Raw genomic sequence first — 114,497 nt, 5'->3', positions numbered from 1 at the left:
TATTTATCGGAGCGATAGCCGGTGGCTTAATAGCAGGTATGAATTTAAATGAAGTAATTACTGTGTTTACAGGCGGTATTGTTCAAGGGTCAGAAATTGCCCTAAGTTACGCTTTGCTCGGTGGATTTGCTGCCCTGATAGCATACAGTGGGATTACAGATGTCTTGGTGGATAAAATCCTATCTATACTACAACGTAGTCAAACGAAAAAAGCGAGAGTTATTGCGAAAATTTCAATCGTATTGGCCTTGTTAATTATCGCAATGATGAGTCAGAATCTAGTTCCTGTACATATTGCCTTTATACCTATACTAATTCCACCTTTAATTAGCTTGTTTAATGAATTGGAAATAGACAGAAGATTGCTTGCAATCGTACTTACATTCGGTTTGACATTTACCTATGCGATAGTACCTTTTGGTTACGGACAAATTTTTCAAAATACAATCGTAAAAAGTTTTAGCAATGCAGGTGTAGAAATCAGCTTTCAAGATGTTGCACCAAATATGTTGATACCAGCATCTGGTTTTATATTCGGTTTAATTATCGCGACTTGGTATTTTAGAAAATCACGTAAGTATATTGATAAAGAAAGTGAGCTAGCTACAAAGAAAATAAGAGTCAGTGCTAGCACTATTGTGACAGCGATTATTGCTATTATCGTTACCTTTACTGTACAGTTCTATACTGATTCTATGATCTTTGGTGCGCTCGGTGGAATTATGATTTTCTTCTTGTCATTCAGATTTAAATGGTCGGAACTTGATACCGAGCTTGTCAACGGCATTAAGATTATGGCGTATATTGGAATGGTAATGTTAGCAGCTAACGGTTTTGCTGGCGTCATTAATGAGACTGGAGATGTGACACCACTGGTTAACAGTATTTCTGATATACTTGGAGATAATAAGGCATTTATTGTACTTGGTATGATGATTGTTGGCCTAGTCGTGACGATGGGGATCGGTTCATCATTTGCGACCTTACCAATTATTGCAGCGATTTTTGTCCCGATGGGTGCTGAACTTGGTCTGTCGATGTCAGCGATAATTGCAATTGTCGGTACTGCTGGTGTTCTAGGTGATGCAGGTAGTCCAGCGTCTGATTCTACCCTTGGTCCAACGGCAGGCTTAAACGTCGATGGTCAACATGATCATATATGGGATACGTGCGTTCCTACATTTATCTTTTTAAATATTCCAGTTGTCATTACAGGTTTTATTGCAGGTATGATACTATGAAAATGTAAACTGTTTGTAATAATTCATAAAGTCAACTTGAAAAGCAATGAATTATGTAGTTTAATGAATCTACTAGTAAAAAAATTCACTAATACGCAGCGTTTTTGTCTTGAGCTTCATAAATACACAAATAGACGTGGGTACGATTTTTGTATGCTAGTTTAGCTCTTGATAATTTAGAATCTTTAAGACAGGTGATATTATGGAGACAGATTTTAACATTTTAAAAGGCAATTTAACTGCATATCAGATTAGTGAAGCGATTGGTATTTCTCTTGAAGAAGCAACCGATCTTCTTGAGCATCGTATAACTATCGAATCTCTTGATGCAGAAAGTCAGGAGAAGTTAAAGCAACTTGAAAAAGTGTTGTTTGATTAAGGACCGGATAATACAATATACTGATAACATGAGAATGAGACTGACATTGTCAGTCTCATTTATTTTTGGAGGACGTTCATGGATAGGGTAAAAGAGAATATACCATTTATATTACTGATTATCGTCATGGCACTATTTGTATTCGCATTTATAGTGTCTGAAACGTCACTGTTTGATGAGGAGGAGATTCATACGTATACCTTTGAAGAAGCGGTAAGTATGCAGATTTCTAATGATACAACTGACTTAAAACTTGTAGATGAAACGACAGAACAGGCGAATGATAATGATATTAAAAATGCTATGAACATGAATAATAGTAATGATTATCAGTTTCTCCGATTAGATGAATTATCTGGTGCAACTGTAGAGCAATTAAATGAGGAACTAGAAGGTAAAGGCATCCTAGAGGGAGAAGGTCAGGCATTTTATGATGCAGAGCAAAATCATCAAGTTAATGCAATATACTTAATCGCTCATGCGACCTTAGAAACTGGTCATGGCCAGTCTGAACTCGCTTCAGGAATCCAAGTTAATGATACGGTTTACTATAACTTTTTTGGCATTGGGGCTTTTGACCATGATGCTGTTTTAGAAGGGTCGTCTTATGCTGAGCAAGCGAATTGGTCTGCACCAGCGCGTGCCATTGATGGTGGAGCAGAATTTATTAGGAAGAATTATATCAACAACAATCAAAACACATTATATAGGATGAGATGGAATCCAGAGAATCCAGGTACACATCTTTACGCGACAGATATCGCCTGGGCGGAAAAAATTGCACAACTTATGAATGGGCACTACAATGCCCTAGGTCTAGAGCACGGTGAACTTGATAAGGATAACTATATAGAATAAAGGGTGAGACCTAAGTCTCACCCTTTTACTCTACATCATCAGCACCAACAATGCGCCAAGGATGACTATACACGTTAAATGAACTACCACGTATAAAGCCTGCAGCGGTAATATTTAAATCATTAGCAAGATTGATTGCTAAATCAGTTGGTGCAGACTTGCTTAGAACAATACCCACACCGATTTTAGATGCCTTGGTGAGTACTTCTGATGAAATTCTTCCACTAAAGACAATGATTTTATCTTTGACTGAGATGTTGTTTTGTAAACAGTGACCGTATAACTTATCTAGAGCATTGTGTCGGCCGATATCCCCTTTATGAATGATCGTCCCATCTGGTGAGGCGATACTTGCGTTATGGATACCACCTGTATCCTTAAAAATTGTACTTGCATTCTGCATTTCTTTCATCAAACTAATGCATTGGTCTGGTGTGATCTTTGTATCTGACAGTGAGAATTTAGAAGTTTCCACGTCGGCTTGGAAATAGAACTGACGACTTTTCCCACAGCATGATCCGATTACACGTTTTGAGAAGTCGCCGAAATTTTTAGGGAGTTCTCTTGAAATCTTAACATGACAAAAGCCACCTCGCTCATCCATGTTCATCGATTCGATTTCTTTAAACGACCGGAGTGCACCCTCTGATGCTAAGAAACCAATGACAAGTTCTTCTAAATCATCGGGTGAACATACTAAAGTTGCAAACTCTACATCATTTAAATATATTGTTAAAGGAAACTCTTCTGCTATCGTATCTTCTACTTCAGTAAACTTCCCATCGTCATACCGTCTTATCGTATTTTTTGTTACGATTTCCATTTTAATTTCTCCTAATCGAAACATATTGTAAATATCCGTTTTTCTTAATATAATCACAACTAAGATGAAATTTCAATTTTCGGAACTTCGTCAAACAAACAGGGGGAATAAAAATGGAGACAAAGAAAAACCGTTGGTTGATAGCGCTTGCAGGTGTGGGAATACATATCTCAATCGGCTCTGTCTACGCATGGAGTGTATTTACAACGCCTTTACAAGAATCTATCGGATGGTCACTGAGCCAAGTATCGTTTACTTTTAGTATTGCTATTTTGTTTTTGGGGTGATCAGCAGCTTTCATGGGACATTTTGTAGAAGCCAAGGGGCCGAGGAAATCGGGGTTAGTATCTACAGTGTTCTTTGCTTTAGGGATGATTACAGCAGGTTTTGGAATTCAGTTAGAAATGCTATGGTTGTTATATGTTGGATACGGTGTGCTTGGGGGCATCGGTCTAGGTATTGGTTACATTACACCGGTATCCACACTTGTTAAATGGTTCCCAGATCGACGTGGTATGGCAACAGGATTGGCAATTATGGGCTTTGGTTTTGCTGCGATGATCGCGAGTCCAGTCATGCGTTTTCTTATTGAGTCCGTCGGTTTACCAAATACCTTCTTTATTTTAGGTGCCATTTATTTTGTTATTATGTTAGTTGCGAGTCTTTATTTAGAGAAACCGCCAGAAGGTTATGTACCAGCTGGTGTAGTTATAGAAGAAACAAAAACAGCGAGTAAAGACTTAGCACAACTTACTGCAAATGAAGCTATAAAAACTAAGCGGTTTTACTTCTTATGGTTGATGTTATTCATCAACGTCACATGTGGGATTGCTATACTGGCTGTTGCGAGCCCAATGGGGGTTGAAATTGCTGGCCTTTCTGCAGGTGCAGCAACAGTCATGGTGGGGATTATGGGTGTATTCAACGGGGCTGGACGCTTAATTTGGGCATCTATTTCCGATTATATTGGTCGTCCGAATCTATACACAATCTTCTTTGTGTTACAGATTGGGGTCTTCGCAATTTTACCGTTTACAACAAACGGGATACTATTCCAAATCTTACTATTCATCATGATTACTTGTTATGGTGGTGGATTCTCAGCAATTCCTGCTTACATTGGCGATATTTTTGGAACGAAACAGCTTGGTGCCATCCATGGTTATATTTTAACAGCATGGGCAGCGGCTGGTTTAGCAGGGCCGTTTATTGTTGCAGAAATCTATGAAGCAACACAAAGTTATGCCTTGTCACTTTATATCTTTGTGGCTATGTTCCTTGTCGCACTAATCATTTCGATTATCATAAGATTTGATATAAGAAAGCTTAAAGTAAAAAATGAGCACAGGGTCTGAGCAAAGATTAATAATAGTGTACAATGGAATTATTATAATATAGAGGGAGTGTAATCATGGGGAAAACTCTTCACCCGGGTCCTATAAACAAGACTAAACGTTGGGATCCGAAACTATGGGTCAGTCCTGTTCCATTCGGTTTAACAAAAGTTAAACCACATCACATGAGAGATACAGCTAAGATTGTTTGGAAAAACAGGGACAACTTGAACTATGCTAAGAACATTATATTAAAAGGTGTGTGTGATGGCTGTGCACTAGGTGTATCTGGTTTACAAGACCAAACATTAAACGGGCCACATATGTGTACAACACGCTTTAACGTTCTACGTTTAAATACAGCACCGCCAATCAAACCTGAAATTTTACACCAGGACATAGATGAGTTACGCAAGATGGACAGTACGGAATTACGTGAACTTGGTCGTATTCCTTATCCAATGATTCGTCGTAAAGGTGATCGTAAATTCATTAGAGTTTCTTGGGATGAAGCTATGAATACGATTGCTGACAAAATGAAAGAATTAGATCCACTTCAATATGCGTTCTATTTAACAAGTCGTGGTATTACAAACGAGTCATATTACGTCGCTGCAAAAATTGCGCGTTACTTAGAAACAAACCACATTGATAACGCATCACGTATCTGTCACTCACCAAGTAAATCAGCAATGAAGCGTTCAGTTGGTGTTGGGGCATCAACTTGTAACTACCAAGACTGGTTAGGTACAGATGTATTAGTATTCTGGGGTAGTGTGGCTTCAAATGCTTCACCAGTATCAACTAAATATATGATGGAAGCTAAAAAACGCGGTGCAAAAATCATTGTAATTAACCCTTATAGAGAACCAGCAATGGAAAACTATTGGGTACCTTCAGTGGTTGAATCTGCCTTATTCGGTACAGAAATTGCGGATGAATTCTACGAAGTAAACATTGGCGGAGACATCGCTTTAATGCACGGTGTAATGAAACACTGGTTTGATCTTGAAGAACAGAATCCAGGTTCAGCAATCAACCATGAATTCGTTAAAGAACACGTTAACAACTATGAGGATATGAAAGAGAATGCGATGAGCCAGAGCTGGGATGAGATTGTTGCATCATCTGGTGTGTCTAAAGAGAAAATCATCGAGTTTTCAAACATTCTTGCTAAAGCTAAAAATGGTGTTATGGTTTGGGCACTTGGTCTAACAATGCACAAACACGCAACAGACAACATTTCACAAGTTGCTAACCTTGCCTTACTACGTGGTTGGTTAGGCGGTAAGAACAAAGGCCTTATGCCACTTCGTGGACACTCTTCAGTGCAAGGATCAGGTGAAATGGGTGCAGATCCATTCTCCTTACCTGGTGGAGATTATAATGATGAAAACCGTAAACGTATTGAAGACCTTTGGGGCTTCAAACTTCCAGAGTGGCCAGGGGACAGTGTTGGTGTAACAATTGAAAACTCAATGCTACCTGATGATAATGAGAAAAAACTTAAACTTTACTACATGTCTGGTGGTAACTTCTTAGAAACGATGCCAGATCCAAACTTCGTCGCTAAGGCTTTAGAAAACCTAGATATTCGTGTGCACCAAGATATTATCCTAAACACATCTACGCTACTTGATGCGAAAGAAGCAGTTGTTGTATTACCTGCTAAAACACGTTATGAGCAAGACGGCGGTGGTTTATCTACATCAACTGAGAGAATGATTTACTTCTCACCTGAAATCGAAGGTAACCGCAACAGAATTGCTGAAGCTAGAAGTGAATGGCAAATCTATGTAGACCTTGCTAAACGTGTTAAACCGGAAGAATCTCACCTAATTGATTTCCAATCAGGTCAAGATATCCGTAATGAAATCGCTAAGGGTAACCCACAATATGATGGTGTTCAATATCTTAAGAAAGCTGGAGATGTTTACCAGTACGGTGGTGCATGGTTATGTGAAGGCGGCGTTTGCCCGACACCAGATGGTAGAGCGAACTTAATTACTATGGATATTCCAGACAACAATAAGAAAGCTGGAGAGTTTAAATTGTTGATGAGACGTGGTAAACAATTTAACGCAATGATCTACGGTGAAAATGACGCATTCAATGCTATGGGACGTTATGACGTCTTAGTTAATGAGAAAGATGCGAGTAAAGAAGGTTTAGAAAACGGTGAAGCGGTCGTACTTTACAACAAGAATGGTGTCTTCCAAGGATTCGTTCGTTATGCGGACATTAAAGAAGGTAATATTGGAGCGCACTTCCCAGAAGGTAACTTCTTAGTAGAAAAAGGAATCTACGAAAGCTTCGTAGAAATGCCGGACTATGTTACAGATGTTAAAATGGAGAAAGCCGATCATTTTAATGCAAATAAAGACCGTCAATATCTAGAGAAATCTATCCCAGAATTAGAAGACAATCCGAACTAAAGTAAAAATGAGTATACTAGCTGGAAGAGTTGTTAACTCTTTCAGCTTTTTTTGTTATATTATTTGTTTCACATATATGGTAGAATACCAACATTAGTATTGAAAAGAGGTATAAATTTGTCAGAGAATAACTGGAACTCGAAACTTGGTTTCGTCCTTGCTGCAGCAGGTTCTGCTATTGGTCTCGGAGCGGTATGGAGATTCCCTTATATGACTGCTGAACATGGTGGAGGCGCGTTTTTATTTGTCTTTCTATTATTTACCATCCTCATCGGTTTGCCGTTATTAATAAGTGAATTTGTCATCGGTCGGGCATCAAGACGGAATGCAATAGATGGATTTGAATACTTAAGTGGTAAGAAAAGCTTACGAATATTCGGGTGGTTAGGCCATCTAGGTACAATGGTACTCTTATCCTTTTACAGTGTGATTGGTGGATGGATTTTAATCTATCTTGTCATTGCATTAATGGATTTACTCGGTTTATATGTTGTTGAAGACTACGGCACACTTTTAGGAGAGGTTATTAGTAATCCATTGTTTGCAGTCTTAGGGCAAGGCGTATTTATCTTTATTACTGCCTTCGTCGTTGCACAAGGGATTCAAAGAGGCTTAGAACGTGCTTCTAAAATCATGATGCCTTTGCTATTTATTTTATTTTTATTTATCATTATTCGGTCTCTTACCCTACCGGGTGCATTTGAGGGTGTAAAGTATTTCTTAACACCAAATTTTGGTGAATTAAATGCTAATGCAGTAATGTTTGCGCTTGGTCAATCATTCTTCGCATTGAGTGTCGGAATCACACAAATGATAACATATTCATCTTATTTAAAAGGTGATGAAAGCCTGCCGAAATCTGCAGGATACATTGTAATAATGAATATCGCTGTCTCTGTGATGGTTGGTTTAGCGATTTTTCCTGCAATTGCGTCATTTAATATGGAAAGTGTCGAAGGACCTGGTTTAGTCTTTATAGTCCTACCAGAAATCTTTAATGCCATTCCGTTCGGTATTATTTTCTATTTGATGTTCTTAATAGCATTCTTATTCGCAACGTTAACCTCATCGTTCTCAATGATTGAAATCAACGTAGCTAATACATTAAAAGGTGATCAAAAACATCGTAAGAAAGTAACTTATTTATATGCATTGATTGTCTTCATGATTGGTATACCTTCTGCTCTATCTGAAGGTGTGCTAAATGATGTACAATTCTTTGCCGGAACTATTTTTGATAACGCGGACTTTTTAGTCTCTAATATTTTACTCCCAGTTGGTGCCTTGTTCTCTTCTATTTTTGTCGGGCATATCATGGATAAAAACCTGACAATGGAACAGTTCAATTTAACTAAGGGTGGTAAGTATTACGGTGTATTTTTAGCGTGGATGTTTATGTTAAAATACATTCTGCCTGCGATTATTCTTTTTATATTTATCGTAAATATTTTAGGTGTTTTCTAAAACATTTTAGAGAAGGAGTGTGGGACTCCTTCTCTTTTATTTTATATATACTAATTGCGGTTGATATTTACTTGTGGTAACATTTTCACATGAGTTTTTAAGGACCTAGGTCCAAATCTTATAAAGGGTGTGAGTTATGGAAAGTATAACAAGAGAACAAATTATCAATGCCGCTAAAGAAGAAAACGTGAGGTTTATCCGACTACAATTCTCAGATATTTTGGGAACAATTAAAAACGTTGAGGTTCCATTTAGTCAACTGGATAAAGCCCTTGATGGCCAAATGATGTTCGATGGCTCTTCAATTGAAGGGTTCACACGTATCCACGAATCAGATATGTATCTTGTGCCAGATCTAACAACTTGGACAGTTTTCCCCTGGACGACGTCAAAAGGTGACAAAGTGGCACGCATAATTTGTGATGTATATAAGATTGACGGAACGCCATTTGAAGGTGATCCTCGTACAAACTTAAAATCTGTACTTAAAGAAATGACTGACATGGGCTATACATCTTTCAATCTCGGGCCAGAACCTGAGTTCTTTTTATTTAAATTGGATGAAAATGGGAAGCCGACAACTGAACTTAACGACCACGGTGGGTACTTTGATTTAGCACCGACTGATTCAGGTGAAAACTGCCGTAGAGATATTGTCATTGAGTTAGAGGATATGGGCTTTGATATTGAAGCATCACACCATGAAGTTGCTGAAGGTCAGCATGAAATAGACTTTAAGTATGCTGATGCAATTTCTGCCTGTGATAACATCCAAACATTTAAACTTGTCGTAAAAACAGTAGCTAGAAAACATAACTTACATGCGACATTCATGCCAAAACCGTTATTTGGAATTAACGGTAATGGGATGCACTTTAACGTTTCATTGTTTAAAGGAAAAGAGAATGCATTCTTTGATGAATCTGCTGAAGATGGTTTGAGTCAAGACATGAAATACTTTATGGCTGGAGTTTTAAAACACGTCAGAAGCTTCACTGCAGTGACAAACCCACTTGTTAACTCTTACAAGAGACTTGTGCCTGGCTACGAAGCACCAAGTTATATTGCTTGGTCTAAACGTAATCGCTCACCATTAATGAGAATTCCTTCTTCACGTGGCTTATCAACTCGTGTAGAAGTGCGTTCTGTAGATCCATCAGCGAATCCATATCTTGCCTTAGCAGTTATTTTAAAGGCCGGTTTAGATGGCATTAAAAACAAATTGGAATTACAAGAGCCGATCGACCTTAATTTATATGAGTTAACTCGTGAAGAACGTGTTCAGAACGGTGTAGAAGATTTACCATCTACGCTATATAATGCACTTAAAGAAATGCGTGATAGTGAACTTGTTAAAGAAGCACTTGGTGAACACCTCTTTAAAGCTTTCTATGAGCACAAACTTGTAGAATGGGATGGTTATCGTTCTAACGTATCCGATTGGGAATTAGAGCACTATCTAGACCAGTATTAAGGATATACTCAATACAGATAAACCCACACTTAGAAATAATCTAAGAGTGGGTTTATTTTATGACTTTTTAGTCTCTGTATTAAGTTTAATCGTAAACTGTGAAGTCTTCAGTGAATTCGTCTACACCTGTACTTAAGTTAGTTTCAGAAATATTTCTAGCATTATAACCAATACGTTCTAGATTAGAAATTAATTCAACGTAAAGCATACCACCATCAGTTGAGCATTCACCTCTTGATAGGCGTTTGATGTGCTCTTTACGAAGTTTGTTTTCTATACGATTGGATTTCTGACTTAATCTAACGATATGTTCAAGTGTTTGTGGATTATATATATCTATTGAATCGAGCGCTAACGTAAATGATTCGTATACGTGATTGTAAAGATGTTCAAGTCCTTCTTTAGCTTCATCTGATAACTCAATTTTTTCTTCGTATTTAATATGGTATTGGTTAGCCAGATTATGTGCTTGAGTAGAAACTTTTGTTAAAATACGAGAAATTTCAAGTAAGGTACTGATACGTTCAGTATCTTCTTGCGATACTTCATATTTAGTAATGTCTAATAAATAATTACGGATGCTATCTTGTAAAGTTGATGTGACGTTTATCTTGTCTTCGATTTGCTTATAAAGTTTCGCATCTTCTTTGTCACTATAACGACGTGCATCTTGTAAAGTACTGAGGACAAGTTCACCTAGGTTTTTAATTTCACTTTGTGCTGATTGAATTGCAATATTCGGTGATTGTTTTAAAAGTAGTGGATCGAGATGTTTAGGTTTGAAGTCTTCCGAGAAATCTCTACCTGGAACAATCTTAATCACAATCCAAGCAAGGACACCAACAAACGGTATGTGTATTAATGTGTTTATAAAGTTATATGACCCATGAGCAAAGGCAATGGTCATTGGTTTATTTAAAGCAAGTAAACCTTGTAGTTGCTCCACGTATATAACAAAGAATGGCATTAGTATCATGAATATTGTAGCACCGATTACATTAAACATGACGTGTACCATAGCTGCACGTTTGGCGGCAATTGAACCGACTAAGGCGGCTAATATAGCTGTAATTGTTGTTCCGATATTATCCCCAAGAAGTATGGGAAGTGCTGCTTGTAAATCTATTAGATCATTCGCATAGAAATTTTGCAGAATCGCGATTGTCGCACTAGAACTTTGTACTACAACAGTTAGAATGACACCAACTGCTAATCCAAGGAATGAGTTATCGCTCATTGCCAGCATTAAGTCCTTAAAGTATTGTAAATCTGCTAGTGGTTTTACGCCATCTCCCATGAGTTCTAAGCCATAGAATAAGGCACCAAAACCAAATAAAACACGACCAATATTGATTACTTGGTTACTCTTAAAGAAGAATAATAAAAATGAACCCAAAGCCAAAATTGGAAGTGAGTACGCTCCAACGTCTAAACCAATAATAAATGCTGTGATTGTTGTACCGATGTTTGCCCCTAAAATAATGCCGATGGCTTGTCTGAGTGTTAGAAACCCAGCACTGACAAGACCAATTGTTATTGCTGTTGTACCTGAACTACTTTGTATTAAGACAGTTACAATGATACCAGCAAGTACACCTTTGATAGGGTTAGAAGTCATACGATTTAAGATTTCTCTTAATCTGTCACCTGCGGCGGCTTGAAGACCGTCCCCCATCTGTTTAATACCATACAAGAAGATACCGAGTCCGCCGAGGAACATAAAGATAACTTCCATTGGACTAAGAGACATAAAAAGTCCTCCAAATTATAATAATTTTACATTCTTATTCACAAATTAATAAACTCAATATAAAGTTTACAATCTACGTTAATCATATTACAAATGACCGCTTTTTTAAACATATATTTAAGAATTGATAAAAGGTCTGAGTTTCCTGAAAATTTGGTAAATCAGTCGACATTTAGAAAGGGCTGTGGCAAACTTAAAAATATAATATAAATAATTAACTGGAGTGGTATTATGACCACAATTTTATTTGATGTTGACGGTGTATTCTTAAGCGAAGAACGATGCTTTGATGTATCTGCGCTTACAGTTGAAGAATTATTATACAGTCCACGTTATTTAAATTTGGACGGTAGGAAATTTAAAGCAGTATATACGGATGAAGACATTGCCGACATCCGTAATACTATTTTTGTTAACGATAGAATCCTACAATCTTTTAAAGAAGCGGGCCTAAATTCCAATTGGGATATGCTGTTTATAACGTTTTCTGTCATATATTTAGACATCTTAGAACAGGAAAAATTAAATCTACATGGTGTGAACTTGAGCGATTTAAATCAAGTTGGAGATATGTTGGGAGACGTGACAGCACGTCCTGAAAAAGTACTCGAATTTTTAAAAGAGACTTTGAGCTCAAAGGAAGATATTTACCAGGCGCTAATTGACAAAGCGAGTCAGCTAGAAGGCTTTTCTGATCAAGGAAGTTTTCACTTGTATGGACCACTATGGTCTTTAGGTCACTATAAGTACCAAGAATGGTATTTGGGAAGTGATTTAGTCGAAGCGGATACAGGGAAGGCTGCAGAAGAAGTAGAGAAGTCTGGTTACATTCATGATGAAGAGTGGATTGTTGAGCCCCGGTCAATTGTTGATATGTTAGAAAAGCTTAAGGAAGCGGGATATACCATTGGTGTGGCGACTGGACGTCCGAGACAAGAAACGTTGCTGCCTTTCGAACAAGGTGGGCTTGATGAGTGCTTTGATCAGCGTAGAATTTCTACGGCAAGTGAAGTTATGGCCGCACAGGAGAAAAGCGAGGTAGAACATGCACTGACTAAGCCACATCCATTTTCTTATCTATGGAGCTTTTATATGCACAACGATACAATGTTCGAAGAAGCAGTTAACGGTAATAATGTTAGTGATGAACAAATATATATCGTAGGGGATTCTGTTGCCGACTTTTACTGTGCAAAGGCGATTGGTGCGACATTCTTAGGCCCCTTAACTGGTCTAACTGGAGAAGATATAAAAGACACATTTTATGAGCTCGGTGTAAAAGAGAGCCACCTTATGGAAAATGTATTAGATGTCCCTTTAGCAATTAAAGAGCTGGAGCATTAGAAGTGATAATGTTGATAAGTGAATAAAACAGAAGTGGCTTATCACTGAAAAAGAAGGTAATGGTGATAAGTGAGTTAAAAAGTAGTGACTTATCACCAAAAAAGAAGGTAATGGTGATAAGTGAGTTAAAAAGTAATGACTTATCACCAAAAAAGAGGGTAATGGTGATAAGTGAGTTAAAAAGCAGTGACTTATCACCAAAAAAGAAGGTAATGGTGATAAGTGAGTTAAAAAGTAATGACTTATCACTAAAAAAGAAGATGATGGTCATAAGTGAATAAAACAGAAGTGACTTATCACCGAAAAGAGGTCCATCCGTTAACTGAAACGGATGGACCTTATTACTAATCCAAAATAATAGTGTGCACCTGATGAATGTTTTTAATGTCTTTGATTTTCTCTAGAGTCTTAACCGGTACTTGATTATCTAGGGTGAAGAGTACCATCGCATCACCTTCACGCACTTGTCTTGCAAGCTGCATGGAAGCGATATTGACTAGATCTTCACCTAACAAAGCACCGAGTTCACCGATAATACCTGGTCGGTCAGTGTGTTCAATAATTAGGATGTGAGATTCTGGCTTGAAGTCAATCGGGTATTGATTTAGTTTTACTAAGCGTTCACCGTATCCAGGTATACTGGATGAACCGATAGTGACGTGTTCTTTATCGTTGATGAGTTCGACTTCTAAATAGTTAGTGTAACCGTCGGCCTTAGGGTTCTTTTCAACATTATAGGTCACGCCGAGCTCTTTTAAATAATAGAGGGCATTGATAATATTTACCTCATCTGCAAAGTGCGGTTCTAGGACATGTTTGACAAAAGTACGTGTTAGAATACTCGTATCATCAACTGCAAGATCACCATAGTACTTGATTTTAACTTCGTGTGGTGGTGCATCTAAGAGTTGGATTCCAAACTGACCGAGATGCCTAACGACAGACAGATATGGTCTCAGTTCTTCGGTTACAGAACTAGAAATACGAGGTGCGTTGACCGCATGTGTAATTTTGTTGTCTAAGAAGTACTCAATAATCTCTTTAGATACACTTACAGCAACTTTTTCTTGTGCTTCGACGGTAGAGGCACCGAGGTGTGGGGTTACCACTGTCCGGCGGTGTTCTATTAAAGCTGTATTATCTGGAGGTTCTGTTACAAACACATCCAAGGCAGCCCCGTTAACGATTCCCGCTTCAAGTGCTTCTAGTAAGTCATCTTCATCTACAATACCACCTCGAGCAACGTTGATTACATAGATTCCTGTATCTTTAACCTTACTGAAGAAGTCTTTGTTAATCAGACTTTTCGTTTGTGGAGTGAGCGGCGTATGAACAGTGACGAAATCTGCGACTGCTGCGAGTTCATCCACTTCCATTTTTTCAATTTCATTATCATTGGCTTTTTCATCTGATAAGTACGGATCAAACGCCACTATTTTCATACCAAAACTCTTTGCACGACGGGCGACGCCGAAACCAATCTTACCTGCGCCAATAATACCGAGGGTTTTACCTTGGAGTTCAACGCCCTTATGCGCACCGCGGTTCCATATACCACTTGTAAGTTCTTTATATGCTTCAGGTATGTCTCTTGCCATGGTGAGGAGCATTGCCATCGTATGCTCTGTTGCAGATATCGTGTTACCTTCAGGTGCATTGATAACGATAATGCCATGTCGAGTCGCTGCATCAATGTCAATGTTATCAACGCCAACACCTGCGCGCGCAATCACCTTTAATTTTTGAGCATGCTGGATGATTCTCTTGGTCATGGTCGTTTGGCTACGGACAATGACCGCTTCAAAGTCACTGATGATATCGATGATCTGTGCTTCTGATAAACCTTCTTGTCTGCTAACGATAAAATCATCATGAGCGATTAATTCTTCAATTCCATCTTGGCTCACAGGGTCTAGAACTAATACCTTATGTTTGACCATTTCATCTCTCCTCGTAGGCAGTAAGGGCTTTTCCATAATAGTTTTTTTGTCTGTGTTTACTTAATATATCTTCTAAGGCGCTGAGTATGGTTAGCATATCTTTCGGGAACATAAAGCCCATATGTCCGATGCGTATGATTTTTCCTGACAGGTCTTTTTGACCGCCAGCAACGGATATACCATAGTCATTAAACAAACTGTCTTTAATTAAGGTGATTTCTTCAGGTGATGATTTTACAGCTGTGACAGTAGGTGAAGCATCAGCTTCTTCTACTAATAGCTCTAAATCTAAAGCTTCTATGCCTCTTCTTATCATCTGTTGCATTTTTTTGTGGCGTGAAAAGATAGCTTCTAACCCTTCTTCTTCAATCATTGCTAACACATCATCCAGACCTTGATATAAGGTCACTGCTGGTGTTTGAGGTGTGTAATCATCTTCGAGGGACTTTAAGTACATTCTTAAATCTAGGTAATATCGCTTATCTGGTGTTTGATTTAGTTTTTCATAAGATAGGTCGTTAATGCCAACGAAGGCGAGACCCGGTGGTAGCATTAAGGCTTTTTGACTGCCAGTGACTAAGACATCAATATCGTCACGTTTCATATTAATATCCGCACCACCTAGGGCACTTACAGCATCGACAACAAAAAGTGTTCGTGCATTATAATCTTTTACCACTTTACCGAGTGCATTCAATGGGTGGAGTACAGAAGTGGAAGTTTCACATGCTTGAGTAAAGACCGCAGATACATTATCTATGGTTGCTAAGAAATCTTTAAATGCCACTGGATCAACGGCACGTCCCCATTCAACATTGTAAACATGGACATTGTAGTTATAACGTTCGGCAATATCTTTGAATTTACCACCAAAGACACCACTAACGATAATGACGATATTTTCGCCTTCTTCTACGAAGTTGACCATCGCTGCTTCTAAAGCACTCGTACCTGAAGCGGTTAAAATCACTACAGGATGAGTAGTTCCGAATAATGGTTGAAGGCGATTCTGAATTTTAACACTTAAATCTTTAAAGGCTTGGGTGCGATGTGGGATAATACCTTGCGACATTGCTTGGTATGTTCGTCTAGCAACAGGCGTAGGGCCTGGAGTTAATAACAATTCTTCCTGCACAAATACCACTCCTAATTCTTGGATAGATTAACATTTATTATAACAAAATAAATTTAAAATTCAGTTATCTTTGCCATCTTCTAGTAATTCATCACATAATTGATGTGCACGGAGGTAATTTTCTTGGTAACTTTCATTTAAAATGACCGCCTGGTCCATGAGATTATATGCTTTTAACTCCTCTAGTAGTTTGTTGTAAAACTTAATCTCATCATCATTTGCATCTGACTTTGGGGGTAAGATAAATATCAGTGCCCAGTTTTGAAGTTGGATATAATGTTCAAATATTTGATTGACATATGCTTTATCTTCTTGGTTGCTTAACATATTGTAGACTTTCGAATACATCACATCTGTATCGGCAAAGAAAATCTTACGTGTCGCACTTGAGTGAATATGCTCACGGTTTAAGTCGAACTGGCCGATGCCAATTGCATGGTAATCTTTCGCATCCAGTTCATGTGGCATGAGTTGATGTGTTTTAAAGTATTCTTTAGCGTACTCAAGTGAATAACTCGATGAATACCGCCTTGCCAAATCCTCAGTCAACATTGATTTACCACTGTTAGATGCGCCAGTTATTAATACATTTTGAACGAAGTAACGTCTAAACGGACGCGTGACGTAATCCCAGTTTAAAATGGGGGTCTCTCTAATCTCTGTACCACTAATTCCTAAAATTTTTCGGTCAACCATAGTCATTTTGATGTCGAGTTCTGGCCAGTAGTCAGTAAAAAAGCTTTCAAGTGGTTCCACATATTCGCTTTCTCCAACGTAAAAAGTTAGCTTTTGTACGTCAAAGTCAAGTTCATCTTTGGTCTTCTTAATCAGGCTAGAAAGCATCTTTAACCAAGACTGCCAACCATCTGGATAACGCGGAATATCAGTCTCATTAAGTTGTAAGACTGTGACATTGGTATCATTTTTAACAAGTTGACGCATGGCACGTGTTCTGTGTTCAACATTCATACCAATCTTATCGCCTCTGTCTCCGTCATAACCTGAAACGATGATGATGGCGTGACGATTTTCTCTCTTTGCACGAACAATTTGTTCGAAGTGACCGACGTGACATGGGGCAAAAGTTCCGAAATAAACACCTAAATCTCTCATATAAACGACTCCTAAAAGGTACTTTGAAAAGAACAGTTGAGCTAAATATGCTACAATACTTAAGAAATTAAATGTAAATTAAAGCGATAATTGCGAAATGAGCAAGACCACTTAAAATAGAAATAATAGATAGTATTTTAACGCTTTTTGATGAACCGACTATAAAGAAAAGTACAGGTAAGATAATTGAGACAGCTAGTAAAATAATCCTTGAACTGAGTAAGGCAATGAGGTCATCATGTTGATATGTTAAATTAATATTGATCAAGCTATAAATATTAAATGCAGTAAGTAAAATTAGAATGATTTGTTTCATTTTTATACGCTCCCTTTGGGGACTTATTATAGCAGAAATAATGAAGAAATGATTGGTGGAGACTATGGTAGAGAAGTTAAATATTACCGATAAAACACACGATGAATTTGTAATGTCACATCCGAACGGTGACCTATTACAATTGAGCTCATGGGCAGGAACAAAGACATTAACTGGTTGGTACAGTAGAAGGATTGCCGTCGGGCGTGATGGTCAAGTAGAAGGTGTAGGCCTACTTCTGTTTAAGAAAGTGCCAAAGACACCATTTACAATGTGCTATGTTTCAAGGGGATTTGTCTGTGACTACAGAGACAGAGAAGTACTTGAAGTACTCTTAGCCGAAGCGAAGCGAATTGCTAAGGACGAAAAATCCTATACTATTAAGATTGACCCAGATATCCAGGTAGAGGGTAATGAAGATATTATTGAAAGTTTAGAGGCATTAGGATTTAAACATCACGGCTTAACAGATGGTATGAGTAAAAAAGTAATTCAACCAAGAACGACGATGGTCACCAACATAGAAGTAGATGATAAGACACTCCTACAAAGCTTCGAACGTAATAACCGCACCAAGGTTAGAAATGCCTTAAAAGCGGGAACAACTGTTGTTAAAGCAAAACGGGAAGACCTGCCTGATTTTGTGAAGCTTATGAAAGAAACTGGAGATAGAGATGGTTTCTTAACAAGAGATATCACATATTTTGAATCCTTATACGATCACTTAAACCCAGCGGGTCACATGGAATTATTTTTAGTGAAGTTATTACCACAAGAAGCGATTCTATCAACAGAAGCGGCGATTGAAAAAGTGCATAAGGAAACGTCGAAAGCTAACAAAATAAAAGATGACCAGAAAAGAAACAACCAACTCGAAAACTTAAACAACCGACTAGAAAAGTTGAATAGCCAGCTATCGGATATGAAAGAGATTAGAAGTACGCACCCTGATGGTGTCTTATTATCTGGCGCTTTACTTGCTTTAGCCGGACGAAAAGCCTATTACCTATACGGTGCATCATCTAATGAATATCGTGAATACCTACCGAATCACCACATGCAGTGGCACATGATGCAATATGCGAGAGAACATGGTGCTAAAAGCTATGACTTCGGTGGTGTATCAGTATCACCAGATAAGGATGATGAACACTTCGGCTTATGGCAGTTTAAAAAGGTTTGGGGAACAGAAGTATCTGACAAAATCGGAGAATTTGATTATGTCATTAATAAACCCCTTTACACCCTATCTGAATCTATGGTTCCATTATTTCAAAAAGCGAAGATGCAAATTGGTAAAATACTTCGTTGATAACAAAAAGCTGAGCGTGCACCATGATAAGGTGCGCACTCAGCTTTTAGTTTTTATAAATAGTAAGGTTGCATAATTGCAATATACACAATGAACAAGATAGAAGATATAGAAATAATAATTAATGATAGGGAGAAGTATGAATGTATTTGTCGACTTTCATTCAAATTAGGTTCAGAGCGAAAGGCTCTAATACCTGTAATGACTGAAAGGGCTGATAAGGTAAACCAAATATATATATTATAAAAAATAATACCATCGTTAATTGAATAATTAATAAAGAATAAAATTTGAATGATTATCAGCAGTATTAAAATAACGCGTCTCATAATTTATCTCCCTAGAGTGTAATTAACATTATAATCAACACAAGTGTCATAGTTAGCGTAAAAGCGTGAATTAAAAATAAGTTCTTTTGATCACCTTGTTTTTCCTTAAAAGCAGTGATTTCTACACTTAAAACAATGCATATCGCTAAGGCAATTGTCAGGTAAATATCACTACCGCTTAAGGACATCGCTGTTGTAATGATCATGATTAAAAATGCTAACCCTGAAAATAGGCGTGCAATGTCTAAAGCCTTAGAACGAAAAGTTAGAATTGTTGCCGCACTGACTACGATGTAGATTAAAACGATGAGTATGGATAACAGAATCATGCCAGTCTCCTTCTCTTCTTATAATATTGAAAAATGAAGTGTGTTGAGAATATTGTCATTAAAGCACCGAAGTAGAATGGTATACCTGGTGTGAATAGGAATAGTGCATTAAACACAAGAGGGCCACAAATTCTTCCCAAACTATCTAAAGAGTAGGTCGTTGCAGTCACTCTACCCATATCATCTTGAGATGCTTCTTTTGTGATTAATGACGTCATCAACGTTTTAACAAGGGCATTACCTGTCATTAATAAGACAATGCAAATACCTGCGTAAACTAGGCCGGTCATGAATGGCAACATTATAAATGCGACTACTGCCATGACTTGACCGATTATCATCGGCATTTTCTCGTCGCCATCTTTAATTCTTCTAATAAATACACCTTGAGTTAAGGCATTAAATATCCCCCCGATAAAAAACAGGACACCCATCTCTGTCGGTGTAATATTTATTTTTTCTTGGCCTAGAAGTTGGAAGGTACTCTCCATTCCGCTCATGAAGAACATAACGAAAAATGTGCCAACCAAAAGTATACCAATTGGTTGAGTAAAGTAATCAATCGTGAGACCGATTTTCTTAGGCGCCACATTCGTTTGTCTTTTATATGTCTCAGGTACTTTAATCAAGCTAAATACTAGGGCACCAAGGATAACCACTGTCGTCATATAGTAAGCGAAACTCAAACTGATGCCTGCTAATAATCCACCAACACCAGGACCAAAGATAAAGCCAAAACCGATACACATACCGACTAAGCCCATGTATTTCGTACGTTCTTCTCTTGTTGTAATGTCTGCTACCATACTGGTCGTCGCAGTGTATAACGCCCCTGAAGCGGCACCACCGATAATTCTACTTATATATAAAATAGGTAAGTTGTCGATGAACAAACCAAATATGAGAAAACTGAATGCAAATGTAGATAAGCCGCCGATTAATAATGGGCGTCGACCTATTTTGTCCGATAAGCGGCCGAAAAATGGTGCAGATAAGAAGCTCGCCAAGGAGTATATGGCAAGCAAGAGCCCCATATGTATAGTACTGACACCAAGTTGGTTAACGAGTTCCGGGATAACAGGAATGATCATACTAAAGCCGAAGTAAATCAAAAATTGTATAATCATAATGACGGAAATCAATTGTTTCATCTATATACACGCATCCTGACTTATTGATTTTTAATAGCTTGTCTTACTTCTTTTATTTCTTTTTCAAGTGCAGCAAGTCGGTCGGTCATTTTTTTAGTCGGATGACCTGTAGATTCAATTTTTTCTAGGTCACCTTGTAAATGTACGTACTCATACTTGAGCTCTTGTAACTTACTTTCTAAGTCCATTTTACCACCACCTAAACTTAACTCATATCATATCATAATAATAATTCCTTGAATGTGAAGAGAAATCAAAAATAGTATTTTGACAAACAATGAAGCGTTTTTATAGGTAAATGTACGGATTTGCATGGATTTTTCTGTGATGAGGTGTATAATATATATGTATTTAACGGGAAGCTTAATGAATAACTTGGAATATTAGGAGTGGTACCTTGTCCGAAAGCTTTATAAAACGTTGCTTGTTTTATTTCGTGGGACTGTTGATTATGTCCCTGGGTGTTGCCTTACAAGTTAAGGGCTTTGTAATGGGTTTGTCACCTTGGGATGTTTTACATTTTGGGCTCTGGCAGTCACTCGGCCTCACCTTTGGATCATGGTCAGTTATTGTCGGGATTGCCATCGTGATTACCACATCAATTTTGATAAGGAAATTACCAAAAGGTGGTGTCTATGTCAACTTAGTGGTCATGGGGGCGTTTATTGATTTCTTTGTTTGGCTCTTACCTGATGTGGCTTCATGGCCTGTTCAGGCAGTTTACTTTACACTTGGGGTCTTTGTCGCTTCATTCGGCACTGCTTTTTACATTACGCCGAATCTTGGAGCTGGTCCTAGGGACTCATTAATGATGATACTCGTGTGGAAATTTAATTTGAGAATGGACCGAGCGAGGTTTTTAATGGAACTCGTCGTTGCGATTATCGGCTTACTATTGGGTGGTCCGGTATTTATAGGTACGATTTTAATCGTCTTGTTTTACGGTAAGTTAATCAATATGTTTTTCCCATATACAAGAGAGATGCTCATACGATTCATCGGATATAATGATCCGAAAATCTTACAATTAAAATAATCTATAATGGATTGGAGTCAGTTATGAAAAAGTTTTTTATGTTTGATGAGCTCGGCACAAACTTTAAGAAAGAAATCATTGGAGGACTAACGACCTTCCTTTCGATGGCTTATGTCTTAGCAGTCAATCCTTCTATCCTTTCTCTTCAGGGTGTTGAAGGTGTACCGGATGATATGAAGATGGATATCAATGCTGTCTTTGTTGCCACCTGTTTAGCAGCCTTTGTCGGTTGTTTATTCATGGGGATTATTGCGAAATATCCAATCGCACTTGCGCCGGGGATGGGATTGAATGCATTCTTCGCCTTTACAGTAGTCTTAACAATGGGCATTCCTTGGCAAACTGCCTTGACGGGTGTTTTATTCTCAGGATTAATCTTTGTAATTTTAACTTTAACCGGGCTGAGAGAATACATAATTAACTCTATTCCAATGGAGATGAAGATGGCTGTTTCAGCGGGGATTGGATTTTTCATTACATTCGTTGGATTGCAGTCATCCGGAATTATTGCAAATGATGATGCGACTTTAATTAGTTTAGGTAATGTACAAGATGGTGGGGTCATTCTCACTTTTGTTGGTCTAGTGATTACAGTTATACTGATGACAAAAAAAGTGCCTGCGGCAATATTTATCGGAATGATTGTTACAGCGATTATCGGTATTATAGTAGGAATTGTCCCAATGCCTAATTCAATTGTCGGTTCAGTACCAAGTGTGGCACCGACATTTGGTGCAGCTTTTGAAGGCTTTATGAATCTAGACTCAATATTAAACGTTCAATTTCTAATTGTCGTTTTAACGTTTCTATTTGTTGATTTCTTCGATACAGCAGGCACACTTGTTGGAGTCGCTTCACAAGCTAACCTAATTAAAGACAATAAGTTGCCACGTGCTTCAAAAGCTCTATTAGCGGATGCCTTTGCGACGATTACTGGTGCAGTATTTGGGACATCGACGACAACATCTTATGTTGAGTCAACAGCAGGTGTTGCAGCCGGAGCGAGAAGTGGATTTGCAGCAGTCGTGACAGGTGTCCTATTCTTAGCAGCGATATTCTTCTCACCGCTCATTGTTACTTTTACATCCGAGGTTACTGCGCCTGCACTTATAATAGTAGGAATATTAATGGCTTCTAACTTATCTAAAATTAGCTGGGGACGTTTTGAAGTTGCGGTACCTGCCTTTCTAACTGTCTTCATGATGCCTTTAACCTATAGTATAGCGACAGGTATTGCGGTTGGTTTTATCTTCTACCCAATTACGATGATTATGGCAGGTAGACGTAAAGAGATTGACCCGATTATGTATGGACTTTTCGTGGTATTCATACTGTACTTTGTCTTTATAAACTAGAACTAATAGTACTTAATATAGAAGAAAAGATATAATTAATTAAAATAGCGAAGAAATCTCTAGAATACTATTGATTTCTTCGCTGTTTTGCTGTATCATATCTAACGTTGGACTTGAGTGGACACCAATGTGTCCTTTATAGGTGAAGTGCTGATTTCATGCGCCTCACACATCGATGACGCGAGAGGTTACTGACACACCCGGCCGCATTGCCATGGCTGATGCGTGAGAAAATTTTCGCTGAGAGAGTCTACCATAATAGGATGACGACCATAAGGAGGTATAAATAATGGCAAAACAAAAAATTCGTATTCGTTTGAAAGCGTACGATCACAGAGTGCTGGATCAATCAGCAGAAAAAATCGTTGAAACGGCTAAACGTTCAGGTGCAGATGTATCCGGACCAATTCCGTTACCAACTGAAAGAACTGTTTACACGATTATCCGTGCGGTACACAAGTACAAAGATTCTCGTGAACAATTCGAGCAACGTACACACAAACGTCTTATCGACATTTTAAACCCTACACCAAAAACAGTTGATGCTCTAATGGGCTTAAACTTACCATCAGGTGTAGACATCGAAATCAAGTTATAAATTATAGGAGGTGCGACTTTCGATGACCAAAGGAATCTTAGGTAGAAAAATTGGGATGACTCAAGTTTTCGGTGAAAACGGAGAATTAATCCCTGTAACAGTAGTAGAAGCTGCTGGTAACGTAGTAGTTCAGAAGAAAACAGAAGAAACAGACGGTTATAACGCGATTCAAATCGGTTTTGACGACAAACGCGAATATAACGCGAAAGCAAGAAGTAACAAGTATGCAAACAAAGCAGAAGCAGGCCATGCTAAAGCATCAGGTGCTGCTCCTAAGCGCTTCGTACGTGAATTCAAGAACCTAAACGTAGACGAATTCAACGTAGGTCAAGAAGTCACTGTTGATACATTTGAGACAGGTGATTTTGTAGACGTGACGGGAACTTCAAAAGGTAAAGGTTTCCAAGGTTCTATTAAACGCCACGGCTTTGCACGCGGACCAATGAGCCACGGTTCACGCTACCACAGAAAATCAGGTGCTATGGCGATGGCTGCGAGCCCGTCAAGAGTATTTAAAGGTAAAAAATTACCTGGACAAACTGGTGGTAAAACAATCACAATGCAAAACCTTGAGATTGTACGCGTTGACGCTGACAAAAACGTTATTCTTATCAAAGGTAACGTACCTGGCCCTAGAAAGAGCTTTGTAAAAATCTCATCATCAATTAAAAAAGGTAATAAGTAATAAGGAAGGGAGGATAAACACATGGCAATCGATGTTTTATCAAAAGAAGGAACTAAAGTAAGTTCTATTGAATTAAACCAAGATATTTTTGGTATTGAGCCAAACCAACACGTACTTTTTGAAGCAGTTAACTTACAAAGAGCTTCATTAAGACAAGGTAATCATGCTGTAAAAAACCGCTCTGCAGTTCGCGGTGGTGGTAAAAAACCATTCAGACAAAAAGGTACTGGTAATGCACGTCAAGGTACAATCCGTGCGCCACAATTCCGTGGTGGTGGTGTAGTATTCGGACCAACTAAAAGATCTTATGGTTACAGCATGCCTAAGAAAATGAGAAAACTTGCACTTCGTTCAGCACTTTCAGCTAAAGTGAACGAAGAAGTATTCCAAGTGGTAGATAGCCTAGCAATGGAAGCGCCAAAAACTAAAGAATTCGTAAAAGTTCTTGAAAATCTTGGTGCTGCTAAGAAAGTACTTCTAGTACTTGATACTAAAGACGAAGTTGTTGAAAAATCAACACGTAACATCCCTGGTGTTAAAGTGTTAACTCCAGCCGGTCTTAACGTACTAGATATCCTATCTGCTAACCATGTGATTTTCACTGAAGGAGCAATCAAAAAAGCAGAGGAGGTACTTGTATAATGGATGCACGCGACATTATCAAGCGCCCAGTAATTACTGAGCGTTCTGCTGACTTAATGTCAGAAGACAAATACACATTTGATGTAGACGTCAGAGCGAACAAAACACAAGTTAAACACGCTATCGAAGAAATCTTCGATGTAACAGTAGATAAAGTTAACATTATGAATGTTAAACCTAAGAAAAAACGTATGGGCCGTTACGAAGGCTATACAAACAGAAGAAGAAAAGCGATTGTAAAACTTAAAGAAGGTTCAATCGAAATCTTCTAATTAAATATAAACACATACCATTAAGGAGGTATAACGAGGATGGCAATTAAAAAATATAAGCCTACCACGAATGGTCGTCGTAATATGACTGGTTTAGATTTCGCTGAAATCACTTCAACGACTCCTGAACGTTCATTATTACAGCCGCTTCCGAAAAAAGCGGGACGCAACAACCAAGGTAAAATTACAGTGCGTCACCAAGCAGGCGGACACAAACGTCATTATAGAATTATTGACTTCAAACGTAACAAAGATGGAATTCCTGCAACAGTTAAAACTATAGAGTATGATCCAAACCGTTCAGCTAACATTGCGTTAGTTGCTTATGCAGATGGTGAAAAGAGATACATTCTTGCACCAAAAGGACTTAAAGTTGGTACTGAACTTATGAGTGGTGCTGATGCGGATATTAAAGTAGGTAACACATTAGTGCTTTCTGATATCCCAATGGGTACTACAATTCATAACATTGAACTTAAACCAGGTGCCGGCGGTCAAATCGCTCGCTCTGCAGGTGCAAGTGCACAATTACTAGGTAAAGAAGGTAAATATGCACTAGTTAAACTAACTTCAGGTGAAGTACGTATGATCTTACTTACTTGCCGTGCAACAATCGGTCAAGTTGGTAACGAGCAACACGAACTTGTTAACGTTGGTAAAGCCGGACGTTCTAGATGGAAAGGCAAACGCCCTACAGTACGTGGTTCTGTAATGAACCCTAACGATCACCCACACGGTGGTGGTGAAGGTAGAGCACCGATCGGTCGTCCATCTCCAGTTTCACCTTGGGGTAAACCTACGCTTGGTAAGAAAACTCGTAAAGGTAAGAACCGTTCTAACAAGTTAATCGTTAGAGGACGTAAAAAATAAATGAGTTAAGTGTGCGGATTTACTCCGCACGCATTATTGGAAGGAGGCGCCTACATGGCACGCAGTCTTAAAAAAGGACCTTTCGTCGACCAACACCTTATGAACAAGGTTGAGGCTCAAAACGAAGGTAACAAAAAAAGTGTAATTAAAACATGGTCACGCCGTTCAACAGTATTCCCGAACTTTATCGGACATACAATTGCAGTATACGACGGACGTAAACATGTACCTGTGTACATCACAGAAGATATGGTTGGCCACAAACTTGGTGAATTTGCACCAACAAGAACGTTTAAAGGTCACGCAGCTGACGACAAGAAAACAAGAAGATAAACACTAACCATATGCGGTAAAGGAGGAAAGACTCATGCAATCAAAAGCTGTTGCTAGAACTGTGAGAATCGCGCCACGTAAAGTACGTCTTATTGCTGACTTAGTAAGAGGTAAAGAAGTTGGAGAAGCGATCTCAATCTTAAAACTTACAAACAAGAGATCTTCACCGGTAGTGGAGAAATTAGTTAAATCTGCAGTTGCTAACGCAGAACATAACTACGATATGGATATCGATAACTTGTATATTTCTGAAATCTATGCAGATGAAGGACCAACGCTTAAAAGATTCCGTCCACGTGCTCAAGGCCGTGCTTCTAAAATCAACAAGCGTACAAGTCACATCACAGTAGTTGTAAAAGAATATGCAGACGAAGTAGATACTGAAGAAAATCAAGAAGTAGAGAACGCTTAATAATATAAGGAGGTAATTAACTTGGGCCAAAAGATAAATCCAATTGGGTTTCGTGTAGGTGTCATCCGTGACTGGGAAGCAAACTGGTACGCTGACAAAAATTTCTCAACTCTATTACACGAAGACTTAAAGATTCGTAAATATATCGAGACTAATCTCAAAGATGCATCAATTTCTAAAGTAGAAATCGAACGTGCTGCAAACCGAGTTAACATTGCATTGCACACAGGTAAACCAGGTATGGTAATCGGTAAAGGTGGTAGCGAGATTAACAAAACTCGTACAGCTCTTACTAACCTAACTGGCAAGAAAGTTCATATCAATGTTATTGAAATCAAGAAAGTTGATATGGATGCTAAACTTGTTGCTGAAAACATTGCACGTCAATTAGAAAACCGTGTTTCATTTAGAAGAGCACAAAAACAAGCGCTTCAAAGAGCAATCAAATCTGGCGCTAAAGGAATCAAAACTCAAGTATCAGGACGTTTAGGCGGTGCAGATATCGCACGTGCTGAAGGCTACAGTGAAGGAACAGTTCCACTTCATACACTTCGTGCAGACATTGACTACGCACACGAAGAAGCAGACACTACTTACGGTAAACTAGGTGTCAAAGTATGGATCTACCGTGGAGAAGTTCTTCCTACAAAGAATAATAAATAAGTAAGGAGGAAAATTGGAATGTTATTACCAAAAAGAGTAAAATACCGTCGTCAGCACCGTCCGGATACTAAAGGACGTTCAAAAGGCGGAAATCAAGTAAGCTTTGGTGAATACGGGCTACAAGCTACAACAACATCTTGGATTACTGCAAGACAAATTGAGTCAGCGCGTATTGCAATGACACGTTACATGAAACGTGGCGGTAAAGTATGGATCAACATCTTCCCGCACACGCCATATACAAAAAAACCTTTAGAAGTACGTATGGGATCTGGTAAAGGGGCAATCGAAGGTTGGATTGCAGTTGTAAAACCAGGCCGTATTATGTTTGAAGTTGCAGGTGTTCAAGAAGAGGTTGCTAAAGAAGCACTTCGTCTTGCGAGCCACAAACTTCCAGTTAAGACTAAGATCGTTAAACGTGAAGAATTAGGTGGTGATACGAATGAAAGCTAAAGAAATCCGTGATTTAACGAATTCTGAAATTGAATCAAATGTCAAAGAATTGAAAGAAGAACTTTTCAATCTGCGCTTTCAGCTAGCTACAGGTCAGCTAGAGAACACTGCTCGTATCAAAGAAGTTAGAAAAACTATCGCTAGAATGAAAACGACGGTTCGTGAAAGAGAGATTGCTGAAGCACAAGCGAATCAATAATTAGAGGAGGTCCAAATCGTGGAAGAGAAAAACGAACGTAAAGTTCTCCAGGGCCGCGTAGTATCCGACAAAATGGATAAAACAGTAACGGTACTCGTTGAAACTTACAAAAAACACCCGATCATCGGTAAACGTGTTAGATATTCTAAGAAATATAAAGCACACGATCAAAACAATACAGCGAAAATGGGCGACATCGTAAGAATTGAGGCTACACGTCCATTATCAGCGACTAAACGATTCCGTCTTGTTGAAATCGTTAAAGAGTCTGTAATTATATAATACTTGAAACAGAAGGAGGGAATCACGCATGATTCAGTCAGAAAGCCGCTTAAAAGTTGCTGACAACTCTGGTGCTCGTGAAGTACTTACAATCAAAGTACTTGGTGGTACTGGTCGTAAAACAGCTAACATCGGTGACGTAATAGTTGCAACTGTTAAAAATGCAACACCAGGTGGTGTTGTCAAAAAAGGTGAAGTTGTTAAAGCTGTCATCGTTAGAACAAAAACAGGTATCCGTCGTGAAGATGGTTCATATATTAAATTCGATGAGAACGCATGCGTAATCATCCGTGATGATAAAGGTCCAAGAGGTACTCGTATTTTCGGACCAGTTGCTCGTGAACTTCGCGAAGGTAACTTCATGAAGATTATCTCATTAGCACCAGAAGTACTATAATCTTAATCCGAAGGAGGTGCGACAACTATGCACGTAAAAACAGGTGACCAAGTCATTGTAATCAGCGGGAAAGACAAAGGTAAAAAAGGGAATGTATTAAAAGCAATTCCTGGAGAAGACCGTGTCGTTGTTGAAAATGTAAACATCGTTAAGAAACACCAGAAGCCATCTCAAATGAACCCAGAAGGCGGGATTCTAGAGGTAGAAGCGCCAATTCATGTTTCTAACGTTATGCACGTTGACCCTGAATCAGGTGAACGCACTCGTATCCGTCATGAAATCAAAGATGGTAAAAAAGTGAAAATCGCTGTGAAATCAGGTAAAGAAATTAAATAAGGTTCAAACGGAAGGAGGTCACATAAATGGCACGTTTAAAAGATAGATACAATGAAACAATTAAACAAGAGTTAGTAAATAAATTTAATTACACTTCTGTAATGCAAGCACCAAAAATCGAAAAAATCGTTGTTAATATGGGTGTTGGTGACGCTGTACAAAACGCAAAAGTACTCGACACAGCTGTTGAGGAATTAACTGCAATCACAGGTCAAAAACCAGTTATCACTAAAGCGAAAAAATCTATCGCTACTTTCCGTCTTCGTGAAGGTATGCCGATCGGTGCTAAAGTAACACTACGTGGAGAAAGAATGTATGAATTCCTAGACAAATTAATCTCGGTTTCACTTCCACGTGTAAGAGACTTTAGAGGTATTTCTAAAAAGGCATTTGATGGCCGCGGAAACTACACGCTAGGTGTTAAAGAACAGCTTATCTTCCCTGAAATTGACTACGATAAAGTATCAAAAGTACGCGGTATGGATATTGTAATTGTAACAACAGCTAACACGGACGAAGAAGCTCGTGAACTGCTAACACAATTCGGTATGCCGTTCCAAAAGTAAGATCTAAGGAGGCGAAATAGTGGCTAAAAAATCAATGATTGCTAAACAGCAAAAAGAACAAAAATTCAAAGTTAGAGAATATACACGTTGTGAAAGATGTGGACGCCCACACTCAGTAATTCGTAAATTCAAGCTTTGCCGTATCTGTTTCCGAGAACTTGCTTACAAAGGGCAAATTCCTGGCGTTAAAAAAGCAAGCTGGTAAGAAACATTATTCGAAAGGAGGCAACTTAAATGACAGTGTCAGATCCAATTGCAGATATGCTAACACGCATTAGAAATGCGAACATTGTTAGACATGAAACTTTAGAAATCCCTGCATCAAACATTAAGAAAGAAATCGCAGGTATCTTAAAAACTGAAGGTTTTGTAAAAAACGTAGAATTTATCGAGGATGACAAGCAAGGTATTATCCGCGTATTCATGAAATATTCAAACGATAGCGAACGCGTTATCACTGGTTTAAAACGTATTTCTAAACCTGGTCTACGTGTTTATGCTAAGAGAGAAGAATTACCAAGAGTACTTAACGGTCTTGGAATTGCGCTTATCTCTACTTCAGAAGGTGTGCTTACAGACAAAGAAGCACGTAAAAGAAATCTTGGCGGGGAAGTTCTCGCATACGTTTGGTAATTAATATTATAGGAGGTGCAAAGTAATGAGTCGTGTTGGTAAACGTCTTATTGACATTCCAAGTGATGTAACTATCGACATCAAGGGTAATACAATTACTGTTAAAGGCCCTAAAGGTGAATTAGTTAACACATTCAATGAAGAAATGACATACAATCTTGAAGATACTACACTAGAAGTAGTACGCCCAAGTGATTCTAAAGAACACCGTACAGTACACGGTACTACTCGTGCACTTATCAACAACATGGTTGAAGGTGTTTCACAAGGTTTTGTAAAAGAACTTGAACTAATCGGTGTTGGTTACCGTGCACAAATGCAAGGTAATAAACTTTCATTAAACGTTGGTTTATCTCACCCTGTTGAGTTTGAATCAGGTGAAAACCTTCAGATTTCTGTAGAAGGTAACACTAACATCAAAATCGAAGGTATTAATAAAGAGGAAGTTGGAGCTTTAGCTTCAAACATCCGTAGTGTACGTCCACCAGAACCTTATAAAGGTAAAGGTATTCGCTATAAAGGTGAACTTGTTCGCCGTAAAGAAGGTAAAACTGGTAAATAATAAATAAGTGAGGAGTGACCATCAATGATCGCGAAAATTGACAAGAATAAAGTTCGTCAAAAAAGACATGGCCGCGTGCGTAACATGCTTTCAGGCACAACTGAAAGACCACGTTTAAATGTTTATCGTTCAAACAAGCATATCTATGCTCAATTAATTGATGACACTGCGCAAATTACACTTGCAAGCGCATCTACACAAGATCCAGAGTTCAAAGGTGAACTAGGTTCAAACGTAGAAGCAGCTAAAGAAGTCGGCGCTCTTATTGCAACTCGTGCAAAAGACAAAGGTTTCGAAAAAGTAGTATTTGACCGTGGTGGATATTTATATCATGGACGTGTGAAAGCATTAGCTGATGCAGCACGTGAAAACGGACTGGATTTCTAATAAAAAAGGAGGGACAATAAACATGGCTTACAAGAAAGAAGAGAAAGTACAAGAGTTTGAAGAACGCGTTGTAACAATCAACCGTATCGCAAAAGTTGTTAAAGGTGGACGTCGTTTCCGTTTCTCAGCTTTAGTAGTAGTTGGTGACAGAAAAGGTCGCGTAGGTTTCGGTACAGGTAAAGCCCAAGAGGTACCTGAAGCAATTAAAAAAGCAATCGAAGCTGCGAAGAAAGATCTTATTGAAGTACCTATCGTTAACGGTACAATTCCACACGAAATTAAAGGTCGTTTCTCATCAGGTAACGTATTCATGAAACCTGCTGCTCCTGGTACAGGGGTTATCGCTGGTGGTCCAGTACGTGCCGTACTTGAACTTGCAGGTGTTACTGACATCCTAAGCAAGTCATTAGGTGCGAATACACCAATTAACGTTGTTCGTGCAACACTTACAGGCTTAACTGAACTTAAAGATGTTAAAGAAGTGGCTAAGCTTAGAGATAAAACTGTAGAAGAGATTCTAAACTAAGGAGGGAATAGTCAATGGCAAAAGTGAAAGTTACCCTCACTAAAAGTATTATTGGTAAACCTGAAACTCAAAGACAAACAGTGAAGTCATTAGGTATTAAGAAAATGCACCAAACTGTTGAACACGAAGATACACCTCAACTTAGAGGTCAGATTGCCAAAGTTAGTCATTTAGTTACAGTAGAAGAAATTTAATGATAAAATGATATAGGAGGTGCGAAGATGAAATTACACGAACTTAAACCAGTTGAAGGCGCGCGTAACAAACGTAACAGAGTAGGACGCGGTATGTCATCAGGTAACGGTAAGACATCTGGTCGTGGTCATAACGGACAAAAATCACGTTCTGGTGGTAAAGTGAGCCTTACTTTCGAAGGTGGTCAATTACCATTATTCCGTAGTATTCCTAAACGCGGTTTTACAAACATTAACCGTAAAGAATACGCAGTTGTCAATGTTGATTCACTAAACCGTTTCGACAATGGTACAGAAGTAACACCTGAACTCTTAGTTGAGACAGGTCTTGTTAAAAATGAAAAAGCTGGAATTAAAATTCTTGGTAACGGTAGCCTTGATAAGAAATTAACTGTAAAAGCGCACAAATTTTCTAGTTCAGCTAAAGAAGCTATTGAGCAACAAGGCGGAACTCACGAGGTGATCTAATGATCGGCAAGATATCGAATTTCTTTAAAATTAAAGAAATACGTAATAAGATACTTTTCACTTTGGCCATGCTGATTATCTTTAAGATAGGAACTTATATTCCTGTTCCAGGCGTTGACCCAAGCGTATTTGACACGGGTGCTTCTAGTGGAGGTGTCCTGGACTTAATGAATACGTTCGGTGGTGGCGCGCTGAGTAACTTCTCTATTCTCGCAATGGGGATTATGCCGTATATCACAGCATCAATTGTTACTCAGTTGTTACAGATGGATATAGTGCCAAAGTTTGCTGAGTGGGCAAGACAGGGCGAAGTTGGCCGTAAGAAACTTGCTCAGTTTACAAGGTATTTCACGATCGTTTTAGCTTTTATTCAAGCAATTGGTATGTCTTTCGCATTTAACCAAATGTTCGGAGGCGCACTAATTGAAAATAACAACATTGGATCGTACTTGCTGATCGCATTAATCTTAACAACAGGAACTGCCTTCCTTTTATGGATGGGTGAGTTAATCACATCTCATGGTGTAGGTAATGGTATTTCAATCATTATCTTTGCTGGGATACTTGGTGCTTTACCAAGTGCATTAATTCAATTGTTCCAGTCTAGATTTACTGGCACATCGGATACGACAATGGCGGTTCTGCAAATTGCAGGTTTAGTAATATTCCTATTATTACTCACAGCCTTTGCGGTGTTTATCTTACAAGCAATTCGTAAAATCCCAATTCAGTATGCAAAAGGTCAAAGAAATGCAGGTTCACAGCTTGCACCGCAAGCCACTTTCTTACCATTGAAAGTGAATCCAGCAGGTGTTATCCCGGTAATCTTTGCCATGGCATTCTTAATGATGCCACAGACTTTAACACTATTCTTCCCGGATGCTAACTGGGCACAGACTGTCGCAAGATTTGCTGACCCATCTGATTGGGTAGGAATGATCTTTTACGTTGTTCTAATTATTGCATTTGCTTACTTCTATTCATTTGTGCAAGTGAACCCAGAGAAAATGGCTGACAACTTGAAAAAGCAAGGCAGCTATATTCCGGGCATTCGACCGGGTAAAAATACTCAGGATTATATCACTTCAGTACTATATAGATTAGTATTTGTTGGCTCATTATTCCTAGCAGGTATTTCGATCTTGCCACTGTTGATTACTAAGTTTATGGATTTACCACAAGCGATTCAAATCGGCGGTACAAGTCTACTCATCGTTATCGGTGTTGCACTTGAAACGATGAAACAACTGGAAGCACAAGCGAATCAGAGGGAATATCGTGGATTTAGAAAGCGCAGATAAGCAGGAGGAAATATAGATGAATATTATTATTATGGGCTTGCCAGGTGCCGGTAAAGGCACTCAAGCTGCCAAGATAATTAAGAAACATTCAATTCCTCATATCTCTACGGGAGACATGTTCCGACTCGCTATTAAAAACGAGACGGATTTAGGGAAACAAGCTAAAGAATTTATGGATCAAGGTGAACTTGTTCCTGACGAAGTAACAATCGGTATCGTCAAAGAGCGCCTATCTCAAAGTGATGCTAAAGGTGGTTTCTTGTTAGATGGTTTCCCAAGAACTGTTGAACAATCTGAAGCCCTTAATAAGATTATGGAAGAGTTAGGTTCTCAAATCGACCAAACGATTTACGTCGAGGTGCCTGAAGAAGAGTTAATGAATAGACTGACAGGTAGACGCATCTGTGAAACTTGCGGTGCAACTTATCACCTCGTGTTTAACCCACCTAAAACAGAGGGTATCTGTGATTTAGATGGCGGTAAACTTTACCAACGCGAAGATGATAATCCTGAAACTGTTCAGAACCGTCTTGAAGTTAATGTTAAACAAACAGCACCGCTTTTAGATTTCTATAAAGAACTTGGAGTTCTGTCTACTGTAGATGGCTCAAAAGATATAGAAGAAGTATTCGAGGAAATCGATGAAATTCTTAATGACTTATAGAGATATTCACCTTCGCAGCCTTTAGGTGAATGTTTATTGTCTATATGTATACGAGTGAGTCGTTATTAGACGTAGTGAATCGTCACCTAGAGCAAATTTCGAATACGGAATTGAAATGCTGTATAAGGAGGATAAAAAGTGAGTAAACAAGATGTAATTGAACTGGAAGGTACAGTGCTTGATACTTTACCAAATGCAATGTTCAAAGTAGAATTAGAAAATGGTCATGAGATCTTAGCTCATGTATCAGGTAAAATTCGTATGAACTATATACGCATACTTCCTGGTGATAAGGTAACAGTTGAAATGTCACCATATGACTTAACACGTGGCAGAATCACTTATCGTTTTAAATAAGAGACTCCATATTCTAAGGAGGTAAAAAACATGAAAGTAAGACCATCAGTTAAACCTATCTGTGAGAAATGTAAAGTTATCCGCAGAAAAGGAAAAGTAATGGTAATCTGTGAAAACCCTAAACACAAACAAAAACAAGGTTAATATATAATTTGGAGGTGCAAAAATATGGCTCGTATTGCAGGAGTTGACGTACCACGTGACAAACGTGTTGTAATCTCTTTAACTTACGTATACGGTATTGGACCAAGCACAGCTGCTAAAATTTTAGCTGAAGCTTCAGTTGATGAAAGTACTCGTGTTAAAGACCTTACTGAAGATGAATTAAACAAAATCCGTGAAGTCGTTGATGGTTACAAAGTTGAAGGTGACTTACGCCGTGAAACAAACCTTAACGTTAAACGCTTAATGGAAATTGGATCATACAAAGGTATGCGTCACCGTCGTGGCTTGCCTGTTAATGGTCAAAAGACTAAAAACAATGCAAGAACACGTAAAGGACCAATCAAAACAGTAGCGAACAAGAAGAAATAAATAGCTTACTTTAGTAAAGGAGGATAACAAATGGCTCGCAAACAAACTAGTCGTAAACGCAGAGTGAAAAAGAATGTCGAAGCAGGAATTGCACATATCCGTTCAACATTTAATAATACAATCGTAACAATCACTGACGAGTTCGGTAATGCCTTATCATGGTCATCTGCTGGTGCCTTAGGTTTTAAAGGTTCTAAAAAATCTACACCTTTCGCAGCACAAATGGCTTCTGAAACAGCATCTAAAGCAGCGATGGAACACGGTCTTAAAACTGTAGAAGTTACAGTAAAAGGTCCTGGTGCGGGACGTGAAGCAGCAATCAGAGCACTTCAATCTGCTGGTCTTGAGATTACAGCTATTAAAGACGTAACTCCAGTTCCACACAATGGTTGCCGTCCACCTAAACGCCGCCGTGTATAATAATTATTTAATCGCTTAAGTAGTTGGGAACAATATAATTTTCTAATATTTTCGGCGTTTAAAGGGAGGATATGTTACACATGATCGAAATCGAGAAACCTAGAATTGAGACAGTAGAAGTATCGGAAGATTCTAAGTTTGGTAAGTTTGTTGTAGAACCTTTGGAAAGAGGTTATGGAACAACACTTGGGAACTCCTTGCGTCGCATTCTTTTATCATCATTACCAGGTGCGGCAGTTAAGACGATTGAAATAGAAAATGTACTTCATGAGTTTTCGACAATCGACAATGTTGTTGAAGACGTGACTACAATTATTACCAACATCAAGAGCCTGGCACTGAAAATCTACTCTGAAGATGAGAAAACTTTAGAAATTGATTTCAGCGGTGAAGGTGTCGTTACTGCAGCTGATATCACTCATGATAGTGATGTTGAAATTTTAAACAGAGATCTTAAGATTGCAACAGTATCTAAAGGTGGAAGCTTGAAATTACGCATGACTGCTGATAGTGGTAGAGGTTACACACTTGCAGATGGCAACAATAAAGCTGATATGCCAATTGGTGTAATTCCAATCGACTCTATCTACACACCGATAGAACGTGCGAATTATACGGTTGAAAATACACGTGTAGGACAAAGTACAAACTTCGATAAACTTACTTTAGACGTATGGACAGATGGTTCAATTACGCCTCAAGAAGCTGTATCATTAGGTGCTAAAATTCTAACTGAACACTTAAATATCTTTGTTGGTCTTACTGATGAAGCTCAAAATGCTGAAATCATGATCGAAAAAGAAGAAGATCAGAAAGAAAAAGTACTTGAGATGTCAATTGAAGAACTTGACTTGTCAGTACGCTCATACAACTGTCTAAAACGTGCTGGTATCAACTCTGTTCAGGAACTCACTGATAAAACAGAAGCTGATATGATGAAAGTACGTAACTTAGGACGTAAGTCACTTGAAGAAGTTAAATTTAAACTTGAAGACTTAGGCTTAGGTCTACAGAAAGAAGACTAGTCATAAAGGAGGAGAAATAATGGGTTACAGAAAACTTGGACGTACATCTGACCAAAGAAAAGCAATGTTACGCGACTTAGCGACGTCTTTAATCGTTAGTGAAAGAATCACTACAACTGAAGATCGTGCTAAAGAACTTCGTAAATTAGCTGACCGTCTTGTTACACTTGGTAAAAAAGGCGACTTAGCAGCTAAAAGACGTGCTGGTCAAACTGTACGCAACGTAGAAATCATCAATGAAGATGGTTCAACAAGTTATGCACTTCAAAAGTTATTTGAAGATATCGCTCCACGTTTCGCTGATCGTCAAGGTGGTTATACAAGCATTAAGAAACTTGGTAGCCGTCGCGGTGACGGAGCTGAACTTGTAATTATTGAATTCGTAGAAGGCGCTCCAGTTACAACTGAAGAAGCGTAAATTCTTAAAAGCAGAGTGAGTGTTATGATGATGAGCCCATCAGGGCTCTTTCGTCTAGCTCGACGTATCCTGCAGTAAATAATCAGTGCGCGACTCTTATTGCAGGGTACGCGCTTTTTTTACATAAATTTTTAAGGAGTGGAGATATGATTAAACTAGAGAATGTCGCTTTTAAGTATAGAGAAGAAGAAGCATATGCTCTTGATCATATCTCCATTAACTTTGAAAAAGGGAAGTGGACATCGATTATCGGGCATAATGGCTCTGGTAAAAGTTCGCTTGTTAAAGTCCTGATGGGTATTATCGAATCCTATGAAGGAAATATATATGTAGACGGTATACAGTTAAATAATGATAATATGAGAGACTTGCGTAGTCGTTTTGCAATTGTGTTTCAAAATCCTGATAATCAATTTGTTGGCGCAACAGTGGAAGATGATGTCGCCTTTGGCTTAGAGAATATGGGCATAGAAAGAGAAGAAATGATTGAAAGAACAGACTATGCATTAAAGTTAGTCGATATGCTTGATTTTAAAAAACACGAGCCGCATCGTTTATCAGGTGGACAAAAACAAAGAATTGCGATTGCGGGAGCCTTGGCTATGAAACCGGAAGTCCTCATTCTTGATGAAGCGACTTCTATGTTAGATCCAAAAGGTAGACAAGAAGTGTTGAGCATACTTTGTGATTTGCATGAACGTTTGGAAACGACCATCATATATATCACACATGATCTGACTGAAATATATAGAAGTGACAAAATTGTTGTTATGAACCAAGGAAAAGCAGTCGCTGAGGGTACCATTGATGAAATATACAGGGACAAAGACCTGCTAAAAGAAAGTAACTTGAAGGTGCCTTATACAATGGAACTATCAGAAGCACTTTTAGATGGAACTTACCTGACGCATGAAATGTTGGTGGAACGCCTATGATTATAGATTTTCATAATGTGAGTGTAGTATATAATCCTAAATCCCCATTTGAGTTCAGAGCCTTAAAACAGATTGAAACATCGTTTGAAAAAGGTAAATTCTATGGACTAATTGGTCATACAGGTAGTGGTAAGTCGACATTAATTCAAACAATGAATGGTTTAATTTTACCCACAACAGGTGACTTAAATGTTGATGGCACTAAGCTTTCAAAGAAGACCAAGCAAAAGGTGATTCATGAAGCTAAAATGAAAGTAGGTATGGTGTTTCAGTTTCCGGAGCATCAATTGTTTGAAAGTACAGTCTTAAAAGATGTCATGTTTGGTCCGATGAATATGGGTGCCAGTGAGGAAGACGCAAGAGAAAAGGCACTTCAATACTTAGAACTCCTCCGCGTACCAGAAACACTCTATGAACGTAGCCCATTTGATTTATCTGGTGGTCAGATGAGAAAAGTAGCGATTTCAGGCATTCTCTCTATGGAACCAGATATTCTAATTTTAGATGAACCGACAGCCGGCTTAGACCCGGTGAGTCATGATGAGACGATGCGATTATTTAATGATGTCTTCAATAAGATTGATGTGACTGTTATTTTGATTACACACGATATGGATGATGTATTAGAGTTTACAGATGCCGTTAAGGTGATGGATCAAGGAGAATTAGTTAGAGAAGGAAGAACGACAGATATTTTAACGGATGAAAGCTTTATGACAGCTTACAATCTAGAAATACCACATATTATTAGACTGACTAAGGACCTCGAGAAAAAAGGGGTATATCTTAAAGATATTCCTTTAAATATAAAGGACTTTATTTCTCTCTATAAAGAGTGGAGGGATAGTCATGCTTAGTTCTATGTTACTCGGTCGGTATATTCCTGGTGAGAGTATGATTCACCGTTTAGATCCTAGGGCTAAATTGATTTCAGTTATTCTTTTTATGATTATTGTGTTCTTTGCAAATGATTGGTTAGGGTACGGTATACTCATACTTTTTGTACTGGCTATGACTAAGCTTGCTGGCTTATCAGTCCGTTTCCTTTTCAATGGTTTGAAACTCGTTTTGATACTGTTGATATTCACCTTCTTGATGCATATATTCTTAACCAAGGGTGGTACAGTACTTGTTGATGGTGGCTTCTTTACGATTGAATCCAACGGTTTGATTACCGGGATTTATATTACAATTCGACTTGCACTGCTAGTAGTTATCACTACACTGATGACCTTAACGACGAGTCCAATAGAATTAACAGATGCCATAGAAAAACTATGTAAACCGTTAAAAGCAGTTAAGATACCTGTTCATGAAATCGCCATGATGATGTCCATCTCATTACGTTTCATTCCAACTCTAATGGATGAAACAGAGAAAATCATTAAAGCACAAAGTGCCCGTGGGTCTACTTTTATGACGGGAAGTTTAAAATCAAGAATTACAGCCTTGGTACCGATATTCATTCCCTTGTTCATGTCTGCCTTTAAGCGTGCAGATGAGATGGCAATTGCTATGGAAGTGAGAGGTTATAAGGGTGAAGAAGGACGAACACATTACAGAGTATTAAACTGGCAGTTAAAAGATACGGTCGCTATTATCATTCTCTTAATATTAGGATTGATATTATTATGGGTAAGGTAGTGAATTAAATGAGAGTAAGAGCAAATATTTCTTATAACGGTCAAAACTTTAGTGGTTTTCAGTATCAACATGATTACCGTACAGTTCAAGGCACTATAGAAAAACAACTCAAACGCATGCATAAGGCGCATACTAGACTTCATGGTGCGTCTAGAACTGATAGTGGCGTACATGCCTTAGATCAATATATTCACTTTGATACGACAATCGATTTACCCCGAGATAAGTGGCAATTTATTCTGAATAGATCTATGCCAGAGGACATTTATATTAAAAAAGTAGATATCGTTGATGACGACTTTCATTCGAGATTTAATGCCAAGGGAAAAACCTATCGTTACAAAATCTATACTGGTCAAAAAAACCCTTTCTATGCAGGATTGAAGACCCATTGTATGGAGACCTTAAATATAGCAAAAATGAGAGATGCAGCAGCACCCTTTGTCGGTGTGCATGACTTCACCACATTCTCCAGTGCGAAAGCTGAGATAAAAAATAAGGTAAGAGAGATTAAACAACTCGACATCGAAGAAACAACAGACGGCATTGATATCGTCATTACCGGCACGGGTTTTCTATATAATATGGTCAGAATCATCGTGGCTTATCTACTAGAAGTCGGTAAGGGTAAAAGAGAAGCGGATACTTTGAATATGCTGAAGGCGAAAGATAGAACGATCATTCCAAAAACAGCACCGGCAGAAGGACTATATTTGGAAAAAGTCTGGTATGAAGACATATAAAATCTATCAATCATATTGACTTTGTTGGTGGATAATTATATAATAACTAACGGTACATTTTTATATCCATCCATGATTATAAGGCCCCGGAACCTTTTAAGATTATGAATATAAAAAGACAAAAACGACTATTAAAAAACACGAAATATAGAATGGATTTAGGAGGAAATAATATGCGTCAAACGTTTATGGCTAATGAGTCAAACATCGAGCGTAAATGGTTCGTTGTAGATGCAGCTGGTAAAACACTCGGCCGTCTTTCTACAGAAGTTGCTACATTATTACGCGGAAAACATAAACCAACATTCACACCACACGTTGATACTGGTGACTATGTAATCATCATCAATGCTGGTGAAATCGAATTAACTGGTAAAAAAGAATCACAAAAGATCTACTACAGACATTCAGGTCACGTAGGTGGAATCAAATCAGTTACAGCTGGTGAATTAAGAGAGAACAACCCTGTGAGATTATTGGAAACTTCTATCAAAGGAATGCTTCCTAAGAATCCACTTGGACGTAAGCAAGGTAAAAAATTATTCGTATACGGTGGAGCAGATCACCCACACGTAGCACAACAACCTGAAAACTACGAGTTACGTGGTTAAGGATTAGGAGGGAAAACATTTGGCTAAAGTAGAATATTTAGGAACTGGTCGTCGTAAGCATTCAGTAGCACGCGTACGTTTAGTACCAGGTGAAGGTAACGTAACAGTAAACGGACGCGACATGAGAGATTATCTTCCATTTGAAAGTTTAATCTTAGATTTAAGTCAACCATTCGCAGTAACTGAAACTGCAGGTAACTATGATGTATTAGTAAATGTTCACGGTGGTGGATTTACTGGTCAAGCACAAGCAATCCGTCACGGTATTGCAAGAGCTTTACTAGAAGCAGATCCAGAACACCGTTCAGCACTGAAAAGAGCTGGACTATTAACACGTGACCCACGTATGAAAGAACGTAAGAAACCAGGTCTTAAAAAGGCTCGTCGTTCTCCACAGTTCTCAAAACGTTAAGAACGTTGTTGTATCAGTATTTACAGCACTTCTCGAAAACTTTCGAGAAGTGCTTTTTTTATACTTTTAAACAAAAATAATACCCCGTTAATACCCCCAGCATCAGTTACTAGTTAATTCTTAAATCTAAGTATTCAATTTTTTCAAAATCCTTAAAGTTGTTATTATCATTTCTATAGCTATCCTTTGATGATGCTTTATATATTTTTAGATACTGTTCGAGTGTAGGAACAAAGAACTCTGCACCATCAATATGCAGTTCTTGTAGTTCAGAAAGTTGTATATCAGCGAATTCAGGTAAGGTATCGATGCAACCAAATTCTATAGATATATCACCATTTGAGTACTCATGCTCATGTCGATCAATGAGAGAGAAGCCCAATTGATTCATTACAGCATTAATCTGCTCAAAGTTATATATTCTATCTTCATCAGGAGCTTCCCATCCACGGGGGTCACCTGGAACATGTATATCAATGTCACTTGGCGACCATTCTCTATCACTAACTAACTCTAAACCTAAAGACCCCATTAATGTAGGCTTTATATCAATATCATTTAATGCACGACAAATATTGATAAATTTATCAAATAGTATGTTGTCCATATAATCCCCCTTAAAAATTGACATAGCTATTAAATTTATCTGCTAATTTTTCTCTGGATGATTGTGTAATGTGCGTATAAATGTCCATTGTCGTCTTTATATCACTATGTCCTAATCTAGTTTGTACTTCTTTGAGGGTTGCGCCTGATTCGAATAATAGCGAAGCATGGGTATGTCTGAAGCCATGGACGTGTATCTGATGTAAATCCTTGTGACGTTTAAAGAATGCTTCAAGTTTGTCGTTAGGTGTAGATACACGCATGTACTTCATTTCATTTAATCTAGTATGATAAGTTGCAAAGATAGGTTGTTCATGGTCATTTGCGATCATAAAGCCATATTCTTTATATTGTTGTTTCTGTTCTTCTTTCCATTGTAAAAGTTTATCAATGGTTTGATTATCAATATCTATCCATCTATGCGATTCACGAGTTTTAGGTGGTTGTAGAACATGCTTATTTCTTACTTTTGAAAGTGTCTTTTTTACAAGTAAGTCTTTATTAACAAAATTTATGTCACTCCAATGTAAAGCGAGAACTTCACCTTTTCGCATACCAGTAAACGCAAGTAATCTGAAGAGACATGTGTTCTGAGTTTTGTTTTCTTCATCAAGATAGATCATAAACTGTTTTAACTCTTCTTTGGTTAAAAATTTACGAGATTGTTCTACAAACACTTTTTCTTCTCGTCTACTAGGCAATGTTATATAGTCCATAGGATTCTTGTCTATTAACTCTAATTTCATTGCATAATTGAATACTAATCTTGCTTGAATGACATAGTCATTGTATGCTTTCATCTCTTTAGACCATTCATTAACCACTTCTTGGCAATACACGCGAGTAATGTCTTTAATTAGCATGCGTCCAAATTTAGGTAAGATTCTTTTATTAAATTTACTTTCTTTACTTGCTAATGTAGTTCCTCTAATCTCAGTACTATGGTTTTCAATCCACATTAAATAAACATCTTTGTAAGTATATTTGTGTATATTTTGAGTACTATTTTCAAGTCCCTGAAGCTGTAATCTCCTCAGTTCGATCTCTGCTTCTCTCTTCTTTTTGAATCTTCGTGTGGTTCTTTTCTTCTTACCAGTTACTTTATCAATACCTAAATAAACATTGAATTCGTAACGTTTTTCTCCATTCTTTAAATTTATTTCTTTAATTCTTGTCATTATATATCCTTCCTTAATTGCTGGTCGGCAGTAAAAAGGAATTAATAAATAAACAATCTTCTTTCTAAGGTTTTTTGATCAACTTCTACTTTTGAAACAAAACTTAATGTATTTAAAGATTCGATATACGGTACATATTGAATATTCCTTGGAGGATCATGTGGTAAAAACTCAATACTTCTGTCAGCAGTAACTAGGTATAGTGAATTCATTATTTCTCTAAATGAATATTCCATAGCTTCTCCAGTGTTTCGATAAATTTCTCTAGGAGTATCTTCAACTGTGTATTGAAGATATGATATTGCATCCGTATTTAAAAGAACTTTATCCGTTACAGTAAGAGATGAAAAATCAGGAAGTTTCATAAGTTCCTGTAATAATAAATAACCAATACAATAATAAATGCCTTTACCGTTTTCGTTGAAATCAAAATTGTGAATAATATTACGTATAGTTTCAGGGAGATCTCCGTTCGATTCATCATTTAAGTATATAAATAAACGATTATACTGCTCAAGAAAACTATTCGAATGATATTGGTATATAAATTTAATTTCATGTGTGTAGGTAGCATCATGTTCTATACCAGTAAAATGAACTAATGCTGTGCAAGACTTTCTTTCTACTACTTTCTCATTAATATCTACTGTTACCTCATAATATTCTTCAACTTGTTCTATTAATTCACCAACTGATATATCTAGTTCTTTTGTGATTGCTTCTATAGTTGGATAATATACAGATTCAGTTTTTTGATTTTGAAATGAACTAAGAGCATTTGTAGATATTCCAGTTGCTTTACTTAATTTGGCTAAACTTATTTTACGCTCTTTAAGTATCTTTTTTAGATTAACTTTTATCAATGCTACACCTCCTCATTAATATCATATCATATAATTATACAACTAATAATTAAAAAAAATATTTTTCGCTTGATATTTCATAAATCATCATATAATATTTTATTTACAAGCATAATTTATATTATGTCTATATAACTTGTATAAAAGGAGGGGTAGATATGAAGAAGCAAATACCACTAATTATTTCAGACGAAACTATAATTGCTATACAGGATGTTATTAATCAAGCAATTATAGAAGCTACAAATGATTCAGACTATAGGAACAAAAAGCAAAAACTGTATATGAATAAAAAGGAAGCATGTGAGTATGTAGGTGTAAGTTTCAATACTTTAAAAAAATTTATAGATGAAGGATTGCGTGTAGTCGAAGTCGCTGGAATAGAAATGATTAGAAAAGTGGACATAGATGATTTTTTTGAAAATCATACAGCTTAAAAATTTGGTCGGCAGTAAAAAGGGATTAAAAAATAGCAGATAGATGTGTACCAGACATCTATCTGCTTATAGAAAGGAACAAGGTAATGTTCATTGATAATCATAACACAAATTATAACAGTATAAAAAATAAACTGTACAAGAATAAGGATAAGAAGGTCATAGGATCAATCCATAATCTAAATAAAATTTTTAATGAAGATAAAAACTTAAATAATCTTTTTGGAATTGATGAAAGAACGGGTTCATTAATTCTTCTAAAAAGTCCACCATGGAGAACAAACAGGAGAGAGATAGATAAAACTTTTGATTTAAAAAAGGATCTTGGAATAGTGCACATGTATGTGAATTATTTTTATGGGTTCGATAATCGTTCTAAGCTTGCAGACTTTATAACTATATCTGCAACAGAAAGATATGTACATCCTATACAATTATATCTTGATGATTTGAAATGGGATGGAGTAGAGAGGTTAGAAAGATTATTTATAGATTATATCCATGCTGAAGATAACTGGTTTAACAGATCAATTACTAAAAAAACTTTGATTGGTGCAGTAGCAAAAATCTATAACCCAGGACACAGCCATGATACAACTATAATTTTTTCTGGAAAACAAGGATGTGGAAAGTCTCTAATCTTAAAAAAAATAGGACAAGATTGGTTTAATGATAGTATGGAAAATTTTAAAGGTGATGAAACTTATTTTAAAATGGCAAAATCATGGATTATTGAATTAGCTGAATTAACAGCTTACAACAATTCTGATATGGCAAGATTAAAACAAGTCCTCACTGCTACAACTGATACTTTTAGAAATAAATATGCTAGTGAGAGTACTGGACATATTAGAGACTGTGTATTTTTTGGAACAACAAACGAAGAAACATTTTTATTAGATGAAACTGGAAACAGAAGATTTATTCCAATGAGAGTAGGATTATATTCAAATAGTAAATTAAATATTCATGATTTAACAGAAGATGTTGTTAATCAAGTATGGGCAGAAGCTAAGTATTATTTTTTTAAGAATGAAACGAATCATTTAAATGAACAAGAGAAAGATTACCTAAAAGAAATTCAGAAACAATTTACAGCTATAGACGAATTAGAAGAAGAGATTGCAAAATATCTTATCAAAAAAGTTCCTTTAGATTGGGACTATATGTTGCTAGAAGATAAAAGGAATTTTATAAAAGAATACGATGAATCAGATGAGAAAGACAAATATCTTTTCCTAAGAGATAAAATTTGTGCGAGAGAAATAAGAGAAGTTCTATTAAAAGATGACAGAGTAGAAAACAAATCTTTAACATCTAAGATAAATTTAAGATTGAAAAGATTATTGCAAACAGATCACACAGAGAAAGTAAATTACAAAAAATATTATGGACAACAGAGAGGGTTTGCTATCACAGAGACAGATATAAGTAATATTAAAAATAATTATTTTGTATAAAGTTATGTCCCAGTTGTCCCAAATTTTGGGACAATCGGGACAATGAAAACTAAAAAGTTATAAATTAAAGAGGAAAATCACTCAATTCTAGAGAAATTTGTAAAGAGCATAAGGGGATTTGACGGTAAATAGCTATTGCTAACGCATTATCCAATTACACGGGTCGGCAGTGCCGACCTAATCCTGTAAAGGCTTTGGAGAATTTTAATTAGACACTTTTTATGCCACATGCATTCTACTCATAAAACGGTATATTTTGAGTGATTATGGCATGATTTTAGCATGCTTATGGCATAGATGAGGTATATGATACTCAATTTAATGGCATGTATGTGGCAAAAATAATATTAACCACAAATATGCCACATTATTTTAAGGAGGATAACAATGAAGAAATTTACTTTGTATTTAAAAGAAGAAAAGCACGCATTCATTAAAGCGTTGGCAAATAAAAAGAAAACAACACTAAACGAACTTATCAATAGTTTTATTGATACTGCGACTGCAAATGATCAAGTGTATTCAATGGAACTCAGGTTTAATTCTAATTTAGATAGTCTAGTTAAAATATTATCTAGACAAGATGAATCACTAAGTCGTTTAATTGCATGGCATAAAATTCATGCAGAGTTATTAAAAGATATATTAGTTATCGAGTACGAGGAGGAAAATATTAATGACTAACCGTAAGCATACATCAATCCATATAGATGAAAATATATATTCAGAAATTAAAGAATATGTTAGGAATAGCAATGATTTTAATTCTATTAGCAGATTAATAGAACATTTGTTTAAGAATTTTATAGAAAATGATCCACTAGTCACAGATAGTAATTTAGAAAAAATCAAAAAAGATTTAGCAACTACAAACCGTAATACGAAAATATTACTACAAATACTTACTAATTTTGCAAATAAAGAACAAGTAATTGCGAGAGATATTTACGAAGATATTTATCAATATAAAAGTGCCGTAGAAATAATTGATGAATATTATAATAAAAGAAAAATGAACAAACATAATAAAGATTACAATAAAAATGAAGAATCGAAAAATTTATTTATGAACGATATTTATAGATTTTAGGTAATTCCTAAATAGAAACACAAAAATTAGGATAAATTATTAAGAGAAAGGGTAAGATAAAAGTCGTAGAAAATTATAAAACTTGATTGACTAGAATTATAATTCTATTAAGAAAAGGTGAAGAGCAACTAATTTGTTGCTCATTTTATTTCTTATTAAAGTATAATTTATTAAAATAATAAGTAATCATGGTAATAGAATTATTCTTTGAAAATTATTTTGTATGTTTATATAGTGACTGAGATTAAATTTACAATAGGATTTATATAAAGAGATTAGACATAATATTAATTCGAATTTTTGTTTACTTTCTATATTTAAAAATCTGGTGAATATCTTTCATCTGGTTAATTGAGTTAATATAGTGAGTAGATAGGTTATTCAACAACTATATCTATACCTTTATTGCTTGTGCTAATTGAAATACAATCTTTTTAAAAAATAAAGAAGTTTAAAATTGGGGTGTGATAAAGATGGAATACAAATATTATGCGATAATCGAAAGTGAAAATGAAGGTTATAATGTACGTTTTCCTGATCTAGATGGTGCATTAACTTGTGCGAATACATTCGAAGAATCAGTATTAATGGCAAAGGATGTACTCGAGGGATATTTATTAATTCTTGAGAATGATAATGAGTATATTCCTAAAAAATCATCATATCGAGACCTCTCTTCAAACATTAAAGAGAATGAGCAACTGCAGTTAATTCATGTAGATACAAATATTATAAAGAATACAGGGAAACTACAAAGTCATTAATTAAATGGTGATTATTCTCTAGTACTTAGTCGAGGTTGGCAAATGAGAGATTATAAAAATTTTAGAAGAAATACTACTCAATATTATAGAAGTACATTTTAGTTTTAAATAACTAATCATCTTCATGTAAAATATGATGTGACTTATAATGTATTTTTGAAATAACAAGATATCACAAGCCGTAAACATATTAAAGAAATTAAAAGTTGTGCTGGAGCATCCTTACAAGGGAGATTTACTCAAATTGTAAGGAATAAATATTTGCGTTTCTTAATGAGTTTGCAGCAGTGTTATTGAAATGAAATTCGAAGAAATTGAGTGAATGATGATACTGAATAAAGGTTAAATAGTATATTTGAATTAAAATGTGATAACCAACAAAATTCAGAAGTGAAATTATTATCTATTGGGTGATTATTATGAACATGAGGGAACGAAAAAAAGCGGCAGAAGAATTTTATAAACGATGGTCTGGACGAGGAAATGAACGACAAGATAGTCAATCTTTTTGGCTAGATTTACTTCAAAATGTATACGGTATTGAAAATCCTGTCGAATATATTACTTTTGAAGATTCTGTAATAAATATGATGGATAACACAAGTTATATTGATGGTTATATTGAAAAGACAAATATTTTAATTGAACAAAAAGGGATGGATAGAGATTTAAACAAAGGAATAAGACAATCAGATGGTAGTGTGTTAACACCATTTCAACAATCTATGCGTTATTCTGCAACATTACCCTACTCAAAAAGACCAAGGTGGATTATAATATGTAATTTTAAAGAATTTCACATTTATGATATGGAAAACCCAAACTCAGAGCCAGCAATTATTTTATTAGAGAATCTTAAGGATGAATATTATCGCTTGGAAATTCTTTTAGAAAAAACTAATAAACAGATAGAAAAAGAAACCAAAGTATCTATTAGAGCAGGGGATTTAGTTGGGGAGATTTATGATGAGTTATTGAAACAATATAAAAACCCTAATAATCCCCACAGTTTAGAAAGTATAAACCAATTATCTGTACGTCTTGTATTTTGTTTTTATGCTGAAGATGCAGGGTTGTTTGGCAATAAGGGTGCACTATATGATTATTTGTGTGAATTCAATGAAAAGCATTTCCGAAATGCAATCATTGATTTGTTTAACGTATTGAATACAAAGTTAGATGATAGAGATCCATACTTAGATGAAAAGTTAGCAAAGTTTCCTTACGTGAACGGGGATTTATTTAAAAATAATAATATTGAAATACCACAATTTACTAACCACTTAAGAGAACTAATATTAGACAATGCATCAAGTAGTTTCGATTGGTCCGTAATTAGCCCTACGATTTTTGGAGGAGTATTTGAAAGTACTTTAAACCCAGACCAGCGAAGAGAAAGTGGAATGCATTATACGTCTATTGAAAATATACATAAAGTTATCGACCCATTATTTTTAGATGAGTTAAAAAATGAACTTAATGAGATTAAACAACTAAAACAACTAGCGACAATTCGAAAAAGGGCACAAGAATTTCAGAAAAAATTAGGACATTTAAAATTTTTAGATCCAGCTTCAGGATCAGGAAACTTTTTGACTGAAACATATTTAGAATTAAGAAGACTAGAAAATGAAGCAATAAAATTATATATGGATGATAATTTAATACTTGACGTCGGGGAAGATCTAATTAAAGTAAAACTTAATCAATTTCATGGCATAGAAATTAATGATTTCGCTGTATCAGTATCAAAAACTGCTTTGTGGATTGCAGAAAGTCAAATGTTTGAAGAAACACAAAATATTATCTTTTCAAATATGGAATTTTTACCACTAAAATCTTACACAAATATCGTGGAAGGTAATGCACTTGAAATAAATTGGCATAAAATAGTTGATAAAAGAGACTTAAATTATATTATAGGGAATCCACCATTTCTTGGTGCAAGGTTAATGAATGAGAAGCAAACCGAAGAATTAAAAGAAGTTTTTGGGAAATTAAAAGGAGTTGGAAACTTAGATTATGTTGCTGGTTGGTATGGAAAAACTGCCCAATTTATTAACCAGTCAAATATTAAATGTGCCTTTGTATCGACAAACTCAATTACACAGGGCCAGCAAGTTCCAATATTATGGAAGTACTTAGTCGAAGATTATAAAATAGTCATAAATTTTGCATATCGAACATTTAATTGGAATAGTGAAGCAAAAGATAAGGCAGCTGTTCATTGTGTTATTGTTGGTTTTTCACAAATCCATAATAAGAACAAGAAGATTTATGTTTCCAGTGAAAGAGTAGAACCTGCTAAAAATATCAATGGTTATTTACTAGATGCACCAAATGTATTTATAGAAAGTCGAAGAAATCCATTATCTAACGTCGAAAGAATGAATTATGGCAGCTTTGCACTAGATGATGGTGCTTACACGATAGATGAGAAAGAATATAATGAGATTATCAAAAAAGAACCTTTTTTAAAAAAATGTTTAAAACCTTTTATTGGAGCCAGAGAATTTATAAATTCAATTACGAGATATTGCATATGGCTTGATTATAAGCAAGAAGACATAGACATGATAAAGGAAAGTAGAATTTTAAAAGAAAAAATTACCCATGTTGAAAAATGGAGAAGTAAAAGTAAGCGTAAAGGAACTCTAGAAGCTGCAAATACTCCAATAAAATTTGCAGAGATTAGACAACCTGATCATAATTACCTTGCAATTCCTGTTGTTAGTTCTGAAAATCGGAGATATATACCAATTGGCTATTTATCGGATGACGTTATAGCTAGTAACCAATTATTGATTATTCCAGACTCATCATTATCAAGTTTTGCAATTTTATCATCCAATGTTCATATGTCTTGGATGCGAACAGTTTCAGGAAGATTAAAAAGTGATTATAGATATTCGGCATCAATCGTATATAATAACTTTCCATGGATATCATTAACTGATATACAAAAGAAACAGCTTAATGAAACTGCTAATAAAATACTAAAGGCAAGAGCAAAATATCCTAAAATGACGTTAGCTGATTTATATAATGAATTGATTATGCCGCCAGAGTTACGAAAAGCACATCAAGAAAACGATCGTTTAGTAATGAAAATGTACGGGATGGATGTTCGTTTAACTAAGGAAAGTGATGCGGTGGAAAAATTATTTGAAATGTATAATGAAATGTCAAAAGAGGAGTTAGAATAATCAACATTAAGGATGATGTAATAATGGATATAAAGGATTATGTTGGACAATTTACAAACCACCCAATCTTGTTTGTTGGAACAGGTTTTAGTATGAGGTATATTGAAAATTCGTTTAGTTGGGATGAGTTGTTAGAACATACTGCCTATGAGTTAAAAGGTGAGGAATCCTATTATCTTGATCTAAAATATCAATATCGACATCTCTATCCAAAGATTGCAACGAGTATTGAAGAAGAGTTTGATAAAGTATTAACTGGAAACTTTTCTGAAAGATTTCAAGATACAAATAAAAAGTTTTATGATTATATAAAGAAAGATATTCATGTGAGTAGATTTAAAATATATCTATCCAGTATATTAAGTGACTATCGTATCAAGGAAGAGATGTCGAAAGAAATATTAGAATTAAAGAAAATACGGAAAAACATAAGTTCAATTATAACTACAAACTATGATACATTTATAGAGGAAATTTTTGAATTTAATTCATTAATTGGAAATGAGATATTACTAAGTAACCCTTATGGATCTGTGTATAAAATTCATGGATGTGTAAAGCATCCGGATAAAATAATAATTACATATGATGATTACGAAAGATTTGAAAAAAGATACGAATTAATAAGAGCTCAATTATTATCATTGTTTATTCATAACCCTATAATATTTTTAGGATATAGTGTAAGTGATAATAATATTAAGAAACTTCTTAAGACAATATTTTCTTATGTAAATCCCAATACTGATGAAGCAGAGAAGATACGTAATAACTTTCTACTTGTTGAATACACTAAAGGTTCACAAAACACAACGATTACAGATCATGACATAGATATAGAAGGGTTTCAAACAATAAGAATTAATAAATTAAAAACAGATAATTTTTTAGCTCTATACCAAGAACTATCTGATTTAATTTTACCTATATCTGCAATGGATATTAGAAAAGTTCAAAGCATAGTTCAAGATATATATAAAGGTAATACAGGTATACAGGTAAGTATTACTGAAAATATAGAAAATCTAAAAAATAATGAGAAAGTACTAGCTATAGGTTCTGTTAACACAATAAAATATGAGTATCATTCTACTTCAGAAATTATGGAAAAGTATTTTAAAATATTAGATGAGTCTAATTATCAATTATTAGAATTAATCGATAAAATTAAAATACAGAAGAGTCAATTTTTTCCTATATATGGGTTTTCGAAAGTGAATAAAGACTTAAATTCTATTGATGATTTGATAAGTATCCAGGAAAATAAAATAACAAACATAATAGAACAACAGAATGATTTTGGACAGGAACATGGAACTATCTCTGATATTTTAAAAGATGATAATATAGCCACTACTAGAAAAAATCACGCTATAGCATTGGGTACATATTATGATAGATTAGATTTGAATGATGTTGAAACTTATTTGAGAAACTATGAAAATAAGAACTCAACAAATTACAGGAGACTATTATGTTTTTATGATTATAAAAAGCATTCATAAACACTATTGAGAACTAATGAGAGTATTAATCTTATTTATATTAATAAAATAAAAAATATAAGAAACTAGGTCTTAAAAGGCTCGTCGTTCTCCACAGTTCTCAAAACGTTAATAGCGTTGTTATATCAGTATTTACAGCACTTTCCAACATTTGTTGGAGGGTGCTTTTTTGTGTTTTTATATAGATAAGTAGTTACTATATTGTTACCTCAATAGGTATTAATATAATTTAAAGATATAGAATTCTTAGTTGTATTCAACTATTTGACACAATATGAAATGACAGTTTTTTTCTGCAAGACATAGGTAAAAAGGACATATCATTTTATCGATATGTCCTTTTTTAATACCTATTTAATTTTTCTTTTAGTAAATAAATGATAAGCAATTCCAAATTTATCTTTTACATAGCCATAACCTTCAGTGTAGAATTCTGGACTAAATTCTTTTAGTATTTCCACATCATGAGATATTAATTGATCATATACATTCTTAGTTTGTTCAACATGATCAAAAGTTAAACATAGAGATATATTGTTGCCTTTAGTTATAGGTAACCCTTCCGTGTCATCTGCTAACATTATTTTAATATCACCTAGACTTATGACACACTGATCGATCTTTTCTAGTTCACTTTCTTCTTTTATACCTGTACGTGCTTTATCGGGTCTGTCTTTTATTCTCTGAATATAAATAGTTTTCGCACCGAATATTTCTTCAAATTGTTTTCTTAAATCTTCTGCATTATTGGTAATTAAAAAATATGGACTTACTTCAAATTTCATAATCAATACCTCCGTAATATATTTGATATAATCATATTAATAATAAAAGGTATCAGTTAGTGACACCATAAGGAGAAGTTATGAAAAAATCTGTTAGATTAAACCATATGATCACTTTCATTAATGAAAATCCAGAGTTTAAATTAATTGATTTAATGAATGAGTTCAACCTATCAAGAAGTACAGCGTTAAGAGATATTAAAGATTTAGAAGAACTCGGTATCCCCATATATAGTACTAGTGGAAAACATGGTGGTTATAAAGTTATTAGAGATAGATATGTTACCAAGATTGGTTTTACAGATGAAGAAATGGTTAATATGATGTTTGCATTAAATAGTATATCTTCAATTAAACAACTACCATTTCAAGTTACATATGAGCAACTTTACAGAAAACTATATCAGAATATGTCTTCAAAACAAAAAGAGGTAATAAAAAACTATGAGAACAAATTTAGGTACTTTAATATTGAGGACAGCGATTTTAATAATAATATTATGGAAGAAATACTATCAGCAATCGTAAGTGAAAAATTTATATCATTTAATTATGGGGAAAATAATTATAAAAACATCATCGGGATAGGTTTTATTTATAAAAATAATAAGTGGTATTTAGTTACCTATGATGAAAAGATTAAATTAGTAAAGATTTTCGATAAAAATAAAGTTCAATCCCTGCTGATTGGTAAGTTAATTGAAAACGATATACCAGTTGATTTAAGCAATTTCGAAGAGTATATGATCAATAGTGAAACAATACAAATCGAAATAACTGTTAATCATATGGGGATTAACAGTATTCAAAATTACTTATGGACAAACTTTACTATAGAAAGAATAAATAAGAATGACTTTATTTTCAAAACAATGATTAACAAGGAAGATATAGATTTTATTGCTCAATTAATGTATCGAGAGAGTTTGAACATAATTGATATTAAACCGAAAGTATTAAAAAATACTTTGATTGAAATTATGAAAACGAATCTTATTAAACATAGTGATATATAATAAAAATAATGCTATTTTAATAGGTAATAAACTGTCGGGGACCGTCAATAATTATGTGTAAATGAATGCATACCCATTTCTTGTAATGTGTATTAATCACTGAACATTTGAGTGAGTTCAGCTCGTGCTTGGTCAAAACCAATGTGACATCGTGTGGCAAACTGCTGATTGTAAGACTCGAATTGCGTGACGAGAAAACGGTCAAGTGAGGCTTCGTTGGGGAACTGCTCCTTGCGTTTACTGTACCGTTTGATTCTCTTGTTGAATGACTCAATTAGGTTTGTGGAGTAAATACTTCTTCTGATGGCCTTTGGAAAATCATAAAAAGTGAATAGATCTGGATTGTCTTTCAACGATTGTGTGACTTTGGTGTAGGATGTTTTCCATTTGTCTACAAACGTTTCAAGTGCTTGCTCAGCTGCTGCTTTATCGGCAGCACGATACAATAACTTGAGGTCTTCGCAGATTGCCTTGCGATCCGACACACGGACTCTGTGGGAAATATTACGTGTAACATGAACAAAACAGGTTTGATATCTAGCTTTGGGAAAGACGGAATGAATACTGTCTTTGATGCCCGCGAGTCCATCTGATATGAAAAGTAGCACTGCTTCGACACCGCGTGCTTGGATATCTTCAATTAATTCTTTCCATACATGAGCAGATTCTGTTGGGGCAACCGTATATGCTAAAACTTCTTTTGAGCCATCTTCACGGATGCCCACCGCGATATAGACAGCTTCTTTCGAAACGGTCTCTCTTTTGACAGGTAAGAACGTTGCATCAAGATACACACAGACATACCGTTTGGATAGAGTACGCTGATGAAAAGCTTCAACTTCTTCCTCAACCGCTTTAGTCATGTTTGAAATCGTTTGGGGTGTGTAGTGATGCCCATACATACGCTCAATCAGATGTGAAATTTCAGACATTGTGACCCCTTTTTGAAACATATGGATGACAAATGATTCTAACGTATCATTGGAACGTTTATAGGGGGCGACAGTCTGTTGTTTGAAATCACCATTTCGATCCCGAGGTATATCAATCTGTAGCACTCCATATTCAGTATGTAGAGTACGAGAGTACACACCGTTTCTAGAATTACCAGAATTAAAGCCAACACGGTCATATTTTTCATAGTCTAGAAACGCAGTCAATTCTGTTTTAAGTAATGTATTGACGGCTGCTTCTAGATGACTGCGGAAGATTTCGGATACGTCTTCCTTTTTCACTAGAGCTTGAATGATATCTGATGTAAAATAATCCATAAGGGAGACCTCTTTTCTTGGGATTTTGTATGGTAACTTGATTCTACAAGAAAAGGGCTCCCTATTTCTATTTATTCATTTACACAAACTATTTTATACTCTCAACTGTCGAATGTTTTGGATATAATATACTCGAAACGAGAAGAGCTTATATTAAAAATTCAATATATCTCTTAAAATATATGAGTTGTGTTTTATGATGTACTCAGAAATAGTATCTTTAAAAAGATATTTTAATATTAAACCAAATATACAAAGTAACTTAAATACTTAAAAAGTAGAAAATAGAATTAGTAAGTTAGACATTGAAAATATACATTAGTAGAAATATAATAATGTTAACGTGTGGCTAGATTCTTGGCTTGTGTATCGCAAGCAGTAATAAAAATGTTGGGAATATTGCTGTCTTTTCCATCACTATTCGACCTATAAGCTATATCTATAGATGATATTTGCTTTCGCATATGGAGTAGCCACACGTTTTACAAAGGAGATTTTATGAATAAGATAAATAAAGTGAAAAGTAGAAATGAATTAGCTGATTATTTAAATATTCCTAGAAGCTACTTAAGTTATATATTGTATAAAAGAAAAACAGAAAATTTATATTCTTATTTTGAAATACCAAAAAAGAATGGTGGGACACGTAAAATATGTTCTCCTAAACCAGAACTCAAGTCTATACAAAGAAGAATTTCTAAAGAATTTTATGATATTAAAAAACAACAAAATAACTATTCGTCTTTTGGATTTGAAATAGGTAAAGATATTTATAAGAATGCGATGAAGCATACGAACAAAAGATTTGTTTTAAATATTGATATAGAAGATTTTTTTGAAAGTTTTCATTTTGGAAGAGTCAGGGGTTTTTTTAATAAGAATAAAAACTTTCAACTACCTATTGATGTGGCTACTATTCTTGCACAGCTAACGTGTTATAACGGATATTTACCACAAGGAGCACCAACCTCACCAATAATCACGAACTTTATATGTGAAATTTTAGATTATAGAATAAGAAAAACTGCTAAAAAATATAGACTTCATTATACGAGATATGCAGATGATATGACATTTTCAACAAATGATAGAAAATTTAAAGATAACTATTTAACATTTTATCAGGAGATATCTAAAGAGATTGAAAATGCAGGATTTAAAATAAATGACAGTAAGAGTAGACTTCAAGATAAGGACTCTAGACAAATAGTGACAGGTCTTATTGTTAATAAGAAAATTAATGTTCCTCGTGATTATTATAAAAAAACGAGATCAATGGCATATTCTTTGTATAAAAAAGGTTATTTTGAAATCGATGGAAAAACTGGGAATGTCAATCAATTGCAAGGAAGACTTGCGTTTATCAATCAGAGTGTCAAAGAAAATAATATAAAGAATAAAGATTTTCCAGATATATATAAAATGAAAGGTAAGGAAAAAGAATATAAAAAGTTTTTGTTTTATAAATACTTTTTCGCCAATTCAATTCCGTTAATTATTACGGAAGGTAAAACGGATGTATTATATATAAAAGCTGCTTTAAAAAGTATGTATAAAGAATATCCAAGATTAGTTGAAAAAGGAACAGGGGATACATTTAACTTTAAGATTTCATTTTTGAATAAAACAAGAACATTAAAATATTTCTTAGGAATAGGTAATGACGGAGGTACTGCATTTAAAAATGTTTATGCCCATTACACAGATCTAAATTACTTAAAATTTTTTAAAGACATTTGTAAGAAAAAAGCAGAAAACCCTGTTATTCTTATTTTTGACAATGAGTTATATGGCTCCAACGATAAGCCCATAAATCAATTTATAAAAAGATTTAAGATAAAATCTGAAAAAGAGAATTTGCAAAATAACCTACACCTTTTTTTAGTTGAGAATTTACATCTTCTGCTTACTCCACCTATACATAATAATAGTTCTGAAATAGAAGATTTATTTGATTCAGAAGTTTTAGAAACTGTTATTGATGGTAAAACATTTTGGAGAGAAGATAAAATTGATCGTACCCAACACTATGGAAAACCTGAGTTTTCTCGTTATATTTCTAGTAATTTTAAAAATATTGATTTTAAACAATTTAAACCTTTATTAGATAAAATAGATTCAATAATAGCAGATTATAGTATTAATTTGACTACCGACCAGCATAATTTTAATTCCTAATTAATACCCTTCATTGAAATAGTATAATATTTCATGAAGTTAAGAGCCCTTATAAACATTCATATATCAACATCAATAAAGATTATTAATTAGTATGAAAACCCCAAAATTTTTGAACGTAAGAAACCAGGTCTTAAAAAGGCTCGTCGTTCTCCACAGTTCTCAAAGCGTTAATAAATCAACACTTGCAAATCCCTCAACCACGTGTGGTTGGGGGATTTTACTGTATATGCGGTGCTTTAAAAACAGGGGAAAATTCACACGTAATATACACACAATATACAGGTAATATACAAGAAAAAAGCGGAAATTCAATGATATTTACTTACCGAAATAAAAAAAGCTAATATATATTGTAAAAAAGCCTCATTCCTTTTTAATTAAGGAATGAGGCTTTTGATTTTCCACAATCGTGCCCGATTGTGGAAGATGGTTATTTAACTAAAGCCCCCGTTACTTTAAGTACACTAATTCACAATCCAAATTATAATTTTAACATAAATTTCCAATTACTTAGTTATTTATCAGAGGAATTAGCTTAGTTATTAGGGGGTGTTTTGCTAATGAATTATGCAGTTGACACAAGTTTATGTCGTCTTGGTAAAATAAGTGCCAAATAAGTAGCCATTTCTCTTTCTTTTTGTAGATAAACATTGTTAAATCAACAAAAATTAGCAATCCATTTTATATGCTAATTGAATTGCTAAAAGGTTTGTTATTTTATGTTTTGTACTATTAAACTTAACACGTTAGATGATGGCACGCTACTCTGCTTATATTTATTCAGTATGAAGTAACAATTGATCTAAATCCATTATTTTAATTTTCTTTTTCGGTAACTGTTTAATCAATCCAAGTTCTTCTAGAGTAGTAAATTTACGGCTGATTGTTTCTGGTGTGGTACCAAGATACGAGGCTAAATCCTTTTTGGACATTGGTAAGATAATCGTTGGACTATCGCCACTTCCCTTTTCAACATTCTCAGCTAAAAAGGATATAATGCGGGTTTCTACATTTTCAATCGCTACTTGTGTGGTTTGTTTTTCAGAATCCTTTAAACGCATCGTTACTTCTGACAGTATTTTTAATGAGATCTGCGGATATTCCACCAAATACTTCTGTAAATCACCTCGTTTAATTAAACAAATGGTTGTATTTTGTAGTGCTTCCGCATAATTCTCATGAATACTTCCAGGTTGGAAAATGGCGACTTCACCTGTAAAATCACCAGGATTTAAAATGCGAACAAGTTGTTCTTTTCCAGAATCCGATAAGCGGTAAATCCGAGCCTTACCTGAATTGATAATATATAAGGTATCATCTTCCTCATTTGCATGGAATAACATTTCCCCTTTTTTAAGATGAAGTATCTTGGCAGATTCCGCAATCAAATCCATTTGTGAGTCTTCCAAATGGTTGAAAATGGGAACAATACGAATACATTCTGCATGTCCATGTTGGTGATGACAACATAGGTTTTGTTCCAAAATAACCTCTCCCTTTTATAAAAAGCCTAAGAGGGCATCCTAGGCTTCCTTTCTATTCACTCGATTAAGCAGGTTTTACCTTTGATTTGACAACAGGATATCCTAAGTCTTCAATTGCCTTTTCGATATCGTTAATAGCGACTGCTTCTGAATCAAAATCTACTTTTACTTTACTTGCATTGAACATTACTTTCAAGCTATCTTGATTCACACCGTTTATTCCTTTCACCGCATTTTCAATCTTTTGGAGACAAGATGGGCAAGATAAGGTTTCTAATTGAATCGTTGCTTTTTGCATAAATCATTTCCCTCTTCATTTTTTAACGACCGTAAACCAATCTATTCTTTTGTTTTTGAGTTACTTTAAGCCTGATATGCTTTATCTACTTCTGATAACATCTCGAATGTGCCTGCATACGTTTCACATACATCTCCAGGAATGGTGTAGTTGTCTGTGATTTTTCGTAATTGAGCAAATTCAGCATCTAAGTCAGGTTTGTTCGTACCTGCGTCTTTTACTTTTCCACTAATTGTTTCAAACAATTCACGTACTTCAAAGGCTTCTGGGTGATTCTTACCATGGGCCCGTGTAATTGCAGTGGTGTATAAATCCAGTTTTTCAAAATGGTTTGTTATTACTTCGTTAAATGTTTGTTCAGACATTATTCGTTCCCTCTTTCTTGTGATTTTTTGGTATTAGGCCGATTTTACTTTTGATTTGACGACTGGATATCCTAAGTCTTCAATGGCTTTTTCGATATCGTTAATGGTGATCGTTTCTGAATCAAAATCTACTTTTACTTTACTAGCATTAAATAATACTTTTAAGCTATCTTGATTAACCCCGTTTAATCCTTTCACCGCATTTTCAATCTTTTGCATACAAGATGGACAAGATAATGTTTCTAATTGAATAACTCCTTTTTGCATGAATTATTTCTCCTTTCATCTTATCTTTGATTATTTTGTTTTCCCTCTTCTTTTTTACAATTTAAGTATAGTTCAGGTTCAACGAAATGAAATTGATGCAAATCAAGTTTTAACAAAAAGTAGGGGAGTATTTTGTTCTTCCTACCTGAGTACTTCCCCTTTATCATTCATCAAGACTGGTTTCTATTAAAATTATTCTCTCAAACGGTATCGAAGCAATCTCATACCATTCAAGATGACTACTAAGATACTTGCTTCATGAACCAACATCCCGATTGACATATTCATCCATTCACTAAATAGTAGGCTGGCAAGTAAGACTAATACCACACCAACTGCTATGGTAATGTTCTGTTTCATGTTTCTTGAAGTTGATTTTGTTAAGCCTAATGCGTGTGGTAAACGACTAAAGTCAGAATTCATTAAAACAACATCTGATGTTTCAATTGCAACATCTGTTCCACTTCCCATGGCGATTCCGATATCTGCTAAGGCTAGTGAAGGACTATCATTCACTCCGTCACCGACAAAGGCAATGATCCCGCCTTCTGCTTGCATTTTTTCGATATAAGCAGATTTTCCTTCCGGTAGCATATGACCATGTGCTTCTGTTAACCCAAGTTCTCGAGCAACTAAATCTACGGTTCCTTGGTTGTCCCCAGAAAGAACGACAAGGTTTTTAACCCCTAGTTTTTTCAGTTTTTGAAGATCTTTTTTAACACCTGGACGGATTTGATCCCGAATACCCATCAGAACGTTTAATTCTCCGTCGACCGCAGTTAACACAAGAGAATTCCCATTTTTCTCAAAGCGTTCGACGTCTTTTTTAGCTTTTTCGCTTAATTTTACATTTTCCTTTTCCATTAAAGCTACGTTACCAACGGCTATACGATGAACACCTATTTTTGCTACAATTCCGCCACCTTTAACGACTTCGGTTTCTTCAACAGTAGAGAAAGTTGTCTCGCCAATATCCTGTAGGACAGCTTTCGCTAGTGGGTGGTCCGATTCACGCTCCACACTTGCTAAATATCCTAGAACCTCTTCAGTATTTTTTCCGTAAAATTCTTTTTCGGCAACTTCAGGGTTTCCTACTGTCAATGTTCCTGTTTTATCAAAAACGATAGTATCTACTCTGCTAAAGTCATTGATAACTTCACTACCTTTTAGGAGGACACCATTACGTGCACCGTTTCCGATACCGGCAACGTTGGATACAGGTACCCCGATAACTAATGCACCTGGACATCCTAAAACAAGAATCGTGATAGCTAGTTCAATATCTTTTGAGAAAAACCAAACAATAAAACCAAGGACTAACACAGCTGGTGTATAGTATTTTGAGAATCGGTCAATGAAACGTTCTGCTTCTGATTTGGAATCCTGTGCCTCTTCCACTAATTCGATAATTCTACCAAATGTTGTATCTTCTCCAACACGATCAGCTCGAATTTGGATCGTTCCATTTTCTAAGATAGATCCTGCAAATACTTCAGAATCAACCTTTTTACTTACAGGTAGAGATTCTCCAGTAATACTTGCTTCATTAATGTGACCTTCACCAATTAACACTGTTCCATCTACCGGAACTTTTGCACCCGTTTTAACTAATAAAATATCACCTTCGTCTACATCATCGACATCTACTTCTTCAAATTCTCCGTTTTCCATTTGCTTTAAAGCACTTTCTGGTGCCAGCTCTGTTAATTCTTTAATGGCAGAACGTGTTTTGTTCAAGGTACGTTGCTCCAAGTAAGAACCAAATAAGAATAAGAAAGTAACGATGGCTGATTCCTCATAATTTTGAATCAATACTGCCCCAATAACTGCAATGGTAACTAAAACATCAATACTGACAACTTTTACTTTTAATGCCTGATAGGCTTGAATCGCAATTGGTGCTACACCAAGAATAGATGCAATGATGAGCGACCAATTGAAAATGGCCATGTTGTCTAAGGAAAATCGTCCGAAGAATGCAAGTGCAATCAAAATTGCACTGATCAGTGTAATGGAATTCTTTTTACTTAATATATATCTTTGCATGTTGATTCCCTCCAATTTCATTTTCATTTGTATTCCTTGTTGATGACTCTAGTATAGGATGTTTCTATGAAATAAAAATTGATTCGAATCAAGTTCTATTGTAAAAGTGAAAAATTATAAAAGAACAGCATAACAAAACCAACTGTTTTACGGAATAACTCTTATATATTATCGAACATACAATCACAAAAATTCATTATATTGTATATTCTTTATTCAGCAGGCTTTAGAAAAGCATTATAAACAGCAAACTAAACCGCTCGGAAAATATTCTGAGCGTTTTTATCGTGTGCCCGGCATGGGTTATAACTTGGTGGTGAAAGTCCACTACAGGCTTGGCAGTAGGAACTGTTAGCGAAAGGCAAGGTGTCCACCGTGGGGTGGAGTCTGAAGGAAGCCCGACGCAAAGTCCCGAACTGACGAATAGAAACTGTATATAAGGCTGAATTGGAATGGACGAGTTTGCGAAACAAAACAAAATCCGATACTGCACGAGTTCCATACAGTAAATACAGCTTAACGAAATAGACCAATTCATCTACGGTGAATCTTTCTTGTTTTCCAATCATGAATCGCTTTAAATCACTATGTGATCGAATATACTTATCAAAAGATTTAGGGTCAATGCCTAAGAAGTCAGAAGCTTGTTCTCGGGTTAATAAAAATGGATAAGAGACATCTTTATACATTAAATCACCTTCGTTATAGTTTTTAATCGCTCTATTTGGAGTCTAGAGGCGATTGCGTTTTAATTACTTACTCTATAAAATTTGGCTGAATATAAAATGAAAAATCAGACTGCCGTGGGTACAGCAACACGGGCATTTTACCACTGCAAGTATTTCTTCCAGCCTCATTCGTGGCCTGCGTCGCTTTGAACGCTCGGACCACGACGGTAAGGGTGTATCATTATATATACAGATGTATTGTCGCCAATCATTTACCACAATGACGTTTGATGGCTTGTTTATCACTCGTTTCATAGAAAGTCTCGGCGCAAGCATCAGAAGGCTAACATCCATAGAACGTATCTGATTTTTTTGATATACGGTATGGGTTATATGCCAAACAGGTTTGTCAAAGTACAATGATTTATCATGAAAGGGGACTTATAGCTCATGATGGATTTATATCTTGAAAACCAAAACAGACTGCATCAGTTTAGATCGTAAGTGACCTTGCATCTCTACGTCCAAACCCCAGTAAGTATTGCCATGTTCATCTTGAATTTTTCGCATGGATAGACTGGCAATATAAGAGTCATAGTGTTGTACGACAATGTGCATTGCTTCGGCTTCGCCCGCGTTTGCAGCTAAAATTGTCTGGTACGGCAACAAACCACGTTCATCATTTTGAGTGCTTATTTTATTCTTCCCATTCATCTGCATGCGCCTCCAAAAATCGTTTCAACCGTGTTAGAGCGCTTGTCCGTCGATACTATACAGTGCTACGATGCACATTGAGCTGTTCGCTAATTTCCATATCAGATAGTTGTAGGAAATAGTATAATAGGACTGTATTATACTTTTCTTCTGGCAGTGTGTGCATCGCTTCTGCAAGTAAAATGTGTTGTAATTCTCTTAACTACAAGTTGAAACTCTTCTGTATTGTCTTCACTATAATTATCTATAGAATAGAGTTGATGAATTTCGCGTGATGTCAATTCAGAAAAAGTCTTTTCTTTAGACTGTTGTCGACGCCGCTCATTATAGATATCAATAGCGACATTCTTTAGCACCCGTTTGCAGAACGCATTAAATGCACAGCGGATTTGCCATTCGGTACGACCGGATTCTATCATGCGTGTCATCTCCCTTCGCAATACTGCAAAGGTGGGCGATGATTTCCCCTTTCATATCCTTCAACGGGAGAAACTGCAAAATTGCCAAATATTTGAGGAGAATTTTTTCAAAAAAATAAACCCAACTGAAAAATAAACAGTTGAGTTTATTTATGACTCTAAATACCATGAGTGATAAATATAAGGTTGAATCAATATCTTGCGCTATAAAACTCTTACAATGGTAAAAGAATTTGAATCAAATGGTAGAGATTGTAAAGTCTCAGTAAAGATGATTATATAGTCTATTTTTGCAGAAATTATCCAGATGGTATGAAATAAAAAATAAAAAAATAGTAGATCAACTAAAGTACTGGTTGGTCTACTACTTTATTGAATTTTATTTAAGTTGTAAATCTGTCAAACAGGTGCTATCTCCTTCAAAAGTAGAGAAGTCATGGTTCACAGTTTTATCATGGTAACTGATTTCCATTGTATAATTTTTATCTCTTGGTAACCAGAAATCCAAAAATCCATTTTCAAGGGTGGTCAATGTCTCGTCAACATAAATTTCGCCTTCGTCGTCCGTGATTTTTACATCCATCTTTTCGTTTACTAGTTCACCTTGACAGCCTGTCAGGCTATGGAATTCACACGGATGAGTATATGTAAGATAAGGAGCTACAGAAACAAAGAACTCGTTCTCAGGAAGAGTGTAAGTATCTTCATTACCACCATCCTGTACAACAAGGTTCTTATCGTTAATAGAAGCAGACTCTACTGTATTACTGGCACTCAATTCTGAAACAAACTCTTTGATGTCTATTTCATTTGAAGCTGATTCATTTCCGCATCCGGCTATAATTAACGTTAACCCTAAAAAAGTTGGCATTAAATATTTCTTCATTTAAAACTCCTCCTTATATTTTATTATATCAATTCGTTTGACTTTCTTTATATTAGAATATAACAAATATATGAAATATTGATTTAAGATAAGAAAGGCCATGCTATTTACTTTCTTTTTCTTTATGTTTTAAATTGATTTTCTGATTTTTTTAATTTATAGTTAGAATCCTTGGAAATCCCCGAAGAATGGCTGCAACCAAATGATGATCTGTGTTAAGCCATCGAAGTACAGCAGTACACCCATCAGAATCATGATGACACCACCAACCTGCATAATTATGTTTGAGTATTTCAACATCCAACGTGTTCGGGATACAAAGAAGCTCAAAATGAAGAATGGAACTAGGGTGCTGAAGCACACTCTACCCTCAGAGCTGTCACTGCTTTAAAATAATATAAACAAATGTATACCCCCTACAGTATTTGACTAAAAATACTAATCGTAATACAATGAATGGAAATTAAATTTAAAAAGAAGGTGTTAATTTTGAATTTATCGAAAAAAACCATTTATGATAAAGCAATTATCAATAGGATTAATCGCCTGCAGGGACAAATTAATGGTGCTTTGAAAATGATCGATGAAGGTCAGGATTGTAAGGATGTAGTGACTCAGCTCAGCGCAGCTAAAAGTGCACTTAACCGTACGATGAACGTCATTGTGAGTGAGAATCTCGTACAATGCGTTAAAGAGACTATGAATAATCCTGAAGAGAATACAGATGCACTCGTTAAAGAAGCAGTAGAATTGTTAAATAAAAGCAGATAACCGTATCTGCTTTTATTTAAAATTTTAACATACCCCAGCAGGTATTTGACATGGTTAAATACACATGCTAATATACCCCTATGGGTAATTAAATATATTGGAGGATGACGTGAATTGAATAATGAAAAAAAGAAATATCATATGAATGATGCAGATTGGGTAATTGAAAACAATGAATTTTTACTTGATGTGAGAGAGCCTGTTGAGTACGAGGCTGGTCATATTAAAGGTGCTGAAAATATATCAGTAAATGAGTTGGAGAACCGGCTCAATGAAATTCCGGAAAATAAAAAAATATATGTCTATTGCCAGCGTGGAAGAAGAGGCGCAACTGCTGTAAGCACATTACAGAATAACGGATTTGATGCGGTTAATCTTGAAGAAGGATATTCAGTTTATACAGGTCGATATGATACGGCAAGTTCTGTAGCAGCAGATCATTCCCATCAGGACTCGTCCGTACTGAACAGGCTGATTTTTGATGACCGTATAAAAGTTGAGGCAAGCGGTATGCAATGTCCCGGTCCCTTGCTCAAAGTGAACGAAGTAATGAGTGATTTGAAAACAGGAGAACAAATGGAAATAACAGTGACCGACACAGGGTTCTCTACTGACATTGAAGCCTGGGCTAAAAAGACTGGGAATACAGTATTAAAAAAAGAAATGTATAACGATAAAGTTATCGTTGTTCTTGAGAAAAACGCGATGAATACAAATATCGAAGGCCATAAAATGACAGAAACAAAAGACGGGGCAACAATGGTCGTTTTCAGCGGTGATCTGGATAAAGCACTCGCCTCTTTTATTATTGCTGCAGGTGCAAAAAGTATGGGTAAGGAAGTCACTATGTTTTTCACATTCTGGGGGCTGAATGTAATTAAAGATCCAAATGCACCGAAAAGAAATAAAAAAGGTCTCGATAAAACATTTAGTATGATGATGCCAAAATCTGCTTCCAAACTTCCAATTTCTAAAATGAATATGTTCGGTTTGGGTTCAAAAATGATTCAACATGTGATGAAAAATAAAAAAGTCGATGCACTAACTGAAATGATAGAAAAAGCTGATGCACTCGGTGTGAAGATGATAGCGTGTACGATGAGTATGGATATTATGGCTGTCGAGAAAGAAGAGCTGTTGCCTCACGTTAACTTTGGCGGTGTAGGTACGTACCTCGGCGATGCTGAAAACAGTAATTTGAATTTATTTATCTAATAACGAAATTAAAAGGAGTGTTATAAATGTATTTCAAACAATTTTTTGATAAAAAACTGGCACAAACATCTTATATGGTGGCATGTCAAAAAACGAAAGAAGCAATTATTATCGATCCGAAAAGAGTACTCGATGAATATGAAAAAGTAGCAGCTGAAGAAGGTTTTAATATTACGCATGCCACAGAAACGCATATTCATGCCGATTTTGCATCCGGTTTACGTGATGCAGCGAAATATTTTGGGGCTAAGCTGTATGTTTCTGATGAAGGTGATGACAATTGGAAATATCAATCTGTTCCGGAAGACACAGTATTTCTTAAAGAAAATGACGTAATTAATGTCGGTAATATCGAACTTAAAGTGATTCATACTCCCGGTCACACTCCGGAAAGTGTGTCATTTATTTTAACGGATCACGGCGGAGGCAGCGATGAGCCTATGGGCATATTTACTGGAGATTTCCTATTTGTTGGCGATATCGGACGCCCGGATCTTCTTGAAGAAGCTGCTAAAATGAAAGGCACAACTGAAGAAGGCGCGAATGCCATGTATGACTCACTTAATAAATTAAGTGACTATGCTGATTTTCTTCAGGTGTGGCCAGGTCACGGAGCCGGCAGTGCATGCGGGAAATCATTGGGTGCAGTACCATTATCAACACTCGGTTATGAACGCCAGAATAACTGGGCATTTAATTTTGACAGTAAAGATAAATTTATAAAAGAATTAACAAATGATCAACCGGAACCTCCAAGTTACTTTGCTCAAATGAAAAAAGTAAATAAAATGGGATTGCCTGAGTTTAAGGTTAAGGATGTCGAGTTGGAATCCTCTAAAAAACTTACAGGTCAGATTTTTGACCTTCGGAGTAAAGAAGCATTTAAAAAAGGTTTTGTTAAAGGGTCTCTTAATGTCCCTTACAATGATAAATTTCTTCAGTTTGCAGGATGGTATATCAATTATGATGAACCGATGACTATTATCGGAAATCCTGATGACAGCACATCTCTGCAAAAAGACCTTGCTTCAATCGGTTTTGATAATCTTCAACTGATTATTTCTGAAGAACAGGCAAGTCAATATTTTGATGCGTCATATGAGAATATCTCTCCTGAAGAGTTTATTGAACTATATGAAGACAAAAAAGTTCTTGATGTCCGTTCAGCAGCAGAGTATAAAGACGGAAACTTGTCCACAGCAGCCCACATTCATTTTGGACAGTTGGATAATAAAGATATTCCCTTCAATCAGGATGACACTATTTTTGTTCACTGCCAGTCGGGCGTACGTTCTGCAATTGCAATGAGCGTGCTTAAAGCCCGCGGATTCGAAAATGTAATCAATGTTGAAAAAGGATATGCCGGCATTAAAGCCGCAATGAAATAATGGAAATTTCATTTATTATCCTCATTTTCCTGATTGGTTTTGCAGGTTCTTTTATATCAGGAATGGTAGGTATCGGCGGATCGATCATTAAATATCCGATGCTGCTGTATATCCCTGTCGTATTTGGATTTACAGCCTTCACTTCCCACGAAGTCGCAGGAATTAGTGCTGTGCAGGTATTTTTTGCGACCGTTGGCGGTGTTTTGGCTTATAAAGGAAGTGGCTATTTAAATAAGAGGCTGATTGTCTATATGGGGAGTGCCATACTGATCGGGAGTCTGTTGGGTGCATATGGTTCCGGCTTCCTCGAGGAGCCTCAGGTTGACTTAGTGTATGCTGTCCTTGCGACACTTGCTGCAGTCATGATAATTATACCCAAAAAAGAAGTCCCTTTTTCACCGGGAGAGGAATTAAAATTTAACGGACCACTGGCCTCAATACTTGCCTTGCTGACAGGTATTGCTTCAGGTATCGTCGGTGCAGCAGGGGCATTTGTTCTCGTGCCGATTATGCTTGTGATTTTGAAAATTCCTACACGTGTAACAATCGCAACCAGCTTAGCAATTACGTTCATATCGTCTATAGGAACAACTATAGGTAAAGTTGCGACAGATCAAGTATTATACGGGCCTTCAATCATTATGATAATCGCAAGTCTTATCGCAGCCCCACTGGGAGCTAAAGCAGGTCAGAAAATAAATACGAAAATCCTTAGATGGATGCTTGCAACACTCATTCTTGCTACAGCGGTTAAAATATGGACAGAATTAATTATTTAAAACTAATTTCATAAATTATTATATGAGAATACAATCTTTTAGATAAAAGGTTGTATTCATTTTTATTTTTAAATGATAAAGTTTTAAATAATGTATAACATTCAATATGATTAATATTTAGATAATAATGGAATTCGGTTATTTAAAAATATTGATCGAAGAATCAAACTTAACTTATTAGGTATAAAGCAGTTTAATCAGTATGTAGAGGTTAATTATGTGGTTTACTATGTAGAGTAATATCGGTCATTAAAGATGATTTAATGGTATAATTAATGACACAAATTTAAGGTACGGAGGATTTAGATATGTGTGTAAGTATAGCAGTTGTTGATTTAACTTTATTTCTTTTATAAACACTAAAAGAAAAGAGATAAAGGTATAGGTATGTTTTCAATAGCTTTCATTAAACAGCGTTCATTATCAACCAGATTAAAATATTGGTTATAATGAATCAGAAATACCCAAAACACACGCAGAATTTTATTACTTCAAAAAAGAATATATACAGTATATTGAGTCATATAAATATTGGTAAGGATGACCATGTAATAGAAATTGGTTCAGGTAAGGGTCATTTTACTAAAGAAATTGCTGAAGATAGCAAGTCTTTGACTGCTATTGAAATAGATAAGAGATTAAGTCAGATTACAGAGGAAAAAGTCGCATCTCACCGAAATGTACAAGTCATTTCTAAAGATATTTTAAAATTTGTCTTTCCAAGAAAAAAGGACTATAAAATTTTCGGTAATATTCCTTATAACATTAGCACTGATATTGTTAGAAAAATTACTTTTGAAAGCTCTGCTAAGATCTCTTACCTTATCGTTGAAGAAGGTTTCGCCAAAAGGCTAAGAAATCTAAACCGCACATTAGGTTTAACTTTGATGGTGGAAATGGACATAGAGATTCTAAAAAAAGTGCCGAGATACTATTTTCATCCTCAGCCAAAGGTTGATTCAGTGTTAATTGTGCTCAAAAGACATAAGCCTAAGATAGCAAAAAAGGATTATAAAGAGTATGAGTCTTTTGTTCATAAATGGGTGAATAAAAAATATAAAGTCCTTTTTACGAAAAATCAATTTAGGCAAGCACTAAGACATGCCAAAGCAAAGGATCATAATAATTTAACTAAAGAACAATTCATTTCAATTTTTAACAGCTATAAATTATTTAATTTGGAATGATTAGAAAAAAGCAGCCGTTATGATAGGAAACCCTTCATAACGGCTGCTTCATATTATTCAGCTGCTGTCACTTTATAAATCTTACCACCATCAGTACTTGCAATTAACGCACCATCTTCAGTGACAAGTACATCACGGAAACGTTCGCCTTCATCAGTTAAGAGTCGTTCTTCTCCTACTATAGTGTCATCTTCAATGACAACACGTACGACATAGTTCGGTGCTAGACCTCCAATGAATAAGTTGTTTTCCCATTCAGGAATTGCATCATTATCATAGAATGACATACCACTTGGTGCACTGGTTGGATCCCAATAATACCTCGGTTCAACAAAGCCTTGTGCTTCGTGTTCTGAAATGCCTTCATTAATCAATTCACCCGAATATTCGATACCATACGAAACAACTGGCCATCCATAGTTATTACCTGGTTCAACAATATTTAGCTCATCCCCAGCTTGAGGACCAAATTCAACAATCCATAAATCTCCTGTTTCAGGGTTAAAATCCACACCTTGAATATTACGGTGTCCATAACTATAAATACCATCTAAAGCCTCTTCATCTTCAATAAATGGATTCGTATCCACTGGTTCTCCATCAGGTGTAATATGAATCACTTTACCTAGATAAGCATCTAAATCTTGTGAACGCTCACGAATAGGATCATCTGAACGTTCTCCTGTTGTTAGGAATAAGTTACCACCTTCATCAAAGATGATTCGACCACCATAGTGTAAATCACCGTCATAGGCTGGTTCTGCTTGGAAGATAACTTCAAAATCTTCAAGTGCTGTCTCATCTTCCGACAATACACCTTTACCGACAGCTGTTAAATTGCCATCATCCACTTCTTCAGAAAATGTTAAATATACCTGTCTTGAGTCTTCAAAATCAGGGGCGATCGTCACATCAAGTAGACCACCTTGACCTTCATTGAATACCTCTGGTGTCCCTTCAATAGGGTCTGAAACAGATCCATCTTCTAAGTTCACAATGAGCAATTCACCTGTATCCCTTTGGGTTACAAGGAGCCGGTTTGTATCAAACTCCTCCATACCCCAAGTGACATCTAGACCTTCTACAATCGCTTCGACATCAAGTTCAGTTTCAGTTTCAACTGCGGGTGCCCTTGTTTGCTCAGGAAAGGCAGGCTCGAATTCAGTAACCTTATCCTCCGTTTCTGCTGAAGTTCCAGCGCTATCCTCAGAATTTTCATCTTCTCCTTCTTCAGATTCAGAATCTGCATCATCGCTTTCTTCTGTAGTAGCATTATCATCGCTATTTTCCTCAGTTGTCGTGTCAGACTCATCAGTAGAAGCTTCATCCGTATTTTCCTCATTACTACACGCGGCTAGGGCTAATACAAAGATTAGTAGTGCAAGGAACAATAACCTCGACCATGGAAATTTAAACATTTTTAAACCTCCCTTCTGTAAATGGATTTAATTTCCATAACATAGCTGAAAGGGCGACTGTATTTATATTGATATTAACATAATTATTCAGAAATTTCAATCAATTTCAAGGTGGTGATGTGTTATTCTTTGTGGGATGAGCTATGTCGTTTTATAATAAAGAAGTTAGTTAAACGAAAGTTGGGATTACTATGTATTTAGCTTGGAATGAAATTAGAAGAAATAAATTGAAATTTGGATTGATCATCGGTGTTATCGTGATGATAAGTTATTTATTATTCCTTTTATCTGGTTTAGCTAGTGGTCTAATGAACTTAAATAAGGAAGCGATTGATCAGTGGGAAGCGGACGCCATTGTAATTAGTGAGGATGCAAATCAAACTATCCAACAATCTATGATTAATACAGAGGATATCAATAATTTATTTGAAGAACAGGCAGAGCTAAAGGAACTTTCTGTCATTATTTCTAATGAAGAAGTAGAAGAAAACGCCTTTGTGTTCGGCTTAGAAGAAGATTCATTCTTAATGCCTCCTGTTATAGAAGGTGAAGTTGCAGTATCTGAAAATGAAGTGGTTGCAGATTATTCACTAAAAGAAGCTGGATTTAATATAGGAGATGAGTTGAATTTATCCAATAGTGATGAAGTGTTAGAAATTACTGGTTTCACTGATAGTGCTCAGTACCGTGCGTCTTCATTACTGTTTGCAAGTAATGAAACAGTAGAAAAATTAAATCCAATGCTAGGTGAAGACGTAATCAATGCTGTAGTAGTCAAGGATGATAATTTTGAAAATGTAAATGTTGATGATGAACTTGAAGTGCTGGCTATTGATGAATTTGTAGAGAATTTACCGGGATACACACCACAGCAATTAACTCTAAACTTTATGATAATATTCTTATTCATTATCTCATCAGCGGTCATTGGAATTTTCTTATACGTGTTAACTTTACAGAAGACAAGTCTCTTTGGGGTTTTAAAAGCCCAAGGATTTACTAACGGTTATTTAGCTCGTTCTGTTTTAGGACAAACACTGATTGTCGCGTTGATTGGTACGATTATTGGCTTAGGACTTACCTTATTAACTGGTGTATTTCTACCACCAGCAGTACCTATAGAATTCGATTATTTAACCATGGTTATTTATATGGTGGTCTTAATTATTGTCGCCATGCTAGGCAGTCTGTTTTCAGTCATCAGTGTTAGAAAAGTAGATCCATTAAAAGCAATCGGTTAAGAGAGGCGGATAGTATGCTTAAATTTGAAGATGTGAAAAAGACTTTTAAAGATGGGAATCAAAGTATAGAAGCGGTTAAGAAAACCTCGGTTGAATTCGATAAGGGAAGTTGTATTGCAGTGATCGGGCCATCAGGCTCTGGTAAAAGTACCTTTTTAACCATGGCAGGTGCCTTACAAACACCAACTGAAGGTGAGGTCATCGTGAATGGACAGAAAATCACAGGTATGAATACAAAGAGTTTAGCTAAGCTCAGAATGGGTGAAATTGGTTTTATACTTCAAGCTAGTAATTTGGTCCCATTTCTTTCTGTCCGACAACAATTTAAACTATTGAAGAAATCTAAAAAAGATGTCATGACTGATGAAGAGCTAGATGAACTGCTTGAACATTTGTCATTAACTGAAGTGAAAAATCAATTACCTAGTGAAATATCTGGGGGGCAAAAACAACGTGTTGCCATAGCCAAAGCCTTATATACGAACCCTAGTATTATTTTGGCCGATGAGCCCACAGCCTCACTTGATACAGAAAATGCAATGAAGGTTATGGAAATTTTAAAAGAGCAAACGATTGAAAGAGACAAAACGTGTATCATTGTGACTCACGATGAAAGACTGACCGAATATTGTGATGCAGTATACAAAATGACAGATGGTGTTTTAGAAAAAGTAAAATAGTTTATCTGGTATACTTGAGGATGTAAAAGGAGTGGATTACATGAGACATTACAATATGTCATTAATCATACGAACAAGCACTGAACGTTTATAATAAGAAGTGCTTTATTGAAATATAGGATTCATTTCATAGAGTACTTCTAAAAATTAGGAGGAAATAGAAATGACACAATTGAAAGTTTATGAATTTAACCAAATAAAAAATGACGCGATTGAACTCTATAGAGTGTATCAAACGAATGATGTTCAATTACACCAGGCTCATAAAGAATTATTATTAAATAAAATTAAGTACGTGTTTGACCAACATAATCTGGAGTCTAAGGCATTTATTGAAGCGCTAGATGATGTTAGATTGACTAGAAAGAAATTGGACTTTCATTTTAATAAGCTAAAACCTTATGTAGATGGATTTGAAATTCCAAGTGATGTTCAGATCAATAAGTTATTTAAGAAAGTTAAAAAATTAAAAACACCAGATTTTGATTTAGTGGATAGGAAATCGACTATATTTTTAGCTTGGAATGATATTGCTACAGATCGAAAATATTTTATATATAGAGATACTAATGATGAATTGAAAGGGGCATATGGAACTTTATCGAGAAAGAAAGTAAAAGGATTCTGTAAAATATGTAACCATGAATCGGACGTATCACTATTTTTAAGTAAATCCAAAACAGGAAATGACGGAACTTATAGTAAAAAAGGCGATTATATTTGTAATGATAGTGCAGTATGTAATAGTAATCTAACAAACATAGATGATTTTTATGCATTCATTGAGGGTCTGAAATAGTATTGTTAGGTAATAATGGGAAGGTAACCTGAACAGAGGTTGCCTTCCTGTTTTTTATGGGAATTTTTTTAGTCGATGATTTACTTAGTTGAAAATGTTTTATGATAACCTTCTAAATTCCCAACCTCACCGTATTTTTGCATTAAACTCATGGTATCTATGGCTCGAGTTAACTTTCCCTTTAAAAACGTCTTATTTAAAATTTTCATAAACCAAAGCGGCATAACTTTAACAGGCAGTACGGGATCAAACTTTTTACCATATTGCTCTAAGGCATCTTTAAGAAGTATCGGTTCTTCTCTTCCTGTTACGACATATGTTTGATAGTTAGTCTGATGAATGTTAAAAGAATCAGCTATATCATTGGCCATTTCTCTAAGTTTCACAATGTGCATGGGATGAGGTTGACTACCGAGTAACATAATTTGTTTACCTTGGACGAATTGTTGTAGTGTAACATCTATAAATCCAGGTTTAAAGATTGTGTATGGAAGATTACTTTCTTTTAAATGTTTTTCTACATTAACCTTTGCAGATTCAGATGGGTGATTGGAAAATCTTTTTTCAGCGTACATGCCAGAAATATAGACCACCTTTTTAATGCCAACATCTTCGGCAATCTTAAGTACATCGATTACCGCTTCTTCTTCAATGCGCTTAATTGCTTCGGAATCGTTACCAGCATTTAAAGCAATAAAAAGGTAGTCGTGATTTTGTAGATGATCTTTTAGGAGTGCGGCATTTGTAAGTGAACCTTTGACTAGGTTCGCGTTATTTTCCAGAAAAGTGTTTGTATTATTATGGATTAAAGCTGTAAGCTCATACTTTGATTGCTTAAGCGACTCTGCAACAGCACCACCTATAGTCCCTGTGGCACCAATTATAAATACATTCTCATTCATATTTTTTTCTCTCCCTAGCTTCTTGTAGACGTTTATTTGCAGATTGTGTGTGTTTACTAACGGCCTCGACACCAAATACTTTTCCTAGACCGAAGTTTGGCATATTAATATAAACATTTTCAGACTGTCCATTCTCGACATTATATGTTTCATGGTAGAAGGCAACAGCATCATTGTCTTTAACTAATTTTAAGAATTTCTTCCATGACTTTAAATGCTTCGGCATTTTTGAATATGCTTGGAGGTTTTCTACTGAATCCCAATACTGAATGAGTATATTCATTCTAGAACGAAAGAACATCTCTGTATTCAGGCAACCGAGTGATGGGTTTTGACTCAACTCTTTCATCATCGGCGGCATCGCTAAGAATACAGGTAACCATTTGTTTACTTTGTACCACTTGTTGATACGCATACCAATCAAAAATACTGTGATATTATCCTGTTGTACTGCAGTATATCGACCTTCGTTGATCATTTACTTTCCTCCTAGCTTATAATTAATTTCTGCTATTTTTCTTTTTGTTTGTCTCCTAATAATCGACCAAATAATGATATAAACAACAATGAAAATCATGAAGAAAATCATTAAAGCCGAGAGTTTAATCGGAAACCATCCCGCAAGTACTGCAAGTGGAAAAAATATGAGTAACATAGTTAAAAAGTGTAGGGCTGTTGTTTTTACAATGGTGAAATCTGTATGAGTGAAAATATAGGTACCTAAACTAAAGGTGACTCCAATGCATGCCCATACAAGTGAGGCAATCATGACGGTTTGTAATTCGGTAAAATGACTGAAGTAATAATTACCAAAAGTGGATTCAGGTGAAACAGGGTGATACTGACCGTCAGCAAATATTAAAGAAAATATAATTGAAATAACAAGTCCTGAAGATAAGCCAATTAAAATACCCATCAATGCTCTTTTCATAAATTCAACTGCTCCTTAATCTGTTTTAAGTATCGTCTAGAAGAATGAGTGAAATCGTTGTTGCTAAAGATGATTTTGATGATGCCATTTTTACCTAACTCAAGATGGTGAATAAAATCGATGTTGATGATTTCAGATTTTGATATTTGAATAAAATTGTGTGTTGATAAAGCTTCAACCTCATATAACTTCGCTTGTATTACATACTTTTTATGGATTGTGTATGCATACAGCCTTCTGTCCTCAATCCTGAAACTATAAATATCGGCGAGATTTATAAGAAAAACCTCATCATTATGTCGACCCTTTACCTTTTTGGATGTACGTTTTGATAGTTCTCTTATTATTGATTGGATTTCAGGACTATCTGCTTGAGCGTGGATTTCGACTTCGTCTTTCTTGAGCGATGGATCTCTTTTAAAAGTGATTTTCATTCATCTTGCTCCTTTTCTAAGCAAAGTAAACCATGTATATAGTGAAAAAACCACGTGTTTTGCCTAAGTGGTTGATTAATAAGATTAAGTGGTCCTATTTACTTACCCATTTCTATAGACAGTTAAGTTAAATTGTCTGCGGTGGTGATAAGTGAGGTAAAAGAGGGTGACTTATCACCGAAATAAGGGAAGATGGTGATAAGTGAGGGAAAAGAGAGCAACTTATCACTACAAAAAGAAAAAACCTAGAAATGTGTGGCAATCACATTTCTAGGCCATTCAAAAACTATATTTATTTAGTTCTCGGTACACCGTAGTGTCCGTCGTTCAACTGGTGCCAGAGTTTTTCTGGTAGTTCATGTAAGTCTGCTCTGTCTGGATCAAATTCTGAAGTAATTTCATCTGGGCGTCCATCTTTAATTTTACCAACAAAGTCATGGTCTAGAAGGATACCGCGACCAAGTGCGATGAGTTCTGTATCGCCTGTTTCGAATCCACTTAGGGCATCTTCTGCAGTATAAATTGAACCAATTCCAATCAATGGAAGTTTGCCGTCAATCCACTCGTGAACAAGGTGAAGACGACTTTCTCCACTGTATTTACCTTCACGTGTTTTGGAGTGAATATCTCCTAGAGAAACATGAAGATAGTCTAAAGGTTTTTGTACTAAAATCTCTAGTAATTCTTTAGTCAATTCCATAGAAATACCTGGTGATTCTGCTTCTTCAGGGGAGAAGCGGTAGCCGATGATGAAATCTTCATTAGCGTATTCTTTTGCAACTGAAACAACTTCATCAATTACAGCAAGTGGAAATTTAAAGTCATCATATTTCCATTCATCAGTACGACGATTATAGTACGGTGAAACAAATTGATGAATCAGATAGTGGTTGGCACCATGAATCTCAATTCCATCAAATCCTGCTTCAATGACGCGGCGTGTCGTGTCACCGAATGCTTTTATAGTTTCATTTATTTCATCAACAGTTATCTCTCTCACGTGATAATCCTCATCTACCTTGCTAGGGTTATGTGGAGGCTGGGCATGCATTTGAATTTCACTTGGTGCAACAACATCACCGTTTGGTGTTAATGAAGGTAAGGATTTTGCACCGCCGTGGTGAATTTGAACGAGTGCTTGTGCACCATTTTTCTTCATAGCCTGTGCAAGTTTTTTTAAACCGTCAATATCACTGTCAAATGCGACAGAGGGTTGCCCGGTAAATGCTTGACCAATCGGTGTTACATGACTTGCTGCTGAAATAGATAAGCCTACATCCTTAGAACGCTTTTCTATATATTCCAATTCTACATCAGAGATTGTACCATCATCATGTGATGAAACGTGTGTCATTGGTGCGAGTACAAAACGGTTTTTCAGTGTAACCTTATTTGGAAGCGTTAAAGGTTGAAATAACCCTTCATATTTCTTCTCCATAGTAAGAGACCTCCTAAAATATTTAAATCAATCACTTCCATATTATAAGCATAGGCCAATTAGAGGAGAAAATAATCTGCTTGTATATTACTTAGAATAAAAAAATAGCACATTGATAATAATATCAACGTGCTACATATCTTATTGGGCAGTCAAGCCACCATCAGCAACAAACTCTGAACCTGTTGAGTAGGATGAATCATCTGAAGCGAGGAAGAGGACAAGTTCAGTAACCTCTTCGGGTTGAGCCACTCTTCTCATAGGAATAAATTTTGAAAATGCTTTGATTTGCTCTGCTGCATCGCCTTGTTTAATCATTGGTGTTTCTATAACACCAGGGTGCACAGAGTTTACACGAATTCCTAGTGGTGCGAGTTGTAAGGCAGCCGCTTTAGAAAATCCTCTTACTGCAAATTTAGTATCGGTGTAACCGACAGCGCCTCCGACTAGACCATTAATAGATGAGACATTTACGATGGATCCTTTATTAGCTTCTGTCATTGAAGGAACGACAGCTTGTGTCCCTAAAAACACAGAGACTTGGTTAATATCAACGATTCTACGGTAGTCATCTTCTGTCATTTCCATCAAAGGCTTATTGACACTGATTCCAGCATTGTTCACAAGAATATCAATTTGCCCAAATGAATCCTTAGTTTCTTTAACGACCTTATCCCAGTCTTCTTTTTTTGTAACGTCTTGCTTTACAAATTTTGCTGACCCTCCAAGATCCTTTTCAAGTTCTTTTCCGGCTTCTTCATTAATATCAGTGAAAATTACTTTAGCGCCTTCTTCGACAAAACGTTTAACATGTGCGGCACCCATACCTTGTGCGCCTCCTGTAACAATCGCAACTTTACCTTCTAATCTGTTCATAAAATAACCTCCTGAAAATTTGAATATTATAACTTAAAATAACAACTATCTAAGTTTGATTGATCCACCATCTACCATTATTGTTTGACCTGTCACATAATCAGCATCACTACTTGATAAGAAGACAGCAACTCTACCAATATCTTCTTCAGGGTCCCCAAGTTTTCTTAATGGAATATTATTAATCATGGCATCATATAATTCTGGGGAATCTTTCTTCCATTGTTCCACTCCACCAGTAAGTGCAATAGGAGAGATGATATTAACATTAATGCCTTCAGGCCCCCATTCATTAGCAGCGACTCTAGAAATACCTCTAATTGCCTCTTTGGCAGCAGCATATGAAGTTTGTGTCGGTTGGCCATTAAGACCTGCACCAGATGCAAAATTAATGACTTTACCTTTAGACTTTTTCAGTTCTGGATATGCTACTTGCATAAAGTTAAAGGTAGGATAAAATCCAGTACCAAATGATAGGTCAAACATTTCTTGATTCGTTTCAACAAAAGGTGCCTGTTTTGAAGCATGTGCATTGTTGATAAGAATATCTAACTTGCCTCTCTTTTTAATAACTTCAGAAACAACATATTCAACATTTTCTCTTTTAGAAATATCTGAGATGAATAGCATACCTTCTGTATGTTGATTAATTTCTGATAGCGTTTTTTCACCCATCTCTTCATTGATATCTACAATCGCGACATGGGCGCCTTCTTTTGCTAAAGCAAGTGCCATACCTCTACCAATACCGGAAGCACTTCCTGTAATAATCGCAACTTTACCTTCTAATCTCATTTTACCTAGCTCCTTTATAATTTGATTTATTGGTTTAATTTTTTATATAAGTTGAGCAGCTGTTGTCTTTCATCTTCAGTTAGTTTTAAAAATATTTCTTTTCGTAAAACCTGTCCGCTCTCAATCGCTTTTTCTAGAATTTCCTGTCCCTTAGTTGTAATTACTAAATATATGATGCGGCGATCATTTTCATTTGCTTCACGTTCGACTAATTCTTTCTTAACCAATTTATTCACTAGATGGGTCACAGTAGGTGGTGTGAGTCCCAAGGCTTTTGAAACATCAGACGGACGAGATGGTGCGTTATGTTGTATGAAGGATAGGGTGAGTATATGTGAAACACCTAGGTCTTCATCAAAAATTTTATTCCATCGAATCATCATCTGATTAGTGAACGTATCCATTTGGTGGAGAAGGTCAAATATCTTTTTTTCGGACACAATATTTCCTCCTCAATATACTTTCGTAGCTGAATAATTAGACGTCTAACTATCTTCAACTTAATTATATACCTTGAATGTTTTATAGGCAAATACTAGATACTAGATTACTGCTCTTATGTTAAGTTATAAATAGATATCTGCTATAATTTTGATGACATTGTATAGAAAATAAGGAGCATTGATAGATGGTGAAGCGTAACAAGTATAAGGCGATATTTTTAGATATTGATGATACGATTTTAAATTTCCCAAAATCGAGTGAAGGCGCCTTTAAAGATACATTTAAACACTTCAATTTAGATTTCACTGAAGATCTCTATAAGGTATATTTGGAAATTAATGATGATTTATGGAAACAACAAAAAGCAGAAAAAATAACCGTAAATGATGTCATTAATACGCGTTTTAGCATCTTGACTGACAAATTAAACTTAGGTGTAGAACCAAATTTAATAAGAGATCATTTTCAGGCTGGCTTAGGTCGTCAACACTTTTTAGAGGTGAATGCAGACCTCGCTATTAAAGAATTGGCAAAAAGCTATAAGGTATATGCAGCTTCAAATAGTGAACTAAGCATGCAGGAAAATCGATTGAAACTTGCAGGTTTATACGAGTACTTTACAGATCTTTATATCTCTAGTGATATTGGCTATGAGAAGCCGAATGTGAACTTTTTTGAAGAAAGTCTAAGAAGAGCACAGCTCTCACCGAATGAGGTTTTAATGGTTGGAGATAGTCTGATTTCAGATATGTACGGAGCTTATAATGCAAGGATTGAACGTTGTTGGTATAACCCATACAAACTAGAAAAAAGTCATGAAGTACCACTGAATTATGAAGTGAATGATTTAAAAGAGTTGCTTGAATTCTTGTGATGCAGAGATAGAACGAATCATTCAAATTTTATATATAAAAATGATAAAGTATAGATGATAATTGATTAATGGAGGAGAACATTCATGCAGGATATTAAAGGAAAAGTTGCCTTAATTACTGGAGGCGGTCGTGGCATCGGTCGTGCGACAGCGATTGCCCTAGCAAAAGAAGGTGTCCATGTTGGGCTTGTTGGTCGTACGCTTGAAAACTTAGAGAATGTTAAGTCAGAACTAGCGGAATATGATATTAAAGTGTCAGTGCAAACTGCAAATGTTGCAGACTTAAATGAAATTACGTCAGCAGTAGAAGCGATTAGAAGCGAACTTGGACCAATCGATATTCTACTCAACAATGCTGGTATATCTAAATTTGGTAAATTTATGGAGTTGTCACCAGAAGAATGGACAAATATTGTTGATGTGAATGTTAAAGGTGTCTACTACACAACAAGAGCAGTCCTACCTGAAATGGTGGAAAGACAGAGTGGAGATATTATCAATATTTCATCAACTGCCGGACAAAAAGGTGGCCCTGTAACAAGTGCTTACTCGGCATCTAAAGCTGCGGTTATCGGCTTAAGTGAATCATTAATGATGGAAGTAAGAAAAGATAATATCCGTGTCGTGACACTAACACCAAGTACAGTTGCAACTGATATGGCAAAAGAATTGAATTTAACAGATGGCAATCCGGATAAGGTCATGCAAGCAGAAGACCTAGCAGAACTTATCGTTCTACAGTTGAAACTAAATAATCGCGTTGTTTTAAAACACGCAGGTTTATGGTCAAATAATCCATAATATAATAGCTTTCCCTCTAGGATTGATGAAATTATCAGTCCTAGAGGGATTTTTTGTGGGTTGCAGTAACATGAGAGTCAGACGAGTTCGAGAAAATTTAAAATCCTCTATTTTACTACCCGAAATAAGGGTATAGTTAGGTTAATGTTAAGTATATACATAACAGGTGTATATTTTATATTAGGGGGGCGCTTATGAAAGTATTGTTACTTATTATGTTTAGCATCACTACCTTAGCAGCTTGTAGTAATCAGAGTGATCAAGCTGAAACTACCGAAAGTGAACAAGCAACAGATAATAATACCACTGAATCTAAAGAAGCAGAAAAAGATACAGAAACTGATTCAACATCATCTTCAGGTGTTAATAATAGCGTAGAAGACCAAGAGTCTGACGTTGAAGAATCAGAGGAAGAGACTGAGGAACAAGCAGCCACTGATTTAATAGAGGATATTGACATAATAGAAGGGTATTGGATTAATTATAGTGGTGTGGATGATGCCCGTAGTCATATGAGTCGGACGGATTTTATTCCCTATGATGCCAGTCAAGACTATACTTTAACAAGTGCAGCATATGTTTCTTATTTTTACGGAGATTCATTTATAAAGACGAATAATTATGGGCATGAAGGGCCATACCTTATAGAGAGTGTACCTGAAGCGGACCAAGTGATTGTTTCATTTGGTGAACCTGAAGCTGATGTTGTGGAGCTGAGAAATGAAGCGGTCGAAAATGCATCGGCAGATGCTGAAGAAAGCACAACACCTGATGAATATTTAGGCCAGGGGAAGCCTGATATTGAAAATCTCCAAGGTCAGATTATGTTTGGTCAGGATTTCCTAAGTGGAGATGATGTTTTTCCAGGTCAAAGAATCGATGAGCGTGGACAATTTGTTGATGATGAAGAGTATACTGTTACGGAAGCCTTAGAATATAATTCTAGTAGGGACTACGTTATTACAGCACCAGCGATGATTAGCTATTACAGGGGCAGTCGTTTTATTGAAACAGTGGAGATTAGTAGTGCGCCTGCGTATCTCCCTTCTGTAGATAACGCGAATTACATTAACATCAGCTTCAATGACGAATACGTTTTAGATTTAAACATGATTGAAGTTGAATAGATAAAAAGCTTGGCCATCTACAAACGGATGACCAAGCTTTTACTTATAGCTATAGCTTATTTACAGGCTCTTCTTTTTCAGTATTTACACCAATATTATTTGAGACGGTTGCACCAACCTTATCCCAGTTCAATAAGTTTTCCATTGCTATTGAGATGATGGTTCCCATTAACAAACCGCTTGATAGTAAGGGTTGAACATAGCCCGGTAGGCTGCTAAATGCTGAGGCAGGTACTGCCATTAGAACCAATCCTAAAAACATTGGTATTGCTGCACGGTAAATATTTAAACTATTAAATTCAACAAGTTTGAACCAATCCCAAGCTGAACCAAAAAGTTGTACATAAGATACAAATAATACAGCACATCCAACACTTAGAGGTATCATCGTAAAGAATGAACCGATTTGAGGAATGACACCCATAACAAAGAACATCGCGGCACCAAAAATGAATGGCATACGGTCATAAATTTTAGTCTGTTGAATAAATCCGATTGAAGAAACAAAAGGTGAGTAAGGTACTAGACCTAAAAAGCCAGGTAAAATTGTCATGATTCCAGTAATCGTAAATGAGTTCCTATAGTCTTTACTCGTTGATGGTGAGTCTGGATAGATTGGATCTGTCCCTTTGATTGAACCATATTGTTTTGATAGATTAAGCATCCCCGTAATAATAACTGTTAATATAATTCCGATATTCCAAGCTGGTGAACCCAGAGGAAAGAGGAATAATTCTAAAGAACTTGATGCGCCTGAAGTGAGCTCGGCATCCTGACCAAATAAGAGGACATAGGATGGCCAACCGATGATAATACCAATTAACATGGCATACTGTGAGAGTTTGTTAGATCCACGAATCGTTAAGACTAAGACAAGTGCAACGATAACAAAAGATAGGATTGCTGGACCTATTTGAATTTCTGTCGGGCCTTCTCCACCACCAAAAGGTAGACCAACCATCCCTTTAAAAAAGCTAATACAAAGTGACACACCAAATAAAAGCATAAACACACCCATCACACTTGGGTTAAATAATTTTTCTAAGTAATAACCAAAACCTGTCAGGCCAATAATTACGGTTAATACACCAGTGATGACTAATCCAACAGCTATACTGCCACCGACTTCAGAGATTGGCATGCCTTGTGCGGCTGCAAGTGTAGATAAGGCAAGTAAGACACCCCACCATAATCCAGAAGGACCGTCCATAATTGGGCGTCTATGGCCGATTAAAGCTTGTAGTAAACAGGCAATCCCGCCTAAAATAAAGGAGAATTGCATGGTGCTGACGATTTCCGCTTGAGATAGATTAAAGGCAGCCCCCATGGTAATCGGAACAACGACAGTATTAATGAATATATACATGAGCCACTGTAGACCGCCTAACCAGTTATCTAAATTTTTAAGTTGATTGATCATTTCCCAACATCTTCTTTCTTATAATAATCATTATTTATAATATATAGATTTACATAAAATGTCTTTAGTGATAATAGATAAAAAACTCTAGTTTTCTTATCACAAATTATCCAAGGGCATAGTAAAAAATCTAGAAAAGTGTTTAGGAATAAAAACTGATATACTGTACTAAAAGAGGTGAGTTTTTGAAAATTATTGTCGATGCGGATGCATGTCCAGTCAAAGATATCGTAATCTCTGAAAGTGCCAATAGAAATATTGATGTCACTTTAGTATCAAGTTTATCGCATTTCAGTAATAAGGATTTACAAAGTCACGTCAATCATATCTATGTCGATGCTGGTCGAGACGCAGCAGATTTTAAAATTGTTCAGCTTGCAAAAAAGGGGGATTTGATCATTACCCAAGACTATGGTCTAGCATCCTTATTGCTCCCAAAGGGCTGTAAAGTGATGCACCACACAGGTTTCGAATACGATAAAAACAACATGGATCACCTTTTAGAAAGTCGTTATATGGGTGCTATGGTCAGAAAATCGGGTGGGAGAACAAAAGGGCCAAAAGCATTTACAGAAGCAGAAAGACAAAACTTTAAAGCTCAGCTTGGTGAGATTCTCGATCAATACTAGACATACGAAGCAACAAGAATAAGTCGATTGAGGATGAATACTATGAACGAATTTATCTTTATTATTTATAACGTCATGCTACCGATAGCGATTATAGTTTTGCTCGGCTATGGTATACAACTTAAACTTCAGCTCGACAGAGTAACGCTCGGTAAATTGATGATTAACTACATAATGCCAGTTTTTATTTTTATGAATCTATATCAATCCAATATTGATTTTAGTCTGTTACTTTACGTCATGTTATTCTTATTCATATTTGCAGGGCTATCATTTATTGTTTCACAACTGATTGCGACGTTTGCTAGTGTAGATCGTAACCATAAGGTGCTCTTTACTAACTCTAGTCTTTTATATAACGCTGGAAATTACGGTGTGCCTGTCAACGACCTAGTTTTTAAAAGTGATCCCTTTGCGATGAGTGTACAAGTCATTATCATGGTGTTTCAAAACATTATCAGTTATTCCTATGGCATCATTGCCTTAAGCTCAAAAGATACAGGGAAACTAGCGGCCTTACTTGGTTACTTTAAGATGCCAATGTTCTATGGATTAATATTTGGCCTTGGTTTTAATTATTTCGACGTAGCGATTGCTGAACCGATCATATCGTCCTTATCTTATGTGAAGGATTCAATGATTGGACTCGTTCTGTTTATACTTGGCACACAAATCGCGGGAATTAAATTTAAAAAGTTACGGCCCAGTGCATTTCTCGCTACAGCGGTGAAGCTACTGATTATTCCGGCTATGTCACTTGGGCTGTTAATGCTATTTAATGTTGATGGAGTCGTTGCACAGGCAATCTTTATTTCGACCGCCTTACCATCATCTGTCAATAGCTCCGTTATTGCTCAGCAATATAGTGATGATCCAGAGTACGCAGCAGAGATTGTCATGATGAGTACAATTTTTAGTGCAGTCACTGTACCGATTATAATATTCATTGCTTTAAATGTATTTTAAAAGTAAAGCAGCTGAATCAATTGATTCAGCTGCTTTCTTACTTATTTATTCTTTTTTACAATGATTTCAATTTCAACTTCTGCACCAAGTGGTAGTTCATATACTGCGACACAAGTGCGAGATGGGAAGGGCTCTGAAAACTTAGTCTGATACACTTCATTCATCGCTTCAAAATTTTTCATTGTAGTAAGGTACACGTTAACCTTAACCACATCTGCTTCAGTTACGCCCTGATCTTTCATTACATCGAACAGGTTGTTAAAAGCTACTTCTGTCTGGCGGGCAATATCCCCCTTTAAATCTTCTTTTAAATCAATACGATTTTTGGCAGTTTGGCCTGAGAAAAATAGGAATTCTCCTGCATCAGTGACATGTGAGTATGGACCTGAGCTGCTGACTGTATTTGTATTATATGCTTTTCTTGTCATGAAATGACCTCCTCTATATATTAATATCATCATAGCATTAAGCAGTACAAAATAAGATATCCATTATAGATAAGAAATTGTGAATGCCATTTCTTGCAGTCACTTAGTAAAACACGTGTAAATGTTGGTATGATAGAGAATAAGGACAGAAAAATCCTTATCCAACTTGGATAAAAGCGAAAAAAGGAAGGTGCTTATGAATTTTACAGTGAGAGAACTGTTGCAATTAGAAGAAATTCAAGAAGCGAATTATATAGGAACGAAGCAAAGCCTATCGAAATATATCACAGGCATCACCATAATGGATGCACCGGATGTGTCACAGTGGTTAAAAGGCGGAGAGGCCTTGTTGACGAGTTTTTATCCTGTAAAGGATTTTGATAATCAGGCTTTAGAACAATGGATTAACTCCTTAATTGACAAAAAAATATCTGTTCTTATCACAAAGATACCTAAGGAAATAAACGAGTTGCCGGAGATTGTCACTCGCATATGTCATCAAAATAATATAGGTATCGTGAGCATTCCTGAACATGTACCCTTCATAGAAATTATTAAGAAAGTCACACGTAAATTGTTCAGTCAAGATATCGAACGACTAGAATACTTCAGAGAAATCAATCATAGATTCACAGAACTTTCTATTAGAAATATGGATGATGAGGTCATTATTAAGACGCTTGAATCACTGATCGGTAATCCGGTAACGATCTACAACGAACTTTTTAAAGTACTTGCCACAACAGATAGTGAAGTGGAGCTATTCTATGAAACTCAGACCTTTGAGAAAGATAAACACACCTTAAACACCATTTTTCCCATATATCGTCGATCTGTTCTCTATCCGAAGTTACAGGACAGAGAATGTGAACAAATCATGATTCCGATAACAACTGTCAATCAAAGTCGGATTATGTTGGTCATTAGTGCCATAAACTCCGGGTTCTCAGAATTTGACTTCGTGGCTATAGAAAATGCGGCTACGGCCTTATCACTTAACTTAGCTAAAAAAATTGCGATTTCAGAAGTGGAAAAGAAATATAAAAATGAAATCATCGATGACTTATTATCCGGTGAAATTAAAAATGAAAATGACATTGCTGACCGTGCTCAAAATATTAACTTTAACTTAAATAGTCGATCAGCAGTTGTTGTATTCACCTTAAATATTAAGGAAAGTAAAAACAATTCAACCGTTCGTCAACGCTACTATAATGTGTTAATTAATAATATTGAATACTATTTGAAATCTGCAATTATAAGAGAGCGTTTCAATCAAATTATTGTAATTTGGCCGATATTCTCAGGTCAAAAAGATAGAAAAAAAGAGATGGCCAACATTAAACGGACTTTGAACTTAGTTGTTGAAAAATTTGAGGCGAGTGTTTCAGATGCAAAAGTCTTAGCGGGAATTGGCACAATTGCAGAGACTGTTTTTGACTTGCCGAGAAGTCATACAGAAGCACAAGAGGTCAGCCGCATGTTAAATAACTACAATAGGGTTCAAAGCTTTGAAGAATTGGGTATATATAGATTATTGTATCAGTTCAAGCATGATAGCAATGCACTCAGCGACTATATTCCGCACAGCTTGAGACGCCTGTTAGATTACAATAAGAATAAACGCGACCAGCTCATTGAAACCTTAGATATGTATTTACAAAGCCAACAGAATATTTCTCGTACCGCAGACCGCCTCTACGTACACTATAAAACAGTCACATATCGTTTAGATAAGATCAAAGAGATTACTCAGATGGACTATGAGGATGCGAATGAGATGCTATCCGTTCAGGTCGGTCTGAAGATATTAGAAATTAATAAGAGTGAATAACTATAATAAAATGGTATGATATTGAGAGAAAACGATTTAAATTTATCCATCATAGATAAAGACATGGGGAATATAGAAATATATAATTGCTTATGGATATTATTACTGAAAATTATATGTTTTGAAGAGGTGTAAACATGTCAGAAGAAAATAAAGAAGTTCAAGGACTTGAGAATCCAGATGCAGCAGCTCAGACGGATTCACTCAAGCCTAATGGACCAGAAGATCGTACCCTAGGTGCAGCAGGTTATATGTCACTTTGGATCGGTGATGGTGTCAACATGGGTAACATGACACTAGGTGCCAGTGTTGTAGTAGCGGGTATGGCGGTATTAAATATTTACCAAACTATAGCAGCGGCTCTAGTTGCTATTGCAATTGTCTCAGTATTATTTGCATTAAATGACCGTGCTGGTTATAAATACGGTATTTCGTATGTTTCACAGCTGAAAGTGTCATTTGGTGAAAAAGGGACTTTAATTTCATCACTACTACGTGCTGTTCCTGCTGTAATTTGGTACGGAATTCAGTCATGGATTGGTGGTACTGCATTAAACGAGGTATTTAGAATTGTCTCTAATGGTGCGATTGATAATGTATTTGTCGCATTTATAATTTTACTTGTGATTCAAATCTTACTTTCTATGAAAGGCTTCCATAGTATTAAGATGGTTGAATCAGTAGCTTCAATCGTACTTATGGGTATTGTTATTGTCGTATTTTACATACTCGTAACAGACCACAGTGCTGCGATTGCAGACACATGGATTAACACACAAGGTACATGGGGTGTTGAGTTCTTCGCCTATATCATGGTATTCCTTGGTAACTATGCCGCAATATTCTTAAGTGCTGCAGACTACTCAAGAGAACTTAAAGTTGGATACTCAGATGGCAAACGTAGCTTACTTTACTTTGTTCCGATCATCATTGCTTATGGTTCAGTTATTGTTGTCGGTGCAATGCTTGCAAGTGCGACAGGATATGCCAACCCTGCACTAGGTTTACCAGCCCTATTCGATAACGAAGCAATGCAATTATTCATTTCTGTATTTATTGTCTTTGGTGCGATTGCTGTAAACATGGTTGCGAACATCGTCACACCAACTTACGTTATTCAGTTATTTACTAAGTTAAATTACAAGATTGCAGTAACGATTACAGGACTGCTTGCTATGGGTTCATTCCCTTGGTTACTTGTACAAGATGATAACGCTAAAGGTTTAGATACATTCGTTCATGTATACTCAGCATTCTTAGGGCCAATGATTGCAATTCTAATTATTGAATTCTATGTGATGAGAAAACAACATATCGATATTAAAGAGCTATACAAAAAAGGCGGTTACTTCTCAGGATTTAACTATGCAGCTCTACTCGCATTAATTATTGGTGCTGCAGCAGCCTTCTCCTTCGTTGATCTTGCATGGTTGATTGGATTTATTGTTGCTGCTATAGCATATCCAATTATATCTAAGACAATGTTTAAAAACTCACCGTTCAAAAAAGGTACAATCTTTGAAGAAGAGTGATGAGTAAAGACAGCAGATTAAATCTGCTGTCTTTTTTATTATATATGGGCAAATTGGGGTAAGGATTATAAAGAGGTGACAAAGTGACACTAAGCATTGAATATATTACATATGATAATCAAATTGTTCATGCCACACGAAAAGAAGACGTACCCGCTGATGCATCTTTCGTTTGGTACGATTATTCGAGCTTTGAAGATAAAGACCAACTTCTAAGAGACTTTGACTTTACAGCCATTACCTTAGAAGATGAAATCACAAAATTATATCGGCCATCTTATTACAGGGCAGACGATTACCAGTTGTTAATCTGTCACAATATAGATAAGGAAACGCTTCAAGCCCATGCCATTAATATTTGTGTTATGAAAGACATTGTTATCACATTTCACAATGGTCAACTTGAAGATTTTATCGATATAGGGAAGATAGTTAAAAATATGACAGAAGATCTAGAAGTTGATATCGCACTGTTCATCCTTTTACAGGCGGTGGAACAATACTTTGGAATACTTCATGATATTGAAGATGAAGTGATTGAGTTTGAAGAACGGCATGGTGACAATAAGCGAGATCCTAAAATTAATACTGCAATTTTTGATTTAAAACGAAAGACTTTTCGTGTTAAACGTGTGATTGTTCCGATGTCGGAATTAGTCGATAAGTTTTCAGAGGAAGATGAAATATTTAACAGTGAGAATAGTGCGCGTATACTAAAGAAAATAAAGGCGAAAATAGATCGTCAGAAACTAATTATTACCTTCTCAGAAGAGATGATTGACGAGATAAAAGAAAACTATATCTCATATAATTCTTACCAGATGAACCGGGTGATTAATGTACTTACAATTATTTCAGCGATCTTTTTACCACTGACTCTGATTACTGGGATATACGGCATGAACTTTAAATTTATGCCAGAATTGAACCTACAGTTTGGTTATTTTATTACTTTAGGTATTATGTTGTTGATTAGTATTGGTATGCTCGCATTCTTTAAATATAAGAGGTGGATGTAAATGGTAAAGGAAATATTCAAAAAGAGTTTAGATAAGTTGAACGATGAGCAAAAAGTAGCGATTACTAAAGTGTACGATTGGATTGAAGATCATTATCCTGACTTTGAAGGCCAAGTAAAGTGGAGTACACCGCTATATGTAAAAGATGGTAGTTTCATCATAGGAGTCAAGCCGGCAAAACATCACTTTTCTATTAATCCAGAACCCAAAGGCATAGAAGCATTTAGCGATAAAATCAAGACAGCAGGTTATAGTCATGAAAAGATGACCTTTAAAATAAAGTATGATCAAGCGGTGGATTACGATTTATTAAAGGAGATTATCGACTTTAATATTGAAGATAAGAAGGATTTAGACACATTTTGGAGATAACTTAATCGATATTTTGAAGTGGATTGCAACAGACAATCCGCTTTTTTTAATGCTTAAATTTAAAATTTATGTTTACATCCTTTAAAATTTCATGCTATGATACAAATCGTAACAATTACGAATAGTAATAATTACGATTTAAAGGAGAAGGATTATGAAAAAGAATGTATGGTTTTTAGGTACGTCATTAGTTTTAGTATTACTGACAGCTTGCCAAAATGCAGAAAGTGAGACACAAGTAGAATCGGGCGGTCATGAACATGAACACAACCATGAACATAGTGAAGTTGTTCAAACAACGACAATCGAAGGATTGAACGATCACTATCATAGTGGAGACCAGGCTGAATTGTCCGTATCAATGAATGAAGAAGAAAACGGTCATTGGCACTGGTATCAAAAATCTGATGGTGAAGATTGGACTTTAATTGAAGATGAGTTTGAGAACTCAATCAGTATAGAGGCAGTTGATGGCTTAGAAGTGAAGGCCACTTTCTATAATGAAAATCACGAAGTACTTGTTGAAAGTGAACCAGTTCAAATACATATTGATGACCATAATAACGATGTTTATAAAGGATATTTTGAAGATGAAGATATTGCTGACCGTGAACTGTCAGATTGGGCGGGGGAATGGCAATCAGTTTACCCATATTTAACATCTGGAGAACTTGATGAAGTGTTTGAACATAAAGCAAAAGACGGTGATATGACAGAAGTGGAATATAAAGATTATTACCAGACAGGTTATGAAACCGATGTAAATGACATTATGATCAAAGAAGATGGTGAGATTACTTTTAAAAGTGAAGAACAAACTATTACAGGTCAGTATGAATATGATGGCTATGAAATTTTAGAGTATGAAGCAGGTAACAGAGGTGTCAGATTTATCTTTAAAAAAATAGACGGTGATAACTCAGCACCTAAATATGTTCAGTTTTCTGACCACATTATCGCTCCAGAGAAGTCAGGTCACTACCACTTATACTGGGGAGATGACAGAGAAGAACTCTTAAGTGAAGTCGATCATTGGCCAACGTATTATCCAAAGAATCAGACAATCGACGACATAAAAAATGATATGTTACAACACTAGAGAGGACTTAACATGAAGAAAATATTTGTATTTATACTGACGGTTTTTATTTTAAGTGCCTGCAGCCAAGGAGAAGAGGATAGTCAGTCGGAAAAGTTAAAAGTATATACGACGGTGTATCCTTTAGAGTATTTAGTGTCTGAAATTGGCCGTGATACAGTGGAGACAACTTCTATCATTCCAGCGGGTGCTGATGGTCACTCGTACGAACCCACAATTAAAGAAATGACAGACTATGCAGATGGTGATGCCCTAGTTTATGTCGGTGAAGGTATGGAGGCATTTTCTTCAAATATTGCAGAAGCTTTAGAAAATCAAGACGTAAACCTGCTTAAAATTAGAGCGTATCACAATCTCTTCGAAGGTCAACATGAAGCGTATCAGGGTTATGATGATAAGGGTGATGAAGATGTAATTGAAGGTCAAGCTGACCACTATCATACAGGTGATCAAGTTGAATTGACGACGAATACATCCGATGTTGATGAAGTGAAATGGTCAGTCAATGATGACGGTGATTTTAAAGAAGTCAGTCAGGGTCAATCATTAACTTATGAGACGGGTGAAAATAGCTTTTCTGTACGCGCACAAGGATATAACAACGGTGAATTAATGTTTACTGACTATGTCGATATCATTATTGACAACCATGATAACTTTGACCCACACATATGGATTGATCCATTGAAAATGATTGAAGTTGGAGAAATTATTAAAGATGAGATGATTAACTTAAATCCTGATCATAAAAATATCTATGAAGAGAACTTTCAAGCCTTATCGTCAGAACTCGAGCAACTGGATGAGAAATATAAGGCGACTTTAAAAGATAAAGATAACGCTAAAATTATTGTGCCCCATGCTGCATTTGGTTATTGGGAGCGTTATGGGGTGGAACAATTAGCGGTTTCTGGTTATTCAATGAGTGATGAGCCTTCACAACAACAACTAAAAGAATTGAGTAAGGTGGCTCAGGAAAACAATCTAAGTCATGTACTATTTGAGCAAAATAGTCCAGGCAAAATATCTAAAGTTGTTCAGGACGAAATCGGGGCAGAGGCAGAATATATTCACAATATGGAAGTATTAACTGAAGAAAATATAAGTAATGATGAAGACTATATTTCACTGATGGAGAAAAACTTGCAAGTTTTAGATAAAGTGACTGACTAAGTAACTGTTAACTTCTTTGAATTCGGGTATATTAAATAAAGAATTCTAATGAGGTGACAGGATGAAAGATGACGGTGTGATTTATTTAAGTAGAAAAGATGTGCCTAAAAATTATGATCCGAAGGGCTTTAATTTTACCTTGTTTGGCTTGATTGTCCTCGGTGCATATTTATTGTTCATTATCTTTGATTTGTCATACAGAACTTTTAATAACATTGAAGAAAGTGCCTTTAATCGTGCTTACATCATAGCGATTATTGTATTGGTTGCCCTGGTGATGGGTTTTATCTTCAAGGCGGACAAAGGAGATAAGTATTATCAACTTCATATCTCAGAAAGTGGGATAATTATTAAATTTAGACGTGGTGAAAATGTGCTGATGAAAGAGGATATTACAAATATCACTATAGAGAACGATGTTATCACTGTAATTAAATTTTTAAATGGAGATGAAGTACTTAGAGAATTGAATCATGTTCATCTAAATCATGAGCAGTTTATTTCTCGTTTAAAACAGTATAATTATCCTGTTGAAGATAAGACTAAAGAAGGTTAAATTTATAAGAAAAGGGTATGCATTTTAATAGTAAAAGAATAGTTGTAATGTTATTATTCTTTTTAATGTATTGAAAGGATGGAATAGAATGGCGTACGAGATAATCATGCTCGATGACTTAACTTTAGATGTAAAAGAACTCGTTAGAGATAAAGAAGAGGGTACTGTGAACATCGTTTTCGATGTGGCGAGTGAAGATTATCACCACTTATCAGAACACTTGTATCAAGAGCAATTTCGTGTAAGAATTCCAGGGAATGATAATGAAGAATTCGAAGCGAAGATTGTTAACTTCTCAACATCTCTAGACAACTTGTATGAAGAAGACAATGTTGGAGAGTATAATATTACTTTGAAAGTCATAGATTAATATGCGTATAAGTATATTAGACCAGGCACCAATTTCAACACACATGACAGCAGAAGAAGCACTGGGTAATAGTGTGAAACTTGCAAGTGTTGCTGATCAATTAGGGTATACTCGTTTTTGGTTAGCAGAACACCATGCAATGAAAGGCTTATCCTCAAGTGCACCAGAAGTAACGCTCGGTGCAATTGGGATGATAACTAAAGATATTAGACTAGGCAGCGGTGCAACACTGCTGCCTTATTATAAACCATTAAAAGTGGCAGAGACTTTTAATACACTGCTCGCACTTCACGGTGATCGGATTGATGTCGGCATCGGTCGTGCCCCGGGCGGAGATAACGTTGCCTCTGAAGCACTAAGTGATAATTATCTTGGACATGTCTTTAAGATGCCAGACTTAGTCAGTGAATTAAAAGCATTGTTAATGAACAAGAGAGAACTTGAAGGTTATGCCAGATAGCCAGCATCAAGTCAAAATGTGGATGCTCGGTACCAGTGAAAAAAGTGCGATTTTTGCCAGAGACAATCAGTTGAATTACTGTTATGGGGAATTTATGAGTAGCCAATCGACAGGCGAAGTGCTATCGACCTATAAAGCAGGTAGCAATAATGGAGAAATCATAGTTACGGTCAACACTTTTTGTGGTCAAACATTTGAGGAAGCAGAAAGAATGGCGAGACCTTATTTAGTCAATCAAGCCTTAAAATCTACTGGACGAGAATTTTCTGGTATACCTTCATTTGATGAAGTTTCAGCAATTGAATTGACAGAGGAAGAAGTAGCTGAGTTCAATAAAATCCGTGACAATGTCATCATAGGAGATGCTGATTTTGTACGGGATGAGTTGATGTCATATCAAAGAACTTACGGTGTCGATGAGTTAATGATAGTGACGATTACTCATGACTTTTCCGATAAGGTCAAGAGTTATAAAAGGATTGCAAAAGTGATGTTAAATAAATAAGAAAAGCGTTGAACCTTATAGAGTTCAACGCTTTTTTGTGATGTTGATAATAGTGGGTGGCCCGCTGTAGCGATCACAGAGAGCCGCTAGCAATAAAGATATTAAAAACATTAATTTTCAAAACGGCTTTTATCTTCTATGAAGTGAGTGGCGACCATACATAAAGCGCCAAATACTAACATACCACCGGCGATGAAGGTAATCTCACGGTACGAGAATCCGTTAGTCAATAAGAGTGAACCGAGTGATGCACCGATTGAGTTTGAAAGATTGAAAACTGAAGCAGCCAAAGTACCGGCTAAAGCGGGTGCGGTAACTGCTGCAAAAATAATCTTAGAGTTCAACATTGGTGAAATTCCGAATGTGCCTAAGCCGAATAATCCAGCAGCAAGGTAGGCAAGATAAGGCACTTCTAACATAAAGGTTAAACCGAATAAGACGATGGCTAAGAACAGAATAACCAAAGTCACTGCTCCAGTTAGTTTTCCGGGTTGAATTCGACCGGATGAGAAGTTACCAATAACTGCAAAAGTACCAAACATTAGCATACTAAAAGTGACACCATAGTCTCCCATACCAGCAATGTCTCTTAACATGGGCTCTAAAAACGTATAGGCAGTAAATACACCTGAGTATCCAAAAATAATCGTAATCATTAACATGATGACATTCTTATCTTTTAATGCTGACAATTCACTAGAGACTTTCGGTGCTTCACCTGTCTTATAGTTTGGGGTGAATAGTATGAGTCCAAGTAAGTTGATTATGCCGAGGGTAACGATAATCCAAAAGACGATTCTCCAGTCTAACAAGGCACCAATGTATGAACCAAATGGTACACCGAGCATCACTGCGATGACGAGCCCACCATTTACTAGGGCAACTGCAGCGGTTTTCTTATTTGGTGGAGAAATTGCCATCGCTAAACTCATCATGACACCGAAAAAGGGTGCATGCATAGAAGCTGATAATAAGCGCGATAATAGCAATACTTCAAAATTTGGTGCGGTCGCGGCAACAATATTAGAAACTATAAATATAGAAATTAAAATTATTAAGAGTAATTTCGGAGAAAATCTCAACGTTAATAATCGAATCACCGGACCAAATACAGCAACACTGAGTGCGTAGACACTTAAGAGTAAACCGGTTGTAGAAACTTCAACGTTTAAATCTGCTGCAAATTGAGTTAATAGACCGGTTACGACATACTCAGTCATGCCGACTGCAAAGGCACCGATCATAAAAATTGTAATGACAAGTTGTCTTGAAGCTTGATCCTTCATATTAACCTCCTTATTAAAAGCATAAGAGATATACTATTACACATTAAAAACAAAGTCTATAATATATATGAAGAAAGTGTTTTCACTTAGTGATTCATAAGTTTTTTGACAGAATATTATGGCTAGTGCTAATATAATGTTCAATTAAGTAAATAAAATTCTTATCCAGAGAGGTGGAGGGAACAGGCCCGTCGATACCTCAGCAGCGGACCCTTAGGGGAACTGTGCTAATTCCTTAAAGTTCTTGTGACTTAAAGATGAGAAGATGGACATGTAAAGCACTCCTCTTTTAAATCTTAAACAAGATAGAAGGGGATTTTATTTATTTAAAAACAATATTGAAAGAGGTTATTACATGTCAGCACCATTTAAAGCAGATCACGTAGGAAGTTTATTACGTCCTGCCAGAATACATCAAGCAAGAAAAGACTTTGAAGCAGGTAATATCAGTAAAGACGAATTATTTAAAATAGAAACAGAAGAAATTGAGAAAGTGGTGGATAAGCAAATTGAAGTCGGCCTCAAGGCTGTTACGGATGGCGAGTTCCGCCGCCGTTTTTGGCACACTGACTTTATGGAACATGTTGGTGGCTTTGAAGGCTATATCCCTGAAGAAGGATACTCATTCAATGGCATGAAGACAGAAGCCTATAATATCCGCAACATCGGTAAGATTTCTTTCGATAAAAACCATCCACACGTGAAAGAGTTTATCTTGTTTAAGGAAATCGTTGGAGACAGAGCTGTTCCAAAACAAACCATTCCTTCACCTAACCAATTTTTCAACTATGGTGTACGTAATAAAGAAATCTATCCGGACATTGAAGAATATGCAGATGACATTATTGCAGCTTACCAGGATGCCATCTTGGCATTCTATGATGTCGGTTGTCGCTACTTACAGTTAGATGATGTTTATATTGCAAGACTCAATACAGAAGAAGAACCGTATCAGGAAAGTGGTTATAACCGCGAACAACTTATAGATCTAGCTCTAAGAGTTGTGAACGGCGCCCTAGAAGTGAAACCAGAAGATATGGTAATTACTACCCACCTATGCCGAGGAAACTACCGTTCTACTTGGGCATTTGAAGGATCATATGCCAAGATTGCGCCTGTCTTATTTGCTAAGGAAAATGTTGATGGTTTCTTTTTAGAGTATGATGATGATCGTTCAGGCGATTTTGAACCACTAAAAGAAATTCCTGATGGTGGCCCAGCTGTTGTGCTCGGTTTACTGACTTCAAAAAGTGGTGAATTAGAAGATAAAGAAGTGATCAAAGCGCGTATTGAAGAAGCGACCAATTATGTACCTAAAGAACAGATTCGTTTAAGTCCACAATGTGGATTCTCTTCGACACACCACGGAAATGTTTTAACTGAGGAAGAACAGTGGGAAAAATTACGTTACGTCATCTCACTTGCTGACGAATTATTATAAGGAAACTGCCACTCATGGTACAATCATGAGTGGTTTTATTTATTTAAAGGAGTATCGTTATGGCGAAATATTATGCAGTGCGTAAAGGACATCAAACAGGCATATTCACTAATTGGCCGGACTGTCAAAATGCAGTCAAAGGTTATAGTGGTGCAGAATTCAAATCATTTAAAACAAGACAAGAAGCTGAGAATTTTATCGATAATTTAAAAGATGAAACAGTAGATATTCCTAAAGGTGCCCTTGTGACCTATGTGGATGGTAGTTATGACAAAAGAAGTGAAAAGGCAGGCTTTGGTGCGGTGTTTATAGTGGACGATCATGTTATTCACCAAGCGAGTGAACCGACTGAGGTCGACCCTGAAGTCAATCTTTGGAACGTAACGGCAGAAATAGCAGGTATTCTCTATGCAGTGGAGTGGGCGATTCATCATGACTATAGTGATATATACGTGCACTACGATTATGCAGGATTAGAAAAATGGTATACTGAAGAGTGGAGAGCGAAGAATTCTGTCACTCAAAATTATGTTAAAACGATGCATGAATATAATAAGAAGATTAATATTCATTTCTATAAGGTGGCAGCACATACAGGCGTGGAATTTAACGAACTTGCAGACCAACTCGCTAAACAAGCTGTAAGTCAGTAGGAGAAATTATGCATATACTTTTATTTGTTTTAGTTGCAGGACTATTAATTAAATTTGCGGCAACCTCATTTTTTGACCAAGATAGAATCCATTTTTCATTCGATGAACGACGTTACTTTAATGATGAAGAAGAAACGATTGCAAAGATAATGCGATTAAATCTAGTGATGAAGGAAAGAATATTCTTCATTGTAATGACACTGGTTTACATCACTTCAATCATCTTGTATTTCTCGGGAAATATTACTTTAGGTCTGAGTGCTTTAGTTTTAGTAATCATCTTACAATTACTATTAAATATCATGACGGATTTTCTCTTGTATACAGCTTTTTACGATAAAGCGAATCTGGTTATGATTGTAATTTGGATTATACTGATTGCTGCAGTGATTATTTTATCGAGTATTTATATTATTTAAATCAAAAGAGGTGCCATATGACAGATAAGAAATTGATATTCTTTGATATAGATGGAACATTATATAACACTTCTAAAGAAGTGCCTGAAGATGCTAAAAATGCTGTAATACAACTCAGGGAACAAGGACATATTGTTGCAATTGCGACAGGTCGTGGTCCGTTTATGTTTAAAGAGTTAAGAGAAATGTTAGGTATTGAAACATACATTAGTTACAACGGTCAATATATTGTCTACGAGGGTCAGGTCATCTATGAAAATCCGATTTCGGATGAAACACTTGATGCACTGACTAAACAAGCTTATAAAAATGATCATCCAATCGCATATTGTGATGAGAACGATCTTCGAGTGAGTACGAGAGAACATAAACATGTTCAAAGTGGCATCGGATCATTAAAGTTAAACTTCGAAGTCACTGAAGATCAAGCGTATTACCATAATAATGATATTCATCAAGCGCTGTTGTTTTGTACAGATGGCGAAGAAGAAGCGTATGAAAACAAATATGACGATGTTTACTTCTTAAGATGGCATGACTTTGCTACTGATGTCATACCTAAAGGTGGTTCTAAAGCTAAAGGGATAGAAATGTTGATAGAGAAAATGGGTGTCGACATAGAACAGGTATATGCATTTGGAGATGGACCGAATGATGTAGAAATGCTTACCTTAGTTAAAAATAGTGTTGCTATGGGGAATGCTGTTGATGAGGCAAAAAGAGTGAGTCGATATCAAACCTGTCATGTGGACGACAACGGGTTAGTAGAAGGTTTGAAGATGGCTGGTTTAATATAAATCAGTCATTTTTTTATGTTTACAATAATTTAGTAGGGGTAGAGATTATTGTTAGCGAGATAGATAAAGTCTTATTTATAATAATTCTAAATAGGACTTGATTAAGTATTCTATCCTTGCTATAATAAATATATAAATAATAATGATTCTAAATAAGTAGTTGCGCAAACTCATACTATTATATAAGGGAAAGGTGATTTTATAATGGCACAAGTTACAGAAAAAACAGCAGTAATCGAAGTATTAAACAAGCAATTAGCGAACAACACAGTATTATGGACTAAATTACACAACTACCATTGGTATGTTAAAGGACCTAACTTCTTCTCACTACACGCTAAATTTGAAGAGTTATACGATGCAACAGCAGTATATGTAGACGATTTAGCAGAGCGTATCCTTACTCTAGGTGGAGAGCCAATTGCTAAACTTACAGAATCACTAGAAGAGTCTAGCATTGAAGAAGGCGAATATGGTCTTGATGCTAAACAAATGGTTAAACAGTTAACTGAAGACTTCGAAGTGTTATCTGCAGAATTAAATCAATCAGTTAAAACAGCAGAAGATGCTGGTGACGATCGTACAGCAGATATGTTCATCGCAATTGCTCAAGATGTTGAGAAAAACAACTGGATGCTTAAATCTTATTTAGGTGAATAATAATTATTAGGGTACATGCTCTAATGAAATGATATAGAAGACCGGTGCGTTAGAATTCTAACGCACCGGTCATTTTTATTGTTCCTCAATAACAACAAAGAGATATTGTGCAATGGTTTGACTGAGTTCAACGTTTTCATCACGACTTATGTTGTGAATGAATAGAAGATCAAGAGTTTTATCCACCTCATAAATTTTAATCTGATCACCTACATTTAGATTGGCACGTTGGAAGTAATGAACGAGTTTTTCCTCATTAAGCATACGTGCGATGTTGACTGGTTGATTCAGTTCAACATCAGACAGACGAATCGACACTTTTTCTTGTTTCTCCATTAAATCTAAGGGGATTGCACCGCCATGGGGACAATGACTTGGATAATCTAAGTACGCTTCTAAGCGGTCTGCTAAAAGATCACTCGTTGAATGTTCCAGTAGCTCTGCTTCATCATGAACTTCGTCCTTTTCAAAATTAAGGTTTTTCACGAGAAACACTTCCCAAAGACGGTGCTTACGAATGAGCTTCTTTGCATATTCTGCACCTTCATCAGTTAACATGCTGCCCTTATATGGAATATATGTGACCCAGCCGGCTTTGACGAGACTGTTCATCATTTCAGTGACAGTCGGTGGTGATATACCTAACCGCTCTGCAATCTCTTTGTTGGGCACTTGAATCTTCCAAGCACCGAGTTCAAATAACACTTTTAAATAATCTTCTTTAGTGGGGCTCATCGTTACCCTCCATTCACAAGTTTCATGTCTAATTATGAAGAAACTTTATAAAACAGGCAAATTTAATTTACTGGTTTTCTATGGCTTAAAGTGAATTTTTGAGTCATAAACACTAGTATAAATGTGATGAATGAAACTGTTGCGACACTACCTGATATAGAGGTGTCTGTGAAATAACCAAATATGCCGCCGATTATACTGTTGAATGCTGCAATAATTAGTGTGAGCCAAATCATTCTAGATAATCTTTTAGAAACTAAATAAGCAGTCATGGCCGGGGCAGTAAAGAAACTAATGACGAGTATTGAACCAACAGCATCAAAAGCTGTTACTGCTGTAACAGAAACTAGTGACATCAGGATATAGTAGATCAGTGTTGCAGAAAAACCGGAAACAGCAGCGAATATTGGATCAAAACTTGTGACTTTTAATTCCTTGTAACACAAGAGAACGAAGATGATGTTGATCAGTAATATTATCGTTAGCTGAACAAGTGCATAGGGTAGGCTTATGCCAAAAATATCGATGCGGTTTAAGGGGGCGAATAAGACTTGTCCCATGAGGACGACATCGATATCTAAGTGCACGTCATCTGCATATCTCGACACTAAAATGACTGCAATTGCAAATAAACCTGTAAAGACAATGCCGATTGAAGCATCGGCTTTGACTAACTTAGAGTTAGATATTAGCTCGATTAGATAGACGGTTAATAAGCCGATGACTGTTGCCCCGATGATGAGTAGGGGTGAACGTAAATCATTGGTGATGAAAAAAGCGAGTACGATACCAAGCAAAATCGTATGACTGATGGCATCGGTTGTCATCGCCTGTCCTTTTAAGACTAAAAATACACCAAGTAAACTCGTTGCAAGTGCCGTGATGAGTAGGACTGCAAAAACTTCTATCATATGTTGGCACCTCGCTTTTTATTTTGAATAATTTTAGCACCGAGACCTTTTGGGGCAGCGACTAGGGACAGTATTAATAGAATAATGAGTGAAAGAATAATCGCTGGACCAGTTGGTATACCTGTGAATGCGGTTGAAACAAAGGTGCCTATAAAGGCTGAAACGCCACCTGAAATACCGGCAATAACGAGCACATTAAGGAAACGGTTCGACCATAAACTGCCTATAACAGCAGGTACGATTAAAATATTTACGATTAGAATGGCACCAACTGCCTTCAGTCCAACTGAAATTAAGACAATTGTCATGAGTAAGACCAGTGTGTTCATCAAGTTTTTATTAATACCGATTGTACGGCTGTATGTTTCATCAAAAATGTAGATTCTTAATTGATGATAGAAAATAGTAAATATCAGCAGACTAATTAGGGCAGCTGCAATGATGATATAGACATCAGATCTCAACATGTAGGCAGCCTGACCAAATATAAAGTCATCTATACCTTGGGTACCTGAAAAATTGGAATTGCCTTGTACATAGCTTTTTAAGACCATACCCAAACCGAAAAAGCTAGATAAGATTAAGGCAAGGGCACTGTCTAAGGAAATCTTTGACTCTGAGGTGATTTTGTTTATAAACCAAAAGGCAAGCACTCCAAATATGACTGCACCAATCACGAGGACTGACGTTTCCATCATGCCAAAAATCATAAAGGCAATAACAATGCCTGGAAAAGTTGCATGACCGATTGCATCACCAATTAAACTTTGTCCCTTTAAGACGCTGACAGTACCCACTACGCCTGAAGCGATTGCTAAAATGACCGTGCCGAAAGCGACAATTATAAATGAATAAGACGTTAAAATATCCATTACTTATCACATCATTTCATAATAAGCGGCATTAATATTATCTTCTGACCAGACTTCTTTTACCGGACCGCTTGCAATGACTGTTTTGTTTAAGATGATGACATGATCAAAATATTCAGGGACAGTATTTAAATTATGATGGACAACTAGAAAAGTCTTACCTTGTTTTTGTAAATTTTTCATGGTGTCGATAATTAACTTTTCGGTTGTAATGTCGATGCCTTGAAGCGGCTCATCCATAAGGTAAATACTCGCATCATGTGCAATAGCACGCGCTAAAAAGACGCGCTGACGTTGACCGCCTGATAACTCAGAGATTTGACGGTCTTTATATTCTGTCATCTTCATTGTTTTCAGTGCTTCTAGAGCGATTCTTGTATCCTCATTATTTGGTCTTTTAAACCAACCTTTATGAACATAGCGTCCCATTATGACGACGTCTAAGACAGTAGCAGGGAAATCCCAGTTGACGTCGCCTTTTTGAGGTACATAGGCAATATTTTTAAGTGCTTTTTTACTAGTGTCATCCATGACTGATGTCTGCCCGGATGTGGGTTTGATTAACTTCATGATTGCCTTCATTAAAGTTGATTTACCCGCACCATTTGGACCGACAACCGCAGTTAAACTCCCTGCTTTAACATCTATATTTAAATGACGAACTGCAGACTTATTGTTATAGGCTACAGTTAAATCATTTACGTTAATTATTGAATGTGACATAGTTATCCTCCTTTATTTAAGATTGTCGACGATCGTATCAATATTATGACGGTACATACCGATAAAGGTATCACCAGCCTCACCTTCTACGGCTAAAGAGTCAGATAGTAATTTCTCATCATCGCTGTTAACCACTTCTACTGAACCACCTTTAGATTCGACAATTTCCTGAAGGCGTGTCATTCTGTCTGGATTTGTCGTTGTTTCTACAAAGATTGCTTTAATATTGTTGTCAGCTATTAAATTTGCAGTTTCTTCAATTTGGTTATTTGAAACTTCACTGTCAGTAGAGAAACCTTGAGGTGCGTGAACATCTATATCTTGAGTTTTCTCTAGGTATTGGAAAGCATCGTGAGGCGTCACAAGAATACGGGATTCCTTAGGAATTTCTTCAACTCTATCTGATACGTAAGTTTTAAGTTCATCAAGCTCTTTAATATAGTTATCGTAATTTTGTTCATAAGCATCCTCTGCTTCAGGATTGTTCTCGATTAAAGTATCCTTCACTTTTGTAACAGCTTGTTTGTAAAGTTCGATATCAAACCAGAAGTGAGGGTCAGTTTCAGAGCCTCCCTCATCATCTTCCATTGTCGTTAAATGATCCGTATTGAAATCATCAGTAATCGATACACCTTCCTCAAGCACATCTGCCATTCGACCTTCAAAATTTAAACCGTGGTAAAGCACGGTATCCGCATCACCTAACACCCTAAGATCACTTGCCTTAGGTTCATACACGTGTGGGTCCTCTCCAGCAGGAATAATCATTTCAACATTGTAGCCGTCTATACCTTCATCTAAAACAGAGACCATATCATTGATAAAGGTCGTCGTGACGACAAGGTTTTGTTTATCGTTGTCAGTTTCAGAACTTGCTTCAGTACTACAAGCGGCTAAGATAATCGTTAAAGTTAAAGCCATTATCATCGTTATTAATTTTTTCATTTGTATAAACTCTCCTTTGGTTGGGTTATGTAATTTTAATTATTAGGTTACCCTAATTATTTAAATTAGTCAAACCGAAAAGAAGAGAATTAGGCTGAGGGAAGTTTGTTTCAGGGAGTTTACGAAAGGATAAGTAATATTAAATGGTTTAATTTTATGTTGGAATTTATGAGAGGGGGATTTTCAATGGCCAAGGATAATGAAAGTAAAGAAACTAAAAGGGAGAAGCGTAAACTATTTATTTGGGGTTTAGTGATAGGGATAATACTGGCTGCCATTTTTGGTAATCCGATTGTTATGTTAATTGAATATATAATTGAGCATTTTTAAGTGTGATTGAGCTTCGAAAAATAAACGACTTCGCGAAACAGCCACAATATACAACAACACCACAAAAAAAGAGCTGATAAAGATCAGCTCTTACAATTCAACTCTATTCAAGTGGCTGTGGATTTGTTGCCCACATCTCACTATTTTTAACAAAGGTTCTTGGGTTAATTTTCAGTTGGTTCACAATGATATCAGCAATGTCTTCTGGATGTGTCATTGTTTCTGGGTCTAAGTTAGGCTCTCTTGTTAATACAGCGGATGGTGTGAGGTAAGACATGCGTATATTGTCTTTTCTCACTTCTCGCATAACGCCTTCAGTCAAACCGATAACTGCGTGTTTTGAAGCGGAGTAAAGGGCACTGGATTCTGATGCTCTTAGACCGGACACTGAAGCGATATTGATAACATCCCCGCGTTGTTCTTTTTGCATGTGTGGTAGGACAGCTTTCATCGTGTAGTACATACCGAACACGTTGACGTCTAGCATCTGTCTGAACATTTCTTCGTTGTCGTCAAAGAAACTACCGCCTCCCATGATACCTGCATTATTGATAAGGATATCGATAGTACCGAATTCTTCAACTACTGACGATACGATTTCATCTACTTCTTCTTTTACAGATACATCACCACGGATTGCGATTGTTGACACTTTATATTCATTTAAAATAGCAAGGGCTTCCTTTAGAGTTTCTTCATTACGTGCTGTAATTGCGATGTTGACGCCTTCTCTGGCAAGCGCTTCAGCAGTTTTTAAGCCTATTCCTTTTGAACCACCTGTAATCAATGCATTTTTACCATTCAAGTCCTGCATAATTTTCCCTCCTATTTTTTAGTTCTCATTATGAAATGAACTTATTTTTAAGTATAATAAAGATATTAAGAACATGATATCCATATGCTTGTATACAAAGGAGGGCGGAATCATGGCAGAGCATGGTCAGACTAATATCTTTGATGATGTACTAAAGGATAATGAATCATTTGTGATTGTTGTACAAGAAGTGATGGATCACAACGGTGCACTTCAAAAAAAGATACTTCGTGAATATCCGAGCTTAGATCATACAGCAATGAAAAACTTATTTGATCACTTAAAAGATACGTATTTAAATGAAACTTTTAGTGAACACGGGACATATTTTGATATTACGGTTTATACTAATGAAGACTATGCGGCAGAAAATATTTATGCCCATACTAAAAAGTATAGAAATAAGAAGGAATGGACTAAAACATCCAAGTAAAAGGAGTACTTAAACATGAGAATGGTAGACATTATCGCTAAAAAGCGTGACGGCAACACTTTAACAAAAGAGGAGATTGAATTCTTCGTCAATGGATATACGAAAGGTGAGGTGCCTGATTACCAGGCTTCAGCACTTTTAATGGCAATCTTTTATAATGATATGACACCTGAAGAATCTGCTGATTTAACGATGGCAATGGTTGAATCTGGAGATCAAATCAATTTATCAGATATCGAAGGTATCAAAGTGGATAAACACTCTACTGGCGGTGTTGGAGATACAACTACACTTGTATTGGCACCACTAGTAGCAGCTTTAGATGTACCAGTGGCAAAAATGAGTGGTCGTGGCCTGGGGCACACAGGTGGAACAATTGATAAGTTAGAAGCCCTAGATGGCTTCCATGTAGAATTATCGCAGGATGACTTCGTAAATCTGGTTAACAAGGACAAGCTCGCTGTAATTGGACAGTCTGGAAACTTAACCCCTGCGGACAAAAAAATCTATGCTCTACGTGACGTGACTGCAACTGTGAATTCAATTCCACTGATAGCAAGTTCGATCATGAGTAAGAAAATTGCTGCGGGTGCAGATGCGATTGTTTTAGATGTTAAGGTGGGAGATGGCGCCTTCATGAAGACCGAGGAGGATGCAGTTGCCTTAGCTGAAGCGATGGTTCAAATAGGTAATAATGTTGGTCGTCGCACGATGGCTATTATTTCAAGCATGGAAGAACCACTTGGTTATGCAGTCGGCAATGCAAATGAAGTGCGTGAAGCAATTGACACTCTAAAAGGTGAAGGGCCAAAAGATTTAACAGAACTCTCATTAACTTTAGCAAGTCAAATGGTCGTTGTTGGCGGTAAGGCTGAAACGATTGAAGAAGCAAGAACAATGCTAGAAGAAGTCATTAAGAATGGTAAGGCGCTCGAGAAATTTAAAGCTTTTGTTAAAAATCAAGGTGGAGATGACTCCTTAGTTGATCATCCAGAAAACCTCGCTCAAGCGAAACATCACATTGACGTTGTAGCAACTGAGCCAGGTTTTATTGAGTCAATTGATGCTGAGAACGTTGGTGTGGCAGCTTCTATATTAGGTGCAGGTCGTCAGACTAAAGATGACGAGATCGACTTAGCTGTCGGTATTATACTTAAGAAAAAAGTAGGCGACAAGGTTAATAAAGGCGATGTTCTCGCTGTCTTAGAAGCAAATACTGATGGTGTTGATGATGTTGTACAGCGAGTTCAAGACAGTTATCATTACGGTAAAGATGAAGTACACACTAAATTAATCAAACGCATTATTACGGCATAAAAGGAGTGGACGTATGATTGAAGAATTAATCCCACAATATAATTTATTAGAAGATAGCTATAAAGAAAAAGTTAAAGCTCAATTTGAAACTTTAGATTTAAATTTAATTAAACACGTCTATGAAGATGTGTATTTAAAGAATAATGAAGTGGACTTAACGAAAGTTGAAGAAGTCCCTCACGTGTTAAAGCAGGACCTTGATGTGGATGCAGTTTCTGAACTTGCAACAACAGCGATTGAAAACGGTGAGGTCGCAGTTGTTCTACTTGCGGGTGGACAAGGTACGCGCCTAGAGCATTCAGGACCAAAGGGGACTTTCTCTTTTGAAGGCGTTTCTTTATTCGAATTACAAGCGAGACAAATTCTTAAATATAAAAAAGCAGATGGTACTCTACCTGTGCACTGGTATATCATGACGAGTGATATCAATCATGAAGAAACATTACAATTCTTTGAAGACCACTTGTATTTTGAAGTACCAAAAGAAAACATTCACTTCTTCAAACAAGAGCATTTCCCACCTTTATCTAAAGATGGAGAATTGTTATTAACAGAAGAAAAAGACATCATGCTAACACCTAATGGTAATGGTGGAATCTTCAGTTCACTTAAAAGTAGTGGCATGCTAGATGATATGGCAGATAGAGGCGTCAAAAATGTGTTCATGAACAACGTTGATAATGTTGTTGTAAAAGTATTAGACCCTGCTTTAATTGGTCTACATTTACAGGATCAAAATGATGTCACATCTAAATCAATTACTCCAAAAGAAGGAGAGTCTGTCGGTAGATTGGCTGTCTTAGATGGTTATAAAGGTGTTGTTGAATATACCGAACTACCTGAAGGTAGTGAAGATCAGTTCACTAATGGAAATATAGGGATTCATGTTTATAGCATGAATTTCTTAAATGAAGCTGCAGACGGTGCAATGCCATATCACCTTGCATTAAAAAAACTAGTGCATCTAGGACAGCATCTTGAGGTGACTAAGGAAGAAGTATTGAAATTTGAAAAATTCTACTTTGACGCCTTTAGATATGCTGGCAAACATAACACGCTTCAAGTGGACCGAAAAGGTGAGTTCTCTCCACTGAAAAATAAAGTGGGCAAAGATAGTATTGAGACAGCCTTTAACGATCTTTCTGAAGAAGGGTTGATTTAATGTATGGGGAGTCAGAACAAATGGGAGAAAAACACAACCAAGAGAATGTAACTTCTAGAATCGAACGTACTTTAAAAAATGTTGTGCCCTTATCTTTTGGAGAGGAAGTTGGTAATGCAGTCAGTCATGGTGTGGCAGCACTAATTTTCATTTTCCTCTTACCATTTACTGCGATTTATATGTACGTCCTTGGTGGGATTAGTCATGCAGTTGGGGGTTCAATCTTTGTCATTAGTATGTTGCTCATGTTTCTGACGTCTACCCTCTATCATTCAATGGCGCATAATACCAACCACAAGTATGTTATGCGTTTACTAGACCATAGCTTTATCTATGTTGCTATTGCTGGAACGTATACCCCGATTGCTATATCAGTAGTAGGCGGTACTTTTGGACTCGTTATTTTAATCATTCAATGGTTGGCGACAATTCTTGGTATTTTATATAAGGTGCTCGCGCCAGTTGTTAATGAGAAGGTGAGCTTGGCATTTTACCTAGTGATGGGTTGGTCAGCAGTTCTATTCATACCAACTATTATTACAGATACATCATGGCAATTCATAAGTCTGATTATACTAGGTGGTGTATTTTACACGGTCGGTGCATGGTTTTACGCACAAAAAACACGTAACTACTTCCATATGATTTGGCATTTCTTCATTATTGCTGCTGCAATATGTCACTATTTTGCAATTGTGTTCTATATATGAGCGGATACTATGGTAAAATACGTACCAATAAAGAACCGAGGGTGGTCTTATGAAAATTGTATTTTACGGGGCTGGTAATATGGCCAGCGCAATCTTTACAGGAATGATTCATAAAGGAATTGTCAGTGCAAAAGATATTTACATTACAAGTAAATCTAACCGAATTACTGCTATGGCCTTTAAAGAATCATTAGGTTTAAATGTCTCTTATGACGATGAGGAACTGTGTGAAGATGCTGATTATATTGTGCTGGCATCGAAGCCTCAAAATTTCTCAGATGTTGCAGATAGAATTCGTCCGCATTTAACGGAAAAGACGAAATTAGTGTCTGTCATGGCTGGAATTAGGATTGAAACTGTGCAAGAAGAATTTGCGACGGGTAATCCAGTTGCAAGAATTATGCCAAACACCAATGCGATGGTTCAACACTCAGTTAATGGTATTGCCTTTTCCGATAACTTTTTAGAACGTGAAGAACTGATTAAACTTATGGCGAGTTTTGGGAAAAATGTAGTGGTTGAAGAAGATGGTATGGACAACATCACAGCAGCAACTGGTTCTGGTCCTGCTTTTCTCTACTATATATATGAACAATATGCGAATAGTTTGGTAGAACTTGGCTTTTCAGAAGAAGATGCACATGAGTTAACACGTGAACTTGTTATCGGGACTGGTAAAACGTTGTTGAACAGAGATGAATCGTTTGAGCGCTTAAGAAAAGATATTACTTCTAAGGCTGGAACTACTGAAGCCGGCTTAGATACTTTAATGGAGTTCAAACTTCAAGAAATGATATTTAAAACCTTGGGCTCAGCAAGAGACCGTAGCAAGAAACTAAGTGAACGATAAATGAAACTAAGAATACTTTCATATATAATCATATATGAAAGTATTTTTTTCTGAGGATGATAATAATGGCAGACTTATATTTTAATGGGAAAATTTATACGATGACTGGTGAAAACGAAGTTGTTGAAGCCGTCTTAGTAGAAGATACAACAGTGAAAGCTGTAGGTACGTTTGAAGAATTGAAAGGTTTAGCAAATCAACATATTGATTTACAAGGCCAGACGATGATGCCTGCCTTAACGGATGTACACCAGCACCTGATTATGATTGGTAAAAAATTAGCATCACTTGCATTAGACGATGTGACAGATATAGATGAAATGAAGCAACAAGTTGCGGATTTTGATTCTAATCATAAGTGGAATAATATTCTTGGTTATGATGAAAATAATTTTGATAATCAATACAAGATTCATATTGAAGAACTTGATCAGTTAACTGAAAAACCAACCTTAATTACGCGTATTTGTTCTCATGCAGGTGTAGTGAACTCCAAAGCATTTGAAGCTTTAGGCATTACAAAAGATACAAAAAACCCAGAAGGTGGGTACTTTGAAAAAGACGAAAATGGTGAGTTAACTGGATGGGTCTATGACAAAGCCTTTGAAGAAATGAGAGCAGCAACGGTAGATGATACAGTTGAGTCGATTAGTGAAGATATTACTCGTGCCGTTAAATATATGCATTCCCTAGGTATTGTTGGCGCTCATACCGAAGACCTTGCTTATTATGGTGACTTCAATGTGCCGCTTGACGCTTACCTTCAAACACTTGGTGAAAAAGAACTTAAATTCCGTGCGAATTTACTAACACATGAACAAGTCTATGAAGATGTCGTGAAAGCAAATAAGGCTTATAAGAAGAACTACGTCGAACGTGATGCCATGAAAATCTTTGCAGATGGTGCATTCGGTGCAAAAACTGCCTTAGTAAGTGAACCGTATGTTAATTCCGATGACCAAGGCCTGCAAATTCACACCAGAGAAAAATTAGAAGAAATGGTCCAGACAGCAAGAAAAAATAAAGATGCGATTGCAGTTCACATGATTGGTGACCGTGCGATTGAAATGGTGCTAGACACTATAGAAAAATACCCAGTAGCCGAAGGTAAGCACGATAGACTGATTCATGTGAGTCTCCTACGTCCTGACCTTATTGAACGTATGGCGAACCTACCGGTCATCTGTGATATTCAACCGACATTCTTGACCTCAGATATGCCATGGGTAGAGGACTATATTGGTAGTAGTCGTGCGAAGTACTTGTATCCGTTTAAAACACTCCTCGATAAAGGACTCGTTCTCGGTGGATCATCAGACGCTCCAATTGAAAAGGTGAATCCATTTTTAGGAATTCATGCCTTAATCACACGTGAAAAAGACGGTGTTGTATACAATCCAAATGAGATTGTTGACCGTTATGATGCCTTTAGAATGTACACAACAGAAGCAGCGAAAATTGTCTATAGAGAAGATATTCAAGGTCAGATTAAACCAGGCTTTCTTGCGGACTTCATTGTCTTGGATAAAGATGTGATGACAATAGATCCAGATGAACTTCTAGATGTACAAGTCTTACAGACAATTATTGATGGTGAGGTCGTCTTTGAGCTGTAACGATAAGTTCAAGATTGAGTGATATTAGGGGTAACAATCTTATGTTATTATTAGAAGTATTGGAATCAAGTTGAAGTTAGGAGCGTTTACATGATAACTGAAAGTAAGGTTAGAGAGATTATCGGAGCGTTAAATGATCCGATTTTAAATGTCCCGATCAGTGACACAGAAGGGCTGCTCGAGGTCAGTATAAAAGAAGAAAAAAACCATGTCAGTCTAAAAGTCGCAATCGGTCGTGAAGGTGGCCAAGAGCAATTAGACTTACAGATGAAGATTGTTAACCTGTTAAAAGAAGCGGGTGCAGATAGTGTCGGACTACGTTTTCAAGAGTTACCAGATGAAACAATTGAAAAATTCCGATCAACTCGTGGGGCAGCAATGGAACTTGGCTTTACTCTTGGGAAGACAGAGTTTATCTCGATTGCGTCAGGTAAGGGTGGCGTAGGTAAATCTACAGTTGCTGTGAACTTAGCCGTTGCCTTAGCTGAAAAAGGTAAAAAAGTTGGCCTGATTGATGCAGATATTTACGGCTTTAGTGTCCCGGATATGATGGGTATTACTGAGCGCCCTGCTTTAGATGGTGAAACGATTATACCAGTGAAACGTTTTGGCGTTGAAGTTATATCTATGGCGTTCTTCGTTGAAGAAAACACACCAGTAATTTGGCGTGGTCCAATGCTCGGACAAATGTTAACAAGTTTCTTTGAAGAAGTCAGATGGGGTGATCTTGATTACCTACTATTAGACTTACCGCCGGGAACAGGGGATGTCGCTCTAGATATTCACCAGATGTTACCGCACTCTAAAGAAATTATTGTGACAACACCTCACCCGACTGCAGCCTTCGTTGCAGCGCGAGCTGGTGCCATGGCGCAGCATACAGATCATGAAATAATTGGTGTCATTGAAAATATGAGTTACTTCCAAAGTAAAGAAACGGGTAATAAGGAATATATTTTTGGTTCAGGTGGTGGTCAAAAACTTGCCGATGAACTGAAAACACCTCTATTAGGACAGTTGCCACTCGGACAACCAAATTGGAATGAGGATGATTTTGCACCTTCTGTTTATATTGATGATGAGATCAGTAGAGTTTATAGTGCAATGGCCGACAAAGTAATTGGAGGATCAGCAGAATGACTTCCAAATATTTAGTTAAGTTCTACTTTGTCACTTTACTAATTGGGGCAGTAATTACTACCCTAATTAGTTTGGTGACTGAATATGATGCTGTGACAACCTTCCTATTTCAAGGTGAGTTCGGTGACTTTTTCGTTGGACTTCTATTCCTAATTGGTTACGGGCTCCTAATTGCCACAGTCAGTCAAGTCGTCTTCTACATATATCTATTCATTAATCCATTAGGTCTAGGTATCTTTAGAAGCTTGTGGCCATATGTTCAACTTCTACTTATACTGTATGCAATCTTTGACTTGTTCTACTTAAGGTTTAGACAAGTAGGTGCAGGACATGAGTCAACCTGGTCATATGTATGGATTCCGATTATTATCGTCATTGCTGGAATATTCTTTGCTTACTATAAGAATAAGATTTCAGAGACAAATGTATTTATTCCATCATTATTCTTTATGATTTTTATGACTTCATTAACTTTAATTCCATTTATATCAGTAGAAAATACAGATTGGATTTATCGTTCAGTATTCACCGTAATACTGACAAACGCATATCAGTTAATCAGACTACCTAAATATATTGAAGACTCCGAGCGTGAAAGAAAAGAACGCGGACGTACAACAAGGGCAGATGTTAATGAGCAAAAGCGTAAAGAATTAGCGGAAGAGAAAAGAAAACGTGAAGAAAAAGACAATAAGCAGATTAAAGCAAGTAAGAAATTAGGTTATAAGAATAAGACTAGAGCTGCAAAAAGTGATAGTAAGAAATAAAAATTAATTTATATAAAGCCCGTCAAAACAACGTTTGGCGGGCTTCATATATTTTATTTAAAAATTTATGAGAAAAAGTATTGACCTTTATAAGTTAACTTGATAAGATATAAAAGTCGTCAAAACAAGACGTAATCAAAAAATAACAATCTTAACATTAATTTAATAAATCTCTTGCATTTAGAAAATGAACGTGTTAAGATAATTAAGCAATAAACAAACGAGAACATTGAAAACTGAATGACAATATGTCAACGTTTAATTCCGATAAAAAGTCTTCTATT

Annotated in this window: 135 protein-coding genes, 1 pseudogene and 1 riboswitch (1 of these 137 running past the window's edge); of the genes and pseudogenes, 93 read left to right on the top strand and 43 right to left on the bottom strand. The window is 36.2% G+C overall.

The window, feature by feature from the left end:
• The 3 genes from V6E76_RS01670 to V6E76_RS01660 form a co-directional block, all read left to right on the top strand.
• On the top strand, positions 1–1,241 hold the 3' portion of the coding sequence (locus V6E76_RS01670; RefSeq protein WP_247348382.1) for a Na+/H+ antiporter NhaC family protein. The gene continues 73 nt to the left of window position 1, outside the view; 1,241 of the gene's 1,314 nt are visible here — the last part of the coding sequence; the start codon falls outside the window, past its left edge; the stop codon is at positions 1,239–1,241.
• 202 nt (positions 1,242–1,443) lie between these two features.
• A complete protein-coding gene (locus V6E76_RS01665) occupies positions 1,444–1,620 on the top strand; it encodes a hypothetical protein (RefSeq protein ID WP_247348379.1) in 177 nt (58 codons plus the stop codon).
• A gap of 78 nt (positions 1,621–1,698) precedes the next feature.
• A complete protein-coding gene (locus V6E76_RS01660; protein ID WP_247348377.1) occupies positions 1,699–2,478 on the top strand; it encodes an N-acetylglucosaminidase in 780 nt (259 codons plus the stop codon).
• 25 nt (positions 2,479–2,503) lie between these two features.
• On the opposite strand, the gene fdhD is transcribed toward V6E76_RS01660, so the two are convergent.
• A complete protein-coding gene (fdhD, locus tag V6E76_RS01655) occupies positions 2,504–3,301 on the bottom strand; it encodes a formate dehydrogenase accessory sulfurtransferase FdhD (RefSeq protein WP_247348375.1) in 798 nt (265 codons plus the stop codon).
• A gap of 113 nt (positions 3,302–3,414) precedes the next feature.
• Between fdhD and V6E76_RS01650 the strand changes: the two are divergent.
• From V6E76_RS01650 to glnA, 4 genes and pseudogenes are all read left to right on the top strand, one after another.
• Positions 3,415–4,656 (top strand): annotated as a pseudogene (locus V6E76_RS01650) (L-lactate MFS transporter).
• Between the two features lie 56 nt (positions 4,657–4,712).
• Positions 4,713–7,070: an FdhF/YdeP family oxidoreductase gene (locus tag V6E76_RS01645; protein WP_247348373.1), complete on the top strand. Its 2,358-nt coding sequence runs from the start codon at positions 4,713–4,715 to the stop codon at positions 7,068–7,070.
• Positions 7,071–7,181: 111 nt separating this feature from the next.
• Entirely contained in the window at positions 7,182–8,534 is a 1,353-nt protein-coding gene (locus V6E76_RS01640; RefSeq protein ID WP_247348525.1) for a sodium-dependent transporter, read from the top strand.
• Positions 8,535–8,670: 136 nt separating this feature from the next.
• The gene (gene glnA, locus V6E76_RS01635; RefSeq protein WP_247348370.1) at positions 8,671–10,008 is read left to right on the top strand and encodes a type I glutamate--ammonia ligase; all 1,338 of its coding nucleotides are present in this window, start codon (positions 8,671–8,673) and stop codon (positions 10,006–10,008) included.
• 85 nt (positions 10,009–10,093) lie between these two features.
• Here glnA and V6E76_RS01630 read toward each other — a convergent pair whose 3' ends face one another.
• Complete coding sequence (locus tag V6E76_RS01630) at positions 10,094–11,758, bottom strand: Na/Pi cotransporter family protein (protein ID WP_247348368.1); 1,665 nt, start codon at positions 11,756–11,758, stop codon at positions 10,094–10,096.
• Between the two features lie 231 nt (positions 11,759–11,989).
• On the opposite strand from V6E76_RS01630, the gene V6E76_RS01625 reads away from it, so the two are divergent.
• Complete coding sequence (locus tag V6E76_RS01625; RefSeq protein WP_247348366.1) at positions 11,990–13,102, top strand: HAD family hydrolase; 1,113 nt, start codon at positions 11,990–11,992, stop codon at positions 13,100–13,102.
• A gap of 344 nt (positions 13,103–13,446) precedes the next feature.
• Here V6E76_RS01625 and serA read toward each other — a convergent pair whose 3' ends face one another.
• The 4 genes from serA to V6E76_RS01605 form a co-directional block, all read right to left on the bottom strand.
• The gene (gene serA / locus V6E76_RS01620) at positions 13,447–15,042 is read right to left on the bottom strand and encodes a phosphoglycerate dehydrogenase (RefSeq protein ID WP_247348346.1); all 1,596 of its coding nucleotides are present in this window, start codon (positions 15,040–15,042) and stop codon (positions 13,447–13,449) included.
• A gap of 1 nt (position 15,043) precedes the next feature.
• Positions 15,044–16,177 (bottom strand): pyridoxal-phosphate-dependent aminotransferase family protein, encoded by a 1,134-nt coding sequence (locus tag V6E76_RS01615; RefSeq protein ID WP_247348343.1) that lies wholly within the window; start codon positions 16,175–16,177, stop codon positions 15,044–15,046.
• Positions 16,178–16,237: 60 nt separating this feature from the next.
• Complete coding sequence (locus V6E76_RS01610; protein ID WP_247348341.1) at positions 16,238–17,290, bottom strand: AAA family ATPase; 1,053 nt, start codon at positions 17,288–17,290, stop codon at positions 16,238–16,240.
• 67 nt (positions 17,291–17,357) lie between these two features.
• On the bottom strand, positions 17,358–17,606 hold the full coding sequence (locus tag V6E76_RS01605; RefSeq protein WP_247348338.1) for a hypothetical protein: 249 nt from the start codon (positions 17,604–17,606) through the stop codon (positions 17,358–17,360).
• Positions 17,607–17,670: 64 nt separating this feature from the next.
• Between V6E76_RS01605 and V6E76_RS01600 the strand changes: the two genes are divergently transcribed.
• Complete coding sequence (locus tag V6E76_RS01600) at positions 17,671–18,918, top strand: lipid II:glycine glycyltransferase FemX (protein ID WP_247348335.1); 1,248 nt, start codon at positions 17,671–17,673, stop codon at positions 18,916–18,918.
• 53 nt (positions 18,919–18,971) lie between these two features.
• Here V6E76_RS01600 and V6E76_RS01595 read toward each other — a convergent pair whose 3' ends face one another.
• The 4 genes from V6E76_RS01595 to V6E76_RS01580 are packed head-to-tail and all read right to left on the bottom strand — an operon-like array spanning position 18,972 to position 20,915.
• On the bottom strand, positions 18,972–19,247 hold the full coding sequence (locus V6E76_RS01595) for a hypothetical protein (RefSeq protein ID WP_084145634.1): 276 nt from the start codon (positions 19,245–19,247) through the stop codon (positions 18,972–18,974).
• Positions 19,248–19,258: 11 nt separating this feature from the next.
• On the bottom strand, positions 19,259–19,576 hold the full coding sequence (mspA, locus tag V6E76_RS01590) for a membrane stabilizing protein MspA (protein WP_247348332.1): 318 nt from the start codon (positions 19,574–19,576) through the stop codon (positions 19,259–19,261).
• On the bottom strand, positions 19,573–20,703 hold the full coding sequence (locus V6E76_RS01585) for an MFS transporter (RefSeq protein WP_247348329.1): 1,131 nt from the start codon (positions 20,701–20,703) through the stop codon (positions 19,573–19,575). Before V6E76_RS01585 ends, mspA begins: the two co-directional genes overlap by 4 nt.
• Before the next feature lie 44 nt (positions 20,704–20,747).
• Positions 20,748–20,915: an SE1832 family protein gene (locus V6E76_RS01580; RefSeq protein WP_166627144.1), complete on the bottom strand. Its 168-nt coding sequence runs from the start codon at positions 20,913–20,915 to the stop codon at positions 20,748–20,750.
• 209 nt (positions 20,916–21,124) lie between these two features.
• Here V6E76_RS01580 and V6E76_RS01575 point away from each other — a divergent pair, with 209 nt between their 5' ends.
• The 37 genes from V6E76_RS01575 (at position 21,125) to rpsI (V6E76_RS01395) (ending at position 41,660) form a co-directional block, all read left to right on the top strand.
• Positions 21,125–21,763 (top strand): YczE/YyaS/YitT family protein, encoded by a 639-nt coding sequence (locus V6E76_RS01575; RefSeq protein WP_499797692.1) that lies wholly within the window; start codon positions 21,125–21,127, stop codon positions 21,761–21,763.
• 23 nt (positions 21,764–21,786) lie between these two features.
• Positions 21,787–23,118, top strand: coding sequence for an NCS2 family permease (locus V6E76_RS01570; RefSeq protein ID WP_247348324.1), 1,332 nt, complete (start codon positions 21,787–21,789; stop codon positions 23,116–23,118).
• Positions 23,119–23,407: 289 nt separating this feature from the next.
• A complete protein-coding gene (gene rpsJ, locus V6E76_RS01565) occupies positions 23,408–23,716 on the top strand; it encodes a 30S ribosomal protein S10 (protein ID WP_026865808.1) in 309 nt (102 codons plus the stop codon).
• Positions 23,717–23,738: 22 nt separating this feature from the next.
• Complete coding sequence (rplC, locus tag V6E76_RS01560; RefSeq protein WP_026865807.1) at positions 23,739–24,401, top strand: 50S ribosomal protein L3; 663 nt, start codon at positions 23,739–23,741, stop codon at positions 24,399–24,401.
• A gap of 21 nt (positions 24,402–24,422) precedes the next feature.
• Complete coding sequence (gene rplD, locus V6E76_RS01555; protein ID WP_247348320.1) at positions 24,423–25,043, top strand: 50S ribosomal protein L4; 621 nt, start codon at positions 24,423–24,425, stop codon at positions 25,041–25,043.
• Positions 25,043–25,315 (top strand): 50S ribosomal protein L23, encoded by a 273-nt coding sequence (gene rplW, locus V6E76_RS01550; protein ID WP_026865805.1) that lies wholly within the window; start codon positions 25,043–25,045, stop codon positions 25,313–25,315. Before rplD ends, rplW begins: the two co-directional genes overlap by 1 nt.
• Before the next feature lie 39 nt (positions 25,316–25,354).
• Positions 25,355–26,185, top strand: a complete 831-nt coding sequence (rplB, locus tag V6E76_RS01545) for a 50S ribosomal protein L2 (protein ID WP_247348307.1) — start codon at positions 25,355–25,357, stop codon at positions 26,183–26,185.
• A 54-nt stretch (positions 26,186–26,239) separates the two neighbouring features.
• Complete coding sequence (gene rpsS / locus V6E76_RS01540) at positions 26,240–26,518, top strand: 30S ribosomal protein S19 (RefSeq protein ID WP_026865803.1); 279 nt, start codon at positions 26,240–26,242, stop codon at positions 26,516–26,518.
• 34 nt (positions 26,519–26,552) lie between these two features.
• Positions 26,553–26,930, top strand: coding sequence for a 50S ribosomal protein L22 (gene rplV, locus V6E76_RS01535; protein WP_247348305.1), 378 nt, complete (start codon positions 26,553–26,555; stop codon positions 26,928–26,930).
• A gap of 21 nt (positions 26,931–26,951) precedes the next feature.
• Positions 26,952–27,593, top strand: a complete 642-nt coding sequence (gene rpsC, locus V6E76_RS01530) for a 30S ribosomal protein S3 (RefSeq protein WP_026865801.1) — start codon at positions 26,952–26,954, stop codon at positions 27,591–27,593.
• 18 nt (positions 27,594–27,611) lie between these two features.
• Positions 27,612–28,046 carry a 50S ribosomal protein L16 gene (gene rplP, locus V6E76_RS01525; RefSeq protein ID WP_026865800.1) on the top strand — a complete coding sequence of 145 codons (435 nt, stop codon included), beginning with the start codon at positions 27,612–27,614 and terminating at the stop codon, positions 28,044–28,046.
• Positions 28,036–28,245: a 50S ribosomal protein L29 gene (gene rpmC / locus V6E76_RS01520; protein ID WP_026865799.1), complete on the top strand. Its 210-nt coding sequence runs from the start codon at positions 28,036–28,038 to the stop codon at positions 28,243–28,245. Before rplP ends, rpmC begins: the two co-directional genes overlap by 11 nt.
• Positions 28,246–28,263: 18 nt before the next feature.
• Positions 28,264–28,527, top strand: a complete 264-nt coding sequence (gene rpsQ, locus V6E76_RS01515; protein WP_026865798.1) for a 30S ribosomal protein S17 — start codon at positions 28,264–28,266, stop codon at positions 28,525–28,527.
• 28 nt (positions 28,528–28,555) lie between these two features.
• Positions 28,556–28,924: a 50S ribosomal protein L14 gene (rplN, locus tag V6E76_RS01510; protein ID WP_026865797.1), complete on the top strand. Its 369-nt coding sequence runs from the start codon at positions 28,556–28,558 to the stop codon at positions 28,922–28,924.
• A 27-nt stretch (positions 28,925–28,951) separates the two neighbouring features.
• On the top strand, positions 28,952–29,260 hold the full coding sequence (gene rplX / locus V6E76_RS01505) for a 50S ribosomal protein L24 (RefSeq protein ID WP_247348303.1): 309 nt from the start codon (positions 28,952–28,954) through the stop codon (positions 29,258–29,260).
• A gap of 26 nt (positions 29,261–29,286) precedes the next feature.
• Entirely contained in the window at positions 29,287–29,826 is a 540-nt protein-coding gene (gene rplE, locus V6E76_RS01500) for a 50S ribosomal protein L5 (protein ID WP_026865795.1), read from the top strand.
• Between the two features lie 19 nt (positions 29,827–29,845).
• Positions 29,846–30,031, top strand: a complete 186-nt coding sequence (locus V6E76_RS01495; RefSeq protein ID WP_017547659.1) for a type Z 30S ribosomal protein S14 — start codon at positions 29,846–29,848, stop codon at positions 30,029–30,031.
• A 29-nt stretch (positions 30,032–30,060) separates the two neighbouring features.
• The gene (rpsH, locus tag V6E76_RS01490; protein ID WP_026865794.1) at positions 30,061–30,459 is read left to right on the top strand and encodes a 30S ribosomal protein S8; all 399 of its coding nucleotides are present in this window, start codon (positions 30,061–30,063) and stop codon (positions 30,457–30,459) included.
• 25 nt (positions 30,460–30,484) lie between these two features.
• Positions 30,485–31,021 (top strand): 50S ribosomal protein L6, encoded by a 537-nt coding sequence (rplF, locus tag V6E76_RS01485; protein ID WP_247348302.1) that lies wholly within the window; start codon positions 30,485–30,487, stop codon positions 31,019–31,021.
• A gap of 24 nt (positions 31,022–31,045) precedes the next feature.
• Positions 31,046–31,408: a 50S ribosomal protein L18 gene (gene rplR / locus V6E76_RS01480; protein ID WP_026865792.1), complete on the top strand. Its 363-nt coding sequence runs from the start codon at positions 31,046–31,048 to the stop codon at positions 31,406–31,408.
• 22 nt (positions 31,409–31,430) lie between these two features.
• Positions 31,431–31,934: a 30S ribosomal protein S5 gene (gene rpsE / locus V6E76_RS01475; RefSeq protein WP_026865791.1), complete on the top strand. Its 504-nt coding sequence runs from the start codon at positions 31,431–31,433 to the stop codon at positions 31,932–31,934.
• A gap of 14 nt (positions 31,935–31,948) precedes the next feature.
• Positions 31,949–32,128, top strand: a complete 180-nt coding sequence (gene rpmD / locus V6E76_RS01470) for a 50S ribosomal protein L30 (protein ID WP_247348300.1) — start codon at positions 31,949–31,951, stop codon at positions 32,126–32,128.
• A gap of 27 nt (positions 32,129–32,155) precedes the next feature.
• On the top strand, positions 32,156–32,596 hold the full coding sequence (gene rplO, locus V6E76_RS01465) for a 50S ribosomal protein L15 (RefSeq protein ID WP_026865789.1): 441 nt from the start codon (positions 32,156–32,158) through the stop codon (positions 32,594–32,596).
• Positions 32,596–33,897 carry a preprotein translocase subunit SecY gene (gene secY, locus V6E76_RS01460; RefSeq protein ID WP_247348299.1) on the top strand — a complete coding sequence of 434 codons (1,302 nt, stop codon included), beginning with the start codon at positions 32,596–32,598 and terminating at the stop codon, positions 33,895–33,897. Before rplO ends, secY begins: the two co-directional genes overlap by 1 nt.
• A gap of 16 nt (positions 33,898–33,913) precedes the next feature.
• Positions 33,914–34,561: an adenylate kinase gene (locus tag V6E76_RS01455; protein ID WP_247348298.1), complete on the top strand. Its 648-nt coding sequence runs from the start codon at positions 33,914–33,916 to the stop codon at positions 34,559–34,561.
• A 138-nt stretch (positions 34,562–34,699) separates the two neighbouring features.
• A complete protein-coding gene (infA, locus tag V6E76_RS01450) occupies positions 34,700–34,918 on the top strand; it encodes a translation initiation factor IF-1 (protein WP_017547668.1) in 219 nt (72 codons plus the stop codon).
• Between the two features lie 30 nt (positions 34,919–34,948).
• The gene (gene rpmJ / locus V6E76_RS01445; protein ID WP_003156543.1) at positions 34,949–35,062 is read left to right on the top strand and encodes a 50S ribosomal protein L36; all 114 of its coding nucleotides are present in this window, start codon (positions 34,949–34,951) and stop codon (positions 35,060–35,062) included.
• A 24-nt stretch (positions 35,063–35,086) separates the two neighbouring features.
• Positions 35,087–35,452, top strand: a complete 366-nt coding sequence (gene rpsM / locus V6E76_RS01440; protein ID WP_026865786.1) for a 30S ribosomal protein S13 — start codon at positions 35,087–35,089, stop codon at positions 35,450–35,452.
• Positions 35,453–35,482: 30 nt separating this feature from the next.
• Positions 35,483–35,872: a 30S ribosomal protein S11 gene (rpsK, locus tag V6E76_RS01435; RefSeq protein ID WP_026865785.1), complete on the top strand. Its 390-nt coding sequence runs from the start codon at positions 35,483–35,485 to the stop codon at positions 35,870–35,872.
• Between the two features lie 80 nt (positions 35,873–35,952).
• Positions 35,953–36,897 (top strand): DNA-directed RNA polymerase subunit alpha, encoded by a 945-nt coding sequence (locus V6E76_RS01430; RefSeq protein WP_247348295.1) that lies wholly within the window; start codon positions 35,953–35,955, stop codon positions 36,895–36,897.
• Positions 36,898–36,916: 19 nt separating this feature from the next.
• Positions 36,917–37,315 (top strand): 50S ribosomal protein L17, encoded by a 399-nt coding sequence (gene rplQ, locus V6E76_RS01425; RefSeq protein WP_183369118.1) that lies wholly within the window; start codon positions 36,917–36,919, stop codon positions 37,313–37,315.
• Positions 37,316–37,461: 146 nt separating this feature from the next.
• Positions 37,462–38,250: an energy-coupling factor transporter ATPase gene (locus V6E76_RS01420; protein ID WP_247348294.1), complete on the top strand. Its 789-nt coding sequence runs from the start codon at positions 37,462–37,464 to the stop codon at positions 38,248–38,250.
• A complete protein-coding gene (locus tag V6E76_RS01415) occupies positions 38,247–39,107 on the top strand; it encodes an energy-coupling factor transporter ATPase (protein ID WP_247348290.1) in 861 nt (286 codons plus the stop codon). Before V6E76_RS01420 ends, V6E76_RS01415 begins: the two co-directional genes overlap by 4 nt.
• Positions 39,100–39,894: an energy-coupling factor transporter transmembrane component T family protein gene (locus V6E76_RS01410; protein WP_247348288.1), complete on the top strand. Its 795-nt coding sequence runs from the start codon at positions 39,100–39,102 to the stop codon at positions 39,892–39,894. The genes V6E76_RS01415 and V6E76_RS01410 overlap by 8 nt, the downstream gene beginning before the upstream one ends.
• Positions 39,895–39,902: 8 nt before the next feature.
• Positions 39,903–40,637, top strand: a complete 735-nt coding sequence (gene truA, locus V6E76_RS01405) for a tRNA pseudouridine(38-40) synthase TruA (protein WP_247348286.1) — start codon at positions 39,903–39,905, stop codon at positions 40,635–40,637.
• A gap of 173 nt (positions 40,638–40,810) precedes the next feature.
• On the top strand, positions 40,811–41,248 hold the full coding sequence (gene rplM / locus V6E76_RS01400) for a 50S ribosomal protein L13 (RefSeq protein WP_026865779.1): 438 nt from the start codon (positions 40,811–40,813) through the stop codon (positions 41,246–41,248).
• Between the two features lie 19 nt (positions 41,249–41,267).
• Entirely contained in the window at positions 41,268–41,660 is a 393-nt protein-coding gene (gene rpsI / locus V6E76_RS01395) for a 30S ribosomal protein S9 (protein ID WP_026865778.1), read from the top strand.
• 109 nt (positions 41,661–41,769) lie between these two features.
• On the opposite strand, the gene V6E76_RS01390 is transcribed toward rpsI (V6E76_RS01395), so the two are convergent.
• From V6E76_RS01390 to V6E76_RS01380, 3 genes are read right to left on the bottom strand one after another with little or no spacing between them, the layout of a single operon-like run.
• Positions 41,770–42,267 (bottom strand): PCYCGC domain-containing protein, encoded by a 498-nt coding sequence (locus V6E76_RS01390; protein WP_247348284.1) that lies wholly within the window; start codon positions 42,265–42,267, stop codon positions 41,770–41,772.
• Between the two features lie 10 nt (positions 42,268–42,277).
• The gene (locus V6E76_RS01385) at positions 42,278–43,444 is read right to left on the bottom strand and encodes a site-specific integrase (RefSeq protein ID WP_499797691.1); all 1,167 of its coding nucleotides are present in this window, start codon (positions 43,442–43,444) and stop codon (positions 42,278–42,280) included.
• Positions 43,445–43,485: 41 nt separating this feature from the next.
• A complete protein-coding gene (locus V6E76_RS01380; RefSeq protein WP_247348279.1) occupies positions 43,486–44,307 on the bottom strand; it encodes a helix-turn-helix domain-containing protein in 822 nt (273 codons plus the stop codon).
• 158 nt (positions 44,308–44,465) lie between these two features.
• Here V6E76_RS01380 and V6E76_RS01375 point away from each other — a divergent pair, with 158 nt between their 5' ends.
• The 7 genes from V6E76_RS01375 (at position 44,466) to V6E76_RS01345 (ending at position 52,769) form a co-directional block, all read left to right on the top strand.
• Positions 44,466–44,744: a helix-turn-helix domain-containing protein gene (locus V6E76_RS01375; RefSeq protein ID WP_247348277.1), complete on the top strand. Its 279-nt coding sequence runs from the start codon at positions 44,466–44,468 to the stop codon at positions 44,742–44,744.
• A gap of 86 nt (positions 44,745–44,830) precedes the next feature.
• Entirely contained in the window at positions 44,831–46,204 is a 1,374-nt protein-coding gene (locus tag V6E76_RS01370) for a virulence-associated E family protein (RefSeq protein ID WP_247348275.1), read from the top strand.
• Positions 46,205–46,591: 387 nt separating this feature from the next.
• On the top strand, positions 46,592–46,888 hold the full coding sequence (locus V6E76_RS01365) for a hypothetical protein (RefSeq protein WP_247348274.1): 297 nt from the start codon (positions 46,592–46,594) through the stop codon (positions 46,886–46,888).
• On the top strand, positions 46,881–47,294 hold the full coding sequence (locus V6E76_RS01360; protein ID WP_247348271.1) for a hypothetical protein: 414 nt from the start codon (positions 46,881–46,883) through the stop codon (positions 47,292–47,294). Before V6E76_RS01365 ends, V6E76_RS01360 begins: the two co-directional genes overlap by 8 nt.
• A gap of 473 nt (positions 47,295–47,767) precedes the next feature.
• On the top strand, positions 47,768–48,058 hold the full coding sequence (locus V6E76_RS01355; RefSeq protein ID WP_247348269.1) for a type II toxin-antitoxin system HicB family antitoxin: 291 nt from the start codon (positions 47,768–47,770) through the stop codon (positions 48,056–48,058).
• A gap of 419 nt (positions 48,059–48,477) precedes the next feature.
• Positions 48,478–51,264, top strand: a complete 2,787-nt coding sequence (locus tag V6E76_RS01350; protein WP_247348266.1) for a DNA methyltransferase — start codon at positions 48,478–48,480, stop codon at positions 51,262–51,264.
• 23 nt (positions 51,265–51,287) lie between these two features.
• On the top strand, positions 51,288–52,769 hold the full coding sequence (locus V6E76_RS01345) for an SIR2 family protein (RefSeq protein WP_247348264.1): 1,482 nt from the start codon (positions 51,288–51,290) through the stop codon (positions 52,767–52,769).
• Between the two features lie 350 nt (positions 52,770–53,119).
• On the opposite strand, the gene V6E76_RS01340 is transcribed toward V6E76_RS01345, so the two are convergent.
• Positions 53,120–53,554 carry a VOC family protein gene (locus tag V6E76_RS01340; protein WP_247348262.1) on the bottom strand — a complete coding sequence of 145 codons (435 nt, stop codon included), beginning with the start codon at positions 53,552–53,554 and terminating at the stop codon, positions 53,120–53,122.
• 80 nt (positions 53,555–53,634) lie between these two features.
• On the opposite strand from V6E76_RS01340, the gene V6E76_RS01335 reads away from it, so the two are divergent.
• Positions 53,635–54,570, top strand: coding sequence for an HTH domain-containing protein (locus V6E76_RS01335; RefSeq protein ID WP_247348259.1), 936 nt, complete (start codon positions 53,635–53,637; stop codon positions 54,568–54,570).
• Positions 54,571–54,662: 92 nt separating this feature from the next.
• Here the strand turns inward: V6E76_RS01335 and V6E76_RS01330 are convergent, their stop codons facing one another.
• Positions 54,663–55,841: an IS256 family transposase gene (locus V6E76_RS01330; RefSeq protein ID WP_247348257.1), complete on the bottom strand. Its 1,179-nt coding sequence runs from the start codon at positions 55,839–55,841 to the stop codon at positions 54,663–54,665.
• 498 nt (positions 55,842–56,339) lie between these two features.
• Here V6E76_RS01330 and V6E76_RS01325 point away from each other — a divergent pair, with 498 nt between their 5' ends.
• Together V6E76_RS01325 and rpsI (V6E76_RS01320) are read left to right on the top strand one after the other, a co-directional pair.
• Entirely contained in the window at positions 56,340–58,019 is a 1,680-nt protein-coding gene (locus V6E76_RS01325; RefSeq protein WP_247348255.1) for a retron Ec67 family RNA-directed DNA polymerase/endonuclease, read from the top strand.
• Between the two features lie 108 nt (positions 58,020–58,127).
• Positions 58,128–58,193, top strand: coding sequence for a 30S ribosomal protein S9 (gene rpsI, locus V6E76_RS01320; RefSeq protein WP_499797694.1), 66 nt, complete (start codon positions 58,128–58,130; stop codon positions 58,191–58,193).
• 605 nt (positions 58,194–58,798) lie between these two features.
• Here the strand turns inward: rpsI (V6E76_RS01320) and V6E76_RS01315 are convergent.
• From V6E76_RS01315 to V6E76_RS01270, 10 genes are all read right to left on the bottom strand, one after another.
• Positions 58,799–59,416 (bottom strand): Crp/Fnr family transcriptional regulator, encoded by a 618-nt coding sequence (locus V6E76_RS01315; RefSeq protein WP_499797690.1) that lies wholly within the window; start codon positions 59,414–59,416, stop codon positions 58,799–58,801.
• Positions 59,417–59,570: 154 nt separating this feature from the next.
• A complete protein-coding gene (locus tag V6E76_RS01310) occupies positions 59,571–59,804 on the bottom strand; it encodes a heavy-metal-associated domain-containing protein (RefSeq protein ID WP_026907428.1) in 234 nt (77 codons plus the stop codon).
• 65 nt (positions 59,805–59,869) lie between these two features.
• Positions 59,870–60,169, bottom strand: a complete 300-nt coding sequence (locus V6E76_RS01305) for a hypothetical protein (protein ID WP_026907429.1) — start codon at positions 60,167–60,169, stop codon at positions 59,870–59,872.
• Between the two features lie 33 nt (positions 60,170–60,202).
• Positions 60,203–60,436, bottom strand: a complete 234-nt coding sequence (locus V6E76_RS01300; RefSeq protein ID WP_054788693.1) for a heavy-metal-associated domain-containing protein — start codon at positions 60,434–60,436, stop codon at positions 60,203–60,205.
• A gap of 192 nt (positions 60,437–60,628) precedes the next feature.
• Positions 60,629–62,482, bottom strand: coding sequence for a heavy metal translocating P-type ATPase (locus V6E76_RS01295; protein ID WP_078147400.1), 1,854 nt, complete (start codon positions 62,480–62,482; stop codon positions 60,629–60,631).
• Between the two features lie 251 nt (positions 62,483–62,733).
• On the bottom strand, positions 62,734–63,171 hold the full coding sequence (locus tag V6E76_RS01290) for a MerR family transcriptional regulator (protein WP_247348251.1): 438 nt from the start codon (positions 63,169–63,171) through the stop codon (positions 62,734–62,736).
• Between the two features lie 438 nt (positions 63,172–63,609).
• Positions 63,610–63,864, bottom strand: coding sequence for a helix-turn-helix domain-containing protein (locus V6E76_RS01285; protein ID WP_247348249.1), 255 nt, complete (start codon positions 63,862–63,864; stop codon positions 63,610–63,612).
• Between the two features lie 137 nt (positions 63,865–64,001).
• On the bottom strand, positions 64,002–64,292 hold the full coding sequence (locus V6E76_RS01280; protein ID WP_499797689.1) for a hypothetical protein: 291 nt from the start codon (positions 64,290–64,292) through the stop codon (positions 64,002–64,004).
• 370 nt (positions 64,293–64,662) lie between these two features.
• Positions 64,663–65,169 carry a CueP family metal-binding protein gene (locus V6E76_RS01275; protein ID WP_247348245.1) on the bottom strand — a complete coding sequence of 169 codons (507 nt, stop codon included), beginning with the start codon at positions 65,167–65,169 and terminating at the stop codon, positions 64,663–64,665.
• A gap of 162 nt (positions 65,170–65,331) precedes the next feature.
• The gene (locus tag V6E76_RS01270) at positions 65,332–65,499 is read right to left on the bottom strand and encodes a hypothetical protein (protein ID WP_499797688.1); all 168 of its coding nucleotides are present in this window, start codon (positions 65,497–65,499) and stop codon (positions 65,332–65,334) included.
• 180 nt (positions 65,500–65,679) lie between these two features.
• Between V6E76_RS01270 and V6E76_RS01265 the strand changes: the two genes are divergently transcribed.
• The 5 genes from V6E76_RS01265 to erm all read left to right on the top strand — a co-directional run bounded on the left by V6E76_RS01265 (position 65,680) and on the right by erm (position 70,509).
• On the top strand, positions 65,680–65,940 hold the full coding sequence (locus V6E76_RS01265) for a metal-sensitive transcriptional regulator (RefSeq protein ID WP_247348522.1): 261 nt from the start codon (positions 65,680–65,682) through the stop codon (positions 65,938–65,940).
• Between the two features lie 114 nt (positions 65,941–66,054).
• Positions 66,055–67,155 carry a DsrE/DsrF/DrsH-like family protein gene (locus V6E76_RS01260; RefSeq protein WP_247348243.1) on the top strand — a complete coding sequence of 367 codons (1,101 nt, stop codon included), beginning with the start codon at positions 66,055–66,057 and terminating at the stop codon, positions 67,153–67,155.
• Between the two features lie 26 nt (positions 67,156–67,181).
• Positions 67,182–68,543: an MBL fold metallo-hydrolase gene (locus V6E76_RS01255; RefSeq protein WP_247348241.1), complete on the top strand. Its 1,362-nt coding sequence runs from the start codon at positions 67,182–67,184 to the stop codon at positions 68,541–68,543.
• The gene (locus tag V6E76_RS01250) at positions 68,543–69,322 is read left to right on the top strand and encodes a sulfite exporter TauE/SafE family protein (protein WP_247348239.1); all 780 of its coding nucleotides are present in this window, start codon (positions 68,543–68,545) and stop codon (positions 69,320–69,322) included. The genes V6E76_RS01255 and V6E76_RS01250 overlap by 1 nt, the downstream gene beginning before the upstream one ends.
• Positions 69,323–69,771: 449 nt before the next feature.
• A complete protein-coding gene (erm, locus tag V6E76_RS01245; protein WP_247348238.1) occupies positions 69,772–70,509 on the top strand; it encodes a 23S ribosomal RNA methyltransferase Erm in 738 nt (245 codons plus the stop codon).
• A gap of 53 nt (positions 70,510–70,562) precedes the next feature.
• On the opposite strand, the gene V6E76_RS01240 is transcribed toward erm, so the two are convergent.
• On the bottom strand, positions 70,563–71,927 hold the full coding sequence (locus V6E76_RS01240; RefSeq protein WP_247348236.1) for a PQQ-dependent sugar dehydrogenase: 1,365 nt from the start codon (positions 71,925–71,927) through the stop codon (positions 70,563–70,565).
• Positions 71,928–72,118: 191 nt separating this feature from the next.
• On the opposite strand from V6E76_RS01240, the gene V6E76_RS01235 reads away from it, so the two are divergent.
• From V6E76_RS01235 to V6E76_RS01225, 3 genes are all read left to right on the top strand, one after another.
• Positions 72,119–73,168: an ABC transporter permease gene (locus V6E76_RS01235; RefSeq protein ID WP_247348234.1), complete on the top strand. Its 1,050-nt coding sequence runs from the start codon at positions 72,119–72,121 to the stop codon at positions 73,166–73,168.
• A gap of 14 nt (positions 73,169–73,182) precedes the next feature.
• The gene (locus V6E76_RS01230; protein WP_247348231.1) at positions 73,183–73,848 is read left to right on the top strand and encodes an ABC transporter ATP-binding protein; all 666 of its coding nucleotides are present in this window, start codon (positions 73,183–73,185) and stop codon (positions 73,846–73,848) included.
• A gap of 163 nt (positions 73,849–74,011) precedes the next feature.
• Positions 74,012–74,647: a FusB/FusC family EF-G-binding protein gene (locus tag V6E76_RS01225; protein ID WP_247348230.1), complete on the top strand. Its 636-nt coding sequence runs from the start codon at positions 74,012–74,014 to the stop codon at positions 74,645–74,647.
• An 80-nt stretch (positions 74,648–74,727) separates the two neighbouring features.
• Here the strand turns inward: V6E76_RS01225 and V6E76_RS01220 are convergent, their stop codons facing one another.
• The 8 genes from V6E76_RS01220 to V6E76_RS01185 form a co-directional block, all read right to left on the bottom strand.
• Positions 74,728–75,549 (bottom strand): NAD(P)H-binding protein, encoded by an 822-nt coding sequence (locus V6E76_RS01220; protein ID WP_247348228.1) that lies wholly within the window; start codon positions 75,547–75,549, stop codon positions 74,728–74,730.
• On the bottom strand, positions 75,542–76,027 hold the full coding sequence (locus V6E76_RS01215; RefSeq protein ID WP_152292138.1) for a DUF4188 domain-containing protein: 486 nt from the start codon (positions 76,025–76,027) through the stop codon (positions 75,542–75,544). The genes V6E76_RS01220 and V6E76_RS01215 overlap by 8 nt, the downstream gene beginning before the upstream one ends.
• Positions 76,028–76,480, bottom strand: a complete 453-nt coding sequence (locus tag V6E76_RS01210; RefSeq protein ID WP_247348227.1) for a DUF3021 domain-containing protein — start codon at positions 76,478–76,480, stop codon at positions 76,028–76,030.
• On the bottom strand, positions 76,477–76,914 hold the full coding sequence (locus tag V6E76_RS01205) for a LytTR family DNA-binding domain-containing protein (protein WP_247348225.1): 438 nt from the start codon (positions 76,912–76,914) through the stop codon (positions 76,477–76,479). Before V6E76_RS01205 ends, V6E76_RS01210 begins: the two co-directional genes overlap by 4 nt.
• A gap of 292 nt (positions 76,915–77,206) precedes the next feature.
• On the bottom strand, positions 77,207–78,352 hold the full coding sequence (locus tag V6E76_RS01200) for an NADH-dependent flavin oxidoreductase (RefSeq protein ID WP_247348222.1): 1,146 nt from the start codon (positions 78,350–78,352) through the stop codon (positions 77,207–77,209).
• A gap of 141 nt (positions 78,353–78,493) precedes the next feature.
• Positions 78,494–79,228 (bottom strand): SDR family NAD(P)-dependent oxidoreductase, encoded by a 735-nt coding sequence (locus tag V6E76_RS01195; protein WP_247348220.1) that lies wholly within the window; start codon positions 79,226–79,228, stop codon positions 78,494–78,496.
• Positions 79,229–79,273: 45 nt separating this feature from the next.
• A complete protein-coding gene (locus tag V6E76_RS01190) occupies positions 79,274–80,023 on the bottom strand; it encodes an SDR family oxidoreductase (RefSeq protein ID WP_247348218.1) in 750 nt (249 codons plus the stop codon).
• Between the two features lie 26 nt (positions 80,024–80,049).
• Positions 80,050–80,463: a MarR family transcriptional regulator gene (locus V6E76_RS01185; RefSeq protein ID WP_247348215.1), complete on the bottom strand. Its 414-nt coding sequence runs from the start codon at positions 80,461–80,463 to the stop codon at positions 80,050–80,052.
• Positions 80,464–80,651: 188 nt separating this feature from the next.
• Between V6E76_RS01185 and V6E76_RS01180 the strand changes: the two genes are divergently transcribed.
• From V6E76_RS01180 to V6E76_RS01170, 3 genes are all read left to right on the top strand, one after another.
• Positions 80,652–81,341: a YjjG family noncanonical pyrimidine nucleotidase gene (locus tag V6E76_RS01180; RefSeq protein ID WP_247348213.1), complete on the top strand. Its 690-nt coding sequence runs from the start codon at positions 80,652–80,654 to the stop codon at positions 81,339–81,341.
• Between the two features lie 84 nt (positions 81,342–81,425).
• Entirely contained in the window at positions 81,426–82,142 is a 717-nt protein-coding gene (locus V6E76_RS01175; protein ID WP_026865761.1) for a 3-ketoacyl-ACP reductase, read from the top strand.
• A 194-nt stretch (positions 82,143–82,336) separates the two neighbouring features.
• Positions 82,337–83,269 carry a hypothetical protein gene (locus V6E76_RS01170; RefSeq protein ID WP_247348211.1) on the top strand — a complete coding sequence of 311 codons (933 nt, stop codon included), beginning with the start codon at positions 82,337–82,339 and terminating at the stop codon, positions 83,267–83,269.
• A 49-nt stretch (positions 83,270–83,318) separates the two neighbouring features.
• On the opposite strand, the gene V6E76_RS01165 is transcribed toward V6E76_RS01170, so the two are convergent.
• On the bottom strand, positions 83,319–84,689 hold the full coding sequence (locus V6E76_RS01165; protein WP_247348208.1) for a uracil/xanthine transporter: 1,371 nt from the start codon (positions 84,687–84,689) through the stop codon (positions 83,319–83,321).
• Between the two features lie 185 nt (positions 84,690–84,874).
• On the opposite strand from V6E76_RS01165, the gene V6E76_RS01160 reads away from it, so the two are divergent.
• Together V6E76_RS01160 and V6E76_RS01155 are read left to right on the top strand one after the other, a co-directional pair.
• Complete coding sequence (locus V6E76_RS01160; RefSeq protein WP_247348206.1) at positions 84,875–85,318, top strand: YaiI/YqxD family protein; 444 nt, start codon at positions 84,875–84,877, stop codon at positions 85,316–85,318.
• A 42-nt stretch (positions 85,319–85,360) separates the two neighbouring features.
• Positions 85,361–86,284: an AEC family transporter gene (locus V6E76_RS01155; RefSeq protein WP_247348204.1), complete on the top strand. Its 924-nt coding sequence runs from the start codon at positions 85,361–85,363 to the stop codon at positions 86,282–86,284.
• 41 nt (positions 86,285–86,325) lie between these two features.
• Here the strand turns inward: V6E76_RS01155 and V6E76_RS01150 are convergent, their stop codons facing one another.
• Positions 86,326–86,712 (bottom strand): RidA family protein, encoded by a 387-nt coding sequence (locus tag V6E76_RS01150; protein ID WP_247348202.1) that lies wholly within the window; start codon positions 86,710–86,712, stop codon positions 86,326–86,328.
• 196 nt (positions 86,713–86,908) lie between these two features.
• Here V6E76_RS01150 and V6E76_RS01145 point away from each other — a divergent pair, with 196 nt between their 5' ends.
• From V6E76_RS01145 to V6E76_RS01100, 10 genes are all read left to right on the top strand, one after another.
• Positions 86,909–88,546 carry a PucR family transcriptional regulator gene (locus V6E76_RS01145; protein WP_247348200.1) on the top strand — a complete coding sequence of 546 codons (1,638 nt, stop codon included), beginning with the start codon at positions 86,909–86,911 and terminating at the stop codon, positions 88,544–88,546.
• A 137-nt stretch (positions 88,547–88,683) separates the two neighbouring features.
• Positions 88,684–90,078, top strand: a complete 1,395-nt coding sequence (locus V6E76_RS01140; protein WP_247348198.1) for an NCS1 family transporter — start codon at positions 88,684–88,686, stop codon at positions 90,076–90,078.
• Positions 90,079–90,161: 83 nt separating this feature from the next.
• Positions 90,162–91,097 (top strand): CorA family divalent cation transporter, encoded by a 936-nt coding sequence (locus V6E76_RS01135; protein ID WP_247348197.1) that lies wholly within the window; start codon positions 90,162–90,164, stop codon positions 91,095–91,097.
• Positions 91,098–91,469 carry a DUF1801 domain-containing protein gene (locus tag V6E76_RS01130; protein WP_247348196.1) on the top strand — a complete coding sequence of 124 codons (372 nt, stop codon included), beginning with the start codon at positions 91,098–91,100 and terminating at the stop codon, positions 91,467–91,469.
• Positions 91,470–91,623: 154 nt separating this feature from the next.
• On the top strand, positions 91,624–92,568 hold the full coding sequence (locus tag V6E76_RS01125) for a metal-binding protein ZinT (protein ID WP_247348194.1): 945 nt from the start codon (positions 91,624–91,626) through the stop codon (positions 92,566–92,568).
• A gap of 12 nt (positions 92,569–92,580) precedes the next feature.
• Complete coding sequence (locus V6E76_RS01120) at positions 92,581–93,741, top strand: metal ABC transporter solute-binding protein, Zn/Mn family (protein WP_247348192.1); 1,161 nt, start codon at positions 92,581–92,583, stop codon at positions 93,739–93,741.
• 61 nt (positions 93,742–93,802) lie between these two features.
• Positions 93,803–94,297 carry a hypothetical protein gene (locus V6E76_RS01115; protein WP_247348190.1) on the top strand — a complete coding sequence of 165 codons (495 nt, stop codon included), beginning with the start codon at positions 93,803–93,805 and terminating at the stop codon, positions 94,295–94,297.
• An 88-nt stretch (positions 94,298–94,385) separates the two neighbouring features.
• The gene (locus V6E76_RS01110) at positions 94,386–94,667 is read left to right on the top strand and encodes a DUF3219 family protein (RefSeq protein WP_247348188.1); all 282 of its coding nucleotides are present in this window, start codon (positions 94,386–94,388) and stop codon (positions 94,665–94,667) included.
• 1 nt (position 94,668) lies between these two features.
• Complete coding sequence (locus V6E76_RS01105; protein ID WP_247348186.1) at positions 94,669–95,127, top strand: MsnO8 family LLM class oxidoreductase; 459 nt, start codon at positions 94,669–94,671, stop codon at positions 95,125–95,127.
• Complete coding sequence (locus V6E76_RS01100) at positions 95,117–95,632, top strand: hypothetical protein (RefSeq protein ID WP_247348184.1); 516 nt, start codon at positions 95,117–95,119, stop codon at positions 95,630–95,632. The genes V6E76_RS01105 and V6E76_RS01100 overlap by 11 nt, the downstream gene beginning before the upstream one ends.
• A gap of 110 nt (positions 95,633–95,742) precedes the next feature.
• Here V6E76_RS01100 and V6E76_RS01095 read toward each other — a convergent pair whose 3' ends face one another.
• A complete protein-coding gene (locus V6E76_RS01095) occupies positions 95,743–96,918 on the bottom strand; it encodes an MFS transporter (protein ID WP_247348182.1) in 1,176 nt (391 codons plus the stop codon).
• A gap of 158 nt (positions 96,919–97,076) precedes the next feature.
• Positions 97,077–97,182, top strand: a riboswitch (SAM riboswitch).
• Between the two features lie 91 nt (positions 97,183–97,273).
• On the opposite strand from V6E76_RS01095, the gene V6E76_RS01090 reads away from it, so the two are divergent.
• The 5 genes from V6E76_RS01090 (at position 97,274) to V6E76_RS01070 (ending at position 100,888) form a co-directional block, all read left to right on the top strand.
• The gene (locus V6E76_RS01090; protein ID WP_247348180.1) at positions 97,274–98,359 is read left to right on the top strand and encodes a 5-methyltetrahydropteroyltriglutamate--homocysteine S-methyltransferase; all 1,086 of its coding nucleotides are present in this window, start codon (positions 97,274–97,276) and stop codon (positions 98,357–98,359) included.
• 59 nt (positions 98,360–98,418) lie between these two features.
• The gene (locus V6E76_RS01085; protein WP_247348178.1) at positions 98,419–99,012 is read left to right on the top strand and encodes a ribonuclease H family protein; all 594 of its coding nucleotides are present in this window, start codon (positions 98,419–98,421) and stop codon (positions 99,010–99,012) included.
• Positions 99,013–99,020: 8 nt separating this feature from the next.
• Positions 99,021–99,431, top strand: a complete 411-nt coding sequence (locus V6E76_RS01080; RefSeq protein WP_247348176.1) for a hypothetical protein — start codon at positions 99,021–99,023, stop codon at positions 99,429–99,431.
• Between the two features lie 17 nt (positions 99,432–99,448).
• Positions 99,449–100,228 (top strand): Cof-type HAD-IIB family hydrolase, encoded by a 780-nt coding sequence (locus V6E76_RS01075; RefSeq protein WP_247348174.1) that lies wholly within the window; start codon positions 99,449–99,451, stop codon positions 100,226–100,228.
• A gap of 204 nt (positions 100,229–100,432) precedes the next feature.
• Positions 100,433–100,888: a Dps family protein gene (locus tag V6E76_RS01070; protein WP_026865742.1), complete on the top strand. Its 456-nt coding sequence runs from the start codon at positions 100,433–100,435 to the stop codon at positions 100,886–100,888.
• 75 nt (positions 100,889–100,963) lie between these two features.
• Here the strand turns inward: V6E76_RS01070 and V6E76_RS01065 are convergent, their stop codons facing one another.
• The 5 genes from V6E76_RS01065 to V6E76_RS01045 all read right to left on the bottom strand — a co-directional run bounded on the left by V6E76_RS01065 (position 100,964) and on the right by V6E76_RS01045 (position 105,074).
• Positions 100,964–101,623, bottom strand: coding sequence for a metal-dependent transcriptional regulator (locus tag V6E76_RS01065; protein WP_247348172.1), 660 nt, complete (start codon positions 101,621–101,623; stop codon positions 100,964–100,966).
• Positions 101,624–101,685: 62 nt separating this feature from the next.
• On the bottom strand, positions 101,686–102,534 hold the full coding sequence (locus V6E76_RS01060) for a metal ABC transporter permease (protein WP_247348170.1): 849 nt from the start codon (positions 102,532–102,534) through the stop codon (positions 101,686–101,688).
• Positions 102,531–103,406 carry a metal ABC transporter permease gene (locus V6E76_RS01055; RefSeq protein WP_247348168.1) on the bottom strand — a complete coding sequence of 292 codons (876 nt, stop codon included), beginning with the start codon at positions 103,404–103,406 and terminating at the stop codon, positions 102,531–102,533. The genes V6E76_RS01060 and V6E76_RS01055 overlap by 4 nt, the downstream gene beginning before the upstream one ends.
• A 6-nt stretch (positions 103,407–103,412) precedes the next feature.
• Positions 103,413–104,129 (bottom strand): metal ABC transporter ATP-binding protein, encoded by a 717-nt coding sequence (locus tag V6E76_RS01050; RefSeq protein WP_247348166.1) that lies wholly within the window; start codon positions 104,127–104,129, stop codon positions 103,413–103,415.
• Between the two features lie 12 nt (positions 104,130–104,141).
• Complete coding sequence (locus V6E76_RS01045; protein ID WP_247348164.1) at positions 104,142–105,074, bottom strand: metal ABC transporter solute-binding protein, Zn/Mn family; 933 nt, start codon at positions 105,072–105,074, stop codon at positions 104,142–104,144.
• Positions 105,075–105,260: 186 nt separating this feature from the next.
• Here V6E76_RS01045 and V6E76_RS01040 point away from each other — a divergent pair, with 186 nt between their 5' ends.
• Complete coding sequence (locus tag V6E76_RS01040) at positions 105,261–105,404, top strand: M48 family metallopeptidase (RefSeq protein ID WP_247348162.1); 144 nt, start codon at positions 105,261–105,263, stop codon at positions 105,402–105,404.
• A 103-nt stretch (positions 105,405–105,507) separates the two neighbouring features.
• Here V6E76_RS01040 and V6E76_RS01035 read toward each other — a convergent pair whose 3' ends face one another.
• Positions 105,508–106,218: an SDR family NAD(P)-dependent oxidoreductase gene (locus tag V6E76_RS01035; RefSeq protein WP_247348160.1), complete on the bottom strand. Its 711-nt coding sequence runs from the start codon at positions 106,216–106,218 to the stop codon at positions 105,508–105,510.
• Between the two features lie 112 nt (positions 106,219–106,330).
• On the opposite strand from V6E76_RS01035, the gene V6E76_RS01030 reads away from it, so the two are divergent.
• From V6E76_RS01030 to V6E76_RS00995, 8 genes are all read left to right on the top strand, one after another.
• Positions 106,331–106,651 carry a hypothetical protein gene (locus V6E76_RS01030; protein WP_026865736.1) on the top strand — a complete coding sequence of 107 codons (321 nt, stop codon included), beginning with the start codon at positions 106,331–106,333 and terminating at the stop codon, positions 106,649–106,651.
• Between the two features lie 15 nt (positions 106,652–106,666).
• The gene (locus V6E76_RS01025) at positions 106,667–107,968 is read left to right on the top strand and encodes a pyrimidine-nucleoside phosphorylase (RefSeq protein ID WP_247348158.1); all 1,302 of its coding nucleotides are present in this window, start codon (positions 106,667–106,669) and stop codon (positions 107,966–107,968) included.
• Between the two features lie 13 nt (positions 107,969–107,981).
• A complete protein-coding gene (locus V6E76_RS01020) occupies positions 107,982–109,130 on the top strand; it encodes a UTP--glucose-1-phosphate uridylyltransferase (RefSeq protein WP_247348156.1) in 1,149 nt (382 codons plus the stop codon).
• Between the two features lie 20 nt (positions 109,131–109,150).
• Positions 109,151–109,840, top strand: a complete 690-nt coding sequence (trhA, locus tag V6E76_RS01015) for a PAQR family membrane homeostasis protein TrhA (RefSeq protein WP_247348154.1) — start codon at positions 109,151–109,153, stop codon at positions 109,838–109,840.
• A 49-nt stretch (positions 109,841–109,889) separates the two neighbouring features.
• On the top strand, positions 109,890–110,690 hold the full coding sequence (proC, locus tag V6E76_RS01010; RefSeq protein WP_247348153.1) for a pyrroline-5-carboxylate reductase: 801 nt from the start codon (positions 109,890–109,892) through the stop codon (positions 110,688–110,690).
• 65 nt (positions 110,691–110,755) lie between these two features.
• Positions 110,756–112,306: an amidohydrolase gene (locus tag V6E76_RS01005; RefSeq protein ID WP_247348151.1), complete on the top strand. Its 1,551-nt coding sequence runs from the start codon at positions 110,756–110,758 to the stop codon at positions 112,304–112,306.
• Positions 112,307–112,396: 90 nt separating this feature from the next.
• Positions 112,397–113,446, top strand: a complete 1,050-nt coding sequence (gene salA / locus V6E76_RS01000) for an iron-sulfur carrier protein/transcriptional regulator SalA (RefSeq protein ID WP_247348150.1) — start codon at positions 112,397–112,399, stop codon at positions 113,444–113,446.
• Complete coding sequence (locus V6E76_RS00995; protein WP_247348148.1) at positions 113,443–114,213, top strand: KinB-signaling pathway activation protein; 771 nt, start codon at positions 113,443–113,445, stop codon at positions 114,211–114,213. The genes salA and V6E76_RS00995 overlap by 4 nt, the downstream gene beginning before the upstream one ends.
• The last annotated feature ends 284 nt before the right edge of the window (positions 114,214–114,497 follow it).

Source organism: Jeotgalicoccus huakuii (genome assembly GCF_036665975.1).
GTDB classification, from domain to species: domain Bacteria; phylum Bacillota; class Bacilli; order Staphylococcales; family Salinicoccaceae; genus Jeotgalicoccus; species Jeotgalicoccus marinus.
This window is presented reverse-complemented; position numbering and strand designations above follow the sequence as displayed.

Excerpts from the sequence above, each read along its gene's own strand:
- V6E76_RS01110 (WP_247348188.1), top strand. The coding sequence starts at position 94,386 with ATGGCGTACGAGATAATCATGCTCGATGACTTAACTTTAGATGTAAAA.
- V6E76_RS01325 (WP_247348255.1), top strand. The coding sequence starts at position 56,340 with ATGAATAAGATAAATAAAGTGAAAAGTAGAAATGAATTAGCTGATTAT.
- V6E76_RS01060 (WP_247348170.1), bottom strand. The coding sequence starts at position 102,534 with ATGATAGAAGTTTTTGCAGTCCTACTCATCACGGCACTTGCAACGAGT.
- V6E76_RS01350 (WP_247348266.1), top strand. The coding sequence starts at position 48,478 with ATGAACATGAGGGAACGAAAAAAAGCGGCAGAAGAATTTTATAAACGA.
- V6E76_RS01600 (WP_247348335.1), top strand. The coding sequence starts at position 17,671 with ATGGTAGAGAAGTTAAATATTACCGATAAAACACACGATGAATTTGTA.
- V6E76_RS01665 (WP_247348379.1), top strand. The coding sequence starts at position 1,444 with ATGGAGACAGATTTTAACATTTTAAAAGGCAATTTAACTGCATATCAG.
- V6E76_RS01365 (WP_247348274.1), top strand. The coding sequence starts at position 46,592 with ATGAAGAAATTTACTTTGTATTTAAAAGAAGAAAAGCACGCATTCATT.
- V6E76_RS01420 (WP_247348294.1), top strand. The coding sequence starts at position 37,462 with ATGATTAAACTAGAGAATGTCGCTTTTAAGTATAGAGAAGAAGAAGCA.
- V6E76_RS01125 (WP_247348194.1), top strand. The coding sequence starts at position 91,624 with ATGAAAAAGAATGTATGGTTTTTAGGTACGTCATTAGTTTTAGTATTA.
- V6E76_RS01570 (WP_247348324.1), top strand. The coding sequence starts at position 21,787 with ATGAAAAAGTTTTTTATGTTTGATGAGCTCGGCACAAACTTTAAGAAA.
- rplP (WP_026865800.1), top strand. The coding sequence starts at position 27,612 with ATGTTATTACCAAAAAGAGTAAAATACCGTCGTCAGCACCGTCCGGAT.
- rplR (WP_026865792.1), top strand. The coding sequence starts at position 31,046 with ATGATCGCGAAAATTGACAAGAATAAAGTTCGTCAAAAAAGACATGGC.
- V6E76_RS01170 (WP_247348211.1), top strand. The coding sequence starts at position 82,337 with ATGAAAGTATTGTTACTTATTATGTTTAGCATCACTACCTTAGCAGCT.
- V6E76_RS01150 (WP_247348202.1), bottom strand. The coding sequence starts at position 86,712 with ATGACAAGAAAAGCATATAATACAAATACAGTCAGCAGCTCAGGTCCA.
- V6E76_RS01330 (WP_247348257.1), bottom strand. The coding sequence starts at position 55,841 with ATGGATTATTTTACATCAGATATCATTCAAGCTCTAGTGAAAAAGGAA.
- V6E76_RS01595 (WP_084145634.1), bottom strand. The coding sequence starts at position 19,247 with ATGAGACGCGTTATTTTAATACTGCTGATAATCATTCAAATTTTATTC.
- V6E76_RS01340 (WP_247348262.1), bottom strand. The coding sequence starts at position 53,554 with ATGAAATTTGAAGTAAGTCCATATTTTTTAATTACCAATAATGCAGAA.
- V6E76_RS01215 (WP_152292138.1), bottom strand. The coding sequence starts at position 76,027 with ATGATCAACGAAGGTCGATATACTGCAGTACAACAGGATAATATCACA.
- rpmC (WP_026865799.1), top strand. The coding sequence starts at position 28,036 with ATGAAAGCTAAAGAAATCCGTGATTTAACGAATTCTGAAATTGAATCA.
- V6E76_RS01250 (WP_247348239.1), top strand. The coding sequence starts at position 68,543 with ATGGAAATTTCATTTATTATCCTCATTTTCCTGATTGGTTTTGCAGGT.
- V6E76_RS01090 (WP_247348180.1), top strand. The coding sequence starts at position 97,274 with ATGTCAGCACCATTTAAAGCAGATCACGTAGGAAGTTTATTACGTCCT.
- V6E76_RS01165 (WP_247348208.1), bottom strand. The coding sequence starts at position 84,689 with ATGATCAATCAACTTAAAAATTTAGATAACTGGTTAGGCGGTCTACAG.
- rpsS (WP_026865803.1), top strand. The coding sequence starts at position 26,240 with ATGGCACGCAGTCTTAAAAAAGGACCTTTCGTCGACCAACACCTTATG.
- V6E76_RS01415 (WP_247348290.1), top strand. The coding sequence starts at position 38,247 with ATGATTATAGATTTTCATAATGTGAGTGTAGTATATAATCCTAAATCC.
- fdhD (WP_247348375.1), bottom strand. The coding sequence starts at position 3,301 with ATGGAAATCGTAACAAAAAATACGATAAGACGGTATGACGATGGGAAG.
- V6E76_RS01370 (WP_247348275.1), top strand. The coding sequence starts at position 44,831 with ATGTTCATTGATAATCATAACACAAATTATAACAGTATAAAAAATAAA.
- rplX (WP_247348303.1), top strand. The coding sequence starts at position 28,952 with ATGCACGTAAAAACAGGTGACCAAGTCATTGTAATCAGCGGGAAAGAC.
- rplF (WP_247348302.1), top strand. The coding sequence starts at position 30,485 with ATGAGTCGTGTTGGTAAACGTCTTATTGACATTCCAAGTGATGTAACT.
- V6E76_RS01195 (WP_247348220.1), bottom strand. The coding sequence starts at position 79,228 with ATGAACAGATTAGAAGGTAAAGTTGCGATTGTTACAGGAGGCGCACAA.
- V6E76_RS01210 (WP_247348227.1), bottom strand. The coding sequence starts at position 76,480 with ATGAAAAGAGCATTGATGGGTATTTTAATTGGCTTATCTTCAGGACTT.
- V6E76_RS01175 (WP_026865761.1), top strand. The coding sequence starts at position 81,426 with ATGCAGGATATTAAAGGAAAAGTTGCCTTAATTACTGGAGGCGGTCGT.
- secY (WP_247348299.1), top strand. The coding sequence starts at position 32,596 with ATGATCGGCAAGATATCGAATTTCTTTAAAATTAAAGAAATACGTAAT.
- V6E76_RS01580 (WP_166627144.1), bottom strand. The coding sequence starts at position 20,915 with ATGGACTTAGAAAGTAAGTTACAAGAGCTCAAGTATGAGTACGTACAT.
- V6E76_RS01300 (WP_054788693.1), bottom strand. The coding sequence starts at position 60,436 with ATGCAAAAAGGAGTTATTCAATTAGAAACATTATCTTGTCCATCTTGT.
- V6E76_RS01375 (WP_247348277.1), top strand. The coding sequence starts at position 44,466 with ATGAAGAAGCAAATACCACTAATTATTTCAGACGAAACTATAATTGCT.
- V6E76_RS01115 (WP_247348190.1), top strand. The coding sequence starts at position 93,803 with ATGAAAGATGACGGTGTGATTTATTTAAGTAGAAAAGATGTGCCTAAA.
- serA (WP_247348346.1), bottom strand. The coding sequence starts at position 15,042 with ATGGTCAAACATAAGGTATTAGTTCTAGACCCTGTGAGCCAAGATGGA.
- V6E76_RS01410 (WP_247348288.1), top strand. The coding sequence starts at position 39,100 with ATGCTTAGTTCTATGTTACTCGGTCGGTATATTCCTGGTGAGAGTATG.
- rpmJ (WP_003156543.1), top strand. The coding sequence starts at position 34,949 with ATGAAAGTAAGACCATCAGTTAAACCTATCTGTGAGAAATGTAAAGTT.
- V6E76_RS01130 (WP_247348196.1), top strand. The coding sequence starts at position 91,098 with ATGGTAAAGGAAATATTCAAAAAGAGTTTAGATAAGTTGAACGATGAG.
- V6E76_RS01070 (WP_026865742.1), top strand. The coding sequence starts at position 100,433 with ATGGCACAAGTTACAGAAAAAACAGCAGTAATCGAAGTATTAAACAAG.
- V6E76_RS01065 (WP_247348172.1), bottom strand. The coding sequence starts at position 101,623 with ATGAGCCCCACTAAAGAAGATTATTTAAAAGTGTTATTTGAACTCGGT.
- V6E76_RS01205 (WP_247348225.1), bottom strand. The coding sequence starts at position 76,914 with ATGAAAATCACTTTTAAAAGAGATCCATCGCTCAAGAAAGACGAAGTC.
- truA (WP_247348286.1), top strand. The coding sequence starts at position 39,903 with ATGAGAGTAAGAGCAAATATTTCTTATAACGGTCAAAACTTTAGTGGT.
- rplO (WP_026865789.1), top strand. The coding sequence starts at position 32,156 with ATGAAATTACACGAACTTAAACCAGTTGAAGGCGCGCGTAACAAACGT.
- V6E76_RS01610 (WP_247348341.1), bottom strand. The coding sequence starts at position 17,290 with ATGAGAGATTTAGGTGTTTATTTCGGAACTTTTGCCCCATGTCACGTC.
- V6E76_RS01075 (WP_247348174.1), top strand. The coding sequence starts at position 99,449 with ATGACAGATAAGAAATTGATATTCTTTGATATAGATGGAACATTATAT.
- V6E76_RS01030 (WP_026865736.1), top strand. The coding sequence starts at position 106,331 with ATGGCAGAGCATGGTCAGACTAATATCTTTGATGATGTACTAAAGGAT.
- V6E76_RS01025 (WP_247348158.1), top strand. The coding sequence starts at position 106,667 with ATGAGAATGGTAGACATTATCGCTAAAAAGCGTGACGGCAACACTTTA.
- rpsM (WP_026865786.1), top strand. The coding sequence starts at position 35,087 with ATGGCTCGTATTGCAGGAGTTGACGTACCACGTGACAAACGTGTTGTA.
- rplE (WP_026865795.1), top strand. The coding sequence starts at position 29,287 with ATGGCACGTTTAAAAGATAGATACAATGAAACAATTAAACAAGAGTTA.
- salA (WP_247348150.1), top strand. The coding sequence starts at position 112,397 with ATGATAACTGAAAGTAAGGTTAGAGAGATTATCGGAGCGTTAAATGAT.
- V6E76_RS01630 (WP_247348368.1), bottom strand. The coding sequence starts at position 11,758 with ATGTCTCTTAGTCCAATGGAAGTTATCTTTATGTTCCTCGGCGGACTC.
- V6E76_RS01255 (WP_247348241.1), top strand. The coding sequence starts at position 67,182 with ATGTATTTCAAACAATTTTTTGATAAAAAACTGGCACAAACATCTTAT.
- V6E76_RS01390 (WP_247348284.1), bottom strand. The coding sequence starts at position 42,267 with ATGGACAACATACTATTTGATAAATTTATCAATATTTGTCGTGCATTA.
- V6E76_RS01455 (WP_247348298.1), top strand. The coding sequence starts at position 33,914 with ATGAATATTATTATTATGGGCTTGCCAGGTGCCGGTAAAGGCACTCAA.
- V6E76_RS01020 (WP_247348156.1), top strand. The coding sequence starts at position 107,982 with ATGATTGAAGAATTAATCCCACAATATAATTTATTAGAAGATAGCTAT.
- V6E76_RS01140 (WP_247348198.1), top strand. The coding sequence starts at position 88,684 with ATGTCAGAAGAAAATAAAGAAGTTCAAGGACTTGAGAATCCAGATGCA.
- V6E76_RS01155 (WP_247348204.1), top strand. The coding sequence starts at position 85,361 with ATGAACGAATTTATCTTTATTATTTATAACGTCATGCTACCGATAGCG.
- V6E76_RS01145 (WP_247348200.1), top strand. The coding sequence starts at position 86,909 with ATGAATTTTACAGTGAGAGAACTGTTGCAATTAGAAGAAATTCAAGAA.
- rpsH (WP_026865794.1), top strand. The coding sequence starts at position 30,061 with ATGACAGTGTCAGATCCAATTGCAGATATGCTAACACGCATTAGAAAT.
- rplN (WP_026865797.1), top strand. The coding sequence starts at position 28,556 with ATGATTCAGTCAGAAAGCCGCTTAAAAGTTGCTGACAACTCTGGTGCT.
- V6E76_RS01645 (WP_247348373.1), top strand. The coding sequence starts at position 4,713 with ATGGGGAAAACTCTTCACCCGGGTCCTATAAACAAGACTAAACGTTGG.
- rplB (WP_247348307.1), top strand. The coding sequence starts at position 25,355 with ATGGCAATTAAAAAATATAAGCCTACCACGAATGGTCGTCGTAATATG.
- V6E76_RS01230 (WP_247348231.1), top strand. The coding sequence starts at position 73,183 with ATGCTTAAATTTGAAGATGTGAAAAAGACTTTTAAAGATGGGAATCAA.
- V6E76_RS01005 (WP_247348151.1), top strand. The coding sequence starts at position 110,756 with ATGGCAGACTTATATTTTAATGGGAAAATTTATACGATGACTGGTGAA.
- V6E76_RS01290 (WP_247348251.1), bottom strand. The coding sequence starts at position 63,171 with ATGTATAAAGATGTCTCTTATCCATTTTTATTAACCCGAGAACAAGCT.
- V6E76_RS01430 (WP_247348295.1), top strand. The coding sequence starts at position 35,953 with ATGATCGAAATCGAGAAACCTAGAATTGAGACAGTAGAAGTATCGGAA.
- V6E76_RS01190 (WP_247348218.1), bottom strand. The coding sequence starts at position 80,023 with ATGAGATTAGAAGGTAAAGTTGCGATTATTACAGGAAGTGCTTCCGGT.
- V6E76_RS01105 (WP_247348186.1), top strand. The coding sequence starts at position 94,669 with ATGCGTATAAGTATATTAGACCAGGCACCAATTTCAACACACATGACA.
- V6E76_RS01050 (WP_247348166.1), bottom strand. The coding sequence starts at position 104,129 with ATGTCACATTCAATAATTAACGTAAATGATTTAACTGTAGCCTATAAC.
- trhA (WP_247348154.1), top strand. The coding sequence starts at position 109,151 with ATGGGAGAAAAACACAACCAAGAGAATGTAACTTCTAGAATCGAACGT.
- V6E76_RS01285 (WP_247348249.1), bottom strand. The coding sequence starts at position 63,864 with ATGAATGGGAAGAATAAAATAAGCACTCAAAATGATGAACGTGGTTTG.
- V6E76_RS01385 (WP_499797691.1), bottom strand. The coding sequence starts at position 43,444 with ATGACAAGAATTAAAGAAATAAATTTAAAGAATGGAGAAAAACGTTAC.
- V6E76_RS01100 (WP_247348184.1), top strand. The coding sequence starts at position 95,117 with ATGCCAGATAGCCAGCATCAAGTCAAAATGTGGATGCTCGGTACCAGT.
- V6E76_RS01080 (WP_247348176.1), top strand. The coding sequence starts at position 99,021 with ATGCATATACTTTTATTTGTTTTAGTTGCAGGACTATTAATTAAATTT.
- rpsE (WP_026865791.1), top strand. The coding sequence starts at position 31,431 with ATGGCTTACAAGAAAGAAGAGAAAGTACAAGAGTTTGAAGAACGCGTT.
- V6E76_RS01095 (WP_247348182.1), bottom strand. The coding sequence starts at position 96,918 with ATGAAGGATCAAGCTTCAAGACAACTTGTCATTACAATTTTTATGATC.
- V6E76_RS01200 (WP_247348222.1), bottom strand. The coding sequence starts at position 78,352 with ATGGAGAAGAAATATGAAGGGTTATTTCAACCTTTAACGCTTCCAAAT.
- glnA (WP_247348370.1), top strand. The coding sequence starts at position 8,671 with ATGGAAAGTATAACAAGAGAACAAATTATCAATGCCGCTAAAGAAGAA.
- V6E76_RS01310 (WP_026907428.1), bottom strand. The coding sequence starts at position 59,804 with ATGCAAAAAGCAACGATTCAATTAGAAACCTTATCTTGCCCATCTTGT.
- V6E76_RS01295 (WP_078147400.1), bottom strand. The coding sequence starts at position 62,482 with ATGCAAAGATATATATTAAGTAAAAAGAATTCCATTACACTGATCAGT.
- V6E76_RS01220 (WP_247348228.1), bottom strand. The coding sequence starts at position 75,549 with ATGAATGAGAATGTATTTATAATTGGTGCCACAGGGACTATAGGTGGT.
- V6E76_RS01280 (WP_499797689.1), bottom strand. The coding sequence starts at position 64,292 with ATGACACGCATGATAGAATCCGGTCGTACCGAATGGCAAATCCGCTGT.
- V6E76_RS01235 (WP_247348234.1), top strand. The coding sequence starts at position 72,119 with ATGTATTTAGCTTGGAATGAAATTAGAAGAAATAAATTGAAATTTGGA.
- V6E76_RS01585 (WP_247348329.1), bottom strand. The coding sequence starts at position 20,703 with ATGATTATACAATTTTTGATTTACTTCGGCTTTAGTATGATCATTCCT.
- rplD (WP_247348320.1), top strand. The coding sequence starts at position 24,423 with ATGGCAATCGATGTTTTATCAAAAGAAGGAACTAAAGTAAGTTCTATT.
- V6E76_RS01040 (WP_247348162.1), top strand. The coding sequence starts at position 105,261 with ATGGCCAAGGATAATGAAAGTAAAGAAACTAAAAGGGAGAAGCGTAAA.
- V6E76_RS01305 (WP_026907429.1), bottom strand. The coding sequence starts at position 60,169 with ATGTCTGAACAAACATTTAACGAAGTAATAACAAACCATTTTGAAAAA.
- V6E76_RS01345 (WP_247348264.1), top strand. The coding sequence starts at position 51,288 with ATGGATATAAAGGATTATGTTGGACAATTTACAAACCACCCAATCTTG.
- V6E76_RS01625 (WP_247348366.1), top strand. The coding sequence starts at position 11,990 with ATGACCACAATTTTATTTGATGTTGACGGTGTATTCTTAAGCGAAGAA.
- V6E76_RS01315 (WP_499797690.1), bottom strand. The coding sequence starts at position 59,416 with ATGGATTTGATTGCGGAATCTGCCAAGATACTTCATCTTAAAAAAGGG.
- V6E76_RS01225 (WP_247348230.1), top strand. The coding sequence starts at position 74,012 with ATGACACAATTGAAAGTTTATGAATTTAACCAAATAAAAAATGACGCG.
- V6E76_RS01360 (WP_247348271.1), top strand. The coding sequence starts at position 46,881 with ATGACTAACCGTAAGCATACATCAATCCATATAGATGAAAATATATAT.
- V6E76_RS01275 (WP_247348245.1), bottom strand. The coding sequence starts at position 65,169 with ATGAAGAAATATTTAATGCCAACTTTTTTAGGGTTAACGTTAATTATA.
- rpsJ (WP_026865808.1), top strand. The coding sequence starts at position 23,408 with ATGGCAAAACAAAAAATTCGTATTCGTTTGAAAGCGTACGATCACAGA.
- erm (WP_247348238.1), top strand. The coding sequence starts at position 69,772 with ATGAATCAGAAATACCCAAAACACACGCAGAATTTTATTACTTCAAAA.
- V6E76_RS01120 (WP_247348192.1), top strand. The coding sequence starts at position 92,581 with ATGAAGAAAATATTTGTATTTATACTGACGGTTTTTATTTTAAGTGCC.
- rplC (WP_026865807.1), top strand. The coding sequence starts at position 23,739 with ATGACCAAAGGAATCTTAGGTAGAAAAATTGGGATGACTCAAGTTTTC.
- V6E76_RS01045 (WP_247348164.1), bottom strand. The coding sequence starts at position 105,074 with ATGAAAAAATTAATAACGATGATAATGGCTTTAACTTTAACGATTATC.
- rplV (WP_247348305.1), top strand. The coding sequence starts at position 26,553 with ATGCAATCAAAAGCTGTTGCTAGAACTGTGAGAATCGCGCCACGTAAA.
- V6E76_RS01605 (WP_247348338.1), bottom strand. The coding sequence starts at position 17,606 with ATGAAACAAATCATTCTAATTTTACTTACTGCATTTAATATTTATAGC.
- V6E76_RS01355 (WP_247348269.1), top strand. The coding sequence starts at position 47,768 with ATGGAATACAAATATTATGCGATAATCGAAAGTGAAAATGAAGGTTAT.
- V6E76_RS01035 (WP_247348160.1), bottom strand. The coding sequence starts at position 106,218 with ATGCAGGACTTGAATGGTAAAAATGCATTGATTACAGGTGGTTCAAAA.
- V6E76_RS01660 (WP_247348377.1), top strand. The coding sequence starts at position 1,699 with ATGGATAGGGTAAAAGAGAATATACCATTTATATTACTGATTATCGTC.
- V6E76_RS01240 (WP_247348236.1), bottom strand. The coding sequence starts at position 71,927 with ATGTTTAAATTTCCATGGTCGAGGTTATTGTTCCTTGCACTACTAATC.
- rpsK (WP_026865785.1), top strand. The coding sequence starts at position 35,483 with ATGGCTCGCAAACAAACTAGTCGTAAACGCAGAGTGAAAAAGAATGTC.
- proC (WP_247348153.1), top strand. The coding sequence starts at position 109,890 with ATGAAAATTGTATTTTACGGGGCTGGTAATATGGCCAGCGCAATCTTT.
- rplQ (WP_183369118.1), top strand. The coding sequence starts at position 36,917 with ATGGGTTACAGAAAACTTGGACGTACATCTGACCAAAGAAAAGCAATG.
- V6E76_RS01180 (WP_247348213.1), top strand. The coding sequence starts at position 80,652 with ATGGTGAAGCGTAACAAGTATAAGGCGATATTTTTAGATATTGATGAT.
- V6E76_RS01055 (WP_247348168.1), bottom strand. The coding sequence starts at position 103,406 with ATGGATATTTTAACGTCTTATTCATTTATAATTGTCGCTTTCGGCACG.
- V6E76_RS00995 (WP_247348148.1), top strand. The coding sequence starts at position 113,443 with ATGACTTCCAAATATTTAGTTAAGTTCTACTTTGTCACTTTACTAATT.
- V6E76_RS01335 (WP_247348259.1), top strand. The coding sequence starts at position 53,635 with ATGAAAAAATCTGTTAGATTAAACCATATGATCACTTTCATTAATGAA.
- rpmD (WP_247348300.1), top strand. The coding sequence starts at position 31,949 with ATGGCAAAAGTGAAAGTTACCCTCACTAAAAGTATTATTGGTAAACCT.
- rplM (WP_026865779.1), top strand. The coding sequence starts at position 40,811 with ATGCGTCAAACGTTTATGGCTAATGAGTCAAACATCGAGCGTAAATGG.
- V6E76_RS01085 (WP_247348178.1), top strand. The coding sequence starts at position 98,419 with ATGGCGAAATATTATGCAGTGCGTAAAGGACATCAAACAGGCATATTC.
- mspA (WP_247348332.1), bottom strand. The coding sequence starts at position 19,576 with ATGATTCTGTTATCCATACTCATCGTTTTAATCTACATCGTAGTCAGT.
- rplW (WP_026865805.1), top strand. The coding sequence starts at position 25,043 with ATGGATGCACGCGACATTATCAAGCGCCCAGTAATTACTGAGCGTTCT.